Consider the following 90128-nt stretch of genomic DNA (forward strand, 5'->3'; position numbering starts at 1 on the left):
TGCGTGGGTGGAGGAAGGGCACTTGCTGTTTTGCTGAACCTTTTGCCCGGATCCGGGCGGGTTTAGAGGAACCGAAGGGGGTGGGAGCGAGACGCCTCGCTCCCACCACTGTCATGTCTGCAGCTCGGTGAGCGGTCGGAGTTGCCGGACGCGCCCGTCCCAGTGCACGCGGGTCGTCACGGCCGCGCCGTCGGCGAGTCGCCGGACCTCGTAGACGTCGAGCTCGGGCACCTCCGGCACACAACCCCACAGTGCGTGCCCGGTCATGACGAAGTCGATATCCTGCCGTACGAGCAGACCCATGAGTTCACCGATCGTCGGGTCGTCGATCTTGGCGAACGCGTCGTCGAGCAGCACGAGCCGCAGTGCGGTGCCGGTGTCGGGTAGGCCCGAGAGATAGCCGTCCGCCGCCGCGAACAGCGCCACGTACGACACGAATCGGGTCTCACCCTGGGATATCTTGGCGCGCGCGGAGATCCGCCTCTCCCGGTCCGGTTCGGGGCCGAGGATGGTCACCTCGACCTCGTGCCAGCGCCGGTAGTCCAGTGCCTGCGACAGGTGCTGCGCGTAGCCGGCGGACGGATCGGCGGTGTGGGCGGATTCCACCCGGCGCCGCAGCACCCCGACCAGTTCGGACGCATCCTCGGGTGACCGCTCGGTGGCGGTGAGCAGCTGCGTCAGCCGCGCCGCGTCGGCGTCCTCGCCACCGGGGCGCCACTCGATCCTCACGCCGATCCCGTGCGTCGTGCGGCTGTCGGCGAGACTGTCGTTCATCGCGGCGATCACCTGTCGTGCCCGCTCGATCCGCCGGCGCAGTTCGTCGGCCACACCGCCGAGCACGAATCCCGTGAACACGTCGTGTTCGCGTTGCGACAGTGCCCGCCGGCCGTCCTCGACCTGCCGGGTCAGGGTGACTGAGAGACCCGCGGGCGTGGTGTCGTCACCCGCCCCGGCGATCCGGACGCGATGGGCGCCGTGCGTCACCGTGTGCTCGATGTCGAACCGGGCCGTGAGGTCGCGGTCGAACTGTTGCAGCGCGACGAGCATCGCGTTCTCGTCGACTCCCGTGCGTGGCGGCAACGTGGCCAGCAGGGTGCGGGCCACGGAGAGCACGTGATCCGGATCCTCGAGGTGGACGGGAGGCAGAACCGTCCGGGCAGAGGCGGAGTCCGACTCCGGATCCTCCTCGAGTGCGCCGCGTAGTTCGGGCAGCTGCAGGTGAGCGGCGAGCAGTTCGGCGGCCGCGGCGAGTTCGCGACGGTCGCGGTCGAGTCGTTCGCGTGCGGCAGCACATCGCTGCAGCACCTCGGCGACGGCACGGCCGAGATGGTCGCGATGGGCGACCGTGCGCCGGAACTGTTCGTCGGCGCGTGCCCGTTCGGCCTCCGAGTCACGCAGTTCCTGCGCCAGGTCGGCGGCGTCGACGTCGACAGCGGCGGTCTGGGCAGCGACCACCGCGGCCTTCGCGTGCCATTCGTAGCGGCACGATTCGGCGATCTCCTCCGAGTCGATTCGCTCGGCGGTGGCCTGCACGCACCGTTCGGCGGCATCCGTGAACCGGACGTGGGCAGCAAGGACGTCACCGAGATCGCGTGCCAGCTCGGTGCACAGTGTCTCTGCGGAGGCGCATCCGGCGACCAGCGCCTCGAGTTCCGGAACATCGCCGGGCACGCCGAAGTGCTCGCACGCTGTGCGGTGGGCGTCGAGCTCGGCGGTCCAGCGAGCACGCAGCGTCGTCGCCCGCTCGCGCAGTTCCACCGCGGTGTTCGCTGCGGACCGCACATGCGCGTACGCGTGCCGACGTCGTTCGAGCGCGGAGCGCAGGGCGTGCGAGGTCGGCGCGGTCGACAGGTGCGCGTCGATCTTCGCCCGCCGGTGCGCCGCGTCGGGATAGTCGACGCGCAGCTGTTCCACCGCCAGGTCGATCCGGGTGAGTTCGGCGCGGATCTCGTCGAGACGCACCCGCCGTGCCGCGGTCGCGGCCTCCCGGGCCGGCTTGCCGATGCAGCCCGGGGTCTCGGCGGTGTGGCGCCCACGCAGAACGCCGTTGTGCCAGCGGCCGTCCCGCGAGACGGAGGCCACCGCGGTGGCGTCCTCGAATCCGATCGTGTTGAGGACCGCCTCGACCGCCGGGCGCGGCACGTCGGCCTCGGGGTCGGGACGCAGGACCGTCGACAGGGGCTGCGCCGGTGGTTCACCGCGCGGCGAGACGAGGACCTGGCCGCCCAGTGCACGCAAGCGGCCCTCGCCGTCGACCGTGGCGGTGAGGAAACCCGCGGAGAGCAACGCCGCCTCGATTCCGGCGCGATCGTCGTCCCCGAGGGTGTCGACGAACTCGACCGCCCGCCACAGCGGGACACCGTCGGTGCGCACGTGCCAGGGTGCCTGTTCCGGTCCCTCGCCGATCGCGTCGAGTGCCGCCTGTTCCCGGACGAGGTCCTCGCGCGCGGTCCGCGCCTCACGTTCGCGGCGCTCGCGATCGGCCGGGGCGCCGACGAGGTCGCTCAGAGCGGACCGAGCGGCAGCCGCGGGCAGCGAATCCAGCTCGGCGAGTGCCGAATCGAGGTCGACGTCCTCGGAGTCCGTGTCGCCGGTGTCGGTGGGGGACGAGTCGATCAGTGCGTCGAGTCGCGTGGACAGTCGGCGCATCAGGATGACCCGATCCCGATCGAGTTCCGGCAGCAGAGCCGTCGTGCGGTCGGCGGTGATCCACTCGCGCCACCGGTGCTGCAGACCGGCGGCGGCCGCACCGACACCGGCATCCGTCTCGGCGGCCTCGACGGCACGCTGCTCGGCGTCGCGGGCCGCGCGGTCGGCCGCCGCCTCGGCTTCCCGGACCGCATGCGCGGCGGCGTCGAGTCGACGCGCCTCGAGCAGTCGCCGACCCGCCTGGTCCCGCCGGCGACGGGTCGCCTCGGCGGCACGCAGGATCGCGTCCCGGACCTCGTCGACGTGCCCGGCGTCGAGGGAGACCGTCGCGACCACCGGCCGCACCACCGGCTCGGTGGTGTCGTCGATGCCGGTGCGCACGGGCTCGAGCACAGCGGGTGGACGGTCGGCGGAGAAGTGCAGCGTGGTCGGCGCGGTGTCGTGCGGAAGACCCACCGACAGCAGGTCGCGACCTACCGTCGCAAGCCGTCTCGCGGCACGCGTGACCGAGCAGGTCAGTTCGTCGAGGAGGCGGGCCGCGTGGTCGGTGTGGCGCCGTTCCTGCAGGCGGCTGCGATCGGCGGCGGCGGTCGCGTGCTCGGCGGCGCGGCGGAGCGCATCGACGGCGAGCTGGCGCTGCGCGAGATCGTCCGCGGACCGGAACATCTCGTGGGTCTCGAGTCCGCGGATCGCGCGGTCGAGTTCGGCGACCTGGTCGCGGCGCTCCTTCAGGCGGGTGTCCGCGGCGGCGGCCTGCGCGTCGAGGTCGGCCGCCTCGGCTTCCGCGACGGTGAGTGCGCGTCGCGTCTCGACGACCCGCTGCGCGAGGTCGCGCGCGGTCTCGGCGCCGGCGCGCAGCAGATCCGCAGCGTACTGCCGGTACACCTCGTGGAACCGCAGCACGTGTGCGTGCGCCGCTTCGAGACGGACCTGTTCCTGGCGGGTGTCACCGAGCAGGTCGAGGCGACCTCCCGCTTCGGCGAGCATGTTCTCCGTCAGCGGTGGCAGCGCATCCGACAGGATCTGAGGGAGGCGTCCCTCGTCGATGCGGTGGCCGACATCGGGTGAGCGCAGGGTGTGCAGCAGTTGCAGCAGGCCGTCGTAGCGTTCGCGTCCCGTCTCCGCGTGCAGGCCGAACACCGACTTCCGCACGGTCTCGCGATGCCGCTCCGGATCACGGGTGAGGTTGTCGGCACCGACGAGTTCGGCGAGTCGCTCCCGCGAGAGCGGGATGCGGGCGTCATCGATGAGGTGCAACTCGGTGCCGACACGCAAAGGTGTCGTGAAGAAGTGCACGTCGCTGCGACGGGCGTCGGCGCGGTGCCGGACCTGCGCCCCGACGGTGAGATGTCCGCTGGGGCGCGCCAGTTCGAGCCAGAGATAGCCGACACGGTCGGTGGTGTCCGAGGCCCCGGTACGCATGAGCTCGTCGAGATCGACCTTCGCGGCGCCCGTCGCGTCCATGCGCCTGCGGTCGGCGTCGAGCAGGAAGGGCAGCAACATCTCGAGGGCGCGGGACTTCCCCGATCCGTTGGTGCCGCGCAGGATCATCCGCCCACCGGACAGGACGAACTCGACGTCCAGGTAGTGCCACACGTTCACGATGCCGGCGCGGTGGAGACGCCAGCGATCCGGGAAACGGGGTGGAGAGTTCTCGTCGAGGGCGGACGGGTCGGACGAGTGGGTCATCGACACTTGCTTTCGGCGGGGACGGGGCGGTAGCGGGCGGCGGGTGCGGTCAGTTCGAGTCCGTTCTCGTGCGGGCGCGCCAGCCCGAGCCGGAAGAGCAGAGCGACGACGTCCCGGCGCAGGAGCGCGAAATCGCGGACATAGATGCTCTTCCAGGTGCGGGAACGCGCGGCGGCGAGATCGGCGAGAACCGAGTCGAGGGTGTGCGCGTCGACGTGCAATGTGGTCGCCGCCGAGTCGCCGAACCGTTCGGTGAGTTCGGTCAGGAGCAGCAGGCTGGCGTGCTTCAGGGTGCCCGACCCCGGGAACGCCTCGTCGGTGAGCACGCCGGCCGGGTCGTACGCGAGCGCGCCCTCGGCACGCACCTCGAGCACGAGGCCGAAGTCGCCCTCCAGCATCCGGGCGAGCTCGTGCCGGTCGCGGGCGAGGATCGTCGCCGACTCGTCGTCCAGTTCGTCGCGCGCGACGAACGGGTCCTCGACGAGCCTGCGGTACAGGCGGAGAGCGGCGGGTTCGTGCTCGTGACGTGCGAGTGCCGCTGCGGGACCGGGCATCCCATGGAGGGGAGTGTCGAGCAGCTGGGAGAGCAGGTCGCGGTGGACGTCGAGATGCGGCCCGTCGCCCCTCACCTCGTCGCCACTCACCTCGTCCCCGTGACCGGACTCGGCGATCACGCCCCATTCCTCGAGGACGCGCAGGGCCGCAGCGAGGTTCCGCTCCTCGGACACCGGGTCGCCGAACACGATCCCGTTCTCGCGCGCATCGGCGCGCACCTGCTCGAGCAGGTCGTCGACGGACACCCTCTCGCCGGTCCCGGGTTCGAGCAGTGCCGCGCACACCAGCGCGAGACACGCGTAGGTGATCGCGCCGAACTCGGTGCCGTCGGCGTGGCGGAGCGCCCGGTGCGGTGAGGTGGGCCCGAGCGGTGCCTTGAACAGACGGGCGAAGGTCGGTTCGACGACGAGCCGGTATCCGAGGCGGTCGGCGAACATCGACTTCAGGGCCTGGGCGTGGCGCCGAACGAGGTCGAAGGTCTCCCGTTCGCTCGCGGCGGTGACGATCGGCTGTTGCAGCAGCGCCCGCGCCGCGTCCCGCCGACCGGAGACGTCCCCGGACACCGTGCTCGCGTACGAGGTGCTCATGGCGCCGCCGCACTGTGATCGAGCGAAGCCGTGACCGACGTGCGCAACGAGAAACCGTGCACGGTGAGATCGCCGTCGGGGGAGTGCACCACGGTGTCGGCGCCGGGCTCCGCCGTCAGCGACAACCCGAGATCGGGATCGTCCACCTGCACCGGACCGTCGGTGGTGAGGTGGCCCGCGAGCGCGGCGGCGAGGACGTCGAGCAGGACGTCGCGCGCCTCCGCCGACAGGTCCGCTCCGTGCAGATCGCCCGCCGCACTCAGTTCGGCGACGGCGTCGGAGCGGCGGCGCGACTCTCGCCGGGCGAGTTCGTCGGCCCGGACCCGGCCGGGCATCGAATCGGGGAGTCGGCCGACGGCCCCGAGGGACGTGTGGTCGCCGCGTTCGCGCAACGACACGGGCACGACGACGGGATCGGCCCGCCACCACGACGTGCCTGCACCCACTCGCGGGTCGGTCTCGTCGGGGCCGAGCAGCAGGTGCCGGCTCGGGAAGGCACCGAAGGTCGCGGCGAACAACCGGTGGCCCTGCTCGTCGGAGGACTCGGTGAACCACCGGGCCAGGCGCAGGAGATCTGCGCGGTGCGAGAAGCCCGGTGTGCTCGCCATGATCCGCCGAGTGCGCACGAGCAGCCGGTTCAGCGCCTCCGCCGCTGCCTCGCGCATGCGGCGCGGGCCGGCGTCCTCGGCGTACCACTGCGCCAGTTCGTCCCAGTCGGTGCGACGGCGACCGGGGGACCCGGGCACGGTGTTCGGCAGGCCGGACTCGCGCAACGCGGCGAGCAGGGAGTCCAGACGCGGCCTGATCCGGTCGAGCCTGCCGGCGACGAGAGGGGCGAGGCGCTCGACGTCCGAACCGATGACGTCGACGTAGTCGAGGAGCAGGTTCTTGGTCTCCGCGTAATCGTCGACCGCCCCGGCGCGTTCGCGATCGGATGAGTGTTCGGGACGGCCGGAGTGCTCGAGACGGCTCAGGATCTCGGCGAGGTGCGAATAGAAATCGGCGACGCTGTCGGTGAACATCCGGTGGTGCGCGAACAGGGCGGTGACGTGGGCGGCCAGCTCGTCCCGATCGGGCACGTTCCCGTCGTCCACCAGCAGCTCCTCGATGCGGGCGAGCCCGTCCGCGACACAACGGAGCGACACGCGTGCCACGCCGCGCACGTCGTCGGAGGTGGAGAGAAGCCTGCCGGTCTCGCGGTGCACCCGCAGCCCGGCCGGTGTCGGCCGGTATCGGGCACGGACCTCGGTCGAGGCGGTCTCGGGAGCGCTCCGCCGGTGGGAGCCGCCACCGTCGGTTCCGCCGCTGGTGAGTGCGAGATTGCCCCACCGGACCAGGCTGCGACACCGGGCATCGACGACCGCGATGTCGAGCGCCACCCCGCGCCGCGCACACGAGACCGCGATATCGTCGGCGGACAGATCGGCGAGCAGGAGGTCGGTGAAGCAGTCCATCACCGCGAGGTACTCGTCCGCTTCGTCGGCGACGAGATGACGGAACAGGTCGCGACCGATGTGTTCGCCCATCCGACCTCTTCTCCCGAGTGCTGACGCCGTACGGACAGACAGGCTAGCCCGGTGAACGCCGAGCGGGGCGGACGAGTTCACCGGGTGCGCGCACGGGCTGTGGAGAGGCAGGCCGGAAATCGGCAGGACACCGCGCGGATTCGTGCCGTGCCTCACTCGCGTTTATAGTTGCCCTGTGCAACACAATCGGCAGGCCCGGCGGCCGTCTACGGACGGCGTTGCCCGCGTATACGAGGAGTTCGTGCTTCTCGTGCGCTTCCTGACGTCCGGAGCACGAACGCAGGACAGCGGACTCTCGCTGGTCCAGCATTCGCTTCTCGGCTTCATCTCCCGAAATCCGGGCTGCCGCGCCACCGACATATCCGAGGTCTTCGGTGTCCACCGCTCGACCGTGTCGCGCCAACTGCGTCACGCCGTCGATGCGGGCTGGGTCGAGGCGGGGACGGGTCCGGCACGTGCCGGACATCCGCTCCGGCTCACCGACCACGGAGCGACAGTTCTCGAAGGTGCGGTCGTGCGTCGTCTCGACGACGTCCGCGCCGGCCTCGAGGGCTGGGACGAGAACGAACTCGAACGCTTCGTGGATCTCCTGCGCCGCTTCCGCGCAGGAATCGATTCCGACGACCGGACTCCCGACCAGAACGATGGAGATTGCAGTGCGTGAGTACTCGACCCCGGCCCCGTTCACCATCGGTGACGACGAATCGGTCGTCCACACGGTGTTCACCCATGCGGAGAAGACTCCGCACCGCGTGATGTATTCCCGGCCGCAGGGTGACGACTGGGTCGCGGTCACTGCGCAGCAGTTCGCCGACCAAGTGAAGGCCGTCGCAAAGGGCCTGATCGCCAACGGTGTGCAGCCCGGCGATCGTGTCGCGCTGCTCTCGGCCACCCGCTACGAGTGGTCGCTGTTCGACTACGCGATCTGGACGGCCGGCGCGGTGTCGGTACCGATCTACGACTCCTCGTCCACCGAGCAGATTCGCTGGATCCTCCAGGACTCCGGGGCCGTCCTCGCCGTCGTCGAAACCGCGCGGCACGAGAAGCTCTTCGTCGACATGCCCGACACCCTCCGTCGCATCCTGCAGATCGAGGACGGCGCGGTGAACACGCTTGCGGCCGACGGTGCCGAGGTCGACGACGCCGAGATCACCACGCGTCTGGCCGGAATCCGTTCCGGCGGCCTGGCTTCCCTCGTCTACACCTCGGGAACCACCGGGCGACCCAAGGGCTGCATGCTCACCCACCGCAACTTCCTCGCCGAGGTCCGGTCCATCCTCACCTCGGACATCGGTATCGTCGCCAAGCCCGGCAACCGCGGCCTGACCTTCCTGCCCCTCGCGCACGTGCTGGCGCGCGCGGTGTCGCTCGCGCTCTTCGAAGCAGGCACGGCGCAGGCTCACTGGGCGGACTTCTCGACCGTCTCCGCGCAGTTTGCCCGGTACTCGCCGAACATCATCCTCGGTGTGCCGCGCGTCTTCGAGAAGGTGCGTGACGCGGCAGCGGGCAAGGCGGTGGCCGGCGGACCGGTCAAAGCGGCGATCTTCGATTTCGCCGAGCGCACCGCCATCGCCTACAGCGAATCGCTCGACCACGGCGGCCCCACCTTCACGTTGAAGGCCAAGCGCGCCCTCGCCGACAAGCTGGTCTACTCCAAGCTGCGCGAGGCCATGGGCAACGAGTGCTGGTACGCGATCTCCGGCGGCGGTGCCCTGAGTGCCCGTCTCGGTCACTTCTTCCGCGGCGTCGGCGTGCCGATCTACGAGGGCTACGGCCTCACCGAGACCACGGCCGCACACAGCGTGAACACGCCCGGCGCGCAGAAGATCGGCACCGTCGGGCGTCCCATGGGCGGGAACTCGGCGCGCATCGCGGATGACGGCGAGATCGAGCTGCGCGGCATGGTCGTCTTCGACGGCTACTGGCGCAACGACGAGGCCACTGCCGGTGCCTTCCACGACGGCTGGTTCCGCACCGGCGACCTCGGCTCGCTCGACGAGGACGGCTACCTGTCCATCACCGGGCGCAAGAAGGACCTCATCATCACCGCCGGCGGCAAGAACGTCTCACCCGGGCCGCTCGAGGACCGCATGCGGTCGCACACCCTCGTCTCCCAGGCCGTCGTCGTCGGCGACGGACGCAGCTTCGTCACCGCTCTGGTGACCGTCGATCCGGACGTCTTCGAGAACTGGAAGAACGAGAACGGCAAGCCCACCGGTGCGACGATCGCCGACCTGCGCCACGACGCCACGCTGCGGGACGCGATGCAGACCATCGTGGACGACGCCAACACCCTCGTCTCGCACAGCGAGGCGATCAAGAAGTTCGCCATTCTCGACCGCGATCTCACCGAGGAGTCCGGCGAGCTCACGCCGACGCTGAAGATCAAGCGCAACGTCGTCACCGAGCATTTCGCCCACGAGATCGACGCCCTGTACGCGAAGTGATGCCCTAGTACTACAGCTGTAGATCGAGCTCAAGGATGCGCTGACCTGCGGTTCTGATGACATATCCGAGCTCGTTGCTGATGCTGTCGCCGCCAGATCGACCAATCCAAGACCCGACTACCACCGAGATGTAATGGCGTCAGCACCAGAGCGACGAACAACCGTCGGAATTCATTGATGCTCAACCGAATCAACGAGGAATTACCCTGCTCGACGGTGCGCTGGGTAGCAGTGGCCGCAGCGAGAAACGCGTGGGCGAGCATGACCAGAACGGTCCAGCGATGCCAGGACGTCCACGTGCGAAGCTGATGTTGATCCAATCCCGTCAGGCCTTTGCCGGTCTGGAAGGATTCCTCGACGGTCCAGCGGCGACCGGCGACGCGCACCAACTCGGCCAACGTCACTGGGGCGGGGCTGTAGCAGTGGTAGTAGGCCAACTCCCCGGTCGTGTCGTTGCGGCGGGCGAGCACCGAGCAGTGCCCACCGCAGGCGGGGGCATCGGTGGTGTCGATCCACGCCCACGAATACCAGCGCGGTCCCTTGGCTCCGTCCCCGGCCGACAGTCACCGCCACGCTCGTCGTGGCAGCGCAGCAACAAGTTCGTCGACACGACACCGACCGCTGACGGTGTCCACCTTCCGGTTGCAGCCGATCGCCAGGACGTACCCGATCTGCCTTTCCTGCAATGCCGTTCGCAGGTCCGGGCAGGAACCGTAGACTTCGTCGCCGGCGACCCATGCGGCAGGGGTGCCGGCGTCGAGAGTGCGGGTGATCATCTCGGTGGCCAGGGCGGGCTTGGTCGCGAACTCCACCTCCTCGGGCACTCCGGCGTCGGTGCGGCGGTCGTGGTCCTCGGCCCACGAGCGTGGTAGGTACAGGGCACGGTCGATCAGAGCATGGCCTTTCGAGCTGGTGTAGGTCATGTAGACGGCAACCTGGCAGTTCTCGATCCGCCCGGCGGTGCCGGAGTACTGGCGCTGTACCCCGACGGTTTTCGTGCCCTTCTTCACGTGCCCGGTTTCGTCGACGACGAACGCTGCGGGGTGTGGCTTGCTCGCGAGGGCCTCGACATCGACCGGCCGCTCGAATGGAAGAACGCCGGTGTACTCGCGGTGTGGATCCAGGCCAACGTGAACAACGCGGTCGGACGCCCGTATGTCGGTCATGCCGCGGCGCGCTGGTCGGGCGAGGTCGCCGCCCACGTGGAGGTGCTCGAAACCGTGCCCGGTACCCCCGAGACGGTGGCTGCTCAACTCGCACATCGCATCACGCATATGCTCGCGGACCTCGGGGCGGAGACCATCACGGCGTCTGTTGAGAACGAATATTTCACCGAACTCGGTTACACGACCCGTCCCGGGCAGGCGGGGATGGTCCTCGATGTCGTCTCGATGCCCTGAGGCGGTCGAGGTCGCCATCCCGCAGTTGACGACCTTGTGCTGCCCGCGGTCAGGAGCATGCTGCGAGCTGATCGCCTTCACAACGAAATGGGGGATAGCTGTCCGAGCCGACCGGTGAGCGTGCACGCCGGCCGCGCCCCGGCAAGGATCCTTCGGTCTGCTTGAGTCGTACGCTCACCGTACAGGTTATTCCCTTGACGGAATACTCTTTCGGAGGAATACTTGTGGGTGTGATCGTGAATATGCCCGAGGAGTTCTTCGTCTATCTCGACCGTCTCGAGGAGAAGGTCGACGGCGGGGATCTGCATGCCACGCGGGTATTGGCCTATGTCACGGCGGCATTGGCTGATCTGGCCGCTCTCGAGGAGCCGCCGGTGGCCGAGACTCCGGGGCTCAAACAGGTACGTCAGTCGGGCCGCTATCCGGTCTGGCGGACCTCGCACCCGTACGACGAGGCGGTGGCGGTGCGGGTGATCTGTTGGTTCCCGCCCGGCAGTGATGTGGTGGTGGTGGCGTTGTTCGCCGGCGACAAGGCCCGGATGGGGGATGTGTTCTACAACAGTGTCGGCCCACGCGCCGACGTGGCGATCGAACGGTGGATCAAGGAAACCGAAGGTGAGCATGATGAGTGACAAGCGCACATTCCGTCGCGGCAACGACCGGATCGCCCAGTTGACTGCGAAGACCGCGATTGCTGAGCAGGTCGAGCAAATCCGTGTCGAGACCGCGCAGATGAATCGGATCTATGTGGAGACTCTTGCCGATATCCGTAAGGCCGGGGCGTTGACGCAGACCGATGTGGCCAAGGCGTTGGGAGTCGAGCAGGCGGCGGTGTCGAAGATCGAACGCCGCAGTGATCTGTTGTTGTCGACGCTGCGGGAGTATCTGGCAGCGACCGGTGCGGAGCATCCACGGATCGTGGTGGAGAAGGACGGTGTGGAGGTCAGTCTTGATCTGGATGCCTTCATCAGCTGAAAGCGGTAGTGGCGAACCGGGAATAGGTATCTCGGTGAGGGTAAGTAGCGCTTCGGCTCTATGTGCGGTGTGAAGGGTTCCGCGTGCGGACGTTTTGCTGACGGGTCGAGTTCGGTACCGGCGTGGTCACGAGCTCTGATTCGGCAGTCCTGCACCACAGTGCGGCGGAATTGATGGTCAGGTCGGGACGGTCGCCGATGCGACAGCTTGCATCGAGTTGTGTGAGGCTTAAGGAGGGATGCGGGGTGGCGCGCATGGCGGGCACTGCCGAGTCTGGTGTAGGTGTGGAGGTAGGGGATAGGCCGATCAGCTTCGCTGCGCACCAGGTCAGGGCAGGGGGTGAGATGGGTGCCCGGGACGACTTCGAGACTATGATCGGCCAACTCGTTACGGCTCTTCAGTTCGCCCGTGATGCTGCTGTCGGCCGGCATCCCGATAATGAGGACTGTCCGGAAAACGGTGGGCTGATACGTACTCATCCGCGGGCATCAATCTGTGACCCTGCCACCGAAGGGACCGGATAGAACTGGAACTGTCCTCTGCGTCCAGGGCCGTGTAACGGCATCGCCGCGTGTGTTTCACGGGCCGTCCGAACCGCCGAACACGAGGTGGGGTGTACCGACGACCGGTTCGTGCGGATGGAGTTGTTGTTGCAGGGATGCGAGCGCGGCGTTGTCGAGAGTTCCGCGGTGGATCTGGCAGGCCCAGTCGAAATCCGTGGTGGGCCAAGCAACCTGATGGCCGTGCACCTTTACTCTCCATGGTGTGCTCGATCGAGGTCGTCGGAGGAGCCAGCCTGTCCGCTGGTCTGTGCCCAGTGGTGCGGAGAACGCACCGGACTGTGGATCGGTCAGGTCGACCAGGCGTGGGGTGAAGTCCATCAGCACCGGCACGTGGATGGGTTCGGTGGTGATGTTCTCCCGGAACCACTGCATCGATTCCTCCCAGCGTGTCGCCGGTGGGCCCCCGTGTCCGGCGCGGGCGCGGGATTGATCGTCCGAGACGACCGGTCCGTCCCACGTGAACAGAGAAGGATCGAGCGGCTCTCCCACGGTCAGGTCGGTGAATGCGGTGCCGTCGATACCGTCACCCGAATGTTGCGCAAGCACGGTGCCGGTCTCGGTATCGACCACCAGGCGCATCGAGGGCTCGGGCCTACGGTCACTCTCACGTGCGGCCAGGTCCACGGACCAGCAACGGCGGCCGAGAAACTCGAGGTCGGTCACCGGTCCGGTCGGTCGGGCGTGGTGGTCTCCGACCCAATGCTCGACGGGTGGGGTGATCATGAGGTACCGGCCCGAACCCGGAGAATGCACCCGGCGCAGTGCGGTGCAGCGAGGACGATCGGGCTCGGAGGTGAAGTCCCAGGCGGTGGTGCCGTCACTGAGGAACAGCACGTGCCCATCGAGCGATTCGATTCTCGATCGGCGTCCCCACCGGTACAGACGGAGGCCTTCGAGTCGGGCGGGGAGAAAGACGGGTTCTTCACCGTAGGTGCCGTAGTAGTAATGCAACGGTTCGTCGGTGTTGCGGTACGGGACAACCACACCGTGGATCGGCTGGCGAGGCCCGTCGGCCATGGTCACCAGCATCTGCACCCATGCGGTCATCACATCCTCCGGCACGGACGAGTGCGGTCCCACAGAGGCCGGGGGACGGGACGTCGACCGGGAACTTTTCCGGCGTCCGTCTCCGCTCGGTCGCAAGGTTGTCTGTGTGGCGGTGATAGTGGTCCGGGGCGGTTCATCTGGATAGGTTCCGGCATCGGTCGTCGCTCCCGAGTACTCCGTCCGAAGACGAAGAGGTCGAGTGTACAGCTCAGATCACGACGCAGCTCGGATGCGCCGTCCGAACTCGTCTCACATCAGCACTATCCGGATTCGCTGGCGCGAAGTCGCACCGTACCGACGCCGAAGGTCTTCCACAGCCGTAGCAGCGCACTGCGCAGGGTGGGGGAGATGACGCGGTGGTCGTGGTGCAGCCGCGGGTGCGGTGACCGCGGTCGGCGAGGGCGCCCGGTGTCTGCCAGGGTGATGGGGTTGAGGTCGGTGCGGGTGCGTAGCCGGTAGGCCACCGCGTGGTGGCCTGGAAGATCAGGTACTGCGCCGAGGTCGCCTGGTGCGCGCCGGTGACAGTCTTGGTGCGGATCTCGGCGACGTAGGTGTCGTAGAGCAACCACAGCTCGCCCCTTCGGAGTACGGGGTGATCACTTCGAAGCAGCGGGCGTCGGGGACGCCGGGCGGGCCGGCGGGGCTGACGACGGAGATGTCGTCGTTCTTGTCGCGGAGCTGCGCGACGACCTGGTCAAAGAGGGTTTCGGCGTGGTCGGTGGCGTCGGTGCGGTAGACGACTGAGGCACGGCACTTTTCGCATGCGTCGCTCGGGAAACTCTTGTCAGGAGCGGCGCGCGTTCGGCGACGTTGTTTCCGAGGGGCGCATCCCGCTATACCAAACGGGACCGACGACGCGGTCACTGATACGGTGTTACCGGCAGTGCGGCCCGGCCAAGGTGCATATCCACGCTCTGCTGATCTTCCAGATGCCGTGCTCGGCGACGAGTGGGACGACGGCGCTGTCGCCGGGCGCGACGGTGATGGCCTGCGCAACGCCGCCGGGGGCACCGGTGCCCACCACCGAGACAGCCGGAGCCTGTGCACCATCCGGTACGACAGTGGTGGCGCGCAATGTCGCCTCGCCTGTGCGCGCTACCTGCTGGACGGGATTGAGTGTGTAGTCGGGTCTTGGATTGGTCGATCTGGCGGCGACAGCATCAGCAACGAGCTCGGATATGTCATCAGAACCGCAGGTCAGCGCATCCTTGAGCTCGATCTACAGCTGTAGTACTAGGGGCGCGTACCCGAGCAGCGGCCGCCGATCCGGCATCCGGATCGACGGCCGCAGTGTTCGTGTGGTGTCACTCCACCGGTGAGGTGTCTCCGGAGACCGCCCGGGCCAGTCGCGCGAATCCGTCGTGGTCGACGAGATCCTCGACGAGCACGACCTTGCCGCGGGCATCGGCGAGCGGAACCCGCCAGTTCGGATACTCGTCGACGGTGCCCGGCTGGTTCTGGCTGCGACGCTCGCCGGTCACATCTGCCAGCGAAACGCCCAGCAGCGCAGACGGACTCGCCGCGATCAGCCGGTGCAGCGCCTCGACCTGGCGATCGACGTCGGTCTCGCCTTCGTCGAGCAGACCCCGTTCGACCGCGAGCGCCAGAACCGAGTCGCGTTCGGCCGCCGCATCGGTGAGTTCGGCGTCGAGGTCGCCTTCGAGCAGGCCGAGCTCCGACCGCAGCCGGATGTGGTCGCCCGCAAGGTATCCCGCGGTGGGCGCGAGGTCGTGTGTGGTCACCGAGGTCAGGCATAGGGTGCGGTAGGTTTCCGGCCCGCGTGGGGAGTCCTCGTCGCGTTCGAACCACAGGATCGACGTCCCGGCGATCCCCCGCTCGGCGAGATACTCCTGCACCCACTCCTCGAAGACCCCGAGGTCCTCACCAACGACCACGGCGCCGGCGCGATGCGCCTCGAGCGCCAGGATGCCGACGAGTGCCTCGTGGTCGCTGCGGACGTACGCGCCGTCGGCGGGCGACATCCCCTCCGGTACCCACCAGGTGCGGAACAGTCCCAGGATGTGATCGGCCCGGACACCACCCGCGTGCCGCAACGCCGAGCGCACCACATCGCGGAAGGGGATGTATCCCAGCTCCGCGAGACGATCCGGCCGCCACGGCGGCTGATTCCAGTTCTGGCCGTTGCGGTTGAAGTCGTCGGCGGGGGCGCCCACCGTGACGCCCGACGCCAGCGCGTCGCCCAGCGTCCAGGCGTCGGCGCCGTGCGGACCGACACCCACTGCGAGGTCGTGCAGGATTCCGATATCGGAACCTGCTGCAAGCGAAGCAGTCTGAGCGTTCGCGAGCTGCTCGTCGCACAACCACTGCAGCCGGCGGTGGAAGTCGATCCGCGAGGCCAGTCGCTCGCGCAACCGGGTGACCTTCGGGTCGTCGGGGCTCGGAGCGCGTGACGCCCACCGGTCGGCGCGGTCGCCGAACTTCTCGTACAGCGCGCACCACAGCGCGAAGTCGTCGAGCGCCTGCCCGCCCTCGGCGCAGAACGCCTCGTACCGTGCGCGGCGGGCCGGGCCGAGCGGCACCCGGTACACGCGCTCGAGGACGTCGAGTTTCGCGCGGAAAGTCGCGTCCCGGTCGAGACGCCGCGCCTTCCGGTTCGCCTTCGCCGCGCGCTGCGCGTGCTCGTCGAGTTCCTTGCGGTGTTTCGCGGGGAGGTAGGCCACCTCCGGGATATCCTCGATCCGCAGGTACAGCGGGTCGACGAAACGCCGCGACGACGGCAGATAGGGCGACGGTTCGTGCGGGGGCACGGGCTCGGCCGCGTGCACGGGGTTGATCAGGACGAAGTCGCCGCCGTAACCGGCCGTGATCGCCGCCAGATCGGCCAGGTCGGCGAAATCACCGATGCCCCACGACCTGCGGCTGCGTACCGAATAGATCTGGGCCGCAAGGCCCCAGCGCTTCTTCTCGAGCAGTCGGTCGGCGGTCGACAACCGGCGCGGGGTCACGACCAGGACCGCGGTGGTCTCGATGTCGTTGCTGCGGGCGTGCACGACATGCCAGCCGAGGGACAGCCGCGGAACGGCGAAGGTCGCGCGGCCCACGAGCCGGCCGTCGACCGTACGCGGGTCCACCCACACGTCGAGCTGCTCGACATCGACCTCCGCCCCGTCCTCGGCGACGACCCACACCGACACCGGGTCGCCGTGCGGCACATGCACCGGGAACGTCCGGTCGTCGCCCTCGACGACCACGAGCGCGGGCGGGAGCATGCAGCGCCACGGGCGGTCGTCGAAGTCGGCGAGCGATGCCACGACCTCGTCGTCCGTCCCGGCCGGGACGTCGAGCGCGGCGAGTACGCGCCGCAATGTCTCGTCGGAGACATCGTGGTCGTGTCCCCCCCATCCCGTGTAGGTGGTGGTGATGCCGTGCTTTCCGGCCAGTTCGCGCAGCTTCGCCGAGGACGTCACGGTCCTGAATCATGCCAGCAAAACGACTCGGGGGCAGCGTGCGGAACATAGGGTCGGCAGGGTGACCGCTCTCGACATCGCGCACGGCGACATCACCACCATCGCGGTGGATGCGATCGTCAACGCCGCGAACTCCTCCCTGCTCGGTGGCGGGGGAGTGGACGGTGCGATCCACCGGGCCGGAGGCCCGGAGATCCTCGCGGCCTGCCGCGAACTCCGCGCGACCTCGCTACCCGACGGACTCGAACCGGGCCGTGCAGTGGCGACAACCGCGGGGCGTCTCCCGGCGCGATGGGTGATCCACACCGTGGGCCCGGTGTGGTCGGCGCACGAGGACCGATCCGGGATCCTGCGTTCGGCGTACCACAACAGTCTGCTCGTCGCGCACGATCTCGGTGCCCGTACGGTGTCGTTCCCGCTCGTCTCGGCCGGCGTCTACGGCTGGCCGCTCGACGACGCCGCCCTGCAGGCCGTCACCACCATCCGGGAGACACAGACGGGCGTGGAGACCGTCGTACTCGTCGGCTTCGACAACGCCGCTGTCGACGCGCTCCGTCGCGCCGTGTCCCGGGCGGGATCGGCTCAGGAGTAATCGCCGAAGCCGTCGAAGAGGGTCGGTTCGTCGGGGTTGTCGAACAGTGCGGGCTGCTCGGGCGCCGACTCACGGCCGGCGCTCGACTTCGACGCGCGTGAGCCGGCCGAATCGGTGCCCTCGCCCTGTTCGAGGAACTGCAGGGCCTCCGCGAGCGAGCGGCTCGTCGCCTCCCATTCGAGTGCCCGCGCCCGTGCCTCGCGAGCACCGTCGGTGTTGAGCGCCGCCTCGCGGGTCTGCGACTCGCCGTCCCACCACACCTGCAGTTCGGTGCTGATGGTGAGGAACCGCCGCAACTGCTCGGGATTGCGATCGCCGATCGCCGCGACGGTGCTCGCGGCGACATCGGTCGCGCCGTCGAGATGGAAGTCGCGCACCGCGAGCAGGGCCACCGGCAGATCGTCCTCGGCGTCGGGTAACTGCGAGACGTCGCCCCAGGGCGGATCGGCCGCACCACCCGTCGCCCCGTCGAATCCCTGATCGCGCAGCAGCGAGCCACCGATATGGGTGGCGAACGAACTGTCGACGGTGTCGAGGAACCGAGTGATGGTCTCGAGCGATCCGAGCAGGTGCGCCGGAGCGAACGGCGCGGCCGGAACGTGGTCGACGATCGCGAGGCGGTCGTCGACCAGCACGAACTTCAGGTGCGGCCACCGGCGGTTGAGGTCGACGCAGATCTCGGCGGCCCGCGTGCGTCCGGTGATGGAATGGACGATCGGTGCGAACAGGTCGACGGTGCCGCCTCCGGGGCCGACACCGACGAACACCAGGACCCCGGCGATCCGCAGGACGAGATCGCCGTCCTCGTCCCAGGCGGGCAGATCGTCGATCCGCTCGTGCAGGGTGGATTCGATCAGTTCGCGCACGTGGTCGTCGCCGCTGGGGACGACCGCGAGCGGCACCTCCGGGGCCTGCGTGCGACCGGCCTGCGGCGTCTCGGGCACGAGGAACGAGGTGAGCTCGGCGACCGAGCGCTCCGTCCCGAATGTCTCGGCCCGCAGGAAGAGGGGATGGGGAACGCCCCACACCGAGCGCAGGGCACGCACGGCGATGACGGCGAGCTGATCGGCCCAGCTGCCCGGACGATCGATCCAGAACGCCGGGGATCCGTCGTCCTCCGGATCGTCCGGTCCGCGGGAGGGCGCCTTCAGCCCGAGTTCGAGGAGCATCTGCTCGTCGACCGGCGTGAGGTGCCGGTCGGGGGCGAGGTGGGCGTTGGACGGGACCTCGCAGCGGACGAGCCGGTCTCCCCACGCGTAGAACTGCACGCACGGCCCCGCCGGGCCGCCGGCCTCGTCGGTGAAGGGTTCGAGGACCAGGCCGTCGCCGTCGCTCATGGCCGCGACATGGTCGGCCAGGCGCGTGCGGAACTCGCGCCAGGCCGCATCGACGTCCTGGTCGAACCGGGTCTGCGCGTCGGCCATGATCGGACCCCCTTCTCTGTGCGGTCGAGCCGAGAGAAAGACTAGTCGCCGGTACCGACAGGCATTCCTCCGCTCGGTCGCACGAGCGACAGCTCGCCGGAGCGCACGGTGCGCGGTCGCCGGCGGCCCGCGCGAGCGCACGGTTCTCGGCCGCCGACGGCCCGCCGGAGTGTTCCGATCCCGGCGAGCGAAACCGTGTCGATCCGTCCGGAGATGGTCGACCATCGACGCATGATCGACGCCATCATCCGTCTCGTCCGGACGCTGCCGGCCCGCATCCCCGCAGTACAGTCGGCAGATCCGTTCGTGGAGATCGTCGCCATATCGGCCGGGGTAGCCGAATGCACCGCAGATGCCGTGGCGGACTACGCGATCCGCGTGTCGATATGACCGTCAGCGACGGGACGGAGATCGACACCGACGTCCTCGTGCTGGGTGGGGGACCGGCCGGTACCTGGGCGGCGCTCGCGGCCGCCCGGGCCGGGAGTCGCGTGGTCCTCGCCGACAAGGGCTACTGCGGGACGAGCGGCCCGACCGCGTCCGGCGGCAACAACCTCTGGTACCTGCCGCCCGGACCCGAGCGCGCCGCGGCCGTCGACCGCCGCCACATCGAAGGGGGACTGCTCTCCGATCCCGCCTGGATGCACCGGGTGCTCGACGAGACCTATCGACGCGTCGACGACCTCGCCGTCCACGGCCGTTATCCCTTCGGCGTGGACCCGGAGACCGGACGTCGCCGGGGCAGCAGCTTGCAGGGACCCGAGTACATGCGGCGGATGCGCCGCCTCGTCCACCGCGCCGGCGTGCGCATCCTGGATCAGTCGCCCGCCCTGCAGCTGCTCGTCGACACCGACGGTGCGGTGGCCGGCGCGACCGGTGTCCACCGCCGGCAGGGGTACGAGCCGTGGACGGCGCGTGCCGGTGCGGTCGTCCTCGCCACGGGAGGCTGTGCCTTCCTCTCCGGCAGCTTCGGTACCGACGTCGACACCGGCGACGGTCACCTCATGGCCGCCGAGGCCGGTGCCGAGTTCTCCGGGATGGAGTTCTCCTCGGCCTACGCGCTCGCGCCTTCCTGGAGTGGGCACACGAAGGGACTGTTCATGCAGTTCGCGACGTTCTACGACGACGCCCGTGTGCGGCTCGGCGACGACCGCGCGACCGCCATGCGGTACCTGCTCGACGGTATCCCGGTCCACGCCCGTCTCGACCGGGCACATCCCGACCACCGCGAAGCGATGCGTCGTTCCCAGCCCAACTACTTCCTGCCTCTGGACAAGGCCGGGATCGACCCGTTCACCGAGATGTACCCGGTGCGGGCGGTCCTCGAGGGAACGGTGCGCGGTACCGGTGGCCTACGGATCATCGGGACGGACTGCAGCACGACGGTCCCTGGTCTGTTCGCCGCCGGCGACGTCGCCACGCGCGAGCTGATCACCGGGGGCCGCAGCGGTGGAGGCAGTCACAACGGGGCCTGGGCGATGTCGTCGGGTTCGTGGTCCGGTGCGGCCGCCGCAGAGTTCGCCCGGAACCGCGGTGTCCCGGACGTGGCGAGACCGATCGGCGGGGTCGGCCTCGAGGGTGACCCGGACCGCGCCGCGACCCGCGCGATCATCGGCCTGGTGCAGGAGCACACGCTCCCGCTCCGACGTAGTTTCCGGCGGACGGCCCGCAGTCTCGAGGACAGCATCGCCGCACTCGACGACGCGTGGACCGCGGCGCCCGTCGTGCTCGGCGGACGAGGGCGGGAGCTGGTACGAGCCCGGTCCGGTGCCGCGCTCCTCGCCGTCGCCCGGTGGGTGAGCCGCACCGCCCTCGCGCGTACGGAGACGAGGGGCATGCACGTGCGCACCGACCACCCGGACACCGACCCCGACCTGCAGTACCGCCTCGTGACGAGCGGTCTGGACCGCGTGGACGTCCGTGCCGAAGGACACCTCGTGCGACGAGGAGCGAACCGATGATCGAGGTGATCGTCGCGGAGCGGTGCATCTCGTGCGACATCTGCATCGCGGTGTGCCCGACCGACGTCTTCGAGCGTGCACCCGACGGGCTTCCCGTTGTCGCGCACCAGGAGGACTGCCAGACCTGCTTCATGTGCGAGGTCAACTGCCCCGCCGACGCTCTCTACGTCGCACCCTATTCGGCTGCGGTGAGCGAGGATTCGCCACACCGGGACGTCGATGCGCTCACGGAGTCCGGTGCGCTCGGGCGCTACCGCGCCGTCGTCGGATGGGGTCGGGGACGACGAGCCGGTGCCCGTGAGGACCGCAACGACCTGTTCACGGGCCGGGCCTGAGGGCAGCGGCACCCGGGGAGCGGGTTCACCGCAGTTCACGCACGAAGCGGCCGATCTCGGCGATCGCGCGGCCGCTCTCCGGGACGACCCCCGCCGCGGCCTGGAAGGCGTGCACCTGTTTCTCCCACACCTGGAGTTCGGCGGAGACCCCGGCGAGTTGCAGTCGCCGGGCCATCAGCTCGGCGTCGACGTAGGTCATCTCCTCGGATCCGGTCTGGATGAGTGCGGGAGGCATCTCCGACAGATCGAGATCGACGGGGGAGGCGACCGGTTCGGCGCCTTCGCCGCCGAGGCGTTCGGCGCGTTCGACGAGGGTGGGCAGCACAGCGACGGCGCGTCGCGGGAAGACGGCACACCGGTGCGAGTTGGGATGGTCGAGTTTGCCCCGCGGGTCGAGATCGGTGAGGGGCGACAGCGCGACGGTGCCGGCCGGGCGGCCGATGCCGAGTCGTACGGCTTCGTGGGCGACGGCGAAGGTGAGGAAGCCGCCGGCGGAATCCCCGGCGATCACGACACGCTCGGCCGGGTGGCCGTGCGCCACGAGCCAGCGCAATCCGTCGAGGCCGTCCTCGACCGCGCGCCGGATCGGATGGCGGGGCAGCATGCGGTAACCGACGGCCAGGACCGGCGCGCCGGTGGTGGCGGAGATGCGGGAGACCAGATGGCGGTGCGTGGTGAGGCCGCAGCACAGGAACGCGCCGCCGTGCAGGTACAGGACGGCGGTGCCGTCCATACCGACCTGCGCGGCGGTGCCGTCCATATCGACCTGCGCGGCCGGGAGTGCGGCACCCGGCGCCCAGAGCAGTTCCGCCGGGCACATCGGTAGGTCGACTCGCCGGCGGTGTGTGCCGGGCACGGGCACGAGAGGGAACGCGAGGTGGTCTATCGCCGACGCCGGCCAGGGGAGGGTCGGGGCGTACGACCATGCCTCGATGAACGGCCGCACGGTACGGCGCACCGAGAAGGACAAGGCACGGGACCGAGTGCTCACCCCCGCGAACTCGCGCGTGGTCGCGTGGTGCGCGGGCAGAGGGAGCAACTCGGTGCGGGCGACGCTCATGACCAGCACCTCCTCGGTCTGCCCGGAGTCGTGGTCGGACCCGGTCGGGGTGGCTGCACGAACTTCGGATTTACGAGGATACGCCCGTTCATCCAGGTCGCGAGGGTTTGCTGAGCAATCGTTGTGGTCCTGGTCTCAGAGTGACGATTCCGGGCGGAGGCGGGTTCTCGGCGATGTACCTTCTGTCAGGTACCGGCAGTGCAAAAAGTTTTCCGGACCTTCTACACATCCCGTACTTTTCGGGCCACACTGACTGTATGTTTCGACTGCGGCGCGCGGCCCGGCGTCGCTCCTGGGGGACGAACGAAGGCGAGATGTTGCGTAAATTCGACGTTGCAAGCATGAGTGCCGACGAGATCACCGCGGCGGACCTGCCCCGGATGGTGGCGGACGCCGCGGCATGCGAGCCCGACCGGATCGCCGTGGCGCACGGCATGGACACCACCACCTACGCCCGCTTGCACGATGAGGTCGTCAAGCTCGATGCGGCCATGGGGATCCTGCTGGGACAGGCCTCGCTCGTGCCCATCGCGCTCGCCACCGTCTTCCCGGCGCTGGCCGACTCGGCGCGCGGCGACCTGCGCAACGTGCTCGACGCACTCGTGATCGACCTCGTCGACTGCGTGGCCCCCGCGCCTCTTTCCGCGGCCGGCTGACGAACCGCCCGGTATCCACCATCATTGAATCGGTAGGTCGACGAACGAAGTGATCGGTGCTGCACGACAGTACCGGTTCGGGTGGGAGGTCACATGGACGACGACACGCTCACCGTCGCCTGCAAGTACGGCGAAGTCCGGGGGTATCGCGACGGCGAGGTCTACGTCTGGAAGGGCATCCCGTACGCGGCCCCGACCGGTTCCCGGCGGTTTCGGGCGCCGCTACCGCCCGAACCGTGGGACGGCGTCCTCGACGGTGCACGGTTCGGACCGATAGCTCCGCAGAGCCGACAGAGCCCGATCGGGATCGACCCCGAGATGACGTTGAGCGAGGACTGTCTCTCGCTCAACATCTGGGCGCCGTCGCCCGACGGACGCCGACGCCCCGTCATGGTCTGGATCCACGGTGGCGCCTACGTGCTCGGTTACTCCGGTCAGAAGATCTACGACGGCCGAAACCTGTGCGAGAGCGGCGATGTCGTGATCGTCACGATCAACTACCGGCTCGGCGCGCTCGGCTTCCTCGACCTGTCGTCCTTCTCCACGCCCGGGACCACCTTCGAATCCAACGTCGGCCTCCGGGACCAGATCGCCGCCCTCGAATGGGTGCGCGACTGCATCGCCGACTTCGGTGGCGATCCGGACTGCGTGACGCTCTTCGGCGAATCGTCGGGTGCGGGGTCGATCACCACGCTCATGACGGTCCCGAGGGCCAAGGGCCTCTTCCATCGTGCGATCGCCCAGTCGCCGCCCGCCACCTCGGTGTACGGCAGCGACCGTGCCGCGACCGTTGCACAGCGCTTCCTCGAGATCCTCGACCTGTCGCCGTCCCGGGCCGCCGAACTACTCACGATGTCGACCGACACGCTGGTCGAGGCGTCGGAGGTGCTCGTCGCCGAGACTCCGACGAAGGTGCCGGGGACGCTCGCCATGACACCGGTCGTCGACCGCGGCCTGGTGCCGAAATATCCGGTCGCGGCCTTCCAGAAGGGGCTGTCGCACCGGATCCCGCTGATCATCGGCTCGAACAAGGACGAGCCGTCCATCTTCCGCTTCATGAAGTCCCCGCTGATGCCCGTCGACGACACGGCGGTGCAGGCCATGTTGGCGGCGTTGGCCGACGACCGGACGGATCTGCCTGCCGAGCGACTCGCCGAGATCGTCGCGGCGTATCCCGACCTGCCCAAACCCATCGGGGCGATGGCGCTCTCGCGCGACGCCGGTTTCCGCATGCCGGTGCTGTGGGTCGCCGAAGCGCACAGCGCGCATTCGCCGACCTGGGTGTACCGCTTCGACCACGCCACCCCGATGCTCAAGGCCGCCCGGATCGGAGCCGGGCACGCGACCGAATTGCCATATGTCTTCGGAAATTTCGGCACTCTCGGCCGGGATCCGTCCTTCTGGCTCGGCGGCCGCAAGGCCGCCGGTGAGGTCTCCGGTCGTGTGCAGCGGCGCTGGTTCGCGTTCGCGCACCACGGTGTGCCGGCGGCACTGGACGGTTCGAAGCACTGGCCGCAGTACGAGGCGGAGGAACGCTCGACCCTGCTCATCGACTCCACGGACAGGGTCGAGTCGGATCCGGACGGCGAGATGCGCCGGGTCTGGGGTACCGAGGTCATGGCCTTCACCTGAGCGCGCCCGCGCACCGGTGCGGCACGTGCTCCGATGGCACATGCCGTGAGATGACACATACGGTGCGTTGATCGGGTTGAACACGTGTGCAATCCTTGAAACGTGCATTCAACCGCCGCCGGTGACGACCTCACCACCCGTGCACGGATCCGCGACGCTGCCATCCGCTGCATCGCCGCGTACGGGGTCGGCGTGCCGCTGCGGACCATCGCCGCCGAGTGCGGCGTCAGCGCCTCGCTGATCGTGCACCATTTCGGATCCCGCGCCGGATTGAAGGAACACTGCGACCGGTACGTGCTCGACGGGATCCGGCAGGCGAAGAGTGCCGTCCTCGACCCGAAGGTCGGACCGGCCGCGCTGAACGACCAGATGGAACACATCGAGAACTACGCGACCACGGTCGCCTACCTCTTCCGCACCCTCCGGACCGGCGGCGCCCCCGCCGCCGACTTCCTCGACCGGCTCGTCGCCGACACCGAGGCCTATCTCGAGGAGGCTGTGGCCGCCGGAACCGTGCGGCCCAGCCGGTTCCCCTCCGAACGAGCACGTGCCCTCATCTCGTTCAGCGTCGGCGCCGTGCTCATGGACCTTCCCGGTCCCGACGAATACCTCGACCTCGAAACCTTTCCTGCCAGGCTACGCGCCTACACCGAACGCCTCGCGCTGCCGATGCTCGAGCTCTACACCGAGCCGTTGCTGACGGACTCGACCCTTCTCGACGCCTGTCTGGCAGCGCGTGAGGCACCCCCCGACTCCTGACGGAGGAAAGATGGACACCCCTCTCATCGAAATCCGCGACATCGTCAAGACATTCGGAACCACCAGAGCTCTCGACGGGTTCTCGATGACCGTCGAACGCGGCACCGTCGCGGGATTCCTCGGACCGAACGGCGCCGGCAAGTCCACGGCGATCCGCGTGCTGCTCGGAATGCTGCGTGCCGATTCCGGCACCGCCCGTGTCCTCGGATTCGACCCGTGGACCGACGCCGTCGCGATCCACCGCCGACTCGCGTACGTGCCCGGCGACACGAATCTGTGGCCCACCCTCACCGGGGGCGAGATCATCGACGTCCTCACCCGCATCCGCGGGGGAGAGGCGCGCACGCGTCGTCGCGCCGAACTCCTCGAACGGTTCGAACTCGACCCGACGAAGAAGGCCCGCACCTACTCGAAAGGCAACCGGCAGAAGGTCGCACTCGTCGCCGCCCTCGCATCGGACGCCGAGCTCTACCTGCTCGACGAACCCACTTCGGGTCTCGACCCGCTCATGGAGGCGGTCTTCACCGACGAGGTGCGAAGGCTCCGCGACCGCGGCGCGACCGTGCTGCTGTCCAGCCACATCCTCGCCGAGGTCGAGAAGCTCTGCGACACGGTGACGATCATCCGGGCCGGACGCGACGTCGAGACCGGCACCCTCGCACAACTGCGGCACCTGACCCGCTCGTCCGTGCGGGCCACGACCACCGCCCCTGCCGAGCGACTGGCCGGGCTCTCCGGAGTCCACGACCTCTCCACCGACGACGGCAGGCTCGCGTTCGACGTCGACAACACCGCCCTCGCACCGGTCCTGCAGGAACTCGCCGGACTCGGCGTCGAGAACCTCACCATCACACCCCCGTCACTCGAAGAGCTGTTCATGCGGCACTACGGCGACACCTTCGACACCGGTGACGGGAACGGTGCCGGTGCTGGTGCCGTGGAGGAGGTGTCCTCATGATGACCACGACGACACCGACAGCAGTGCCGACCCCGAGCGGTACCTCCGCGACGTCCGCGGCACCGTTCACCGGGCTCGGCACACTGCTGCGGTTCTACCTGCGGTTGGACCGCGTGCGGATCACCGTCTGGACCCTCGCGCTCGCCCTCACGGTGTGGTCGACCGTCCTCAGCCTGGCCGCGGTCTATCCCGACGAGGCCTCCCGGCAGGCCCGCGCGGCCCTGCTGGAGAATCCGGCAGCCGTGCTCATGACGGGACCGGCCTACGGGATCGACAACTACACGCTCGGGGCGATGACTGCGAACGAGCTGAGTCTGACCGTCTTCGTCGCGACGGCGATCATGAGCATCCTGCTCGTCGTCAGGCATACCCGAGCGCAGGAGGAATCCGGCCGGCTCGAACTCCTGCGGGCTCTGCCCGTCGGGGCCTACGCCCCGCCGGCGGCCGCCCTGCTGTTGGTCTCGGTCGCGAATCTCGTGGTGGGTACCGGCATCACCGTCGCGCTCATCGCCGGCGGGCTCGATGTCGTCGGCTCGATCGCCTTCGGTGTGGCCTCCGCCGTCACCGGGGTGCTCTTCGGCGCAGTCGCCGCGGTGACCGCCCAGTTCGGCGAGCACTCCCGCTCGGCCACGGGCACCGCGCTCGCAGTGCTCGCCGCGGCCTTCTTCGTCCGCGGAGCCGGCGACATCATCGAGGCCACCGGGTCGTGGCTGTCGTGGCTCTCGCCGATCGCCTGGGCCCAGCAGACCCGGCTCTACGTCGACGAGCGGTGGTGGCCGCTGCTGTTGTCCGTCGCCACGACGGTCGTGCTGCTCACCGTCGCCGTTGCGCTGTCGCGGCGCCGCGACCTCGGAGCCGGTCTACGGGCGCCGAAACCAGGCCCCGCCGAGGCCGATTCCGCGTTGCTCGGTTCGGTGGGGTTGATCCGGCGCCTGCTGCGCGGAGCGTTCGTGGGATGGCTGACGGGACTGGTGCTGTTCGGTGTCGCGATGGGCGCCCTCGCCAGTTCCGTGGAGGATCTCATCGACGAGATGCCTCAGGTGCTGGACATGGTCGGCGTGGATCCCGACGCCCTCACCGCCTCCTTCGCCGGGATGATGCTGATGTTCCTCGCCCTCGGCGCCACCGCCTTCGGTGTGTCCGCGGTGGTGCGAATGCGCAGCGAGGAGGACGGCGGACGGTCCGGTCTCGTGATCATCACCGGAACCGGGCGCAGCGCGTGGCTGTCCGCGGCACTCGGTGTGATCGTCGTCCAGACGGTCGTGGCGCTGCTCGTCTCCGGCGCCGCGACCGGACTGGGGGTCGCATTCGCGGTGGGCGACTGGGCGTGGGTGCTGCGGATGATCGCGGCGTCCCTGGCCTACGCGCCGGCGGCGATCCTCGTCGTCGCCGTGGCGTTCGCGCTGCTGGGCTGCGTGCCGCGCGCGACCGGGCTGGTGTGGGTGCTGGTCGTGTGGACGGTGTTCGTCGCGTGGCTCGGCGAGATGCTCGACCTACCCGACGAACTCGTCGCACTGTCGCCGTTCTCGCACATCCCGCTGGTGCCCGCAGAGAACGCGACGGCGATGCCGCTGATCATCCAGGCGGTCGCGGCGGTGCTGCTCGTCGCAGCGGCGATCGTGGGTTTCCGCCGCCGCGACGTGCAGGTGTGACGGATCAGTTGCGGTATTCGGGATGTTCGGAGACGAACTTCTCGACGTACGAGCAGGACGTACCGATCTTCAGTCCCTGCTTCTTGGTCTCGTCGAGGGCGTGCTTCACCACGATCCCGGCGAGACCCTTGCCGCGGAACTGCGGGTCGGTGACGGTGTGGTCGAAGTCCCGCAGGTCGCCGTGCTGCGTGTAGTCGGCGTAGGCCGCGAGGTCGTCGCCGAGATAGAGCGCGAAGCGGGCCTTGTCGGCGTCGTGCTCGATCCGGGGTTCGGTGCCGTCGATGTTCTGCGTCATGATGTCACCGTACTCGGGGCGTGCTCTGGAGGAGTGTCGACGACGATCGCGTCGTCGTCGGTCAACGCCACGTGCTCGACGCCGTGCTCGCGCAGGTAGCGCAGGGTCTGCCGTATCCCGTCGTCGGCCAGCATCGAGTCACCGGCGTGCGGCACGATCGCGTGCTCGACCCAGCCGAGTCCGTCCCACACCACCGGGACACCGCAGGTCGCGGCGACCTCGTCGGGGTCGTCGGAGAACTCGATGCCGCGCAGCGACGGTGTCGCGACACAGGCCCCGGCGCTGTATCCCCCGTACACGAGACGGTTGCTGCGCACCAGATCCGTGAGCACGGCGTCGCCTCCACTGCGGGCCAATTGCGCTCGCAGGACGAAGGTGTTGCCGCCGCGCACCCACACGGACGTGCAGCCCGACAGTCGCTGCCGCAGCGAGTCGGGATCGTCGAGGTGATCGCGCAGATCCACCTCCTCCGGAGCGAAGCCGAGCGACCGCAGCGGGCCCATCTCGCTCGTGACCGCCGCCGCGCGGGCGGAGGCCGGCCACGCGTCGGCGGCGTTCGCGATCACCGCGATCCGGCCCGGCGCCACCAGACGGACGAAGGTGTCCGGGTCGGCGCCGAACCGGTAGGAGGACAGGAACAGCCGCACGACGTCAGATCGTGAACGCGAGGTTGTCGACGATGCGGCGCCCGACCTCGGTGTCGCCGCCGAGGGTGATCTCGTCGATTCGGTCCTCGGCGCGCACGCGTCCTCCGGCGAGCCGAACGAACAGTCCCGAGTCCATCGCGATCGTCGTGGTGGCCGGTTCGGAGAGGGCCGGGACCTCGGTGGCCCGTCCGTGCACCTCGACGTGGACGGTGCGTGCGAGGGGACCGGAGAGTTCGATCGTGATGCGTGCTCCCTCGGGGGCCTTGCCGCGCTTGCCCACAATGAACGGAACCGCACCGAAGACCTCCGCGGATCCGAGTTCGGCACGCGGGCCGCCCTCGCTGCCCGTCCTGCCGAGAGCGTCGCAGATGTCGAGTTCGTGGAGCCAGCAGTCGAACACGCGGATCCGCATGAAGCGTCCGTAGGGCGCCGGCCCGACGGGAGTGTTCGACTGCTTCCCGAAGTCCGCCTGGGTCATCGCGCCGAGTTGCTCCGTGCGTAGGGCGACGATCTCCCGGTAGCGCTCGAGCACGTCCGGGCCGGGAACGGGACGCAGCGACTCCACCCACAGCTCGTTGAAGGCCGCGATGTCGTTGCGGACGTGGTCGAACGAGCGCACGTCGCGTTCGATGCGCGGCGCTTCGATGCCCGCGAGCATCGACTCGGTGCCGATGAGATGCGCAGTGATGTCCTTGACCGTCCATCCCGGTAGGCAGGTGGCGGTGGTCCACTCGTCCTCGGTCGGTCCCGAGAGCAGATCGTCGAGCACGGCGAACTGCTCGAGCAGCAGCGGCCGGATCGTGTCGATCGGGAACTCGGCAGCGGAGGTATCGGGGGTGGTGTCGGGCTGCGATGTCACTGGTGCTCCTCGGCGGTGAGACGTTCGAGACCGGCGCGGATGAGTGCCGCGGTGGTCTCGGGGTCGTGGGGTCGACGGCGGACCAGACCGATACCCATCCGGACACGGTCGCCGCCCCAGCGGGGCAGGACGTGCAGGTGGGTGTGGAAGACGGTCTGGAAGGCTGCCCGTCCGTCGTTCAGGACGAGATTGGTTCCGTCGGTGGCGAGTTCGGAACGGGTCATCGCCCGGGCGATCCGCTGTCCGGCGCGGAAGACGGCCGCGCCCGACGCCGGATCGAGGTCCTCGAGGCGTGCGGCGTGCACGCGCGGGATCACGAGGGTGTGCCCGCGCGCGATCGGCCGGATGTCGAGGAAGGCCACGACCTCGTCGTCCTCGTACACCCGTGTCGCCGTACCGCTGCCGTCGGCTATGGCGCAGAACACACAGGAACTCACCGGGTCACCTTAACGCGGTGTGTCGGTCCCGATCCTCAGCGCGTCGACGAGGGCGGGAAGACCCACGGCGGCCGTGGTGCGCCAGGCGTGGTCGACCTGGTCGCTCAGATCGGTCTCGCGCGGATCGATCTGCACCACCGGTACGCCGTGACTGCGCGCGAGCGACGGCAGGCCGGCCGCCGGGTGGACGACACCCGAGGTGCCGACGACCAGCAGCAGGTCGGCATCGCGCAGGGACTCGGTCGCGGTCTCCCACGGTTCCTGCGGCAACATCTCGCCGAACCACACGACGCCCGGCCGCCCGTCGCCTCCGCATGCGGGGCACGGCGGCGGATCGAGACGGGCGACGGGATCCTCCGGCGGATCGGGGAGGTCGACGGCACGCTCGCACCGACTGCACCGCGGGGCGAACAGGCTCCCGTGCAGATGGGTGACCTCGGGGCTTCCGGCCCGCTCGTGGAGGTCGTCGACGTTCTGCGTCACGATCTGCACGTGGGCCGCCCGTGCCAAGTCGGTGAGGGCCCGGTGTCCGGCATTGGGCTGTACACGCCGGACGAGCGCGACCCGCCACTGATACCAGGCCCAGACCGTCGCGGGATCGTCCGCCCACGCCGCTGGTGTGGCGAGGGCAGTGGCGTCGAAGTTCTCCCACAGTCCGGTCTGCGCATCGCGGAAGGTGGGGACACCGCTCTCGGCGGACATCCCGGCACCGGTGAGGACGGCGACGCGGCGGGCCGAGCGGGCGAGGTCGAGGACGGGTTCCGGCACGTTCATGGGGCCAGGTTAGGTGCTCGGGTCAGGAGGGATCCGGGATCGAGTGCTCCCTGCCGCATCGCGGGCACGGTTCCTCCTCGGAGGTGAGCATCGCCCCGCAGTCGGGGCAGAGGAGATGGAGCCAGCAGACCGGGTCGCCGCCGAGGTCCTCGGTGCTGTCGTTCGCGGGGTCCTTCCGAGGTTCGTGTGTCACGGACGCCCCCCTACGCGGGCTGCCGGACGAGCGCAAAGGCCGGGTCCGGTGACCGAGTATCTGAATCGATTCCGAAGTGTTCTGAATCGGTACACACCGCCGTTCGGTACACACGGAACGAATCTGTTTGCACTCCGCCTTCTTTCGCATCGGGGGCCGCTCCCGGGCCGTTTCCGGGACCGATTCCGATCGTCCTGCACGGTCTTGCTCACCGGAGGAAAATGGCATTTGTGAGGTGAGCTGCCTCACAAACTTGCGCCGTCTTGCTGTTCGGACTCGATTCAGATGATCTGACCAGGTTGCGAGGTCACGGGAGGGCACGGTAGGTCTGCTTAAGCCTTTCAGTGCATGACAGGCCGTCACATGGCCTTCGATAACGCATCTTTCGCCGCCGATCGCGGCACGACGCGCACTTTCATCGACGCAGGAGTCAAGAATTGAGTACCGAAGGATCGAACACGGGGAGCGGAGCGCACCGCCGTCCGACCGTCGGCGTGGTTCGTGAGACGAACGACGGGGAACGGCGGGTCGCGCTCGTGCCGAAGATCGTGCCCTCCTTGATCGGCAAGGGTCTCGACGTCGTCGTCGAGTCCGGTGCCGGCCAGGGCGCGCTGATTCCGGATGCGGCCTACAAGGAAGCCGGCGCGACCGTCGGCGACGCCTGGTCCGCCGACATCGTCGTCAAGGTCGCTCCGCCGAGCGACGCCGAGATCGCCCACCTGAAGTCCGGCCAGCGCCTGATCGGCTTCCTCGCCCCGCGCAACGCAGACAACCAGATCGGCGCCCTCACGCAGGCCGGAGTCGAGGCGTATGCCGTCGAGGCCATTCCGCGTATCTCCCGCGCGCAGGTCATGGATGCCCTGTCGTCGCAGGCGAACGTCGCCGGCTACAAGGCCGTGCTGGTCGCGGCGAGCGAATCCACCCGCTTCTTCCCGATGCTCACCACCGCCGCCGGCACCGTGAAGCCGGCGACCGTGCTGGTGCTCGGGGTGGGCGTGGCGGGTCTGCAGGCGCTGGCCACGGCGAAGCGTCTCGGTGGCCGCACCACCGGTTACGACGTGCGTCCCGAGGTCGCCGACCAGGTCCGGTCGGTCGGTGCCCAGTGGCTCGACCTCGGCATCGACGCCGCGGGTGAGGGCGGCTACGCACGCGAGCTCACCGAGGCCGAGCGGGCCCAGCAGCAGCAGGCGCTCGAAGACGCCATCAAGGGCTTCGACGTCGTCATCACCACAGCGCTCGTGCCGGGCCGCCCGGCGCCGCGCCTGGTGACCGCCGCCGCGGTCGAGGGGATGAAGCCGGGTTCGGTCATCGTCGACCTCGCCGGCGAGACCGGCGGCAACTGCGAACTCACCGAGCCGGGGCAGACCGTCGTCAAGCACGACGTCACCATCTGCTCGCCGCTCAACCTGCCCGCGACGATGCCGGAGCATGCCTCCGAGCTCTACTCGAAGAACGTGTACGCGCTGATCGAGCTGCTCCTCGACGAGTCGGGTGCCCTGGCCCCGGACTTCTCCGACGAGATCCTCGAGGCCGCCTGCGTGACGCGTTCGAAGGAGAACTCCTAGATGTACAACGAACTACTCGCGAACATCGCGATTCTGGTCCTGGCCGGATTCGTCGGTTTCGCCGTCATCTCCAAGGTGCCGAACACGCTGCACACGCCGCTGATGTCGGGCACCAACGCGATCCACGGCATCGTCGTGCTCGGCGCTCTCGTCGTGCTCGGTCATCTCCCCGGTGATGCCCACTGGGGCATCAAGATCATCCTGTTCGTCGCTCTGGTCTTCGGCACCCTGAACGTCGTCGGTGGCTTCGTCGTCACCGACCGCATGCTCGGGATGTTCAAGCAGCGCAAGGACTCCCCGGCTGCACAGAAGAAGGGGGCTGACGCCTGATGGGCTACCTCGTCTCGGTCCTGTACATCATCGCCTTCGCGATGTTCATCTACGGTCTGTCGGGTCTGACGGGCCCGAAGACCGCAGTCCGCGGCAACTACATCGCCGCCGTCGGTATGTTCATCGCGGTCGTCGCGGTGCTCATCGACATCCGTGACACGGAGAACTGGGGTCTGATCATCGGCGGTCTGGCCGTCGGCATCATCCTCGGCGTCCCGCCGGCACTGAAGACCAAGATGACGGCAATGCCGCAGCTGGTCGCGCTGTTCAACGGCGTCGGTGGTGGCACCGTCGCACTCATCGCGTGGGCCGAATATCTCGAGTCCACCAGCTTCACGACGTTGGACGACGACCCGACCGTGGTCATGATCGTCGGTTCACTGTTCGCCGCGATCATCGGCTCGATCTCGTTCTGGGGTTCGCTCGTCGCCTTCGCGAAGCTGCAGGAACTGCTGAACAAGACTCTCGAGCGCAAGCTCGTCGCGTCGGCGAAGCTGTTCCAGCTGGCCAACATCGTCCTCGTCCTCGCGTCGATCGCCATCGCCGTCTACATCGGCATCAGCGCCGACGGTGACCCGCTGGCCTCGTGGTGGATCCTGGCGCTGCTCATTGCCGCCGGTCTGATGGGTCTGTTCGTCGTGCTGCCGATCGGTGGCGCCGACATGCCGGTCGTCATCTCGCTGCTCAACGCCCTGACGGGTCTGTCGGCAGCAGCTGCCGGTCTCGCGCTGAACAACCAGGCCATGATCGTCGCGGGCATGATCGTCGGTGCTTCGGGCACGATCCTGACCAACCTCATGGCCAAGGCCATGAACCGGTCGATCCCCGCGATCGTCTTCGGCGCCTTCGGTGGCGGCGAGGCGGCGGCCGGTGTGGCCTCGGCGTCGGGTGGCACGGTCAAGGCCACCTCGGCCTCGGACGCCGCCATCCAGATGGCGTACGCCAACCAGGTCATCGTCGTCCCCGGCTACGGTCTGGCCGTCGCCCAGGCGCAGCACGCCGTCAAGGAGATGGCGGCGCTGCTCGAGGACCGCGGTGTCGAGGTCAAGTACGCGATCCACCCGGTCGCCGGTCGTATGCCCGGCCACATGAACGTCCTGCTCGCCGAGGCCGACGTCGAATACGACGCGATGAAGGAGATGGACGACATCAACGGCGAGTTCGGCCGCACCGATGTCACCATCGTCATCGGCGCGAACGACGTCACCAACCCGGCTGCCCGCCTGGACTCGACGAGCCCGATCTACGGCATGCCGATCCTCAACGTCGACCAGTCGAAGTCGGTCATCGTGCTCAAGCGCTCGATGAGCTCCGGTTACGCCGGTATCGACAACCCGCTGTTCACCGCCGACAACACGTCGATGCTGTTCGGTGACGCGAAGAAGATGGTCTCGGAGGTCACCGAGGAACTGAAGGCCCTGTAGGCCTTCCGGACCTGTCGCTGCTCCGTCACGGCGCCCACGCGGATCACCGCGTGGGCGCCGTCGGCGTCAGGGCGGCCGCACCCACCTACCTGTCGGCGAGCAGCATGGGCACGGGATCGCCGAGGAACGCGCCGATCGTCGCGAGTGCCCGTCCCGCCTGCTCCCCGTCGACGAGCCGATGGTCGAACGACAGCGACAGCGTGACCACCTTCCGGATCGCGAGAGCACCGTCCACGACCCACGGGCGGTCGGAGATCGCGCCGACGGCGAGGATCGCCGACTCGCCGGGATTGAGGATCGGTGTTCCCCCGTCCACCCCGAACACCCCGACGTTCGTCACCGAGACCGTCGAACCCGTCAGCTCGGGCGGCGTGGAGCGGCCCGTCCGCGCGCGGTCGGCGACCTCGGCGATCGACCGGGCCAGGCGCGGCAACGACAGGCGCTGGGCCTCCCGGACCACGGGAACCTTCAGGCCGTCCGAGGTCGCAGTGGCGATCCCGAGATGCGCGTCGTGGTGGAGCACGATCTCGCCCGTGTCGTCGTCCCAATGCGCATTGAGCGACGGCTCGTCGGCGATCGCGTGCAACAGCGCGCGGGAGACGATGCTCAGCGCCGTCGGACGGACGCCTTCGAAGGCCGGCGACGCGCGCAGGGTCGACACCAGGTCGACGGTGGCGGTCGCGTCGCACGTGAGGAAGACGCTCGCGTGCGGGGCGGTGAAGGCGCTGCGGGAGACTGCCTCGGCGGTCCGCTTGCGCACCCCTCCGACGGGTATCCGTGTGGTCCGTTCGGGGGACGCCTCAGGGGCGGGTGAGTGTGGTCGTTCGGCGGTGGGTTCTTCGCCGTGGCCTGCGGTAGGTTCGTCGCCGTGTCCGGCGGTGCGCCGCACGTCGTCGCGCGTGATCACACCGCCGCGGCCGGTGCCCGTCACCGTGTCCAGATCGACCTCGAGGAGAGCCGCGAGTTTGCGTGCGCCGGGCTTCGCGTCGGGTCGTGCGGGAGGGGGATCACCGTCGCGGGCACGACCGGCGTCCGCCGAGGCACGGCGGGTCGCACGTCTGCTCTGCGGGGCGTCGCCGGGTCCGTATCCGACGAGCACCGACGGTCGGGACGGGCCGCCGCTGTCACCGGCCGGCTCGGCGGGTCCGTCCTCGGTGGCGATCCGCAGCAGGGGTGCCCCGACCGGCACCGTCTGTCCCGGCTCGACCAGCAGTTCCTCGACCGTGCCGCCATAGGGCGACGGCAGTTCCACCGTGGCCTTGGCGGTTTCGACCTCCCCGATGACCTGGTTGAGTTCGACACGATCGCCGACCGCGACGGCCCAGTGCACCCAGTCCGCATCGGTGAGTCCCTCACCGAGATCGGGGAGACGGAATTCTTGTACTGCGCGGGCGGGATTCGTCATCGGTGCGCCTCACGCCGCGAGTGCGCGGTCGACCGCGTCGAGGATGCGATCCGGGTCGGGGCGGTGGTGGGATTCGAGTTTGGCCGGGGGGTAGGGGATGTCGAATCCGCCGACCCGCAGGACCGGTGCCTCGAGTTGGTAGAAGCACCGCTCGGTCGTGCGGGCGGCGATCTCCGCGCCGATGCCGCAGAAGACCGGCGCCTCCTGCACGACGACGAGCCGGCCGGTTCGCCGCACCGACGCCTCGATCGTGTCGAAGTCGATGGGGGACAGCGACCTCAGATCGACGACCTCGAGCGAATGTCCTTCCGCTTCGGCGATGTCGGCTGCGCGTAGCGCGGTAGCGACCAGCGCACCGAAGGTCACGATCGTCGCGTCCGAACCGGACCGGACGACCCGCGCGGACGTGAGCGGCAGGTCGGGTGCGGTCTCCGTGTCGATCTCACCGCGTTCCCAGTAGCAGTGCTTCGGTTCGAGGAAGATCACCGGGTCGTCGAGCGCGACGGCCTGCTGGATCATCGAGTACGCATCAGATGGGGTACTCGGGCTCACGACCCGCAGACCCGCGGTGTGGGTGAAGTACACCTCCGGTGATTCCGAATGATGTTCGACCGCACCGATGCCGCCACCGTAGGGGATCCGGACGGTGAGCGGGGCCACCACGGCACCGGCCGTGCGGTAGTGGATCTTCGCGACCTGCGAGACGATCTGGTCGAAGGCCGGATAGACGAAGCCGTCGAACTGGATCTCGCACACGGGTCGGTAGCCGCGCAGCGCCATCCCGAACGCCGTTCCCACGATCCCGGATTCGGCGAGGGGAGTGTCGATCACACGACCTTCACCGAAATCCTTCTGCAGGGTGTCGGTGATGCGGAAGACGCCGCCGAGGGTGCCGACGTCTTCACCCATGATGACGACCTTGGGGTCGCGTTCGAGTGCGCGGCGGAGTCCGGCGTTGAGGGCACCGCCGAGGGTCATCGTCGTGGTGGTCATCGTCGCGCCTCCTCCGTGGGGCCGAAACTCGCCAGATACTCGGCGTAGTCCGCGCGTTCCTGTTCGACGAGCGGATGCTCGGTGGCGTAGACGTGGTCGAACAGGGCGGCGGGTTCGGGGTCGGGCATCCCGAGCGTGCCGCGCCGGAGCCGCATCGCGGCATCGTCGGCAGTGGTCCGGACCTCGTCGAAGAAGTCGTCGTCGGCGTGCCCTTCGCGTTCGAGCAGTCGTCGCAACCGATCGATGGGGTCGCGTGCCTGCCACTCCTCGAGATCGGCGGGTGTGCGGTAGCGGGTGGGGTCGTCGGAGGTCGTGTGCGGGCCCATGCGGTAGGTGAGTGCCTCGATGAAGAACGGACCGGCACCCTCGCGGGCATGCCGGACGGCACGCCGGGTCACCGCCAGGACTGCGAGGACGTCGTTGCCGTCGACCTGCACGGCCGGCATCCCGAATCCGGCGGCGCGCCGGGCGAGGGGGACCGGACTCTGCACGTGGGTGGGCACACTGATCGCCCAGTGGTTGTTCTGGCAGATGAACACCACGCCGACACCCCAGCTGACCGAGAAGACCATGGCCTCCGCGAGGTCGCCCTGGCTCGTGGCGCCGTCGCCGAAGTACACGACGGTGGCGATCTCGGCTCCGTCGAGCTTCGCGCCCATCGCGTAACCGGTGGCGTGCAGGCCCTGGGCTCCGACGACGATGGCTGGGTTGGTGGTGGCGACCGTCTGCGGATCCCATCCGGACAGTCCGCACCCACGCCACAGGCGGGTCATGTCGGCGGGGTCGACGCCGCGGCACAACGCGACGGCGTGCTCGCGGTAGCTGGTGAAGACGTAGTCGTCGGGCGCGAGTGCCCGGGCGGAGCCGACCTGCGCGGCCTCCTGGCCCTGGAGCGGCGCCCAGAGGCCGAGCTCACCCTGCCGTTGGAGCGCCGTGGCTTCCGCGTCGACGCGTCGCGCGACGACCATGTCGCGGTAGAGCCCGCGCAGTTCGTCGGGGCCGACGTCGGCTACGAGTGGGCCGTACCCGGTGTCGAGGACGCGTCGCCCGTCGGGTTGGATCAACTGGACCGGATAGACGGTCGGTACAACCATCGGATCACCTCGTCGGTGCGGATCCAGCGTGCCCTCGTGAGGCCCGACCGGATGATGTGTGCCGTACATCACATCATCCGGGCAATTCGCGCGTGCGCAATCGATCCGCTCCCAACCGTGCAGAAAGCACGGTTTCGGGGTGCTCCTAGCTGGCAGACTGCGGAAAATGACCAGTCTGGATGCCACCGATGCGCGTCTGCTGCTCGAACTCACGCGCACACCACGGGCCACGGGAGTCGAGCTGGCGCAGCGTCTCGGGTTGTCCCGCAATACCGTCCAGGCGCGCCTTGCCCGATGGGAGGCCGAGGGCGTGCTCGCCTCGTTCGACCGGCGGGTGGATCCCGTCAGCCTGGGTTATCCGCTTGCCGCCTACGTGGCGACCCGGGTCGATCAGCACCGTCTCGACGAGGTCGTCGACGAACTCGCACAGATCCCCGAGGTCACCGAGGTCTACGGGCTGACCGGGCAGATCGACCTGTCGGTGAAGGTGGTCGCCCGTGACGCCGACGACCTCTATCGGCTCGCGGGCCGGATCCTGAAGATCCGCGGCGTCGAGCGCACGGACATGTCGCTGGTAATGCAGGACCTCGTCCCGCAGCGCACAGCTCCGCTGCTGAACCGGGCGGCCGGGCGCAGCGGAGACGAGGCGACGTAGGGCGTCAGCGGCCCGCGTTCGGGGTGACCAACTGGGCGGCGGCCTTGCGGATCTGATCGGGGATCGGGACGGGGCGGCGCGTCTGCGGATCGACGTAGACGTGGACGAACCGGCCGGTCGCCGCCGGGATCAGGGTGTCGTCGGCCTCCCGGAAGATTGCGAGCGAGTAGGTGATCGACTGTGTGCCCAGACGTTCGACCGCCAGTCCGACCTGCAGGCGGTCGGGGAAGGACAGCTCGGCGAGATAGCGGCAGGAGGTCTCGGCCACGACCCCGATCGCGTCGAGTTCGCGGATGTCGACACCGGTGGTGGAGATGAGCCACCCGTTGACCGCCGAGTCGAAGTACGAGTAGTACGTGACGTTGTTGACGTGGCCGTAATGGTCGTTGTCGGCCCAACGCGTCTGCATGGGCCACAACACCGGGAACTGCTCCGGCTCAGGCGGGGCGGCTGGGCTCGTCGGTTGGCGGTTGCTCACGTCTCGACGATAGTGCTCTCCGCACGTCAAATCAGACCAACCCCCACGCCAATCCCGAACCGAGACGCAAAACCCCCGAATCGGACGTGCACAGGGCGTGTCCGCCCGCCGGGGTCGTCCCGGCACGCACGGCGTGTCGCCCCAAAGCCGGAACGGCGTGTGCCGTTCGTGTCAGGATCGGGTCATGTCCGATACCCCCGTTCTTCTCTCCACCGTCGAACTCGCCGAGATGATCGAGCAGGGCCGGTCGCCGGTGATACTCGACGTCCGCTGGGCACTCGGCGACAGACACGGAAGGGGCCGATTCCATGAGGGGCACATCAGCGGAGCGGTCTACGTCGACCTGGACGAGGATCTCGCCGATCCGCCCGCACCCGAGCTCGGTCGTCATCCGCTGCCCGACATCGACCGTTTCCAGGCCACCGCACGCCGGTGGGGGATCGACGACGGTGCTCTCGTCGTCGCATACGACGACAGCGGCGATCTCGCCGCGGCCCGCGCGTGGTGGCTGTTGCGCTGGGCGGGGCACTCCGAGGTGCGATTGCTCGACGGCGGACTGCAGGCGTGGATCGCCGGCGGGCACCCTCTCGCCGCGGGACCGGGCGGCGAGAAGAAGCCCGGCAACGTGACGTTGAGCCCCGGCCACATGCCCACCATCGGTCCCGATGAGGCCGCGACCTACGCGACCCACGGAGTTCTGCTCGATGCGCGCGCCCACGCGCGGTACCGCGGCGACGAGGAGCCGGTGGATCGCCGGGCGGGCCACATCCCCGGCGCAGTCAGCGCGCCGACCACCGAGAACCTCCGTCAGGACGGGTCGTTCCTGCCCGCGGATCAGATCGCGCACCGCTTCTCGACGCTGGGCGTGAAGCGCACCGACGTCGCCGTGTACTGCGGATCGGGAATCAACGCCGCACACGAGATCGCCGCGCTCGAGATCGCGGGCATCGACGCCGCGCTGTATCCGGGTTCGTGGTCGCAGTGGTCGGCGGATCCGAAGCGGGAGGTCGCCACCGGCAGTTGAGCGGCGATCCGCCGGCCGATGGGCAGTTCTCGTCGACGATTCGCAACATCGCCGACGAGAACTGCACTCCGGAGGCGGGACCACCGGTCGTGAATGGGACAGCTGCCACGGTAGGTGCTGCAGTCCTGGCGACCCTGCTCGGAGCGATCGTCGCCCACCTCGTCGAGGCCGCACCGGTGATCGCCGGCGAGTGCGAGGCGACCTACGGCGTCGACCTCGGCCCGTTCTTCACCGGCTGGTTCGTCGGCGACCTGGGGGGCGACACCGTGACCACCACGTTCGTGTTCCAGTCGGCGCGAACGGCCGCGTGGGTCAACAACTTCGATCTGCAGAACCCCCGCCACGCACGACATCACCCGCGTCGAGATGACCGTCGCGGTCGATGCCGCCGCCGTGGTGCTCGACGGTCTCGAACAGGGCCATATCGTCTGACGGCCGAGTCCTCCTCCGTCCCGACCGTTCAGGAACGGGAGTACTCCGACGCGCGGCGCACCTGCTCGCGCGTCGGGGTCACTCCCGTGTAGAGCTCGAACTGCAGTGCCGCCTGCAGCGCGATGACCTCGTCGCCCGTGATCACAGGGATGTCGTGCTCGCGGGCGAGTCGGACGAGTGGGGTGTCCGGCGGGACGGCCACGACGTCGAAGACCCTCGACGCTGCGGCCACGAAGTCGTGGGGCAGTGGCAGGTCGTCCGCTTCGGCGCTGCCCGCCATCCCGATCGGAGTGGCGTTGACGATCAGCCCGGGTGCGACGTCGCTCGTGTCGGCGCGCCATTCGTAGCCGTACTTGCGTGCGAGCGGTCGTCCGGTGTCCCCGTTGCGCGCGACGATCGTTCCGTCGGTGAATCCGTTGTGGCGCAGCGCCGCTGTCACCGCCTTCGCCATGCCGCCGCTGCCCACCACCGTGACGGGCAGGGCGGAGTCGACGCCGTGCTCGACGAGCAGATCGCTCACCGCCTGGTAGTCGGTGTTGTAAGCGTGCAGGACGCCGTCGTCGTTGACGATCGTGTTGACGGACTCGATGGCCCGCGACGAATCGTGCAGCACGTCGACGAGGGGCAGCACGGCTTCCTTGAACGGCATCGACACCCCGGCGCCGCGGATGCCCAGGCCGCGTATCCCCGCCACGGCGTCCTCGATGTTCGCGGGCGCGAACGCCTTGTAGACGAAGTCGAGGCCGAGTTCCTCGTAGAGATGGTTGTGGAACCGGGTGCCGATGTTGCTGGGACGGCCGGACATCGAGATGCACAGCCGGGTGTCCTTGGAGATGCGCTCGAGCATTTGCTCACCGTAGACCCTACATGTTCGGAAAGAGCGATTTTCTCAGGAGAGCACGTTGTTCTCACAACAAAGAACAAGATACTGTCCGATGCAAGGGAGACGATCTGGGTGCAGGAGGACTGAGATTCGAACGGGAAGGCGCGATCGTCTGGTGCATCATCGACCGGCCCGCAGCGCGCAACGCGTTCACCCCGGCGATGTACTGCGGACCCGAACGTGCGGTGCGACTGGTCGATTCCGATCCCGACCTCGCCGCCCTCGTCATCTCCGCCGTCAACGGCATCTGCCAGGCGGGGAGACTGCTGGTCGCGATGATGTCACGGGCACGACTCCGCCGCGCCCACCAAGGCACGGTGGTCGTCGACCGTGATCGGCAACGCGTAGCGCACCGCCACGGTCAGGTACCGGCCGGCGAACCAGCAGCGGTAACCGGGAGCCGGTGGCAGCCACTGGGCCGGCGTGCCGTCGCGCTTGTCGAGGTTGGCCTGCCCGTCGACAGCGACGAGGTTGTAGGTGATGTCGTTCGCGAACCGGAGTCGACGTTCGGCGGGCCATGCGGCGGCACCGAGATCCCAAGCCGCGGCGAGCGGATAGATGTGATCGATGTGCACGGCGTTCGCCTCGGCACGCCGGAACTCCACGCGCGCACCGGTGTACGGATCGTTCAGGACCCCACTCGTCACGACACAGTCGTCGGTGCCGGCCCGGAAGGTGGGGGAGGTGAGGTCGCGCGCGAGGACGTTGTTGCGGGTGTCGCAACCGTCGTGCCCACCGGCCCCGGGATGGTCGTCGGACCAGGCCGGACCGAACACGCATCGCTCGCCCGCGCCGCAGCCCCGCTGATAGCCGGGAACCTTCCGGCGCTGATCGACCACCGTCACCTGCTCGAGCAGGAGATGCACCTCGGCTCGGGTGGGGCTGCCCGGCACCGTCCCGGACCCCGGCGCGGTGCGGTCCCACAACCAGGACACCGCCACCGCGACCACCACTGCCGCCACCCACCACGTCGCGTTCCCCCCACGCACGCGGCGATCCTGACATGCCCTGCCGACAGGATCTTCAGGGCACGGTGACGACGATCTTCCCGCCGGCGTGCCCGGACTCGACGAGTTCCAGCGCAGCCCCGGCCTCGGTGAGCGGAAAGGTCCGCTCGACGCGCGGCGTCAGAACACCACGCTCGACGAGCGCCACGACCTGCTCGAACACCTCCCGGGTCCGTCGCCGCGTGATTCCCGAACCGCCCAGCTCTTCCGCGCGTGCCGGATCGGCGACACTCACGACCCGTTCCGGTGCCCGCGTCAGCGCGACCGCCCGCTCGAGCACGTCGCCACCGACGAGGTCGACGACCGCGGTCACCGCCCCGCACCGTTCCGCGGTGGCCGCGACCCGCGCGTCGAACCCGTCACCGGACTCGATCCACAGACCGCCGCACGATTCGACGAGATCCCGTTTCCCCGCACTCGCCACACCGAGGACGGCGGCCCCGGCGTTGTGCGCGAGCTGCGTCGTCGCCGACCCGACACCACCACCGGCACCCAGGACGAGGACGGTGTCCGCATCGACGATCTCGAGATACTCGACGATGTCGAAGGCCGTTCCGGCCGCGACCGGAAGGGTGGCCGCCACCTCGAACGGCACCGACTCGGGCACGAGCGCAGCAGCCCGCGCGTCGACGAGGGTGTACTCGGCGTAGCCGCCGTAGCCCTCCGCGGTGGCCCCGAAGACGGCGTCGCCCGGCCGGAAGCCGGTGTCCGGACCGGCGGCCTCCACCACACCGGCGACCTCCCGGCCGAGGACCGCCGGGAAGTGCACCGTGACGCTGCCTGTGCGCCGTCCGGACCGCACCTTCCAGTCGGCGGGGTTCACGCCCGCGGCCCGGACTGCCACGAGGAGCTGCCCCGGACCGGGCGGTGGGACGGGGGTGTCGAACAGCTGCTGTGTCTCCGGACCGCCGTACTCCACGAAGCCGTATGCGCGTGCCATGGGACCCAGCCTGCCATCGGGGTCGGGTGCGGCTGGCACGATAGTGGGCATGTTGCACGGGCTGTGGTCACCGGGATCCGGCCTGATGCTGTGGTGGGACCCCGCCGCAGAGCCCGATCCCGACGCGCTGCCGTCTGCGCTGCGCCGGTGGATCGACCGCCCGTTCCGCCATCGCGTCACCCTCACCTTCCCTACGGAGACGGAGCCGAGCACGCTGCCCGCCGTCGCGGTCGCACCGGCGGACGCAGCCGAGCTTCTGCTGGACATGCCGCGACGTCCCGGGGGTGTCGGCGGCGATCTGCGATACCTCGCGCACGTCGCCCGTGGCATCGAGAGGTGGGCGCAGGCCGGCCGCGTCGCACCGGAGCTCGTGCGTGTCGAGAAGCAGTGGTGGGCGCGGTGGCGCCTGCTCGGCGGCGAGAAGACGCGGGCCTGGTCCGCCGAACTCGCGGCCGCGATGTCTCCCGCGCAACGACAGCTCGGACGGCCCGTCGATCTCCTCGACGATCTGTGCCGCGAACTGACCGACCCCATCGTGCGCACCCTCCACGGCTCGTCGACCTCGCTGCACCCCCTCGTCGCTGCACTGGCCGAGGGCAGTCCCCATCCCCGTGGCACCCAGCGCATGGCCGATGCGCTCGAGGAATGGCGTGCCAGCCTCGCCGGATACGAACCCGACCTCGTGCTGCGCCTCGTCGAACCGGACGACGTCGACGACGGGGTCGGAGCCGACTCCATCTGGCGGCTCGAGGTGTGCCTGCGTCCGGAGGGACAGTCCCCGACGCCGCTGCCCGTCGAGGACACCGACCCGCACCTGCTCCAGATCGGCGTGCGCAAGCTCGGGACCGCGCTCCAGGCCTATCCCCGCCTGCAGGACGTGCCCCGCGATCCCGACAGTCTCGACCTTCTGCTGCCCACCCCGGTCGTCGTCGATCTCGTCGAGCACGGCGCCCGGGAGCTCGACGCCGCAGGCATCGCGGTGCTGCTACCGCGCGCTTGGACCCGGGTCGATCCGTCCCTGCGTCTGCAGGTCGAGTCACCCGTCGCCCCCGTGAGCGCCGACGACAGCGTCGTCGGGATGAACGCGATCGTCTCGTACGAATGGCAGCTCGCCGTCGGCGACATGCTGCTCACCCCGTCGGAGATGGAAGAGCTCGTCGCGGCCAACAGCGACCTGGTCAAACTGCGCGGCAAATGGGTGCGGGCAGATGCCGAGGCGCTGGCCCGCGCGGCCCGGTACGTCACCGCGCATTCCGCCGAGGATGCGACCCTCGGGTCGTTGTTCGCCCAGTTCACCGGCGACGATGCTCCGCCCGCGGAGGTCACCGAGATCTCCGCCTCCGGCTGGGTCGAGATGCTGCTCGACGGGCAGGCGCACCCCGAGCCTGTCCCCGTGCCGGCGGGATTGAACGCCGAACTGCGTCCCTACCAGCAGCGCGGCCTCGACTGGCTCGCGTTCATGAGCCGGCTCGGTCTCGGCGCCGTGCTCGCCGACGACATGGGCCTGGGCAAGACCATCCAGGTGCTCGCGCTGCTCGCCCATGAACGAGAGTCGGGCCTGCGGAACGCCCCGACCCTGCTGGTCTGCCCGATGTCGGTGGTGGGCAACTGGCAGCGTGAGGCCGAACGGTTCGTGCCCGACCTGCGGGTGCACGTCCACCACGGCGCCCAGCGGCTGAGCGGACCGGCGCTCGCCGCCGCTGCCGCCGACCACGATCTCGTGGTGACGACGTACGCCATCGCCGCCCGCGACGTCGCGCAGCTCGCGACGCTGACCTGGCAACGCGTGGTCCTCGACGAGGCCCAGCACGTGAAGAACACCGCGACCGCGCAGTCCCGCGCCACGCGCGCCGTGCCCGCGGCGCACCGGATCGCGCTCACCGGCACACCGGTGGAGAACCGGCTCGAGGAACTGCGCGCGATCCTGGACTTCGCGAATCCGTCCCTGCTCGGCACCGCGGCGTCCTTCCGGGCCCGCTTCGCGGTGCCGATCGAGCGCGACCACGACGCCGTCGCTGCGGCGCGGTTGCGGGCGTTGTCCGCGCCGTTCGTGATGCGCCGCGTCAAGACCGACCCCGACGTGATCTCCGATCTGCCCGAGAAGTTCGAGCAGACCGTGCGCGCCAACCTCACGGACGAGCAGGCCGCCCTGTATCGGGCCGTCGTGGACGACATGATGCGCCGGATCCGGGACAAGGAGGGCATGGCCCGCAAGGGCGCGGTGCTCGCGGCGCTGACCCGGCTCAAGCAGGTGTGCAACCACCCCGCGCACTATCTGGGCGACGGCTCGCCCGTCCTGCGTCGCGGACGGCACCGCTCGGGCAAACTCGGCCTGGTCGAGGACATTGTCGAGTCGGTGCTGGCCGACGGCGAGAAGGTGTTGCTGTTCACGCAGTTCCGCGAGTTCGGTGAGCTCGTCGTGCCCTATCTCGAGGAGCGGTTCGCCACGACGGTGCCCTTCCTGCACGGGGGAGTGTCCAAGGGCCGGCGCGACGCGATGGTCGACGGCTTCCAGAGCGAGGGCGGACCGCCGATCATGGTGCTCTCGCTCAAGGCGGGCGGCACCGGACTGAACCTCACCGCCGCCAACCACGTCGTGCATCTCGACCGGTGGTGGAATCCGGCGGTGGAGAACCAGGCCACCGACCGTGCGTTCCGGATCGGGCAGCGTCGCGACGTCCAGGTCCGCAAGCTCGTCTGTGTGGGAACGGTGGAGGAGCGTATCGACGAGATGCTCACCGGCAAGCAGGAACTGGCCGAGATTGTGGTCGGGGCAGGGGAGAACTGGATCACCGAGCTGTCCACCGATCAGCTGCACTCCCTGCTCACCCTCGGCGACGACGCGGTGGGGGACTAGATGGCACGGGGCAACGTACGCCGCTACGGCACGGCCCGCCGGATCGACGGCGGCATCGAGGCGCGCACCAAGCGGGGCTCGATCGGCCGCAGCTGGTGGTCGAAGGAACTGATCTCGGCGATGGAGGAGGTCGCCGAGAAGGGGCGACTGACGCGGGGCCGTGCGTATGCACGCGCCGGCCAGGTGATCTCCATGCGGCTCGAACCCGGAGCGGCCGTCGGCGACGTGCAGGGCAGTCAACTCACCCCGTTCACCTCGGCGGTGCGGGTGCGCACGCTCGACGAGGAGGCGGTGGGAGAGCTCGTCTCGCTCGTCCGCTCGTCGCCGGGCATGCTGGCGCGACTTGCGGCGGGCATCCTTCCCGAGGAACTCGGATCGGCCCTCCTCCCGCGACGCGCGGGTGAACTCGACTTCGACTGCACCTGCCCCGACGACGGGTGGCCCTGCAAGCACGCCGCGGCCGTCGCCTACCTGCTCGCAGAACACGTCGACGACCAACCGTTCGCGGTCCTGACCCTGCGCGGGGTGGACCTCGCGACGCTGATCGGCGGCGTCGACGATGCGGGCGCCGACGAAGAGGTGGCCGCGGCGCGGGACTTCTACGGCGACGACACCGAGTTGTCCGAGCTGCCCACGGAGCGGTTCCGTCCCGCGCTCGAAGACCTCGATCCGATGCTGCTGCGCCGCGCGTTGCGGGCCGGCGGAACCGACGAAGCCGTGGTGATCCGGGGGATCATCGACCTCGAGGATCTCTACCGCCGCATGCGTTGACCTCGATCGGTCGCCGGTGGTTGTGTCGTCCGTCCCCGGGGTATGCCGCCCGTGAAGGTGACGGCTCCGGTCGCGCCACCGACAGCACATGCCACGAGTGGAGGATTCATGCGGACTCCGGAAGCATCGTCGACAGCGCGGGAGAACGCCGAACGTGCGGTCGATGCGGTCCAGCAGGAGGCCGACACCTATCGGAACGGGGAGGATCGACCCCTCGGTGGATATGCGGTGCTCATGTCCGTGTACCTCACCACTGTCGGCACGCTCGGCGCCGTCGCGGCAAAGCGCGGGCGGCCGATGCCGAAGCCCGATGCCGGCGATCTCGTGGTGACCGCGCTCGCGAGCCACAAGGTCTCCCGGATCGTGAGCAAGGCGGCGGTGACCAGTCCCGTCCGCGCACCGTTCACGAAGTTCGACGGCCCCGGTGGTCCGGCCGAGGTGATGGAGCAGCCCCGCAAGTCGTCGCGGGTCCGTCACGCCGTCGGGGAACTGCTGGCCTGCCCCTTCTGCCTCGACCTGTGGACGGTGACGGCGATGGTCTTCGGCCGCGTCTACGCTCCGAATCTCACGCGTCTGGTGGCGGGTTCGTTCGCGGCGCTGACCGGAGCCGACTTCCTGCACCTGGCGTACGCGAAGGTGCAGCAGATCGCCGAGGGCTGATATCGGCCCCTCGCGCATCGACCGTGCGTGAGGGTGCCGGCCGATCCGGTCCGGTGTGACGGTAGACATACGTGGACTTCCAACTATAGGATGAGCGAAGACTTCGGGCCTGGGCCCGTTCGTGCCGAAATCGCACACCCCACGTCATCGCACACCAGTAAAGGACGGGATCGGACATGAGCGTTCGAGAATTGACCCACTTCGTCGGCGGGCAGCACGTCGCCGGCACCTCCGGCCGCTTCGCCGACGTCTTCGCCCCCAACACCGGAGAGGTCCAGGCCCGCGTGCCGCTCGCGGCCGACTCCGAGGTCGACGCCGTCATCGCCAACGCCGCCGAGGCGCAGAAGGTGTGGGCGTCCTGGAATCCGCAGAAGCGCGTGCGCGTCCTCATGAAGTTCGTGTACCTCGTGCAGGAGAACATGGACGAGCTCGCCCACCTGCTGTCGAGCGAGCACGGCAAGACCGTCCCCGACGCGAAGGGCGACATCCAGCGCGGCCTCGAGGTGATCGAGGTCGCGATCGGCGCCCCGCACCTCCTCAAGGGTGAGTACACCGAGTCCGCAGGCGGCGGAATCGACGTGTACTCGATGCGTCAGCCCCTCGGCGTCGTCGCCGGGATCACCCCGTTCAACTTCCCGGCCATGATCCCGCTGTGGAAGGCCGGCCCGGCGCTCGCCGCCGGAAACGCGTTCGTGCTCAAGCCTTCCGAGCGCGACCCCTCGGTGCCGCTCCGTCTGGCCGAGCTGTTCCTCGAGGCCGGCCTGCCCGCCGGTGTGTTCAACGTCGTCAACGGCGACAAGAGCGCCGTCGACTACCTGCTCGACGACCCGCGCATCAAGGCGATCGGCTTCGTCGGCTCGACCCCCATCGCGCAGTACATCTACGAGACGGCCGCGAAGAACGGCAAGCGCGCACAGTGCTTCGGTGGTGCGAAGAACCACGCGATCGTCATGCCCGACGCCGACCTCGACCAGGTCGCGGACGCACTCGTCGGCGCCGCCTACGGCTCGGCCGGTGAGCGCTGCATGGCGCTGTCCGTCGCCGTCCCCGTGGGCGAGGAGACCGCGGATCGTCTCGTCGCCAAGCTCACCGAGCGCATCGCCGACCTGCGTATCGGCACCAGCTTCGACGAGAAGGCCGACTTCGGTCCGCTCGTGACCGCCGCCGCCCGCGACCGCGTGCACGGCTACATCGCCCAGGGCGTCGAAGAAGGCGCCGAGCTGGTCGTCGACGGCCGCGACTTCGTCCTCGAGGGCCACGAGAACGGCTTCTTCTCGGGCGCCACCCTGTTCGACAAGGTCACCCCCGAGATGTCCATCTACAAGGAGGAGATCTTCGGTCCCGTGCTCACCGTGGTGCGTGCGCGCGACTACGAGGACGCCCTGCGCCTGCCCACCGAGCACGAGTACGGCAACGGCGTCGCGATCTTCACCCGCGACGGCGACACCGCCCGCGACTTCGCGGCCCGCGTCGAGGTCGGCATGGTCGGCATCAACGTCCCGATCCCCGTCCCGATCGCGTACTACACCTTCGGCGGCTGGAAGGCCTCCGGCTTCGGCGACCTCAACCAGCACGGCCCCGACGCCTTCCGCTTCTACACCAAGACCAAGACGGTCACGCAGCGCTGGCCGTCCGGTGTCAAGGAAGGCGACATCGAGGGTGCGCACGTGGCCGACACCGACCACTTCGTCATCCCGACGATGAACTAGGCGGTCCATCGATGTTCGTTCTCACCGACGACGACCGGGCGATCCGCGACACCGCCCGGGACTTCGCCACCGAATATCTGGCCCCGAACGCGGTCGAATGGGACCAGAGCAAGCACTTCCCCGTGGACGTGCTGCGCAAGGCCGCCGAACTGGGCATGGGCGGGATCTACGTCCGCGAGGACGTGGGCGGATCGGGGCTGCGACGCCTCGACTCCGTCCGCATCTTCGAGGAGCTCGCGAAGGGTTGCCCGTCCATCGCCGCCTACATCTCCATCCACAACATGGTCACGTGGATGATCGACAAGTTCGGCAACGACGACCAGCGCAAGCAGTGGATCCCGAAGCTCTGCACGATGGAGAACCTCGCGAGCTACTGCCTCACCGAGCCGGGCGCCGGATCCGATGCGGCGGCCCTGAGCACCAAGGCCGTTCGTGACGGCGACGAGTACGTGCTCACCGGAGTCAAGCAGTTCATCTCCGGGGCCGGCACGTCCGACGTCTACGTGGTCATGGCCCGCACCGGCGATACCGGCGCCCGCGGTATTTCGGCGTTCATCGTCCCGAAGGACACCGCCGGGCTGTCCTTCGGCGCCAACGAGAAGAAGATGGGCTGGAACGCGCAGCCCACCCGCCAGGTCATCCTCGACGGCGCCCGCGTGCCCGCCGAGAACCTCCTCGGCACCGAGGGCGGCGGCTTCCGGATCGCCATGCACGGCCTCAACGGCGGCCGCATCAACATCGCCGCGTGCTCGGTGGGCGGCGGCCAGACCGCCCTCGACCGGGCGGTCGCCTACCTCGCCGAGCGCAAGGCATTCGGCGAGCGGCTGCTCGACTCGCAGGCGCTGCAGTTCCGCCTCGCCGACATGCGGATCGAACTCGAGGCCGCACGCACGATGCTGTGGCGTGCCGCCGACGCTCTCGACCGTGGCGCCGACGACGTCGTGGAGCTGTGCGCGATGGCCAAGCGCTTCGCCACCGACACCGGTTTCGAGGTCGCGAACGAGGCGCTGCAGTTGCACGGCGGATACGGTTACCTTGCCGAGTACGGGATCGAGAAGATCGTCCGCGACCTGCGCGTGCATCAGATCCTGGAAGGAACCAACGAGATCATGCGGGTGGTCGTCGCGCGGAGCGTGGTGGCCGCAGCGCAGAACGGAGTGGCATGACCGGGCAGGAACCCGAGATCCTCATCGACGTGAAGGACGGCATCGGCCGTATCACGCTCAACCGGCCCAAGGCCATCAACGCCCTCAACCACGCCATGGTCCTCGAGATGTCGAAGGCCCTGAGCGCGTGGGAGAACGACGATTCGGTGCGTGCCGTGCTGGTGCGCGGTGCCGGTGAGCGCGGCCTGTGCGCCGGCGGCGACGTCGTCTCGATCTACCACGACGCCAAGGACGGCGGCACGGGATCGCAGGACTTCTGGCGCGACGAGTACATCCTCAACGCCGCCATCGGTCGTTACCCGAAGCCGTACATCGCGATCATGGACGGCATCGTCATGGGCGGCGGCGTCGGGATCTCGGCGCACGGCAACGTCCGGATCGTCACCGAACGCTCGAGCATCGCGATGCCCGAGACCGGAATCGGATTCGTTCCCGACGTCGGCGGCACCTACCTGCTCTCGCGCACCCCCGGCGAGATCGGCACGCACATCGCGCTGACCACCGGACGGATGAAGGCCGGCGACGCCGTCACCATGGGCTTCGCCGACCACTACCTGCCGTCCGATTCGCTCGACAAGTTCGTCGCCGCACTCGAATCCGGCCCGCTCGAGGACGCGCTCGCCGAATACTCGCAGCCCGCACCGGAATCGGCGCTGCTCGGGCAGCGCGAATGGATCGACGCGGCGTACTCCGCCGACACCGTCGAGGAGATCGTCGAACGCCTTCGGGCTTCCGATGTTCCGGAGGCACGGGAGACCGCCGGCCAGGTGCTCGCGAAATCGCCTGTCGCGCTGAAGGTGACCCTCCGCTCGCTGCGTCACGCCCGGCAGCTCGGCAGCCTCGAAGAGGTGCTGAACGAGGAGTTCCGGGTCTCGACCGCCTCGCTGAAGTCGCACGACCTCGTCGAGGGCATCCGCGCACAGGTCGTCGACAAGGACCGCAACCCGCAGTGGTCGCCGGCGACCCTCGCCGATGTCACCGAGGCCGACGTCGACGCCTACTTCCAGCCGCTCGGCGATCTCGAACTCGGGCTCGCCGCTCCCAAGGAGAACGACCGATGAGTGAACTTCCCACCGTCGCCTTCCTCGGCCTCGGACACATGGGTGGGCCGATGGCCGCGAACCTCGTCCGCGCCGGGTACACAGTCAACGGTTACGACCCGGTTCCCGCTGCGCAGGAAGAGGCCACGAAGAACGGCATCACCGTCGCCGAGACCGCGACCGATGCGGTGCGCGGCGCCCAGGTCGTGATCACCATGCTGCCCAACGGCAAGCTCGTCCTCGACCTGTACGACGAGATCCTGCCTGCGGCCGAGGCGAACACGTTGTTCGTCGACAGCTCGACCATCGACGTCGCCGATGCCCGCGCGGCGGCGGAGAAGGCACGCAAGGCCGGTCACCGTGCCGTCGACGCCCCGGTCTCCGGCGGTGTCGCCGGTGCCGCCGCAGGCACCCTCGCGTTCATGGTCGGCGGCGGCGAGGACGACTTCGCCACCGTGAAGCCGCTGCTCGAGGCCATGGGACGCAAGATCGTCCACTGCGGCGGGTCGGGCAACGGCCAGGCCGCGAAGATCTGCAACAACATGATCCTGGGCATCTCGATGATCGCCATCAGCGAGGCGTTCGTCCTCGGTGAGAAGCTGGGCCTCGACAACCAGGCACTGTTCGACGTCGCGTCCAACGCGTCCGGTCAGTGCTGGGCGCTGACGAGCAACTGCCCGGTGCCGGGCCCCGTCCCGACCACCCCCGCGAACAACGACTACACGCCGGGCTTCGCGGCCGCGCTCATGGACAAGGATCTCGGACTGGCCGCGAACGCGGTGCGCGCCAACGGTGTCGAGGCCGAACTCGGACTGCGTGCAGCCGAGCTCTACCATCGTTTCAACACCGAGGGTGGTGGAGGACTCGACTTCTCCGCCATCATCACCGACATCCGAGACCGCTCGACCGTGAAGGACAGCCAGTGACCGATTTCGAGACCATCCTGCTCGACCGCAAAGGCCGCGTCGGCATCGTCACCCTCAACCGGCCGAAGGCGCTCAACGCCCTCAACAGCCAGTTGATGCGTGAGGTCGTCGCCGCCGTCGAGGAACTCGACGCGGACGACGAGATCGGTGCGATCCTGCTCACCGGCTCGGAGAAGGCGTTCGCCGCCGGCGCCGACATCAAGGAGATGGCTCCGAAGACCTTCGCCGAGGTCTACGCGGAAGACCTGTTCTCGCAGTGGGATCGGCTCTCGTCCGTCCGCAAGCCGATCGTCGCTGCGGTGTCGGGCTACGCGCTCGGTGGCGGTTGCGAGCTGGCGATGCTGTGCGACTTCATCATCGCGTCCGACACTGCCAAGTTCGGTCAGCCCGAGATCAAGCTCGGCGTCATCCCGGGCATCGGCGGATCGCAGCGTCTCACCCGCGCCGTGGGCAAGGCCAAGGCCATGGACATGTGCCTGACCGGCCGCAACATGGACGCCGAGGAGGCCGAGCGCGCCGGACTCGTCTCGCGCATCGTTCCCGCCGCCGAACTGTTCGACGTGGCGCTCGAGACGGCGACGACCATCGCGTCGATGTCGCTGCCGGTTGCGATCATGGCGAAGGAGGCCGTCAACCGGTCCTTCGAGACGACGCTGGCCGAGGGCGTGAAGTTCGAGCGCCGCGTGTTCCATTCGACGTTCGCCACCGCCGACCAGAAGGAAGGCATGGCGGCCTTCGTCGAGAAGCGCGCGCCGGAGTTCAAGCACGCCTGATCCGCACCACCCGTACACGACGAAGGGCCGCCCCGAACGGGGCGGCCCTCCTCGTTTCTCGGCAATCTCTCGCGCCTCACCACTTGGAAGGCGCACCGCCGGTGTCGAAGTCGCCGGCGTCGTGCCGCATCGTCGCGATGATGCGCAGCAGTGTGTCGATGTGCTCCTCCGGAATGCCGGGCCGGGCGAAGACCTCCGTGTTGAGCTTCTCCGTCGCTTGGATCGCCAATGCCCGTCCCTCGTCGGTGAGTTCGATGAGTGTGGCCCGTCGATCGCTCGGATGCGGGGTACGCCGGACCAGTCCGGCCTTCTCGAGCCGGTCGACGGCATTGGTGACGCTGGTGGGGTGCACCTGCAGGCGCGCGCTGGCCTTCGCCATCGGCAATGCTCCCGACCTGGTGAAATGCAGCAGCGTGAGCAGTTCGTAGCGGGCGAAGGTCAGGCCGAAGGGCTTGAGCACCTCCTCGACCCGCGCCATCATGATCTGCTGTGCCCGCATCACCGAGGTGACCGCGGCCATGCCGTCCGCGACTTCGCCCCAGCCGTGGGCGGTCCACTGGCGGTGGGCTTCGGCGATGGGGTCGAGGGGGAGTGGTGCGGGCATGCCTCCATCATCCCACGGACGAACGCGCAGGTAGCCAGGGCACACCGGTTTCCGGTGCCTTTCCTGCCGGGTTCAGCGGTACGCGTAGTCGCGGAAACGTTCGTCGACCTCGCCCACACTCAGCCCGAACTCCTCGAGCGTGTACCGGTGCGCGGGTTTCCTTGCCCCGCTGCGGCTTTCTTCGTGCAGGTCGGCCATCGCGCGTTCGGCCTCCGCGGTGAACGGCAGACCGAACCGGTCGTACAGGCCGCCGACGGTGCCGAGTGGATCGGCGACGAAATCCCGGTAGTCCACGTCGACGAAACGGGCGGGATCGTGCCGGCGGCGCACCTCGGTGAAATGATCGAAACCCCGTGCCCAGAGGTCGAGCTGGCTGCGCCCGATCGTCTCACCGACGAACGCGTCGGACCATCCCTCTGTGGCCTGCGCCGCGAGGCTGCACACCGACGGGATCACGGTGCGCGGATCTCGATGGGTGACGACGACGAGCGCGTCCGGATACACCGTGAGCAGTTCGTCCAGTGCGAACAGATGACTGGGATTCTTGAGCACCCACCGCTTGTCGGCGTCCGGCAGTCCGATGAGCTGCAGATTCCTCCGGTGCCGGGCATAGGCCGCGGTCCAGTCCTGCTCCGCGAGCCACTGCGAATAGGTGGGCAGGTGGGCCAGGCACTCGTAGGAGATCGAGCGGAACGACTGGCGCAGCAACTGCCAGCATTCCTCGACCTCGGCGGCCGACATGTAGTGCACACCCATGAATTCGGGATGCTCGACGTGGTGCTGTGCGAATCCGGCCTCGATCCCGGCGAAGACGGGATTCTCCGCCCAGGTCTCGCGAGGAGGTCGCGGTTGCGGCATCTCGGTCAGCCACATCTCGAGCCCCTGATGGGCGGGATCCGCGGCGAGTAGGCGGTGCAGTGCCGTCGTGCCGGTACGGGGCAGGCCGGTGACGAAGATCGGCCGGGTGACCGGGACGTCCGCGTGCTCGGGATGGGCAGCCCAGGCAGATTCCGACAGTAACCGCGCCACGAGGGCGCCGCGCAGGAAGACCCGTGACATCTTGCTGCCGAGCGGGGTGAGCTTCTCGTCCCGCGCATACGACTCGAGCAGGACCTCGAGCCCGTCACGGTAGTCGTCGTCGCCGAGATCGGTCAGGCCCGTCAGGCGGGTCGCGGAAGCGTGCAGATCCTCGACGCTGCCGACGGTGGTGCGTTCGCTCATGTGCTTTCCCGTTCAGTGGTGGTATTCGCCGCAGTTGACGTCGAGGCACTGGCCGGTGATCGCCGACGCCATCGACGAGGCCAGGAAGATCACCGCATCCGCGATTTCCTCGGTGGTCGGGAGACGCTTCAGATCGGAGGCGGCGGCGGTGTGCTCGTAGATCTGTTCGACGGTGGTGCCGTACTTTCCCGCCTGGTGTTCGAAGTACCCCTGCAGGAGCGTCCCCCAGATGTACCCCGGTGCAACGGAGTTCACCCGGATTCCCTGCGGTCCGAGTTCCGTCGCCAGGGACTGCGACATCGCCAGCAACGCCGACTTCGCGAGTTTGTAACTGCCGTAACGTTCCTGGGAGTGCCGCAGCACCATCGAATTGATGTTGACCACCGCGCCGGCCGACTCGGCGAGGGCGGGGGTGAACAACTGCGTGAGCCGCAGCGCGCCGAGGACGGTGAGCTCCACGCTGTCCCGGATCTGCTGGAAGTCGGTGCGCGCCAACAGTTTCATCGACGGAACGGAGAACGCGTTGTTGACGAGCACGTCGACACCACCGAACTCCGAGACCGCAGACTCGACAAGGGCGGCGGCGGACTCGTCGTCGGTGATGTCGGTGGGCACGACCAGGGCCCGGCGGCCCGTGCTCTCGACTTCCGCTGCAACCTTCTCGAGCCGCTCCCGGGTCCGGGCGGCGAGCACCACGTCGGCGCCTTGTTCGGCGCACCGCAGCGCGAGGGTGCGCCCCAGTCCCGGGCCGACACCGGAGATCACGACGACGCGGTCGCGGAGCAGTCCCGCTGCCGCGCTCATGCGAGCATCCGATCGGCGACGCCCCGCTGACGGTCCGCGATGCGCTGCGCCCAGGCCTCGGGAGTGATGCGGTTCGAATCGTGGAAGGGCAGGACCTCGGAGAGCCGGTCGAACGGCACCACCTCGGCGGTCGGGCCGTCGGCTGCGGTGAGTTCGCGATCGAGGCGCTGCCAGCGGAACTGCAGGATCCCGCGGCTGCGGCCGAGGGTCTCGACCCAATTGGTCAGCCCCGGATCGCGGGCCGAGACCACGATCCGGACCATCCCGTCGGGATCGACCTGCGCCTGACTGTTGTTCAGGGAGGTCTGGTGGTGGATGTAGTCCAGGGAGATGTACCAGAGGCTGCCGATCTGGAAGCCCAGATAGGGCGCGTCGCTCGTCGGGAGGGTCAGGACCATCGCCTCGTCGTCGCCGAGTTCGTAGTGCCCGACGGATGAGTACTGCGTGTCGAGACCACCTGGGGTGCGGCGCGGCTCGGTGACCGTGTTCACCGGCAGCTTCAGGTAGAACCACTCGGGGAACTGCAGCCAGGTCTTCACCCGCGAGACCAGTGCGCGACCGGCGCGTTCGTAACGGGTGACCGCGTCCTGGTGGGTGGGTTCGGGTGCCGGGGTGCCGAGACTGTCGAGCCGGTGGATGCTCAGCATGCCGCGGCGCTGCGTCCAGTCGCTGTAGACCTCGCGGACCACGAGCTGCGACGAGCCGGGCGCGAGCGGGAAGTAGTTACGTTCCGGGTCTCGTGGGCCGGGTCCGAACCGCACCTGGAAGGTGCCGTCGTCGGCGATGGTCAACGCGCGGTCGTCGAAGGCCGTGACGTTGCCGGGCACCTCGGCGTCGGTGTAGTTGCCGGCCAGCACCTGGAAACTGAGATCGCAGGTCGTGCCGCGGCGCCCGGCGACGACGTACTCGGCGTCGTCGCGGATCGATGCGCCCCAGTACAGGGTGTCGGGATTGTCGAGGCCCATCTTCGCGTAGGGGCCGGTGCCGGTGACGAAGACCGGATGGGATCGGCTGTACGCGAAGGTGGCGTGGATGCACGCCGAGATCCCGCCCGCCAGATATCCGTATCCCTCGACGAGGTCCTGTTCGGTGCGGATGTGCGGGGCTGTGGCGACGAGCTTCTCGGCCTCGGCTATCGCCGCGGTGAGCGGATCGGTGAGCACTACGATCTCCTCTGGTCCAAATATGTACCGCTGCGGTAGTCTTCCGTTGCGCCGAGAGTAGAACGTGTTCCAGGGAGGGTCAATGGCTCGTCGCGAGACCGAGACACTAGGGAAGCCGACCGCCGGGGCGGGAGCCGCCCGCCGGTCGCCGCCCACGGAACGCGTCGTGCAGGTCCTCGACCACCTCGTCGCGCGACCCGGCGTCCGGTTCGGACTGTCGGAACTGGCGCGCGAACTCGATCTGAGCAAGCCCACCTGCTTGGGCATCCTCACCGTGCTCGCCGACGCGGGTTATCTGATCCGCGACCCCGTCGACAAGACCTACGGTCTCGGGCCGGCGCTGATCGTCGCGGGACGCGCAGCCCAGCGCGGCTTCGCGTCCGGGCCGGTCGCCCACCGGCATCTCGCCGCCCTCTCCGAGGAGTTCGCCGTGATGTGCTCTGCGTCGGCGGTCGTCGGCGACCGGATCGCGGTGCTCGACGTCATCGGTGGCCACGGCACGGCCGCGGCGGCACGCGTGGGGGAGGTGTACCCCTTCGCGCCCCCGGTGGGGCTGATGTACGTGCTGTGGGACACCGACGAGCGCATCGAACAGTGGCTGCGGCGAGAGCCGACCCTGCCCGTGACCGTCGACCGCGACGAGCTGTGGCGGATCGTCACCGAATGTCGCCGGACAGGTTATCTGGCGGAGTCCCTCACTCCCGGCGGCCGTCGCCTGTACGCGCTCATGGCGGGAGTGGTCTCGCACGACCTCGCGCCCGAGATGAGGGAGATGCTGGCGGAACTCGTGGCCGGCCCCGGCGAGCGCGTGCTGCTGCCCGACGCCTTCGCCGCGGGGGAGAAGCGGGCGGTCAACCTCGTGGCCGCCCCGGCCTACGATCCCGACGGCCACCAGTCGCTCGTGCTCACGCTGCACCTCGAGCGGGAGGTGGACGCCGCCGGGATCGAACGGTACGGCGCGGCACTCGTGGCGGTCGCGGATGCGATCACCGCGGATCTCGGCGGACACCGGCCACCGCGCTGACGGAGGGCTGCGGAGACCACCCGTTGACCTGGAATTGAAACTCGTTCTACTGTTGCGGAGTAATCTTCGACCGCATCGGTACACATGTGTACCGAGCCGGGTGAGAGGGGCGCGAGTGACCACGGTGCCACCGCAACGACCACCGACCTACGAACTTTCGCTGCTCGGTGCGCTCGAAGCCGAGTCCGTGCACATCTTCCGCGAGGTCGCCGCGACCTTTTCCCGTCCCGTCCTGCTGTTCTCGGGTGGTAAGGACTCCGCGGTGATGCTCCACCTCGCGGCCAAGGCGTTCTGGCCGGCGCCGCTGCCGTTCCCCGTCCTGCACATCGACACCGGGCACAACTTCGACGAGGTGATCGACTTCCGCGACCGCACCGTCGAGCGCCTGGGGATCCGGTCGATCGTCGCCTCGGTGCAGGACGACATCGATGCCGGGCGTGCCGTCGAGGACGACGGACCGCACGCGACCCGCAACCGGCTGCAGACCGGAACCCTCCTGCGCGCGTTGCGGGAAGGGGGATTCGACGCCGTCTTCGGGGGTGCTCGTCGCGACGAGGAGAAGGCCCGCGCGAAGGAACGCGTCTTCAGCCTGCGCGACGAGTTCGGGCAGTGGGACCCGAAGGCGCAGCGACCCGAACTGTGGCAGCTGTACAACGGCCGGCACCGCCGCGGCGAACACATGCGGGTCTTCCCGCTGTCCAACTGGACCGAACTCGACATCTGGCGCTACATCCGCGACGAGGGCGTCGACCTGCCGTCCCTGTACTACGCCCACCGGCGACCGGTGATCGAGCGCGACGGAATGCTGCTCGCGCACAACCATTTTCTCACCCTCTTCCCCGGGGAGACTCCGCGCGAGAGCCTCGTCCGGTTCCGCACCGTCGGTGACGCGACGTGCACCGGCTGCGTCGAATCCGCCGCCACCACCGCGGACGAGGTGGTCACCGAGGTCTCCGCCAGCAGGGTCACCGAACGCGGCGCCACGCGGGCGGACGACCGGATCTCCGACGCCGGAATGGAAGACCGCAAGAGGGAAGGCTATTTCTGATGTCCCACCTGCTGCGCATCGCCACCGCCGGCAGCGTCGACGACGGCAAGTCCACGCTCATCGGCCGATTGCTGTTCGACTCGAAGGCCGTCTTCGAGGACCAACTCGAGGCGGTGACCCGCACGAGCCTCGACCGCGGCGCCGACCGCGCCGATCTCGCGCTGCTCACCGACGGCCTGCGCGCCGAACGCGAACAGGGCATCACGATCGACGTCGCCTATCGCTATTTCGCCACGGCGCACAGAACATTCGTCATCGCCGACACTCCCGGTCACGAGCAGTACACGCGCAACATGGTCACCGGGGCGTCCACCGCAGACCTGGCACTCGTCCTCGTCGACGCCCGCAACGGCATCGTCGAGCAGACCCGCCGGCACGCCTTTCTCGCGTCGCTGCTCGGGGTGCGGCACGTGGTGCTGTGCATCAACAAGATGGACCTGGTGGACTGGTCGCAGAGCCGGTTCGACGAGATCTGCGACGAGTTCCGGAATCTCGCGGCGAAGCTCGACATGCCCGACCTCGCCTTCGTTCCCGTCTCCGCCCTGCACGGCGACAACGTCGTCTCCCGCACCGCGAACATGCCGTGGTACGAGGGGACTTCGCTGCTGCACCATCTCGAACAGGTCCACATCGCGTCGGACACCAACCTCATCGATGCCCGACTGCCCGTGCAGTACGTCATCCGGCCGGGCGAGGGTGAGCACCGCGACTTCCGCGGCTACGCCGGGACGGTCGCCGCCGGCGGATTCGCGCCCGGCGATGAGGTGGTCGTTCTCCCTTCCGGTTTCGGAACGCGGGTGCGAACGTTGTGGGGGCCGGGCGGGACGGAACTCGAGCACGCCTTCGCCGGTGCGGCGGTGTGCGTCGAACTCGAGGACGACCTCGACGTCGGACGCGGCGACATGCTGTGCCGCCCCAACAATCGTCCGCTCGTCGGCCACGAGATCGACGCCATGGTGTGCTGGTTCGACGAACGCTCCGCCCTCGATCCGGACGCCCGCTACGCCCTGCTGCACACCACGCGCTCGACCACCGCGCGGGTCGCGCGGCTGGACTACCGCCTCGACGTCAACAGCCTGCACCGCGACGAGGCCGCGACGACGCTCGGTCTCAACGAGATCGGCCGCGTGCAATTGTGGACGCAACAGCCGCTGCTGTTCGACCCCTACCGGCGCAACCGCACCACCGGAAGCTTCGTGCTCGTCGACGAACGCACCGGCAACACCGTCGCGGCCGGAACGATCACCGGCCCGACACTCGCCGACACGGCGGTGGTCTGGCACTCGGCGGCGGTCTCACGGCCCGAACGGGGGAGGGCCGGGGCGACGGTATGGCTCACCGGGCTGTCCGCCTCCGGCAAGTCCACCCTCGCCGTCGAACTCGAACGACGACTGCTCGCCGAGGGCATCCCCGCCTACCGCCTCGACGGCGACAACCTCCGGCACGACCTCAACGCCGACCTCGGCTTCGGTCCGGAGGACCGCGCGGAGAACGTCCGCCGCGTCGGTGCGGTCGCACAGCTGATGGCCGACGCCGGACTCGTCGCGATCTGCGCGCTCATCAGTCCCTACCGTCAGGACCGCGACCGCATCCGCCGGCAGCACGAGGAGTCCGGGATCCGGTTCGTCGAGGTCTTCGTCGATACGCCGCTCGCCGACTGCGAGGCCCGCGACCCGAAGGGCATGTACGCGCGGGCACGTGCCGGTGAGATCACCGGTTTCACCGGCGTCGATGATCCCTACGAACCACCGTCCGATCCCGAGCTGGTCGTGCGCCCCCACGACGGCACGCCTGCCGTGCAGGCGGGCCTCGTCGTGGAATTGTTGAGGCCATGACGCACGACAACAGCGACGACGCTCGGCTCGCGGCCGAGACGGCTTCCGGCGCAGGTGAACTGCTGCTCACGGTCCGCGCCATCGAATCGGATGCCCTTACCGGGCGCGAGCTGGGCCGGCGCGGCGACCACGCCGCCAACACCTACATCCTCGAACGGCTGGCGACCGCGCGGCCCGGCGACGCGGTGCTCTCGGAGGAATCCGCGGACGATCCGGCCCGGGTCGGCGCCGACCGCGTCTGGATCATCGACCCGCTCGACGGGTCGAAGGAGTACGGGATGCCCGACCATGTCGACTGGGCGGTCCACATCGCGCTCTGGGAGGCAGGACGAGGGCTCACCGCCGCCGCGGTCGCGCAACCGGCGATCGGCGTCGTCCACAGCACCGCAGATCCGGTCCCGGCGCCGCGGCCGGCCCGCCGTCGCCCCCGCATCGTCATCAGCGGGAGCAGGCCGCCCGCCTTCGTCTTCGATCTGGCCCGCGATCTCGGTGCCGATCTGATCCGGATGGGGTCGGCCGGTGCCAAGGCCATGGCGGTGGTCCGCGGGGAGGCCGACGCCTACATCCACGCCGGAGGTCAGTGGGAGTGGGATTCGGCGGCGCCGGTCGCGGTCGCGCGCGCTGCGGGTCTGCACTGCGCGCGGATCGACGGCAGCGAACTCGAATACAACCGGCCGCACCCGTATCTGCCCGACCTCGTGATCTGCCGCGCAGACTGGGCACCGGAGGTGATGGCCGCGCTGGCCGCGCACGCCACCGGGCCGACCGACAGCCCCCGCGCCGCGATGGCACGCGCATACATCCGATCCCTGGTCAGCCACGACGCGTCCCACGTCCGGCTCGCCGAGGACGCCTGGCGGGTCGAGAACGGGGAACGCACCGGCGACAGCGGCATCGAGATCCGCGACCGCCTCGAGAACGGCCCGGAATACCGGCCCATCCGCCGCGTCCGCGACCTGCAGTTCCGCGAATGGCACCACAGTGTCGTCGCGCGGTTCGTCCTGGACATCGCAGCACGTCCGGGCGCCGAGACGTCGGTCGCGGTGACCGAGCACTTCGACATCCCGGCGGGGGAGATCCGATCGATCGTGGCGATCATCGAGCCCGCGCAGGGTAATAGTTGAATTCATTGTTGTAGCTTTCGAACGAAAGTCACCATGATCGAGAGGCATCACCATGGCCGAAGCGCGTGATATCGGGGACGGCATCCACGTCGTTCCCGTCCCGGTGGCGGACCTGCCGGTCGGCGACACCCAGGTCTACGTGATGGAATCCCCGCGTGGCGTCGTCCTCGTCGACGTCGGCTGGAACGACGACCGGTCGTGGGCGGCGCTGCAGGACGGCCTGGCCACCGCGGGCCTGTCGGTCACCGACGTCGAGGGCGTGGTGGTCACCCACTTCCATCCCGACCACGTCGGGCTCACCGGACGCATCCGGGAGGCCTCCGGGTGCTGGGTCGCGATGAACGAGGCCGACTTCGCCCACCTCGAGGTCATGCTCTCCGACGACGATCGCCGTCCCCAGGAAGCCGAACTGCTGCGCCGCGCAGGGGCACCCGAGGACGCGATCGAGGAGTCGCTGGCCACCCTCGTACCGGCGGTCGGCCGTCCCGACGCGCTGCCCGACCGCAAACTCGGTGCCGACGAGACGATCCCGCTGACGGGACGATCCCTGCGCACCGTGCTGACCCCCGGCCACACCGCCGGCCACGCGTGTTTCCTGCTCGAGAAACACGGCGTGCTGTTCAGCGGCGACCACGTCCTCGCGACCACGACCCCGCACGTCGGCGAGTTCGATTTCCCTCTGCCGCAACGCGACGCGCTGGGGGAGTACCTCGACTCGCTGCGCGCGGTCGCCGGCCTGCCCGTGCGACGCGCACTGCCCGCGCACCGGCAGCAGATCGACGACCTGCCGCACCGCGTCGGCGAATTGATCGCCCATCACGACCAGCGCCTCGACGATCTCTACGACGCGTTCGGCGACGAGGAACTCACGCTGTGGGAGGCCACCGCCCGCATGCGCTGGTACCGGCCGTGGGACGAGACTCCCTTGCACGGCAAGCGGATGGCGCTCGCAGAGGGCTCGGCGCACGTCCGGCAGCTCATCGAGCGGGGACGGGTCCGTCGCGTGCCCGGTACGGAACCCGCCCGCTTCGCGCGCGTGCAGACCCGATGAGCCCCGACGAGCTGGTCACCGAGTTCTGCCGTCGCTGGGCCGATCCCGATCCTGCCGAGCTCGCGGCCTTCTTCGCCGAGGATGCGGTCTTCCACAACATCCCGATGGAACCGATCCGCGGCCGCGCGGCGATCGAGAAGTACATCGTGGGCTTCGTGACGTCCTTCGGGGCCATCGACTACCGCATCCACCACCAGGCGGTCTCCGGCAACGTCGTGCTCAACGAACGCACCGATGTGTTCACGATGAACGGCCGGACGATCGAGCTGCCCGTCACAGGCGTCTTCGAGATCGTCGACGGGAATATCGCGGCCTGCCGCGACTACTTCGATCCCACACCCTTCACCACCGGAAACTGACCGGCCTCTGGGACACCGAAGGCCCTGGAACACCTGAAGGCCCCGCTTCATGAGAAGCGGAGCCTTCGTGGTGCCCTCGGCAGGATTCGAACCTGCGACTTCTTGCTCCGGAGGCAAGCGCTCTATCCCCTGAGCTACGAGGGCATCCGGACCACCGGATGACCGGAGGTGCGGGAGTTAGCCTAGCGCATCGAACGCTCAACTCCACATCGCCAGGTCAGAGCCGGTTTTCGGCCCGAAGTTGCGGTTCGCCCGCGCGAAGACTCAGTTGAGGGGCAGCGGTTCGGCGCCGCGCTCGGCGAGTAGCGACCTCATCAGGTCCGACTCACCCTGCTGCGTCGCGACCATCGTGCCCGCCAGATTGCGCACTGCCGAGGTGCTCGCGTACTGCTCGCCGTACTCCATCATCGGCAGACCACCCTCGTGGTGGCGCAGCATCAGCTGAAGAAAGAGCACGTCCAGTTCGGGACCGCGAGCGGCCCGGAGATTCGCGAGATCCTCGGAGGTCGCCATCCCCGGCATCAGGTGCGAGCCGTCCGAATCCTCGGACTCGGCGGTCGCACCGTGATCACCGTGTCCGTGACCCGTCTCCGTCTCGGTCATCCACTCCATGTACTCGCCCGTCGGCAGCGCCGGCTGTCCCCACAGTGACAACCAGCCCTGCATCTGACCGATCTGGTTCTGCTGGGTGGTGAGGATGTCGTACGCGATGTTGCGGATCCGATCGTCCTCCGAGTTGGAGACCACCACGGCGGCCATCTCGACGCCCTGGTCGTGGTGCACGATCATGTCCTGCGCGAATCCGACGTCCACCGAGCCGGCCTCCGGCGCCGCCTGCGCGGAGTCCTCGAAGGGGATCCGGGACAGGAACCCCGCGAGGAAACCGACGGTGACCGCAGCGACGGTGAGCAGCACCAGCAGCAGCCGGTTGTGCCCACCACGCTCGGGGGTGGAGATGTCCGAGGAGGTCTCGCTCATCGTCAGCTCCCGGCCGGTGCCTGCTGCATGTCGCCCGCGGTCTCCGCGTTCATCGGCACCGCGTCGGGGCCGGGCTCGGAGGCGTCGAAGGCCGGCGGGTTCGCCGGATCGAACGAACCGGGGATCGTCGAGCAGCTCGCACCCACCTCGGGGTAGGTGTACTGGTTCAGGCGCAGCGCGCTGATGAACTGGTCGATGCGCTCGTCGTCGACGCTGTCGACCTCGAGCCGGTGACCCCACGACTGCAGTGAGACGGGAGCCTCGAGTCCCGGATACGGTGACATCATCATGTAGGTGCGGCCGTCGACCTTCGCGCGGAGCGTGTCGACCGCGGCGTCGTCGAGCAGATCGGGGTTGTATGCCACCCACACGGCGCCGTGCTCGAGCGAATGCACCATGTTCTCGTTCCGCACAGGCTGCTCGTAGACCGTTCCGGTGCAGGTCGCCCAGACGGAGTCGTGAGGGCCACCGAACGGCGGCGACTGGTCGTACGCGACGCGCTGGCCCGGCGCGACGTGCACACCGGCCGGGTACTCCATCTTCAGCACGCCCTCGATGTCGTCCGACGGGTCCTGGTTGGACTCCGACGGCGTCCATGCCGACATCTCCTGCTGGTTCTGATACTTCGGGATGAGGCTCACAGCGATCACGGCGACCAGCACGACGACCAGGGCCACGCCGCCGATCGTCAACCACGGGATCTGGCGCTGCGCGGAGACCCCGGGAGCGCCGCCGCTCTTCTTCTTGGCGGCCTGAATGGCCTTCGACGACTTGGCTCCGGTCTTCTTGTTACCGGAGCCGCCACTAACCGAACCGCTGGGCATCGCTGTGTGCTCTTTCGACGGGTGGACAGGCGGACGCGCGCCCATCGGGCGCACAAACACCCACAACTCTACGGGCGTGCTCTCGCGCGGTGCCTCGACCTGCCGGTAGGGGGAGCGTCGGCGCCGCGATCGACCAGCCAATAGGATGGACACCTGTGACTCCCTCCGACCTTGCTCAGCTGCTCCGCGGAACCGCCGCCGGTGTCCTCACCGACCGTGGTCTCGACGCGTCCGTTCTTCCCGAGACTCTCACCGTCGAGCGCCCGCGCAATCCGGAGCACGGCGACTACGCGACCAACGTCGCGATGCAGGTTGCGAAGAAGGTCGGCGTCAATCCCCGCGAACTCGCCACCTGGCTCGCCGAAGCCTTGACCGCCGCCGACGGCATCGACTCCGCCGAGGTCGCGGGCCCCGGCTTCCTCAACATCCGGCTCGCCGCCGACGCCCAGGGAGCGATCGTGGCGAAGGTGCTCGCCGAGGGCGCCGCCTACGGCACCGGCAGCGACCTCGCGAACACGAGGATCAACCTCGAGTTCGTCTCCGCCAACCCCACCGGCCCGATCCACCTCGGTGGCACCCGCTGGGCCGCGGTCGGCGACGCGCTCGGACGCATCCTCACCGCCCAGGGTGGCGAGGTCACCCGCGAGTACTACTTCAACGACCACGGCGCGCAGATCGACCGCTTCACCCGGTCGCTCATCGCCTCCGCACTCGGACAGCCCGCCCCCGAGGACGGCTACGCCGGCGCGTACATCGTCGACATCGCCTCCTCCGTGCTCGAGCAGCGCCCCGACGCCCTCGAGCTCCCCGAGGACGAGCGGCACGAGACGTTCCGCTCGATCGGCGTGGACCTGATGTTCGCGCACATCAAGCGCACCCTCCACGAGTTCGGCGTCGACTTCGACGTGTACTTCCACGAGAACTCCCTCTTCGAGAGCGGAGCCGTCGAGAAGGCCGTCGAGACCCTGAAGGCGTCGGGCAATCTGTACTTCGACGACGGCGCGTGGTGGCTCAAGAGCACCGATTACGGCGACGACAAGGACCGTGTCGTCATCAAGTCCGACGGCAACGCCGCCTACATCGCCGGCGACATCGCCTACTTCCAGGACAAGCGCTCGCGCGGCTTCGACCTGTGCATCTACATGCTCGGTGCCGACCACCACGGCTACATCGCGCGTCTGAAGGCCGCCGCGGCGGCGTTCGGCGACGACCCCGACACCGTCGAGGTGATGATCGGCCAGATGGTCAACCTCGTCCGTGGCGGCGAGGCCGTGAGGATGAGCAAGCGGGCCGGCACCGTGATCACCCTCGACGACCTCGTCGAGGCGATCGGCGTCGACGCCGCCCGCTACTCGCTCGTGCGTTCCTCGGTGGACCAGAGCATCGACATCGACCTCGAGCTGTGGGCGAGCACCACGAACGAGAACCCGGTCTACTACGTCCAGTACGCCCACGCACGACTGTCGTCGATCGCGCGCAACGCCGCCGATCTCGGCCTGACCGCCGAGGGCGCCGACTTCTCGCTACTCACCCACGAGCGCGAGGGCGACCTCATCCGCACCCTCGGCGAGTACCCCCGGGTGCTGGCAAAGGCGGCCGAACTGCGCGAACCGCACCGCGTCGCCCGCTATCTCGAGGAACTCGCGGGCACCTACCACCGCTTCTACGACGCCTGCCGGATCCTGCCGCAGGGCGACGAGGAAGCCGGACCGCTGCACACCGCGCGACTCGCGTTGTGCGCGGCCGCACGCCAGGTCCTCGCCAACGGCCTCGGCCTGCTCGGCGTCACCGCCCCGGAGCGGATGTGAACGCGCACCCCGCGGGACCGCGTCACGCCCAGATCCCGCACGCCCCCAACCTGCCCGAGCGCCCGGCCGACACCGCGGCGCTCAACGCGCTGGCCCCGCACGTGTGGCCCCGCAATGCCGCGCGCGGCGAGGACGGCGTCATGCGCATCGCCGGTATCCCGGTGACCGAGCTCGCCGAGAAGTACGGCACCCCGCTGTTCGTCGTCGACGAAGACGACTTCCGCTCCCGCTGCCGGGAGATCGCCGAGGCCTTCGGCCCGTCGGCGAAGGTGCACTACGCGTCGAAGGCGTTCCTGTGCAGCGAGATCGCACGGTGGGTTCATCAGGAAGGGCTCTCGCTCGACGTCGCGTCCGGCGGTGAGCTCGCCGTGGCCCTGCACGCCGGATTCCCTGCCGGGAAGATCGCGATGCACGGCAACAACAAGTCCGTCCGCGAACTGCAGGCCGCCGTGACCGCCGGGGTCGGGCACATCGTGCTCGACTCGCTCACCGAAATCGACCGGCTCGACGCGGTCGCCGGTGAGGCCGGTGTCGTCCAGGACGTGCTCATCCGCGTGACCGTGGGCGTCGAGGCCCACACCCACGAGTTCATCTCCACCGCGCACGAGGACCAGAAGTTCGGGCTCTCGCTCGCCGGTGGCAACGCCATGCAGGCCGTGCGCCGCGTCTTCGCGGCCGACAATCTCCGCCTCGTCGGCCTGCACAGCCACATCGGCTCGCAGATCTTCGATGTCGACGGCTTCGAACTGGCCGCCCACCGCGTCATCGGCCTGCTGCGCGACATCGTCGCCGAGTTCGGTGTCGACAAGACCTCGCAGATGAACATCGTCGATCTCGGCGGTGGTCTGGGCATCTCGTACGTGCCGAGCGACGACCCGCCGCCGGTCGCCGACCTCGCGGCGAAGCTGGGCGACATCGTCCGCACCGAGTCCGCGCTCGCCGGGCTGCCGGCCCCGACCCTCGCGGTCGAACCGGGCCGCGCCATCGCCGGACCGGGCACAGTGACGCTCTACGAGGTGGGAACCCTCAAGGACGTCGAGGTCGGTTCCGGGCACGTCCGCCGCTACATCAGCGTCGACGGCGGCATGAGCGACAACATCCGCACATCGCTGTACCAGGCGGAGTACGAGTCGCGCCTCGTCTCCCGCGTGAGCGACGCCGAGCCGGTGGTCTCGCGCGTCGTCGGCAAGCACTGCGAGAGCGGCGACATCGTCATCCGCGACGCTTGGATGCCCGCAGACGTCGCAGCCGGTGATTTACTGGCGGTCGCGGCGACGGGTGCATACTGCTACTCGATGTCGAGCAGGTACAACCTGCTTCCTCGCCCCGCCGTCGTGGCGGTCAAGGACGGCGTCTCGCGCGTTCTGCTGCGCCGCGAGACCCTCGAAGATCTGCTCAACTTGGAGGTTTCGGAGTGACCAGTGTAACGGCGACCGATGCTTCGGGCCGGCGTCCGGTGGGTGTGGCGGTTCTCGGACATGGCACCGTCGGTGCCGAGGTCGCGCGGATCATCCGCGAGGACGCCGCGGATCTCGAGGCGCGCATCGGTGCCCCCCTCGAGCTGAGGGGCGTCGCCGTACGCGACGCCGCCCGCGACCGGGGTCTCCCCGCGGAACTGGTCACGACGAACGCCGAGGCGCTGATCCGCCGCGACGACGTCGACATCGTCGTCGAGCTCATCGGTGGCATCGAACTGCCCCGCAAGCTCGTGCGCACGGCGCTCGACGCCGGCAAGTCCGTCGTCACCGCCAACAAGGCACTGCTCGCCGCCTACACCGGCGAACTGGCCGAGGTGGCCGAGGCCCGCAACGTCGACCTGTACTTCGAGGCGTCCGTGGCCGGCGCGATCCCGGTGATCCGCCCGCTTACCCAGTCGCTCGCGGGCGACAAGGTCAACCGGGTCGTCGGCATCGTCAACGGCACCACGAACTACATCCTCTCGGCCATGGACGAGACGGGCGCCGACTACGGCGAGACGCTCGCCGAGGCGGGCCGCCTCGGATACGCCGAGGCCGATCCCACCGCCGACGTCGAAGGCTTCGACGCCGCCTCGAAGGCGGCGATCCTCGCGTCGATCGCCTTCCACACCCGCGTGACGGCCGCCGACGTCTACCGCGAGGGCATCTCCTCGATCACCGCCGCCGACCTCACCTCGGCGCGCGCGCTCAACTGCACGATCAAGCTGCTCGCGCTGTGCGAGCGCGTCCCGTCCGTCGACAGCAAGGACCGCGTGTCCGCCCGGGTCTACCCGGCCCTCGTGCCCCGCGAGCACCCGCTGGCCTCGGTCAACGGTGCGTTCAACGCCGTCGTCGTCGAAGCGGAGTCCTCGGGTCGGCTCATGTTCTACGGCCAGGGTGCCGGTGGCGCCCCCACCGCCTCCGCCGTGATGGGCGATCTCGTGATGGCCGCCCGCAATCGGGTGCAGGGCGGTCGTGGTCCGCGTGAATCGAAGTACGCGCAGCTGGAAATCGCGCCCATGAGTGACATCCTCACCCGCTACTACGTCAATCTGAAGGTCGCCGACCGCGCCGGCGTGCTCTCCGCGGTCGCCGCCGAGTTCGCCACGCGGGGCGTGAGCATCGCAGCGGTCCGCCAGGAAGGCGCGGGCGACGCTGCCCGTCTGGTGGTACTCACCCATCAAGCCACCGACCGTGCGCTGGCGGATACCGTCGCAGCGCTCGACAAACTCGAATCCGTGATCGCTGTGACCAGCGTCCTGAGACTGGAGGGATCCGCCGAATGAGCGCGGCCGAGAAGAACACCACCCCCGTACACACGCCGTGGCCGGGCCTGATCGAGGCGTACCGTTCGCGCCTGCCGATCGGTGACGACTGGAAGACGGTCACGCTGCGCGAGGGTGGAACGCCGCTGCTCCCGGCTCCGCGCCTGTCGGAGATCACCGGCTGCGAGGTGCATGTCAAGGTCGAGGGTCTCAACCCCACCGGCTCGTTCAAGGACCGCGGTATGACCATGGCGGTCACCGAGGCCCTCGCGACCGGCAAGCAGGCGGTGCTGTGCGCGTCCACCGGCAACACCTCGGCCTCGGCCGCCGCCTACGCCGCGCGCGCCGGCATCGGCTGCGCGGTTCTCGTCCCGCAGGGCAAGATCGCGATGGGCAAGCTCGCCCAGGCCGTCATGCACGGCGCGAAGATCGTGCAGGTCGAGGGTAACTTCGACGACTGTCTGGAACTGGCACGCAAGACCACCGCGGAGTTCTCCACCATCGGTCTGGTCAACTCCGTGAACCCGGTGCGTATCGAGGGCCAGAAGACTGCCGCCTTCGAGATCGTCGACGCGCTCGGCGACGCCCCCGACGTGCATGTGCTGCCCGTCGGCAATGCCGGCAACATCACCGCCTACTGGAAGGGCTACAGCGAGTACGCCGCCGACGGCCTCAGCACGCGCCGCCCGCGCATGCTCGGCGTCCAGGCCGCTGGTGCCGCGCCGCTCGTCCTCGGCCATCCGGTGAAGGATCCCGAGACCATCGCGACCGCCATCCGCATCGGCGCTCCCGCATCGTGGAACGGCGCGGTGGCCGCCAAGGAGGAGTCGAACGGCGCATTCCGTGCGGCGACCGACGAGGAGATCCTCGAGGCGTACCGGCTGCTCGCGAAGTCCGAGTCGATCTTCGTCGAGCCGGCCTCGGCCGCCTCCATCGCAGGTCTGCTCGCCGCGAGCAAGGAAGGCTGGCTCGAGCGCGGCCTGAAGGTCGTGTGCACCGTGACCGGCAACGGTCTCAAGGACCCCGATACGGCCCTGCGCGACGTGCCCGTGGTCGAGCCCATCCCGGTCGACCCGGTCGCGGTCGCCTCCGCGCTCGAGTTGGCCTGAGTTGACCGCCACGCCTTCCTCCGTTGGGAATCAGGACATGACGCAGACGTTGCCCGTGGGGCTTTCGGTGACGGCACGGGTTCCCGCTTCGAGCGCGAATCTCGGTCCCGGCTTCGATTGTCTGGGTCTCGCCCTCGGTCTGTACGACGAGATCACCGTCACGACAACGGCTTCCGGGCTCGACGTGAAGGTGGAGGGGGAAGGCGCCCAGGAGGTTCCGTGGGGACCCTCCCATCTCGTGGTCCGTGCCGTCGAGCGGGGACTCGAGGCCGCCGGTGTGTGGGCGGACGGACTGGACGTCGTGTGCCACAACGTCATCCCGCACTCGCGTGGCCTGGGATCCTCCGCCTCGGCGGCGGTGGGAGGGCTGGCAGCGGCCAACGGGCTCGTCCGCAAGATCGCTCCCGAGCGCGTCCTCGACGACGAGCAGCTCGTGCAGCTCGCCTCCGAGTTCGAGGGCCATCCCGATAACGCCTCCGCGAGCGTCCTCGGTGGGGCAGTGGTGTCGTGGACCGAGGTCGAAGTCGACTCCGAACAGCGGACCTACCGCGCGGTGAGCCTGCGTGTGCACCCGGACATCAAGGCGTACGCCTTCGTCCCGTCGGTCCGTTCGTCGACGGCCCACACCCGGGGCCTGCTGCCCGAACTCGTCCCACATCGGGACGCGGCGTTCAACGTCAGCCGAGCGGCTCTCGCGGTCGTCGCGCTCACCGAGCGGCCCGAGCTGCTGATGCCGGCAACGCAGGATCTGCTCCACCAGGCCCAGCGGGCACCCGCACTCCCGCTCACCACCAAATGGGTGGCCGCACTGCGCGAGGCGGGCATCCCCGCCGTCGTCTCGGGTGCCGGGCCGACCGTGCTCGCGCTCACGACCTCCGCGCTGCCCGACGAACTGCGGGCCGCCGCCGAGGCCGACGAACTGACGGTGCTCGAACTCGAGATCGCCGAGGGCGTCCAGGTCGACTGAGTAGACGCGGAGTGCTGGGGACCGACGGATGGTGCCGGATGGAGGTCGACGGGTGGTGCAACACACACGTCCCATCCGGCACGGCGATTCTTGCTCTACGTACAGATCGTCGCTATTCTGTGGGGTGTCCGCACGTCGTGCGTATCAGTCGCCGGATTCTCCAGGGTAATCACTCCAGCTCCATCGGGGCGTCGAGCCTGGATCGATCCTCACCTGCTCCCGGATCCGGGAGGGGGACAGACCGCACCTACCGGATTTCGGTGTGGTGGCGGACGTGCCGACCGTTCGTTTTCCCTGAACTCGTACGGCAAATCCCAGCTCAGTGGACGAACTGATCTGCGGGACGAACCCTCTGCTGCGCATGAGCGAGCGAGGGAAGGAAGGATCTCCGTGACAGATACGGACCTGATCACTACACCTGCTCTCGACATTCCCGAGGCCGGTAGCCGGACGACCACGCGCGGTCGCCGCGGAGCAGGCCTTTCGGGCATGGTGCTTGCCGAGTTGCGGACTCTTGCCGCCGAGCTCGGAATCAAGGGCACCTCCGGGATGCGCAAGGGTGATCTCATCGCTGCGATCAAGGAGAAGCAGGGAGGCGGCGCCGCCGCACCTGCCGAGCAGCCGGCAGCCGAGAAGACCGCTGCCCCCGAGAAGACCGACGCGGCAGCGAAGACCGAGACGGCGGGGAAGCCCGAGACTGCCGGCAAGCCCGAGGGAGCACCCTCGCGTGGCACCCGCGGTCGCCGTGGCCGTGCCGCCACCGACGAGACCGCCGCGCCCGAGCAGAAGGCCGACGCCGCACCGGCCGAGCAGAAGGCCGACGCCGAACAGGCCGAGCAGAAGGCCGACGTGAAGCACGGTGAAGAAAGCTCGCAGGAGAAGCCGCAGGGCGGCCAGACCCCCAGTGGCGACAACGAATCCGACGGTAACCGCCGCGGCCGTGGCCGTCGCGGACGCCGCGGTGGCGACAACGCCGACCAGAACCAGCAGACCGAGGGTGCCGACGCGTCCGAGGACGGTCGCCAGGATCGCGACTCGCAGCGCGACAAGGTCCAGGATCGCGACTCGCACCGCGAGCGTGGCCAGGACCGTAACTCCGGCGACGGCTCCTCGCGCCGCGACCGTAACCAGGGCGACCGTAACCAGGGCGACCGCAACCAGGACGCCGGCGATCGCGACGGCGGTAACCAGGGTCCGCGCCAGGGCCAGGACAACCGTGGGGGAGACGACGAGGAAGGTGGCCGCGGTCGCCGGGGTCGTCGCTTCCGTGAGCGTCGTCGTGGACGCGACCGCGGCGAGAGCGGTTCGGACTCGCGCGAGCCCGAGATCCGCGAGGACGACGTCCTGCAGCCGGTCGCCGGCATCCTCGACGTCCTCGACAACTACGCGTTCGTCCGCACCTCCGGCTACCTCGCCGGCCCGAACGACGTGTACGTGTCGATGAACATGGTGCGCAAGAACGGCCTGCGCCGCGGCGACGCCATCACCGGCGCCGTGCGGGTCCCCCGTGAGGGCGAGCAAGGCAACCAGCGTCAGAAGTTCAACCCGCTGGTTCGTCTCGACACCGTCAACGGCCGCGAGGTCGACTCGGCCAAGCGCCGCCCCGAGTTCAACAAGCTCACGCCGCTGTACCCCAACCAGCGACTGCGCCTCGAGACCCAGCCGAACATCCTCACCACGCGCGTGATCGACCTGGTCATGCCGATCGGTAAGGGTCAACGTGCACTCATCGTGTCGCCGCCGAAGGCCGGTAAGACCACCGTCCTCCAGGACATCGCGAACGCGATCGCCGTCAACAACCCCGAGTGCTACCTGATGGTCGTGCTCGTCGACGAGCGTCCCGAAGAGGTCACCGACATGCAGCGTTCGGTGAAGGGTGAGGTCATCGCCTCGACCTTCGACCGGCCGCCGTCGGATCACACCTCGGTCGCCGAGCTCGCCATCGAGCGTGCGAAGCGTCTCGTGGAGATGGGCCAGGACGTCGTGGTGCTCCTCGACTCCATCACCCGTCTCGGCCGCGCGTACAACAACTCGTCGCCGGCATCCGGACGCATCCTCTCCGGTGGTGTCGACTCGACCGCGCTGTACCCGCCGAAGCGTTTCCTCGGTGCCGCCCGCAACATCGAGAACGGCGGATCGCTCACGATCATCGCCACCGCGATGGTCGAGACCGGTTCCACCGGCGACACAGTGATCTTCGAGGAGTTCAAAGGCACGGGTAACGCCGAGCTCAAGCTCGACCGGAAGATCGCCGAGCGGCGCGTGTTCCCGGCGGTCGACGTCAACCCGTCCGGTACCCGCAAGGACGAGCTGCTCATGAGCCCCGACGAGTTCGCCGTGGTGCACAAGCTCCGCCGCGTGCTTTCGGGCCTCGATTCGCACCAGGCGATCGATCTGCTCATCGACCGGCTCAAGAAGTCCAAGACGAACATCGAGTTCCTCATGAATGTGGCGAAAACCGCACCGGGGGCACTCGACGACTGACGTCGGCGCCCCGGGGAATTTCCTCCCGGGGCCCTACGTTTGGCATAATCGGCAGGCTCAGTCCGGCTCCGGTTCACGTCTTCGACCCGCGAAGGCGACCCGGCGGCCATGAAAGGGACACCATGAAGGCAGGAATCCACCCCAACTACGTGACGACGACCGTCGTCTGCGGTTGCGGTAACACGTTCGAGACGCGCAGCACCAAGGAGTCGGGACGTATCAACGTCGAAGTCTGCTCCAACTGCCACCCGTTCTACACCGGCAAGCAGAAGATCCTCGATACCGGTGGACGCGTCGCGCGCTTCGAGGCTCGCTACGGCAAGCGTGCTCCGAAGAAGGCCGCTTCCGACAACTAGCTGTCACGCCGACGCCCGGTACTGCCCTCGTGCAGGCCGGGCGTCGGCTTTTTCATGCAAGACCGAAATCAGAGCGGAGCACACTCATGGCGGGGCAGACCAAGCCGTCGGCCATCGACGACATCCTGGCCGAACACGCGGGTCTGGAGCAGCAGCTGTCCGACCCGTCGCTGCACGACGATCCTGCAGCAGCGCGTCGGGTCGGCAAGCGGTTCGCCGAACTCGCCCCCGTGATGTCGACCTACAACGCTCTGAAGCAGGCCCGCGAGGACCTCGAGGCGGCGCGCGAACTCGCCGCCGACGACGCGACTTTCGCATCCGAGGTCGACGACCTCGAGGCGCAGGTCGCCGAGCTCGACCGCTCGCTCACCGACCTGCTCGCCCCGCGCGACCCGCACGACAGCGACGACGTGGTCCTCGAGGTCAAGTCCGGTGAGGGCGGCGAGGAATCCGCCCTGTTCGCCGGCGATCTCACCCGGATGTACACGCGCTACGCCGAACGTGCCGGTTGGCGCGTCGAGGTCCTCGGTGCCACCTACTCCGATCTCGGCGGCTACAAGGACGTCACGCTGTCGATCAAGTCGCGGACCGACGTGCGCGACGGCGTGTGGTCCCGCCTGAAGTTCGAGGGCGGCGTGCACCGCGTCCAGCGTGTGCCCGTCACCGAGTCGCAGGGACGCGTGCACACCTCCGCGGCCGGCGTCTTCGTCTACCCCGAGCCCGACGAGGTCGAGCAGGTGCAGATCGACGAGAGCGACCTGCGCATCGACGTCTACCGGTCGTCCGGCAAGGGCGGTCAGGGTGTCAACACCACCGACTCTGCCGTGCGCATCACGCACCTTCCCACCGGCATCGTGGTGACCTGCCAGAACGAACGCTCGCAGCTGCAGAACAAGGCCCGCGCGATGCAGGTCCTCGCGGCGCGCCTGCAGGCAGCGGCCGAAGAAGCTGCCGAGGCCGAGGCGTCAGCGGGTCGCGCCAGCCAGGTCCGGACCGTCGACCGGTCGGAGCGCATCCGCACCTACAACTTCCCGGAGAACCGGATCACCGATCACCGCATCGGCTTCAAGTCCCACAACCTCGACGCGGTGCTCGACGGCGAACTCGACGCACTGCTCGACGCCCTGGGCGCCGCAGACAGAGAGGCCCGGCTCGCGGCGGAGTAACCGCGAACCGGGCTCGTCGCCAGCGGATCAGGCAGGAGTGTCGTCGCCCTGACCGGCCTCGCCGTCCTCGACCGCCGTCGGTGGAACGTTCGTGAGATCGACGCCCGGCAGCAGGAAGCAGCCCTCGCCGCCGGCGTTCTGATGGGCACCCCAGACTGCGCTGACGACGAGTCCGTCACCGGTCTGGAGAGCGACGGCAGGTTCCTCCTCGTCGATTGCGTCCGGAAGGACACCACCGCCCAGCTGAAGCGTCCTCAGGTTCACCCAGCTGATCTGGCCTCCTCCGCTGCCCTCCTGCTCGATCTCGTACTCGATCTGGCCGGGCTCCGCGTCTTCCTCGGCGAGAGCGGTCTCCGTGTCGACCACGCCGATACCCGCCGGGCATCCGATGGGGATCGGCTGGAAGTCGATGGGCTCGGCACTCGCGAGAGCAGGGGCCGCGAAGGCGGTTGCACCCGCAGCGGCAAGGACGGTGATTCCACGCACAGTCCGCGTCTTCATGGAGCAATCCCTTTCTGTCGATGAAACCGACCGGAAGGTATCGGTCCTCGTTCGGGTGCCCATCCCGCCGTGCCGTCAATCACGTTGTCGGAAACACCCTCGATGTCCGGTCCGGGTGTTCTGCGTGCAATGCGAGGGCTACCTCGGCGTAGTGCAGGTACGAGGTCGTGGCACGCTGTAAGGCGTGAGCCGTCAACCTCTGCGCCTGGCCATCATCGAAGCGGCATCGGTCCTCGAGGAAGCCGGAGTCCCGAGTCCCCGGGTCGACGCCGAACTTCTCGCAGCGCACCTGCTCGGCATCGAGCGCGGGCGACTCGGTCTGGTCCCGCTCGTCGAGGCGACGACCATCGACGCCTACCGCTCGATGGTCGAACAACGGGCGAAGCGGATTCCTCTGCAGTACATCACCGGCACCTCGCCGATGGGGGAGATCGACCTGGCAGTGGGGCCGGGGGTGTTCGTCCCGCGACCCGAGACGGAACTGCTGCTCGGCTGGGCGCTGGCCTTCCTCGAACGCCACGGCAGCCGCAACCCGGTCGTCCTCGACCTGTGCACCGGATCCGGCGCGCTGGCGCTGGCGATCGCGCATGCGCGTCCCGACGCCGAGGTCCACGCCGTCGAACTCGAAGCGAAGGCCCTCGCCTGGGCGCGTCGGAACGCCGAGACCCGCGCGGAGGAAGGGGACACCCCGATCCGGCTGTACCAGGGCGATGTCACCGACCGCATGCTGCTCACCAACCTCGAAGGCAGTGTCGACCTGGTGGTCGCCAACCCGCCCTACATCCCGGAAGGAGCCGACCTCGAACCCGAGGTGGTCGAACACGATCCGCACTCGGCGCTCTTCGGGGGAGCGGACGGACTGTCCGTCATCCGGCCCATGGTTTCCAACATTGCGCGGTGGCTGCGGATCGGGGGAGCGGCAGCGGTCGAGCACGACGACACGCACAGCCTGCTGGTCGCCGAACTGTTCGAGCAGCGTCGGGTGTTCGGCGACGTCGTGCGGCACCCCGACCTCGCCGGGAAGGCCCGCTTCGTGACCGCGCACCGTGTTCCCACGGCGGTGGAGGCCGACCGCATGAAGTCGGTACGGTCTGCGGCGGACGGCTGACGGGCAGGACCCGTCCGGTGCCGATTGCGGCCGAAGTGGAAGGATGAGCGCGTGAGCACCGTGTACGACTGCAACAACGAAGCTTCGCGCGCCGCCGGACTCAACGCGGCGCGCGGCGCACTCAAGGCCGGACGACTCGTCGTCGTACCCACCGACACGGTGTACGGCATCGCTGCCGACGCCTTCGACTCCGACGCCGTAACGGCGCTCCTGCGCGCGAAGGGGCGCGGCCGCGACATGCCGGTGCCGGTCCTCGTCGGCTCCTGGACGACCATCGACGGTCTCGTCGCCTCGGTGCGTCCCGAGGCGCGGGAGTTGATCCGCGCGTTCTGGCCGGGCGGACTCAGCCTCGTGGTGCACCAGGCACCGTCCCTGGCCTGGGATCTCGGCGACACCCGCGGCACCGTCATGCTCCGCATGCCGCTGCACCCCGTCATCCTGGAACTGCTGCGCGAGGTCGGTCCGCTCGCGGTCTCCAGCGCCAACGTCTCCGGTCGGCCCCCCGCCACGAACGTCACCGAGGCGCGCGAGCAACTCGGAGCCTCGGCGAGTGTCTATCTCGACGGTGGCCCGGCAGAGCACGGGGTCGCATCGACGATCGTCGACCTCACGGGTGACCGCCCACGCATCCTGCGCGAGGGTGCGGTGACGGCCGAAGCACTCGCGGAGGTGCTCGGTGATGATCCCGAGCGCCTTCGGTCCGGCGGGGAGTAGCGGCGGAGGAACGGAGCACGTGACTGCAGCCGACACCACCGCCGTACTGCTCGCCCAGGCCGGGCGCGGCGCCGGCGTTCCCATCCGGGAGCTTCTCCTCGTCCTGCTCACCGCCGCGGTGGTGACCTTCCTCGCGACCGGTGTGGTGCGGATCCTCGCGCTGAAGTTCGGAGCGGTCGCCGTTCCTCGCGACCGCGACGTGCACGTGACCCCGACCCCGCGGATGGGTGGGGTCGGCATGTACATCGGCCTCGTCGCGGGAATCGTCTTCGCTCAGCAATTGCCTGCTCTGACAAGGGGTTTCGAATTCACCCCGGATATGGGGGCGGCGCTCGCCGCGGCCTCGATCATCGTCGTCGTCGGCATCGTCGACGACCGGTGGGGACTCGACGCGCTCACCAAGTTCGTCGGCCAGGTCACCGCGGCCGGCGTGCTCGTGATCATGGGCGTGAGCTGGATCGTCATCTACGACCCGTTCAGTGCCTCGACACTCGTACTCGACCAGCTCCAGGGCGGTCTCATCACCGTCGCCGTCGCCGCGGTGACGATCAACGCGATGAACTTCGTCGACGGGCTCGACGGACTCGCGGCCGGACTGGGTCTCATCGCCGCACTCGCGATCTGCGCGTTCTCCGTGGGTCTGCTGCTCGATCAGGGCGGCGACGTCTCCGCCTACCCGCCGGCCCTCATGGCCGCGGCCCTCGCCGGCGCCTGCCTCGGCTTCCTGCCGCACAACTTCCAGCCCGCCAAGATCTTCATGGGCGACTCCGGGTCCATGCTCATCGGTCTCATGCTCGCCGCAATCTCCACAAGCGCCTCGGGCCTCATCCCGCTCAGCGCCTACGGTTCGCGCGACCTGCTCGGTCTGCTCTCGCCGCTGATCCTGGTCGGTGCCGTGATGTTCATCCCGATCCTCGACCTGCTCCTCGCGATCGTGCGGCGCACCCGGGCCGGCGTCAGCCCCTTCAGCCCCGACAAGATGCACCTCCACCACCGCCTGCTGCAGATCGGGCACTCGCACCGTCGCGTGGTGCTGCTGCTCTACCTGTGGGTCGGAATCCTGGCCTTCGGGGCTGTCGGTTCCTCGCTGCTCGACCGGCGGGCCGTGGTGTTGATCCTCGCGGGCGGTCTCGTGTTCGCCCTCGTCGTGACCGCTGTGCCGTCGCTGCGGCGGCACGACGAGTCGGGGGAGACGCCGCCGGAGCACTCCCGAGAGGTCGGTTAGGCTCGGATATCGTGACGAACCCGGATCATCCCGAACCCGACCACGGCCTGCCCTCGCTGCCCGACCCGATCGCGCCGATGCGCGCGGCCGTGCGGTACGGCGCCCTCGGTCTTCTCGCGCTCGCCGTCGTGGCGTCGGTGATCTCGGTGCTCGTCGCCGGGATGCCCGGTCTGTGGGGTGCACTCATCGGAGCGGCCGTCGGCGGAGGGTTCATCCTCTTCACCGCACTCGGCGTTCTCCTGACGTCGAAGATGCCGGCGATGACCGCCGGAGCCGTACTTCTCGGCACCTGGCTGCTGAAGCTGATCCTCGCCATCGTCGTGATGGGCTCGCTCGACTCGCTCGACTTCTACAACCGCAACGCGCTCGTCCTCACCATCGTGTTCGCCCTGGTCATCGTTCTGGGAGCCGAGACCTACGGGGTGCTCTCGCAACGTGCCCTGTACGTCGATCCCCACGCGTCGTCCGGATCCGACAACGACGATCGGTAGTAGCACCGCTTGTCCATAACCCCCCACGTAGGAACCCACCTACGCACTGTCGTAGAGCAGTTGGTAGGGTGAGTTCTACGAGAGTGACGCTGCCCGCATCGGGTTCGAAGAGGGTGCGCAGTTGTGACTTCGTAGGCGGTCGTGTTCAAATGGCCGCCGAGTCGACGAGAGTCGCCGACACCGGCAGGAAGCGGGACCGTTCACGCGGTTCGGACCACTGGCGAATACGCGAGCCGACCTGGTCGACTTCTGGATCGTCAATGTCCGATCGAACCGCAGACGGCATGCCTGCGGCCGACTACGGGAGAGAGCGCTGAGCGTCACCACCTTGGCAGCCGGAGAATTCCACGCGCCGTCACTAGCTGATTTTTTCCCACCGGCAGTCCTGTTCGAAGGAACCCCCTTCGAGATGGACCGGTTGATGCTCATCCGCGTCGCCGTCGCCCTGATCGTCGCGCTGTTCTTCTTCTTCGCGTTGCGGAGTCCGAAGATCGTGCCGCGGGGCGTGCAGAACGTCGCCGAGATCATGCTCGACTTCGTCCGGATCCACATCGCCGAGGACATCCTCGGTAAGGAACAGGGACGCCGGTTCCTCCCGGTGATCGTCACCATCTTCTTCCTGGTGGTCGGTCTGAACCTGACATCGGTCATCCCGTTCCTCAACATCTCGTCCAACGCACGAATCGGTATGCCGATCGTGCTCGCGGCACTCGCCTACATCGTCTTCAACTATGTGGGCATCAAGAAGTACGGATTCTTCCGCTACGTCAAGAGCAGCATCGTCATCCCGAACCTGCCGCCCGCTCTCCACGTGCTGGTGATCCCGATCGAGTTCGTCTCGACGTTCATTCTGCGGCCGTTCACGCTGACCATTCGTCTCATGGCCAACATGCTGGCCGGTCACATCATGCTCGTGCTGTTCTTCAGTGCCACGCAGTTCTTCTTCTTCGATTCCGACGGCTTCATGAAGGTGTTCGGCATCGGTTCTCTCATCGGCGGAATCGCGTTCACCTTCTTCGAGCTCCTGGTGATCGTCCTGCAGGCCTACATCTTCGCGCTGCTCACCGCGGTGTACATCGACCTGGCCCTGCACGCCGAAGAGCACTAGCTCGACGAACGGCACGACCCACATCTACACAAAGACTGACTCGGTTGCCGACTCCCGGGGCCGAGCCACAAGAAAGGGAATGGAACACCAATGAGCGTTGCGCTTCAGGCAGCAGACGTCCTCGCCCAGGAGACCACGATCTCGGGTGCAGGCGCCATCGGCTACGGCCTCGCCGCCATCGGCCCCGGCATCGGCATCGGCATCGTCGTCGGCAAGGCGATCGAGGGCATGGCTCGTCAGCCCGAGATGGCCGGCCAGCTGCGCACCACGATGTTCCTCGGTATCGCCTTCACCGAGGCCCTCGCGCTGATCGGCATCGTCGCCGGCTTCATCTTCTGATCCGACGATCACAATGGCTGACAGCATCCTGATCCTCGCGGCAGAGGAAGGGGAGACTCCCAATCCCCTTCTCCCCGCGACATACGACATCGTCTGGTCGCTGGTCGCCCTGATCCTCGTCGGATTCGTCTTCTGGAAGTTCGTGCTTCCGATGTTCCAGAAGGTGCTCGACGAGCGTTCGGAGCTGATCGAAGGCGGCATCAAGAAGGCAGAGGAAGCTCAGGCGGAGGCTGCGGCCGCGCTCGAGCAGTACCGTAGCCAGCTCGCCGAGGCTCGCACCGAGGCGGCGCAGATCCGTGAAGAGGCCCGTGCACAGGGCCAGCAGATCATCGCCGACATGAAGGCGCAGGCCCAAGAGGAGAGCGACCGTATCGTCGCCGCCGGTCACAACCAGCTGCAGGCCCAGCGCCAGCAGATCGTGGCCGAGCTGCGTAGCGATCTCGGACGCAGCTCCGTGGATCTCGCCGAGAAGATCCTCGGCGAAGCGCTCGCGGACGACGTGAAGCGTGCCGGCTCGATCGATCGGTTCCTCGACGAACTCGACTCCCTCAGCGCTGACTCTGCATCCGGAAAGTGAGCACCATGTACGCAGCAAGCCGTGAGGCACTCGCTCATACGCGTTCCGCGTTGCAGTCCGCCCTGGGCTCGGGTGCCGCGACTGCCGCTGCGGCTCAGGCCGGTTCCGAACTCTTCTCGGTGGTCGAGGCGCTCGACAGCCAGCGCGCCCTCCGGACCGCGCTGGCCGACGCCTCGGCCCCGGCTGCCGTTCGCGAGCGGCTGGCCGAGCAGGTCTTCGGCGGCAAGGTTTCGGCCCAGACCCTCGCGACCGTCAAGGCCGCAGCGGGGCAGGACTGGTCGGCACAGTCCGACCTGACCGACTCGCTCGTCCAGCTCGGCCGTGAGGCACTGCTGAAGGCCGCAGCGGACCAGGACCAGCTCGACACCGTCGAGGACGAACTGTTCCGCCTCGGTCGCATCGTGGCAGGCGACCCGGAGCTCGAGCAGACGCTCTCGGATCGCAGCACCCCGGCTTCGGCCAAGCGTGATCTGCTGGCGCGCCTGCTGTACGGCAAGGTCACCGCAGTCACCGAGGCGCTGGCGGTCCACGCGGTCGGTCGGCTGAGCAAGTCGCCGGCCGAGACGTTCGACGAGTTGTCGGCGCTCGCCGCGGCCCAGCGGGACCGTGCCGTCGCGCACGTCCGCAGCGCGGCACCGCTCGATGCGAAGCAGGAGGAGCGGCTCACCGCGACCCTGACCCGCATCTACGGGAAGCCTGTGACGGTTCACGTCGAGGTCGATCCCGAGCTTCTCAGTGGATTGGTCGTCCGGGTGGGCGACGAGGTCATCGACGGTAGTGCCGCGGGTCGACTCGCTGCAGTGCGCAAGAGCCTCACGTAGTCCACTACCGAACACACACATAGATCTTTTCGAAGACCAGATACCGAGAGCAGGAAGAACATGGCGGAGCTGACGATCTCCTCCGACGAGATCCGTAGCGCGATTGACAATTTCACCGCGAGCTACTCCCCGGAGGCCTCCCGCGAGGAGGTCGGCGTGGTCGTCGACACCAGTGACGGCATCGCGCACATCAGCGGTCTGCCGTCGGCGATGGCCAACGAGCTGCTGGAGTTCCCCGGTGGCGTCCTCGGCGTGGCCCTCAACCTCGAGGCCACCGAGATCGGTGCCGTTATCCTGGGCGACTTCCAGACCATCGAGCAAGGCCAGGAAGTCAAGCGGACCGGCGACGTTCTGTCGGTGCCGGTGAGCGACAACTTCCTCGGTCGCGTCGTGAACCCGCTCGGTCAGCCGATCGACGGCCTCGGCGACATCGAAGCCGATGAGACCCGCGCCCTCGAGCTGCAGGCCGCGACCGTGCTGGAGCGCCAGCCGGTCGAGGAGCCGCTGCAGACCGGCATCAAGGCCATCGACGCGATGACCCCGATCGGCCGTGGCCAGCGTCAGCTCGTGATCGGCGACCGCAAGACGGGCAAGACCGCCGTCTGCATCGACGCGATCCTGAATCAGAAGGCGAACTGGGAGACCGGCGACCCGAAACAGCAGGTCCGCTGCATCTACGTCGCGATCGGCCAGAAGGGCTCGACCATCGCGGGTGTCAAGCAGGCACTCGAGGAGAACGGCGCGATGGAGTACACCACCATCGTCGCGGCTCCGGCCTCCGACTCCGCCGGCTTCAAGTGGCTCGCCCCCTACACCGGTTCGGCCCTCGGCCAGCACTGGATGTACCAGGGCAAGCACGTCCTCATCGTGTTCGACGACCTGACCAAGCAGGCCGAGGCCTACCGCGCCATCTCGCTGCTGCTGCGTCGTCCGCCGGGCCGCGAGGCATACCCCGGCGACGTCTTCTACCTGCACTCGCGTCTGCTGGAGCGCTCCGCCAAGCTCTCCGACGAGCTCGGTGGCGGCTCGCTGACGGCCCTGCCGATCATCGAGACCAAGGCGAACGACGTGTCGGCCTACATCCCGACCAACGTCATCTCCATCACCGACGGCCAGGTCTTCCTCGAGTCCGACCTGTTCAACAAGGGTGTCCGCCCCGCCATCAACGTCGGTATCTCGGTTTCCCGAGTCGGTGGCGCCGCCCAGACCAAGGGCATGAAGAAGGTCTCCGGTTCGCTGCGTCTCGAGCTCGCGCAGTTCCGTGAGCTCGAAGGCTTCGCCGCCTTCGCCTCCGACCTCGACGCCGCGTCGAAGGCTCAGCTCGAGCGCGGTCAGCGTCTCGTCGAGCTCCTCAAGCAGGACCAGTACGCGCCCATCGCAGTCGAGGACCAGATCGTGTCGATCTACCTCGCCGGCGAAGGTGTCTTCGACTCGGTTCCGGTCGAGGACGTGCGTCGCTTCGAGACCGAGCTCCTCGAGGATCTGCACCGCAACGCCGCAGGCGTCTACGAGCAGATCGCCGGTGGCAAGGCCCTGTCCGACGAGTCGATCGAGGCCCTCCGCGCCGCGACCGCCAAGTTCAAGGAGGGCTTCATCGCCTCCGACGGCAGCCGTGTCGTGAACGAGGCAGAGGCCGAGGCCCTCGGTGCCGACGAGATCCAGCAGGAGCAGGTCTCCGTCAAGCGCACCACCGTTCGCAAGTGAGCGGGGAGTCCATGACCCAGCGTCCAGTGAAGGGAGTGTGATCGACGAATGGCGAACTTGCGCGAACTGCGCTCGCGGATCAAGTCGGTCAACTCGACCAAGAAGATCACCAAGGCGCAGGAACTGATCGCGACGTCGCGTATCACGAAGGCCCAGGCCCGAGTGGCAGCGTCCAAGCCGTACGCCGAGGAGATCACCAAGGTGCTCTCCGAGCTGGCGAGTGCGTCGGCCTCGTTGGATCACCCCCTGCTCAACGAGCGCGAGAACCCCAAGCGTGCCGCAGTGCTGGTCGTGACCAGCGACCGCGGTATGGCCGGCGGTTACAACTCCAACGTCCTCAAGGAAGCCGAGGAGCTGCGTCAGCTGCTCCTCAGCGAGGGCAAGGAGCCTGTGCTGTACGTGATGGGCGGTAAGGGCCTCGGCTACTACACGTTCCGTGAGCGTGAAGTGGCCGCTGCCTGGACGGGCTTCTCGCAGGACCCCCGTTACACGGACGCCGCGAAGGCGAGCCGTCACCTGGTCGAGCTGTTCATGGCGGGTTCGGGCACCGAGGTGCCCGCACCGAACGGCGAGGGCACCATCGAGGGCGTCGACGAACTGCACATCGTCTACACCCGCTTCGTGTCGATGCTGACCCAGACCCCCCAGGTTCGCAGAATGGCTCCGCTCGAAGTGAGCATCACCGAGGACGAGATCGACCTCGGCGAGGACATGCTCACCGACGGACGCCGCGCCACGGACAACGAGGGACCGCAGGCCGTGTACAACTTCGAGCCGGAGGCCGGAGTTCTGCTCGAGGCTCTCCTGCCGAAGTACATCAGCACGCGCATCTACGCGTCGCTGCTGGACGCGGCGGCCTCCGAGTCGGCAGCCCGTCGTACCGCCATGAAGGCCGCGACGGACAATGCCACGGAATTGGTGAACACCCTCAGCCGTCAGGCGAACCAGGCCCGGCAGGCCCAGATCACCCAGGAAATCAGCGAGATCGTCGGCGGTGCCGGTGCGCTCGCCTCGAGTGCAGGAAGTGACTGAACCACAATGACCGCAGCAGTAACCGACAACAACGCCGGTGCGGCGTCGGCCCTTGCCGGGCGCGTCGTCCGCGTCATCGGCGCCGTCGTCGACGTGGAATTCCCGCGTGGCGCCGTGCCCGAGCTGTTCAACGCCCTGCACGCAGAGGTCACTCTGCCGTCCGTGGCGAAGACCCTGACCCTCGAAGTCGCGCAGCACCTGGGTGACAACCTGGTCCGCACGATCTCGATGCAGCCCACCGACGGCCTGGTGCGTGGCGCCCCCGTCAACGACACCGGCAAGCCGATCTCGGTTCCCGTCGGCGACGTCGTCAAGGGCCACGTGTTCAACGCGCTGGGCGACTGCCTCGACGCGCCGGGCACCGGACGCGACGGCGAGCAGTGGGGCATCCACCGCAAGCCCCCGGCCTTCGACCAGCTCGAGGGCAAGACCGAGATCCTCGAGACCGGCATCAAGGTCATCGACCTGCTGACCCCGTACGTGAAGGGCGGCAAGATCGGTCTGTTCGGTGGTGCCGGTGTCGGCAAGACCGTTCTGATCCAGGAGATGATCACCCGTATCGCGCGTGAGTTCTCCGGTACGTCGGTGTTCGCCGGCGTCGGTGAGCGCACCCGTGAGGGCACCGACCTCCACCTCGAGATGGAAGAGATGGGCGTCCTCCAGGACACCGCCCTCGTCTTCGGCCAGATGGACGAGCCGCCGGGCACGCGTATGCGCGTCGCCCTGTCGGCCCTGACGATGGCGGAGTACTTCCGCGACGTCCAGGGACAGGACGTGCTCCTGTTCATCGACAACATCTTCCGCTTCACGCAGGCCGGCTCGGAGGTTTCGACCCTCCTCGGCCGTATGCCGTCGGCCGTGGGTTACCAGCCCACGCTCGCGGACGAGATGGGTGAGCTCCAGGAGCGCATCACCTCGACGCGTGGCCGCTCGATCACCTCGCTGCAGGCGATCTACGTGCCCGCCGACGACTACACCGACCCCGCGCCGGCCACGACGTTCGCTCACCTCGATGCGACCACCGAGCTCTCGCGTCCGATCTCGCAGATGGGTATCTACCCCGCTGTGGACCCGCTGACATCGACCTCGCGAATCCTCGAGCCGGGCATCGTCGGTGCCGACCACTTCCGGGTGGCCAACGAGGTCAAGCGCATCCTGCAGAAGTACAAGGAACTGCAGGACATCATCGCCATCCTCGGTATGGACGAGCTCTCCGAAGAAGACAAGGTCACGGTCGCCCGTGCCCGTCGTCTCCAGAAGTTCCTCGGCCAGAACTTCATCGTCGCCGAGAAGTTCACGGGTCAGCCGGGTTCGGTCGTGCCGCTCGCCGACACCATCGAGGCCTTCGACCGCGTGTGCAAGGGCGAGTTCGACCACCTGCCCGAGCAGGCGTTCAACAGCTGCGGTGGACTCGACGACGTCGAGGCTGCAGCCAAGAAGATCGCCGGAAAGTAGGCCACCGTGGCTGAGATGAGCGTGGACATCGTTGCCGTCGAGGAGCGTGTGTGGTCCGGATCGGCGACTCTCGTCACCGCCCAGACCACCGAGGGCGAGATCGGCATCATGCCCGGTCACGAGCCCGTGCTCGGCCAACTCGTCGAGGGTGGCGTCGTGTCCGTCAGGACCGCGGACGGTGAGCGGATCGTCATGGCCGTCCATGGCGGATTCCTCTCGGTGACTGCGACGACGGTGACGGTGCTCGCCGAAGCCGCCGACCGCGTGGAGGACATCGACGTCGAGGCAGCCAAGTCGACTCTGAACGATGCAGATCGTGACGAGTCGGAGATCGCAGCGGCCCGCGGCCGCCTGCGGGCTGTCGAACGAGCCTGATCGTCGAACAACGAGAAGCCGCGACGGAGCCGACGAGCAGTGTCACCTGGATTTCTGATTCTCAGTATCCTTGTGGTGCTGCTCGCGGTCTCCGTCGCGGCTTTGTTGTACCGCCTCTTTGCCCTGCGCGGCGGGGGTACCGCCGCCATTCTGCGAGTGATGCCTCAGAACGAGGGTTCCGGCTGGAGGCACGGAATCGTTCGGTACGGCGACGAGACACTCGCGTTCTACAAGCTTTCGAGCCTTCGGCCCGGACCCGACGTACGACTGACCCGTCAGGGCATCGATGTGCGTTCGCGACGGAAGCCGGAAGGCAATGAATTCGACATCATGACCGAGGACATCGTGATCCTCGATGTGATCGACCGCGACGACTCGTACGAGATCGCGCTCGACAGCGGCGCTTTGATGGCCTTCATGTCCTGGGTCGAATCCAGGCCCGACGGCCGGTCGCAGCGCCGCCGCCCCCTCTAGAGGGACTTCCTCACGCGCCCGTTCCCGGCTTCCACAGCACGTCGCCGTCCGGGTTCGCGATCCGGCCCAGGATGAACAGCAGATCCGAGAGCCGGTTCAGGTACTTCGCGGGCAGGACGTTCGTGTCGTCGGGAGCCGCGTCCACCGCCGCCCACGCCGACCGTTCCGCACGTCGTGCCACCGTCCTGGCGGTGTGCAACAGAGCCGCCCCCGGCGTGCCGCCCGGAAGAATGAACGAGTTGAGCGGTTCCAGCTCCTCGTTGAATTCGTCGCACCAGCCCTCGAGCCGGTCGATGTACAGCTGGGTGATCCGCAGCGGCGGGTACTTCGGGTTCTCGACCACGGGCGTCGACAGATCCGCGCCGGCATCGAAGAGATCGTTCTGAATCTGTCGGAGTACCGGGACGAGCCGTTCCGGGAGCGCTCCCAGTGCGAGGGCCACACCGATCGCCGCGTTGGTCTCGTCGCAATCGGCGTAGGCGACCAGACGAGGATCGTTCTTCGAGACGCGCGAGAAGTCGCTGAGCCCCGTTGTTCCGTCGTCTCCGGTGCGCGTATAGATCCGTGTCAGGTGGACTGCCATGCGCGTCACGGTACCGGCTCTGCTCTTCCCGCGGACACGCCCGTTACGCTGTGTCGTTGTGAGTGAACGCTTTCTTGTCACAGGTGGGAACCGCCTTTCCGGCGACGTCGTCGTCGGGGGTGCCAAGAACAGCGTCCTCAAGTTGATGGCTGCGGCGCTGCTCGCCGAGGGCACCACCACGATCACCAACTGCCCCGACATCCTCGACGTGCCCCTGATGGCCGACGTCCTGCGTGGACTCGGCTGCGAGGTCGAACTCGAAGGCGACGCCGTACGCATCACGACGCCTGCCGAACCCGAGTACCGCGCAGACTTCGCGGCAGTGCGGCAGTTCCGGGCGTCGGTCTGCGTACTCGGCCCGCTGGTTGCACGCTGCCGCAAGGCGATCGTGGCGCTGCCCGGCGGCGACGCCATCGGCTCCCGTCCGCTCGACATGCACCAGGCGGGTCTGCGACTGCTCGGCGCCCATTCGTCGATCGAGCACGGATGCGTCGTCGCGGAAGCGGACGATCTGCACGGTGCCACCATCCGTCTGGCGTTCCCTTCGGTGGGAGCGACAGAGAACATCCTCATGGCCGCGGTCCTCGCCAAGGGGGACACGACCATCGACAACGCGGCCCGCGAACCCGAGATCGTCGACCTGTGCAACATGCTCGTCCGCATGGGGGCACGGATCACCGGTGCGGGCAGTACGACGCTGCGGGTCTCGGGAGTCTCGTCCCTCCGTCCCACCGAGCACCGGTGCATCGGCGACCGGATCGTTGCGGCGACGTGGGGGATCGCAGCTGTGATGACGCGGGGCGATATCGCCGTCCGTGGCGTCAATCCGAAGCATCTCGCGTTGGTGCTGGACAAGTTGCGCAGTGCCGGCGCCGAAGTCATGCCGTTGGCAGACGGATTCCACGTCGTGCAGAAGGAGCGGCCCCGTGCCGTCAACTTCGCGACGCTGCCGTATCCGGGATTCCCCACCGACCTGCAGCCCATGGCCATCGGTCTCGCCGCCATCGCCGACGGGACGTCGATGATCACCGAGAACGTCTTCGAAGCACGGTTCCGGTTCGTCGAGGAGATGGTGCGTCTCGGAGCGGACGCCCGCACCGACGGCCACCACGCGGTCGTGCGGGGAGTGGAGCAGTTGTCGAGTGCTCCCGTGTGGGCATCGGACATTCGTGCGGGCGCAGGTCTGGTGCTCGCCGGCCTGTGTGCGGACGGGGTCACGGAAGTGCACGACGTCTACCACATCGACCGTGGTTATCCGCGGTTCGTCGAGATCCTCCAGGAGCTCGGCGGAACCATCGAGCGGGTGGGTGTCGAGGAAGGCCGACTCCTGTCTCACTAGGGAGGAAACCCTGTTCGGGCCCTGTGTCCGGCGTCACCGGAAGCAATTTCGGTCCGGTCGGCGCCTCTCGGAGATATTCACCTGGGCTTTTCTCGAGGGCTACCCCCTCTGACCAGGCGATTTGGCAGGGAGTTGATCCTCGCGTAACTTATTCCAGGTCAGAGCGACACGGACACCGACCCGGGCCGGGAGGAACGGGACAACGAGGTTGGACGAAGGCGCCTGAACTTGGTTACGAGCCCCCGATTCTTCTGGTAAGGTCGGTGGCCCCGGAGGTCGAAGAGACCTCCTGATGGACAATCAACCCGGAGTGAACGAACCGGAAGGTTCGGGAGCGATGGTGTGTGCGTGTTCTTTGAGAACTCAACAGTGTGCCGATGAATGTCAGTGCCAAATATTTTTG

83 protein-coding genes, 1 tRNA gene and 1 pseudogene are annotated in these 90128 nt (G+C 68.5%); 55 read left to right on the forward strand and 30 right to left on the reverse strand.

Going from position 1 to position 90128, the window contains the following annotated elements; all coding sequences use genetic code 11:
• Window positions 1–111: 111 nt before the first annotated feature.
• From ACQR3U_RS12985 to ACQR3U_RS12995, 3 genes are read right to left on the reverse strand one after another with little or no spacing between them, the layout of a single operon-like run.
• A complete protein-coding gene (locus ACQR3U_RS12985; RefSeq protein WP_230810648.1) occupies window positions 112–4338 on the reverse strand; it encodes a TIGR02680 family protein in 4227 nt (1408 codons plus the stop codon).
• Window positions 4335–5480 (reverse strand): TIGR02678 family protein, encoded by a 1146-nt coding sequence (locus tag ACQR3U_RS12990; protein WP_230810647.1) that lies wholly within the window; start codon window positions 5478–5480, stop codon window positions 4335–4337. Before ACQR3U_RS12990 ends, ACQR3U_RS12985 begins: the two co-directional genes overlap by 4 nt.
• Window positions 5477–7006, reverse strand: a complete 1530-nt coding sequence (locus tag ACQR3U_RS12995) for a DUF2397 domain-containing protein (RefSeq protein WP_019288923.1) — start codon at window positions 7004–7006, stop codon at window positions 5477–5479. Before ACQR3U_RS12995 ends, ACQR3U_RS12990 begins: the two co-directional genes overlap by 4 nt.
• A gap of 175 nt (window positions 7007–7181) precedes the next feature.
• On the opposite strand from ACQR3U_RS12995, the gene ACQR3U_RS13000 reads away from it, so the two are divergent.
• Window positions 7182–7670 (forward strand): MarR family winged helix-turn-helix transcriptional regulator, encoded by a 489-nt coding sequence (locus tag ACQR3U_RS13000; protein WP_024103658.1) that lies wholly within the window; start codon window positions 7182–7184, stop codon window positions 7668–7670.
• Window positions 7663–9453 (forward strand): AMP-dependent synthetase/ligase, encoded by a 1791-nt coding sequence (locus ACQR3U_RS13005; RefSeq protein WP_019288924.1) that lies wholly within the window; start codon window positions 7663–7665, stop codon window positions 9451–9453. The genes ACQR3U_RS13000 and ACQR3U_RS13005 overlap by 8 nt, the downstream gene beginning before the upstream one ends.
• Window positions 9454–9482: 29 nt before the next feature.
• Here the strand turns inward: ACQR3U_RS13005 and ACQR3U_RS13010 are convergent.
• Window positions 9483–10523, reverse strand: a pseudogene (locus tag ACQR3U_RS13010) (IS701 family transposase); the annotation flags it as partial.
• Between ACQR3U_RS13010 and ACQR3U_RS13015 the strand changes: the two are divergent.
• The 3 genes from ACQR3U_RS13015 to ACQR3U_RS13025 all read left to right on the forward strand — a co-directional run bounded on the left by ACQR3U_RS13015 (window position 10464) and on the right by ACQR3U_RS13025 (window position 11828).
• Window positions 10464–10853 (forward strand): hypothetical protein, encoded by a 390-nt coding sequence (locus ACQR3U_RS13015; RefSeq protein ID WP_230810644.1) that lies wholly within the window; start codon window positions 10464–10466, stop codon window positions 10851–10853. The pseudogene ACQR3U_RS13010 and the gene ACQR3U_RS13015 sit on opposite strands and share 60 nt — an antisense overlap.
• Window positions 10854–11077: 224 nt before the next feature.
• Window positions 11078–11485 (forward strand): hypothetical protein, encoded by a 408-nt coding sequence (locus ACQR3U_RS13020; protein ID WP_230810643.1) that lies wholly within the window; start codon window positions 11078–11080, stop codon window positions 11483–11485.
• A complete protein-coding gene (locus ACQR3U_RS13025; RefSeq protein WP_230810642.1) occupies window positions 11478–11828 on the forward strand; it encodes a helix-turn-helix domain-containing protein in 351 nt (116 codons plus the stop codon). Before ACQR3U_RS13020 ends, ACQR3U_RS13025 begins: the two co-directional genes overlap by 8 nt.
• Window positions 11829–12406: 578 nt before the next feature.
• On the opposite strand, the gene ACQR3U_RS13030 is transcribed toward ACQR3U_RS13025, so the two are convergent.
• The 3 genes from ACQR3U_RS13030 to malQ all read right to left on the reverse strand — a co-directional run bounded on the left by ACQR3U_RS13030 (window position 12407) and on the right by malQ (window position 16866).
• Window positions 12407–13438: a hypothetical protein gene (locus ACQR3U_RS13030; RefSeq protein WP_230810641.1), complete on the reverse strand. Its 1032-nt coding sequence runs from the start codon at window positions 13436–13438 to the stop codon at window positions 12407–12409.
• Between the two features lie 874 nt (window positions 13439–14312).
• Complete coding sequence (locus ACQR3U_RS13035; RefSeq protein WP_230810640.1) at window positions 14313–14513, reverse strand: hypothetical protein; 201 nt, start codon at window positions 14511–14513, stop codon at window positions 14313–14315.
• Between the two features lie 229 nt (window positions 14514–14742).
• Complete coding sequence (gene malQ / locus ACQR3U_RS13040) at window positions 14743–16866, reverse strand: 4-alpha-glucanotransferase (protein WP_230810639.1); 2124 nt, start codon at window positions 16864–16866, stop codon at window positions 14743–14745.
• Window positions 16867–16927: 61 nt separating this feature from the next.
• Between malQ and ACQR3U_RS13045 the strand changes: the two genes are divergently transcribed.
• On the forward strand, window positions 16928–17458 hold the full coding sequence (locus tag ACQR3U_RS13045) for an O-acetyl-ADP-ribose deacetylase (RefSeq protein WP_006552898.1): 531 nt from the start codon (window positions 16928–16930) through the stop codon (window positions 17456–17458).
• On the opposite strand, the gene ACQR3U_RS13050 is transcribed toward ACQR3U_RS13045, so the two are convergent.
• Window positions 17449–18882, reverse strand: coding sequence for a T3SS (YopN, CesT) and YbjN peptide-binding chaperone 1 (locus tag ACQR3U_RS13050; RefSeq protein ID WP_230810638.1), 1434 nt, complete (start codon window positions 18880–18882; stop codon window positions 17449–17451). The genes ACQR3U_RS13045 and ACQR3U_RS13050 overlap by 10 nt on opposite strands.
• A 231-nt stretch (window positions 18883–19113) precedes the next feature.
• On the opposite strand from ACQR3U_RS13050, the gene ACQR3U_RS13055 reads away from it, so the two are divergent.
• Genes ACQR3U_RS13055 through ACQR3U_RS13065 form a run of 3 tightly spaced genes read left to right on the forward strand, consistent with a single transcriptional unit; the run spans window position 19114 to window position 21178 of the window.
• The gene (locus tag ACQR3U_RS13055; protein WP_019288929.1) at window positions 19114–19272 is read left to right on the forward strand and encodes a hypothetical protein; all 159 of its coding nucleotides are present in this window, start codon (window positions 19114–19116) and stop codon (window positions 19270–19272) included.
• Window positions 19269–20843 carry an FAD-dependent oxidoreductase gene (locus ACQR3U_RS13060; RefSeq protein ID WP_039587765.1) on the forward strand — a complete coding sequence of 525 codons (1575 nt, stop codon included), beginning with the start codon at window positions 19269–19271 and terminating at the stop codon, window positions 20841–20843. The genes ACQR3U_RS13055 and ACQR3U_RS13060 overlap by 4 nt, the downstream gene beginning before the upstream one ends.
• Complete coding sequence (locus ACQR3U_RS13065; RefSeq protein WP_006552903.1) at window positions 20840–21178, forward strand: 4Fe-4S dicluster domain-containing protein; 339 nt, start codon at window positions 20840–20842, stop codon at window positions 21176–21178. Before ACQR3U_RS13060 ends, ACQR3U_RS13065 begins: the two co-directional genes overlap by 4 nt.
• 25 nt (window positions 21179–21203) lie before the next feature.
• Here ACQR3U_RS13065 and ACQR3U_RS13070 read toward each other — a convergent pair whose 3' ends face one another.
• Window positions 21204–22238, reverse strand: coding sequence for an alpha/beta hydrolase (locus tag ACQR3U_RS13070; RefSeq protein WP_019288931.1), 1035 nt, complete (start codon window positions 22236–22238; stop codon window positions 21204–21206).
• A 341-nt stretch (window positions 22239–22579) separates the two neighbouring features.
• On the opposite strand from ACQR3U_RS13070, the gene ACQR3U_RS13075 reads away from it, so the two are divergent.
• The 5 genes from ACQR3U_RS13075 (at window position 22580) to ACQR3U_RS13095 (ending at window position 27895) form a co-directional block, all read left to right on the forward strand.
• The gene (locus ACQR3U_RS13075) at window positions 22580–22894 is read left to right on the forward strand and encodes a non-ribosomal peptide synthetase (RefSeq protein ID WP_228044996.1); all 315 of its coding nucleotides are present in this window, start codon (window positions 22580–22582) and stop codon (window positions 22892–22894) included.
• Between the two features lie 93 nt (window positions 22895–22987).
• The gene (locus tag ACQR3U_RS13080) at window positions 22988–24526 is read left to right on the forward strand and encodes a carboxylesterase/lipase family protein (protein ID WP_033098002.1); all 1539 of its coding nucleotides are present in this window, start codon (window positions 22988–22990) and stop codon (window positions 24524–24526) included.
• 102 nt (window positions 24527–24628) lie between these two features.
• The gene (locus tag ACQR3U_RS13085; RefSeq protein ID WP_006552906.1) at window positions 24629–25285 is read left to right on the forward strand and encodes a TetR/AcrR family transcriptional regulator; all 657 of its coding nucleotides are present in this window, start codon (window positions 24629–24631) and stop codon (window positions 25283–25285) included.
• A 10-nt stretch (window positions 25286–25295) separates the two neighbouring features.
• On the forward strand, window positions 25296–26243 hold the full coding sequence (locus tag ACQR3U_RS13090; RefSeq protein WP_230810637.1) for an ABC transporter ATP-binding protein: 948 nt from the start codon (window positions 25296–25298) through the stop codon (window positions 26241–26243).
• Window positions 26240–27895, forward strand: coding sequence for an ABC transporter permease (locus ACQR3U_RS13095; RefSeq protein WP_230810636.1), 1656 nt, complete (start codon window positions 26240–26242; stop codon window positions 27893–27895). The genes ACQR3U_RS13090 and ACQR3U_RS13095 overlap by 4 nt, the downstream gene beginning before the upstream one ends.
• Window positions 27896–27899: 4 nt before the next feature.
• On the opposite strand, the gene ACQR3U_RS13100 is transcribed toward ACQR3U_RS13095, so the two are convergent.
• The 5 genes from ACQR3U_RS13100 to ACQR3U_RS13120 are packed head-to-tail and all read right to left on the reverse strand — an operon-like array spanning window position 27900 to window position 30907.
• Entirely contained in the window at window positions 27900–28190 is a 291-nt protein-coding gene (locus ACQR3U_RS13100; protein WP_006552909.1) for a GNAT family N-acetyltransferase, read from the reverse strand.
• Window positions 28187–28837: a Type 1 glutamine amidotransferase-like domain-containing protein gene (locus ACQR3U_RS13105; protein WP_230810635.1), complete on the reverse strand. Its 651-nt coding sequence runs from the start codon at window positions 28835–28837 to the stop codon at window positions 28187–28189. Before ACQR3U_RS13105 ends, ACQR3U_RS13100 begins: the two co-directional genes overlap by 4 nt.
• Window positions 28838–28841: 4 nt before the next feature.
• Window positions 28842–29696, reverse strand: a complete 855-nt coding sequence (locus tag ACQR3U_RS13110; RefSeq protein ID WP_006552911.1) for a maleylpyruvate isomerase family mycothiol-dependent enzyme — start codon at window positions 29694–29696, stop codon at window positions 28842–28844.
• Complete coding sequence (locus ACQR3U_RS13115) at window positions 29693–30133, reverse strand: HIT family protein (RefSeq protein WP_230810634.1); 441 nt, start codon at window positions 30131–30133, stop codon at window positions 29693–29695. Before ACQR3U_RS13115 ends, ACQR3U_RS13110 begins: the two co-directional genes overlap by 4 nt.
• Before the next feature lie 9 nt (window positions 30134–30142).
• Complete coding sequence (locus tag ACQR3U_RS13120; protein WP_230810633.1) at window positions 30143–30907, reverse strand: SIR2 family NAD-dependent protein deacylase; 765 nt, start codon at window positions 30905–30907, stop codon at window positions 30143–30145.
• 630 nt (window positions 30908–31537) lie between these two features.
• Between ACQR3U_RS13120 and ACQR3U_RS13125 the strand changes: the two genes are divergently transcribed.
• The 3 genes from ACQR3U_RS13125 to ACQR3U_RS13135 are packed head-to-tail and all read left to right on the forward strand — an operon-like array spanning window position 31538 to window position 34419.
• Window positions 31538–32665 carry a Re/Si-specific NAD(P)(+) transhydrogenase subunit alpha gene (locus tag ACQR3U_RS13125; RefSeq protein WP_006552915.1) on the forward strand — a complete coding sequence of 376 codons (1128 nt, stop codon included), beginning with the start codon at window positions 31538–31540 and terminating at the stop codon, window positions 32663–32665.
• Window positions 32666–32995, forward strand: a complete 330-nt coding sequence (locus tag ACQR3U_RS13130; RefSeq protein WP_006552916.1) for an NAD(P) transhydrogenase subunit alpha — start codon at window positions 32666–32668, stop codon at window positions 32993–32995.
• Window positions 32995–34419, forward strand: a complete 1425-nt coding sequence (locus tag ACQR3U_RS13135) for an NAD(P)(+) transhydrogenase (Re/Si-specific) subunit beta (RefSeq protein ID WP_006552917.1) — start codon at window positions 32995–32997, stop codon at window positions 34417–34419. Before ACQR3U_RS13130 ends, ACQR3U_RS13135 begins: the two co-directional genes overlap by 1 nt.
• Window positions 34420–34504: 85 nt before the next feature.
• On the opposite strand, the gene ACQR3U_RS13140 is transcribed toward ACQR3U_RS13135, so the two are convergent.
• Genes ACQR3U_RS13140 through pdhA form a run of 3 tightly spaced genes read right to left on the reverse strand, consistent with a single transcriptional unit; the run spans window position 34505 to window position 37911 of the window.
• Window positions 34505–35824 (reverse strand): dihydrolipoamide acetyltransferase family protein, encoded by a 1320-nt coding sequence (locus tag ACQR3U_RS13140; protein ID WP_230810632.1) that lies wholly within the window; start codon window positions 35822–35824, stop codon window positions 34505–34507.
• 9 nt (window positions 35825–35833) lie between these two features.
• Entirely contained in the window at window positions 35834–36817 is a 984-nt protein-coding gene (locus ACQR3U_RS13145; RefSeq protein ID WP_230810631.1) for an alpha-ketoacid dehydrogenase subunit beta, read from the reverse strand.
• Window positions 36814–37911 (reverse strand): pyruvate dehydrogenase (acetyl-transferring) E1 component subunit alpha, encoded by a 1098-nt coding sequence (gene pdhA / locus ACQR3U_RS13150; protein ID WP_230810630.1) that lies wholly within the window; start codon window positions 37909–37911, stop codon window positions 36814–36816. Before pdhA ends, ACQR3U_RS13145 begins: the two co-directional genes overlap by 4 nt.
• A 166-nt stretch (window positions 37912–38077) precedes the next feature.
• Here pdhA and ACQR3U_RS13155 point away from each other — a divergent pair, with 166 nt between their 5' ends.
• The gene (locus ACQR3U_RS13155; RefSeq protein ID WP_019288945.1) at window positions 38078–38566 is read left to right on the forward strand and encodes an Lrp/AsnC family transcriptional regulator; all 489 of its coding nucleotides are present in this window, start codon (window positions 38078–38080) and stop codon (window positions 38564–38566) included.
• A gap of 4 nt (window positions 38567–38570) precedes the next feature.
• Here ACQR3U_RS13155 and ACQR3U_RS13160 read toward each other — a convergent pair whose 3' ends face one another.
• Window positions 38571–39044 (reverse strand): acyl-CoA thioesterase, encoded by a 474-nt coding sequence (locus ACQR3U_RS13160; protein WP_208635816.1) that lies wholly within the window; start codon window positions 39042–39044, stop codon window positions 38571–38573.
• 184 nt (window positions 39045–39228) lie between these two features.
• Here ACQR3U_RS13160 and ACQR3U_RS13165 point away from each other — a divergent pair, with 184 nt between their 5' ends.
• Window positions 39229–40068 (forward strand): sulfurtransferase, encoded by an 840-nt coding sequence (locus ACQR3U_RS13165; protein ID WP_230810629.1) that lies wholly within the window; start codon window positions 39229–39231, stop codon window positions 40066–40068.
• A 460-nt stretch (window positions 40069–40528) separates the two neighbouring features.
• Here the strand turns inward: ACQR3U_RS13165 and ACQR3U_RS13170 are convergent, their stop codons facing one another.
• From ACQR3U_RS13170 to ACQR3U_RS13180, 3 genes are all read right to left on the reverse strand, one after another.
• Window positions 40529–41347 (reverse strand): shikimate 5-dehydrogenase, encoded by an 819-nt coding sequence (locus tag ACQR3U_RS13170; protein ID WP_230810628.1) that lies wholly within the window; start codon window positions 41345–41347, stop codon window positions 40529–40531.
• 317 nt (window positions 41348–41664) lie between these two features.
• Window positions 41665–42336 carry an HNH endonuclease family protein gene (locus ACQR3U_RS13175; protein ID WP_006552554.1) on the reverse strand — a complete coding sequence of 224 codons (672 nt, stop codon included), beginning with the start codon at window positions 42334–42336 and terminating at the stop codon, window positions 41665–41667.
• 70 nt (window positions 42337–42406) lie between these two features.
• The gene (locus ACQR3U_RS13180) at window positions 42407–43330 is read right to left on the reverse strand and encodes an NADP-dependent oxidoreductase (RefSeq protein WP_039587752.1); all 924 of its coding nucleotides are present in this window, start codon (window positions 43328–43330) and stop codon (window positions 42407–42409) included.
• A 49-nt stretch (window positions 43331–43379) separates the two neighbouring features.
• Here ACQR3U_RS13180 and ACQR3U_RS13185 point away from each other — a divergent pair, with 49 nt between their 5' ends.
• The 8 genes from ACQR3U_RS13185 (at window position 43380) to ACQR3U_RS13220 (ending at window position 53232) form a co-directional block, all read left to right on the forward strand.
• Complete coding sequence (locus ACQR3U_RS13185) at window positions 43380–46187, forward strand: DEAD/DEAH box helicase (protein WP_230810627.1); 2808 nt, start codon at window positions 43380–43382, stop codon at window positions 46185–46187.
• A complete protein-coding gene (locus ACQR3U_RS13190) occupies window positions 46188–46958 on the forward strand; it encodes an SWIM zinc finger family protein (protein ID WP_033097991.1) in 771 nt (256 codons plus the stop codon).
• Between the two features lie 108 nt (window positions 46959–47066).
• Complete coding sequence (locus ACQR3U_RS13195) at window positions 47067–47618, forward strand: DUF1360 domain-containing protein (protein WP_230810626.1); 552 nt, start codon at window positions 47067–47069, stop codon at window positions 47616–47618.
• A 176-nt stretch (window positions 47619–47794) separates the two neighbouring features.
• Window positions 47795–49327 carry a CoA-acylating methylmalonate-semialdehyde dehydrogenase gene (locus tag ACQR3U_RS13200; protein ID WP_230810625.1) on the forward strand — a complete coding sequence of 511 codons (1533 nt, stop codon included), beginning with the start codon at window positions 47795–47797 and terminating at the stop codon, window positions 49325–49327.
• A gap of 11 nt (window positions 49328–49338) precedes the next feature.
• The gene (locus tag ACQR3U_RS13205) at window positions 49339–50493 is read left to right on the forward strand and encodes an acyl-CoA dehydrogenase family protein (protein WP_230810624.1); all 1155 of its coding nucleotides are present in this window, start codon (window positions 49339–49341) and stop codon (window positions 50491–50493) included.
• On the forward strand, window positions 50490–51554 hold the full coding sequence (locus ACQR3U_RS13210; protein ID WP_230810623.1) for an enoyl-CoA hydratase/isomerase family protein: 1065 nt from the start codon (window positions 50490–50492) through the stop codon (window positions 51552–51554). Before ACQR3U_RS13205 ends, ACQR3U_RS13210 begins: the two co-directional genes overlap by 4 nt.
• A complete protein-coding gene (gene mmsB / locus ACQR3U_RS13215) occupies window positions 51551–52459 on the forward strand; it encodes a 3-hydroxyisobutyrate dehydrogenase (RefSeq protein WP_230810622.1) in 909 nt (302 codons plus the stop codon). The genes ACQR3U_RS13210 and mmsB overlap by 4 nt, the downstream gene beginning before the upstream one ends.
• The gene (locus ACQR3U_RS13220) at window positions 52456–53232 is read left to right on the forward strand and encodes an enoyl-CoA hydratase (RefSeq protein WP_006552563.1); all 777 of its coding nucleotides are present in this window, start codon (window positions 52456–52458) and stop codon (window positions 53230–53232) included. Before mmsB ends, ACQR3U_RS13220 begins: the two co-directional genes overlap by 4 nt.
• A 76-nt stretch (window positions 53233–53308) precedes the next feature.
• On the opposite strand, the gene ACQR3U_RS13225 is transcribed toward ACQR3U_RS13220, so the two are convergent.
• From ACQR3U_RS13225 to ACQR3U_RS13240, 4 genes are all read right to left on the reverse strand, one after another.
• Window positions 53309–53836 carry a MarR family winged helix-turn-helix transcriptional regulator gene (locus ACQR3U_RS13225; protein WP_006552564.1) on the reverse strand — a complete coding sequence of 176 codons (528 nt, stop codon included), beginning with the start codon at window positions 53834–53836 and terminating at the stop codon, window positions 53309–53311.
• A gap of 72 nt (window positions 53837–53908) precedes the next feature.
• Window positions 53909–55057 carry a sulfotransferase family protein gene (locus tag ACQR3U_RS13230; RefSeq protein ID WP_019288956.1) on the reverse strand — a complete coding sequence of 383 codons (1149 nt, stop codon included), beginning with the start codon at window positions 55055–55057 and terminating at the stop codon, window positions 53909–53911.
• Window positions 55058–55069: 12 nt separating this feature from the next.
• Window positions 55070–55861: an SDR family oxidoreductase gene (locus tag ACQR3U_RS13235; protein WP_230810621.1), complete on the reverse strand. Its 792-nt coding sequence runs from the start codon at window positions 55859–55861 to the stop codon at window positions 55070–55072.
• The gene (locus tag ACQR3U_RS13240; protein WP_230810620.1) at window positions 55858–57024 is read right to left on the reverse strand and encodes a hypothetical protein; all 1167 of its coding nucleotides are present in this window, start codon (window positions 57022–57024) and stop codon (window positions 55858–55860) included. Before ACQR3U_RS13240 ends, ACQR3U_RS13235 begins: the two co-directional genes overlap by 4 nt.
• A gap of 82 nt (window positions 57025–57106) precedes the next feature.
• Here ACQR3U_RS13240 and ACQR3U_RS13245 point away from each other — a divergent pair, with 82 nt between their 5' ends.
• The 6 genes from ACQR3U_RS13245 (at window position 57107) to ACQR3U_RS13270 (ending at window position 63465) form a co-directional block, all read left to right on the forward strand.
• Complete coding sequence (locus ACQR3U_RS13245; protein ID WP_112319987.1) at window positions 57107–58048, forward strand: IclR family transcriptional regulator; 942 nt, start codon at window positions 57107–57109, stop codon at window positions 58046–58048.
• A gap of 115 nt (window positions 58049–58163) precedes the next feature.
• Window positions 58164–59096, forward strand: coding sequence for a sulfate adenylyltransferase subunit CysD (gene cysD, locus ACQR3U_RS13250; protein WP_217579940.1), 933 nt, complete (start codon window positions 58164–58166; stop codon window positions 59094–59096).
• Window positions 59096–60931: an adenylyl-sulfate kinase gene (gene cysC / locus ACQR3U_RS13255; protein WP_230810619.1), complete on the forward strand. Its 1836-nt coding sequence runs from the start codon at window positions 59096–59098 to the stop codon at window positions 60929–60931. Before cysD ends, cysC begins: the two co-directional genes overlap by 1 nt.
• On the forward strand, window positions 60928–62055 hold the full coding sequence (locus tag ACQR3U_RS13260; RefSeq protein ID WP_019288962.1) for a 3'(2'),5'-bisphosphate nucleotidase CysQ: 1128 nt from the start codon (window positions 60928–60930) through the stop codon (window positions 62053–62055). Before cysC ends, ACQR3U_RS13260 begins: the two co-directional genes overlap by 4 nt.
• A gap of 52 nt (window positions 62056–62107) precedes the next feature.
• Window positions 62108–63106, forward strand: a complete 999-nt coding sequence (locus tag ACQR3U_RS13265) for an MBL fold metallo-hydrolase (RefSeq protein ID WP_064061229.1) — start codon at window positions 62108–62110, stop codon at window positions 63104–63106.
• Window positions 63103–63465 carry a nuclear transport factor 2 family protein gene (locus ACQR3U_RS13270; protein WP_230810618.1) on the forward strand — a complete coding sequence of 121 codons (363 nt, stop codon included), beginning with the start codon at window positions 63103–63105 and terminating at the stop codon, window positions 63463–63465. Before ACQR3U_RS13265 ends, ACQR3U_RS13270 begins: the two co-directional genes overlap by 4 nt.
• Before the next feature lie 68 nt (window positions 63466–63533).
• Here ACQR3U_RS13270 and ACQR3U_RS13275 read toward each other — a convergent pair.
• The 3 genes from ACQR3U_RS13275 to ACQR3U_RS13285 form a co-directional block, all read right to left on the reverse strand.
• Window positions 63534–63609: transfer RNA gene (locus ACQR3U_RS13275), tRNA-Arg, on the reverse strand.
• A 120-nt stretch (window positions 63610–63729) separates the two neighbouring features.
• Complete coding sequence (locus ACQR3U_RS13280; RefSeq protein ID WP_006552575.1) at window positions 63730–64443, reverse strand: DUF305 domain-containing protein; 714 nt, start codon at window positions 64441–64443, stop codon at window positions 63730–63732.
• Window positions 64444–64445: 2 nt separating this feature from the next.
• Window positions 64446–65267 (reverse strand): DUF3105 domain-containing protein, encoded by an 822-nt coding sequence (locus ACQR3U_RS13285; RefSeq protein WP_112319988.1) that lies wholly within the window; start codon window positions 65265–65267, stop codon window positions 64446–64448.
• Window positions 65268–65422: 155 nt separating this feature from the next.
• Between ACQR3U_RS13285 and argS the strand changes: the two genes are divergently transcribed.
• The 8 genes from argS to prfA all read left to right on the forward strand — a co-directional run bounded on the left by argS (window position 65423) and on the right by prfA (window position 75879).
• Window positions 65423–67075, forward strand: coding sequence for an arginine--tRNA ligase (gene argS / locus ACQR3U_RS13290; protein ID WP_006552577.1), 1653 nt, complete (start codon window positions 65423–65425; stop codon window positions 67073–67075).
• Window positions 67072–68493 (forward strand): diaminopimelate decarboxylase, encoded by a 1422-nt coding sequence (gene lysA, locus ACQR3U_RS13295; RefSeq protein ID WP_039587736.1) that lies wholly within the window; start codon window positions 67072–67074, stop codon window positions 68491–68493. Before argS ends, lysA begins: the two co-directional genes overlap by 4 nt.
• Before the next feature lie 38 nt (window positions 68494–68531).
• A complete protein-coding gene (locus tag ACQR3U_RS13300; protein ID WP_230810665.1) occupies window positions 68532–69818 on the forward strand; it encodes a homoserine dehydrogenase in 1287 nt (428 codons plus the stop codon).
• Window positions 69815–70906: a threonine synthase gene (thrC, locus tag ACQR3U_RS13305; RefSeq protein ID WP_006552580.1), complete on the forward strand. Its 1092-nt coding sequence runs from the start codon at window positions 69815–69817 to the stop codon at window positions 70904–70906. The genes ACQR3U_RS13300 and thrC overlap by 4 nt, the downstream gene beginning before the upstream one ends.
• A gap of 37 nt (window positions 70907–70943) precedes the next feature.
• Window positions 70944–71873 (forward strand): homoserine kinase, encoded by a 930-nt coding sequence (gene thrB, locus ACQR3U_RS13310; RefSeq protein ID WP_033097981.1) that lies wholly within the window; start codon window positions 70944–70946, stop codon window positions 71871–71873.
• A gap of 390 nt (window positions 71874–72263) precedes the next feature.
• A complete protein-coding gene (rho, locus tag ACQR3U_RS13315) occupies window positions 72264–74357 on the forward strand; it encodes a transcription termination factor Rho (RefSeq protein ID WP_372477600.1) in 2094 nt (697 codons plus the stop codon).
• 122 nt (window positions 74358–74479) lie between these two features.
• Window positions 74480–74713, forward strand: a complete 234-nt coding sequence (gene rpmE / locus ACQR3U_RS13320) for a 50S ribosomal protein L31 (protein WP_230810617.1) — start codon at window positions 74480–74482, stop codon at window positions 74711–74713.
• Window positions 74714–74799: 86 nt separating this feature from the next.
• Window positions 74800–75879, forward strand: a complete 1080-nt coding sequence (prfA, locus tag ACQR3U_RS13325) for a peptide chain release factor 1 (RefSeq protein WP_006552584.1) — start codon at window positions 74800–74802, stop codon at window positions 75877–75879.
• 27 nt (window positions 75880–75906) lie between these two features.
• On the opposite strand, the gene ACQR3U_RS13330 is transcribed toward prfA, so the two are convergent.
• Window positions 75907–76380 carry a hypothetical protein gene (locus tag ACQR3U_RS13330; RefSeq protein ID WP_230810616.1) on the reverse strand — a complete coding sequence of 158 codons (474 nt, stop codon included), beginning with the start codon at window positions 76378–76380 and terminating at the stop codon, window positions 75907–75909.
• A gap of 184 nt (window positions 76381–76564) precedes the next feature.
• Between ACQR3U_RS13330 and prmC the strand changes: the two genes are divergently transcribed.
• The 13 genes from prmC (at window position 76565) to ACQR3U_RS13395 (ending at window position 87803) form a co-directional block, all read left to right on the forward strand.
• Window positions 76565–77488 carry a peptide chain release factor N(5)-glutamine methyltransferase gene (gene prmC / locus ACQR3U_RS13335; RefSeq protein ID WP_006552586.1) on the forward strand — a complete coding sequence of 308 codons (924 nt, stop codon included), beginning with the start codon at window positions 76565–76567 and terminating at the stop codon, window positions 77486–77488.
• A 51-nt stretch (window positions 77489–77539) separates the two neighbouring features.
• Window positions 77540–78202: an L-threonylcarbamoyladenylate synthase gene (locus ACQR3U_RS13340; protein ID WP_024103704.1), complete on the forward strand. Its 663-nt coding sequence runs from the start codon at window positions 77540–77542 to the stop codon at window positions 78200–78202.
• Between the two features lie 19 nt (window positions 78203–78221).
• Window positions 78222–79427 (forward strand): MraY family glycosyltransferase, encoded by a 1206-nt coding sequence (locus tag ACQR3U_RS13345; protein ID WP_006552588.1) that lies wholly within the window; start codon window positions 78222–78224, stop codon window positions 79425–79427.
• Window positions 79428–79438: 11 nt separating this feature from the next.
• The gene (locus ACQR3U_RS13350; protein WP_230810615.1) at window positions 79439–79918 is read left to right on the forward strand and encodes a hypothetical protein; all 480 of its coding nucleotides are present in this window, start codon (window positions 79439–79441) and stop codon (window positions 79916–79918) included.
• Between the two features lie 409 nt (window positions 79919–80327).
• The gene (gene atpB, locus ACQR3U_RS13355) at window positions 80328–81026 is read left to right on the forward strand and encodes a F0F1 ATP synthase subunit A (RefSeq protein ID WP_006552590.1); all 699 of its coding nucleotides are present in this window, start codon (window positions 80328–80330) and stop codon (window positions 81024–81026) included.
• Between the two features lie 90 nt (window positions 81027–81116).
• Entirely contained in the window at window positions 81117–81365 is a 249-nt protein-coding gene (locus ACQR3U_RS13360; protein WP_006552591.1) for an ATP synthase F0 subunit C, read from the forward strand.
• A gap of 13 nt (window positions 81366–81378) precedes the next feature.
• The gene (locus tag ACQR3U_RS13365) at window positions 81379–81942 is read left to right on the forward strand and encodes a F0F1 ATP synthase subunit B (protein ID WP_006552592.1); all 564 of its coding nucleotides are present in this window, start codon (window positions 81379–81381) and stop codon (window positions 81940–81942) included.
• A gap of 5 nt (window positions 81943–81947) precedes the next feature.
• Window positions 81948–82763: a F0F1 ATP synthase subunit delta gene (locus tag ACQR3U_RS13370; protein WP_230810614.1), complete on the forward strand. Its 816-nt coding sequence runs from the start codon at window positions 81948–81950 to the stop codon at window positions 82761–82763.
• A gap of 60 nt (window positions 82764–82823) precedes the next feature.
• Entirely contained in the window at window positions 82824–84467 is a 1644-nt protein-coding gene (gene atpA / locus ACQR3U_RS13375; RefSeq protein WP_230810613.1) for a F0F1 ATP synthase subunit alpha, read from the forward strand.
• A gap of 48 nt (window positions 84468–84515) precedes the next feature.
• Window positions 84516–85499 carry a F0F1 ATP synthase subunit gamma gene (locus ACQR3U_RS13380; RefSeq protein WP_006552595.1) on the forward strand — a complete coding sequence of 328 codons (984 nt, stop codon included), beginning with the start codon at window positions 84516–84518 and terminating at the stop codon, window positions 85497–85499.
• Between the two features lie 6 nt (window positions 85500–85505).
• On the forward strand, window positions 85506–86954 hold the full coding sequence (gene atpD / locus ACQR3U_RS13385) for a F0F1 ATP synthase subunit beta (protein WP_006552596.1): 1449 nt from the start codon (window positions 85506–85508) through the stop codon (window positions 86952–86954).
• 6 nt (window positions 86955–86960) lie between these two features.
• Window positions 86961–87329: a F0F1 ATP synthase subunit epsilon gene (locus ACQR3U_RS13390; RefSeq protein ID WP_006552597.1), complete on the forward strand. Its 369-nt coding sequence runs from the start codon at window positions 86961–86963 to the stop codon at window positions 87327–87329.
• A 75-nt stretch (window positions 87330–87404) separates the two neighbouring features.
• Complete coding sequence (locus tag ACQR3U_RS13395) at window positions 87405–87803, forward strand: DUF2550 domain-containing protein (protein ID WP_372477599.1); 399 nt, start codon at window positions 87405–87407, stop codon at window positions 87801–87803.
• Window positions 87804–87813: 10 nt separating this feature from the next.
• Here ACQR3U_RS13395 and ACQR3U_RS13400 read toward each other — a convergent pair whose 3' ends face one another.
• A complete protein-coding gene (locus ACQR3U_RS13400) occupies window positions 87814–88386 on the reverse strand; it encodes a cob(I)yrinic acid a,c-diamide adenosyltransferase (protein ID WP_230810611.1) in 573 nt (190 codons plus the stop codon).
• 58 nt (window positions 88387–88444) lie between these two features.
• Here ACQR3U_RS13400 and murA point away from each other — a divergent pair, with 58 nt between their 5' ends.
• Window positions 88445–89725, forward strand: a complete 1281-nt coding sequence (murA, locus tag ACQR3U_RS13405; protein WP_019288974.1) for a UDP-N-acetylglucosamine 1-carboxyvinyltransferase — start codon at window positions 88445–88447, stop codon at window positions 89723–89725.
• Window positions 89726–90128: the final 403 nt, after the last annotated feature.

It is taken from the genome of Rhodococcus sp. IEGM1339, from assembly GCF_050321925.1.
Lineage (GTDB): Bacteria > Actinomycetota > Actinomycetes > Mycobacteriales > Mycobacteriaceae > Rhodococcus > Rhodococcus pyridinivorans.

Bases quoted from the DNA above. Each gene is read 5' to 3' on its own strand.
- ACQR3U_RS13135 (WP_006552917.1), top strand. From the start codon at position 32,995: ATGGGCTACCTCGTCTCGGTCCTGTACATCATCGCCTTCGCGATGTTC.
- thrC (WP_006552580.1), top strand. From the start codon at position 69,815: ATGAGCGCGGCCGAGAAGAACACCACCCCCGTACACACGCCGTGGCCG.
- ACQR3U_RS12995 (WP_019288923.1), bottom strand. From the start codon at position 7,006: ATGGGCGAACACATCGGTCGCGACCTGTTCCGTCATCTCGTCGCCGAC.
- rpmE (WP_230810617.1), top strand. From the start codon at position 74,480: ATGAAGGCAGGAATCCACCCCAACTACGTGACGACGACCGTCGTCTGC.
- ACQR3U_RS13055 (WP_019288929.1), top strand. From the start codon at position 19,114: ATGATCGACGCCATCATCCGTCTCGTCCGGACGCTGCCGGCCCGCATC.
- mmsB (WP_230810622.1), top strand. From the start codon at position 51,551: ATGAGTGAACTTCCCACCGTCGCCTTCCTCGGCCTCGGACACATGGGT.
- ACQR3U_RS13365 (WP_006552592.1), top strand. From the start codon at position 81,379: ATGGCTGACAGCATCCTGATCCTCGCGGCAGAGGAAGGGGAGACTCCC.
- pdhA (WP_230810630.1), bottom strand. From the start codon at position 37,911: ATGGTTGTACCGACCGTCTATCCGGTCCAGTTGATCCAACCCGACGGG.
- ACQR3U_RS13265 (WP_064061229.1), top strand. From the start codon at position 62,108: ATGGCCGAAGCGCGTGATATCGGGGACGGCATCCACGTCGTTCCCGTC.
- ACQR3U_RS13230 (WP_019288956.1), bottom strand. From the start codon at position 55,057: ATGAGCGAACGCACCACCGTCGGCAGCGTCGAGGATCTGCACGCTTCC.
- ACQR3U_RS13360 (WP_006552591.1), top strand. From the start codon at position 81,117: ATGAGCGTTGCGCTTCAGGCAGCAGACGTCCTCGCCCAGGAGACCACG.
- ACQR3U_RS13205 (WP_230810624.1), top strand. From the start codon at position 49,339: ATGTTCGTTCTCACCGACGACGACCGGGCGATCCGCGACACCGCCCGG.
- ACQR3U_RS13140 (WP_230810632.1), bottom strand. From the start codon at position 35,824: ATGACGAATCCCGCCCGCGCAGTACAAGAATTCCGTCTCCCCGATCTC.
- cysC (WP_230810619.1), top strand. From the start codon at position 59,096: ATGTCCCACCTGCTGCGCATCGCCACCGCCGGCAGCGTCGACGACGGC.
- ACQR3U_RS13210 (WP_230810623.1), top strand. From the start codon at position 50,490: ATGACCGGGCAGGAACCCGAGATCCTCATCGACGTGAAGGACGGCATC.
- ACQR3U_RS13370 (WP_230810614.1), top strand. From the start codon at position 81,948: ATGTACGCAGCAAGCCGTGAGGCACTCGCTCATACGCGTTCCGCGTTG.
- ACQR3U_RS13270 (WP_230810618.1), top strand. From the start codon at position 63,103: ATGAGCCCCGACGAGCTGGTCACCGAGTTCTGCCGTCGCTGGGCCGAT.
- ACQR3U_RS13165 (WP_230810629.1), top strand. From the start codon at position 39,229: ATGTCCGATACCCCCGTTCTTCTCTCCACCGTCGAACTCGCCGAGATG.
- ACQR3U_RS13235 (WP_230810621.1), bottom strand. From the start codon at position 55,861: ATGAGCGCGGCAGCGGGACTGCTCCGCGACCGCGTCGTCGTGATCTCC.
- ACQR3U_RS13120 (WP_230810633.1), bottom strand. From the start codon at position 30,907: ATGAACGTGCCGGAACCCGTCCTCGACCTCGCCCGCTCGGCCCGCCGC.
- ACQR3U_RS12990 (WP_230810647.1), bottom strand. From the start codon at position 5,480: ATGAGCACCTCGTACGCGAGCACGGTGTCCGGGGACGTCTCCGGTCGG.
- ACQR3U_RS13130 (WP_006552916.1), top strand. From the start codon at position 32,666: ATGTACAACGAACTACTCGCGAACATCGCGATTCTGGTCCTGGCCGGA.
- ACQR3U_RS13185 (WP_230810627.1), top strand. From the start codon at position 43,380: ATGTTGCACGGGCTGTGGTCACCGGGATCCGGCCTGATGCTGTGGTGG.
- ACQR3U_RS13245 (WP_112319987.1), top strand. From the start codon at position 57,107: ATGGCTCGTCGCGAGACCGAGACACTAGGGAAGCCGACCGCCGGGGCG.
- ACQR3U_RS13030 (WP_230810641.1), bottom strand. From the start codon at position 13,438: ATGACCGCATGGGTGCAGATGCTGGTGACCATGGCCGACGGGCCTCGC.
- ACQR3U_RS13195 (WP_230810626.1), top strand. From the start codon at position 47,067: ATGCGGACTCCGGAAGCATCGTCGACAGCGCGGGAGAACGCCGAACGT.
- ACQR3U_RS13200 (WP_230810625.1), top strand. From the start codon at position 47,795: ATGAGCGTTCGAGAATTGACCCACTTCGTCGGCGGGCAGCACGTCGCC.
- ACQR3U_RS13060 (WP_039587765.1), top strand. From the start codon at position 19,269: ATGACCGTCAGCGACGGGACGGAGATCGACACCGACGTCCTCGTGCTG.
- ACQR3U_RS13065 (WP_006552903.1), top strand. From the start codon at position 20,840: ATGATCGAGGTGATCGTCGCGGAGCGGTGCATCTCGTGCGACATCTGC.
- ACQR3U_RS13100 (WP_006552909.1), bottom strand. From the start codon at position 28,190: ATGACGCAGAACATCGACGGCACCGAACCCCGGATCGAGCACGACGCC.
- ACQR3U_RS13090 (WP_230810637.1), top strand. From the start codon at position 25,296: ATGGACACCCCTCTCATCGAAATCCGCGACATCGTCAAGACATTCGGA.
- ACQR3U_RS13075 (WP_228044996.1), top strand. From the start codon at position 22,580: ATGAGTGCCGACGAGATCACCGCGGCGGACCTGCCCCGGATGGTGGCG.
- ACQR3U_RS13025 (WP_230810642.1), top strand. From the start codon at position 11,478: ATGAGTGACAAGCGCACATTCCGTCGCGGCAACGACCGGATCGCCCAG.
- thrB (WP_033097981.1), top strand. From the start codon at position 70,944: ATGACGCAGACGTTGCCCGTGGGGCTTTCGGTGACGGCACGGGTTCCC.
- ACQR3U_RS13095 (WP_230810636.1), top strand. From the start codon at position 26,240: ATGATGACCACGACGACACCGACAGCAGTGCCGACCCCGAGCGGTACC.
- ACQR3U_RS13285 (WP_112319988.1), bottom strand. From the start codon at position 65,267: ATGCCCAGCGGTTCGGTTAGTGGCGGCTCCGGTAACAAGAAGACCGGA.
- ACQR3U_RS12985 (WP_230810648.1), bottom strand. From the start codon at position 4,338: ATGACCCACTCGTCCGACCCGTCCGCCCTCGACGAGAACTCTCCACCC.
- ACQR3U_RS13070 (WP_019288931.1), bottom strand. From the start codon at position 22,238: ATGAGCGTCGCCCGCACCGAGTTGCTCCCTCTGCCCGCGCACCACGCG.
- atpD (WP_006552596.1), top strand. From the start codon at position 85,506: ATGACCGCAGCAGTAACCGACAACAACGCCGGTGCGGCGTCGGCCCTT.
- ACQR3U_RS13190 (WP_033097991.1), top strand. From the start codon at position 46,188: ATGGCACGGGGCAACGTACGCCGCTACGGCACGGCCCGCCGGATCGAC.
- ACQR3U_RS13380 (WP_006552595.1), top strand. From the start codon at position 84,516: ATGGCGAACTTGCGCGAACTGCGCTCGCGGATCAAGTCGGTCAACTCG.
- atpA (WP_230810613.1), top strand. From the start codon at position 82,824: ATGGCGGAGCTGACGATCTCCTCCGACGAGATCCGTAGCGCGATTGAC.
- ACQR3U_RS13155 (WP_019288945.1), top strand. From the start codon at position 38,078: ATGACCAGTCTGGATGCCACCGATGCGCGTCTGCTGCTCGAACTCACG.
- ACQR3U_RS13225 (WP_006552564.1), bottom strand. From the start codon at position 53,836: ATGCCCGCACCACTCCCCCTCGACCCCATCGCCGAAGCCCACCGCCAG.
- ACQR3U_RS13330 (WP_230810616.1), bottom strand. From the start codon at position 76,380: ATGAAGACGCGGACTGTGCGTGGAATCACCGTCCTTGCCGCTGCGGGT.
- prfA (WP_006552584.1), top strand. From the start codon at position 74,800: ATGGCGGGGCAGACCAAGCCGTCGGCCATCGACGACATCCTGGCCGAA.
- ACQR3U_RS13180 (WP_039587752.1), bottom strand. From the start codon at position 43,330: ATGGCACGCGCATACGGCTTCGTGGAGTACGGCGGTCCGGAGACACAG.
- ACQR3U_RS13400 (WP_230810611.1), bottom strand. From the start codon at position 88,386: ATGGCAGTCCACCTGACACGGATCTATACGCGCACCGGAGACGACGGA.
- ACQR3U_RS13260 (WP_019288962.1), top strand. From the start codon at position 60,928: ATGACGCACGACAACAGCGACGACGCTCGGCTCGCGGCCGAGACGGCT.
- ACQR3U_RS13280 (WP_006552575.1), bottom strand. From the start codon at position 64,443: ATGAGCGAGACCTCCTCGGACATCTCCACCCCCGAGCGTGGTGGGCAC.
- ACQR3U_RS13145 (WP_230810631.1), bottom strand. From the start codon at position 36,817: ATGACCACCACGACGATGACCCTCGGCGGTGCCCTCAACGCCGGACTC.
- ACQR3U_RS13170 (WP_230810628.1), bottom strand. From the start codon at position 41,347: ATGCTCGAGCGCATCTCCAAGGACACCCGGCTGTGCATCTCGATGTCC.
- ACQR3U_RS13080 (WP_033098002.1), top strand. From the start codon at position 22,988: ATGGACGACGACACGCTCACCGTCGCCTGCAAGTACGGCGAAGTCCGG.
- ACQR3U_RS13050 (WP_230810638.1), bottom strand. From the start codon at position 18,882: ATGGCCGACGCGCAGACCCGGTTCGACCAGGACGTCGATGCGGCCTGG.
- atpB (WP_006552590.1), top strand. From the start codon at position 80,328: ATGGACCGGTTGATGCTCATCCGCGTCGCCGTCGCCCTGATCGTCGCG.